This is a genomic window from Chishuiella changwenlii, from assembly GCF_900142565.1.
GTDB classification, from domain to species: domain Bacteria; phylum Bacteroidota; class Bacteroidia; order Flavobacteriales; family Weeksellaceae; genus Empedobacter; species Empedobacter changwenlii.
In genome coordinates this window covers 173014-288356 of record NZ_FRBH01000005.1, presented here as the reverse complement: position 1 = coordinate 288356, position 115343 = coordinate 173014, and the positions used below count along the sequence as shown (strand labels likewise).

Below are 115343 nucleotides of genomic sequence, written 5' to 3'. Positions count from 1 at the left end.
TTAAAGGAATTAAAGCTAAAATGGAAGAGTTGAAAAAGAACTTTCCTCCAGGAGTAGATTATAAAATTAGTTATGACGTTTCTAAATTCTTAGACGCCTCTATAGAACAAGTTATAGATACACTTCGCGATGCCTTTATATTGGTTGCAATTGTTGTATTTATATTTTTAGGAGATTGGCGTTCTACATTAATACCTATTATAGCAGTACCTGTTTCATTAATTGGAGCATTCTTCGTTATGCAGTTTTTTGGTTTAACAATAAACCTTGTAACATTATTCGCTCTAGTGCTCGCCATTGGTATTGTTGTCGATGATGCAATTGTTGTTGTAGAAGCCGTCCATGCGAAGATGGAAGAAAAGAATCAAACTCCATTTAAAGCTGTACAAGAAGTAATGGGAGAAATTTCAGGAGCAATTATAGCAATTACTGCTGTAATGGTTTCGGTATTCTTACCAATTTCATTTATGTCTGGACCAGTTGGTACTTTCTTTAGACAATTCTCTATTACAATGGCAAGTTCTATTGTTATTTCTGCATTAATTGCACTTACACTAACACCTGTTTTGTGTGCAATGTTGCTTAAAAATAATCATGGAAAACCTAAAAAGGTTAATCTATTTACAAGATTTATAGATGGTTTTAATAATCTGTTTGATAAATTGACAGGTAAGTACTCATCATTATTAAAAAAGATTGTAAATAGAAGAGCATTAACATGGGGAGTATTAGCTGTTTTCTGTGTGGGAATTTTTGTTGTAAATAAAAGTTTACCAGGAGGATTTATTCCAACAGAAGATCAAGGAACTATTTACGCTATTATACAAACACCTCCGGGATCTACATTAGAGCAAACAAATAAAGTTTCTAGAGCATTACAAAGTGTTGCTGAGAAAGTAGATGGAGTTGAATCTGTTTCTTCTTTAGCGGGATATGAGATTATGACAGAAGGTAGAGGTTCTAATGCTGGTACTTGTTTAATAAACCTTAAACCTTGGGGAGATAGAGAACATTCTGTAAAAGAAGTAATGGAGGAATTAGAAGAAAAATCGAAAGGTTTAGGGGCGACAATAGAGTTCTTTGAGCCACCTGCAGTACCTGGATTTGGTTCTTCTGGAGGTTTTTCTATGAGATTATTAGACCTTAATAGAGATACAAACTACCAAGAGTTTGACAAAGTGAACAAAGATTTCATGGTAGAATTAAAGAAACGTAAAGAATTAACTGGTGTGTTTACTTTCTTTGCTGCTAATTATCCACAATACGAATTAGTATTCGATAATAATGCTGCAATGCAAAAAGGAGTTTCTATTGGGAAAGCAATGGATAATTTAAACATCTTAATTGGTAGTACATACGAACAAGGTTTCATTCGATTTGGACAATTCTTTAAAGTATATGTGCAATCTGGACCAGAATTTAGACGATTACCTTCAGATATTTTAAGTCTGTATGTTAAAAACGATAGAGATGAAATGGTGCCTTATTCAGCATTTATGACAATGAAGAAAACACAAGGACCAAATGAAATTACACGTTACAATATGTATAATTCTGCTGCTATTAGAGGACTTCCTGCTGCAGGATATACAACTGCAGATGCTATACAAGCAATTAACGAAACAGCTGTAAAAACTTTACCACATGGTTATAAAGTAGCATGGGAAGGTTTATCGTATGATGAAGCAAGTCGCGGTAACGAAGCAATTTATGTATTTCTAGTTGTTGTAATTTTCGTTTATTTAGTTTTAGCAGCGCAATACGAAAGTTTAATCTTACCATTAGCAGTTATAACATCTTTGCCAGTTGGTCTTTTTGGTTCTTTCTTTTTACTAAAAGCAATGGGCTTACAAAATGATATTTATGCGCAAGTTGGTCTAATTATGCTTGTTGGTTTATTGGGTAAAAATGCCGTTTTAATTGTAGAATTTGCCGTGCAAAAGCGTCAAGAAGGTATGTCGATTGCAGACGCGGCTATTGAAGGAGCAAAAGTTCGTTTCCGACCAATTTTAATGACATCATTTGCATTTATAGCGGGTATGATTCCATTAGTTTTTGCTCATGGAGCAGGAGCAATCGGAAACCATACAATTGGAGCATCATCTATGGGAGGAATGATTTTCGGAACTGTATTCGGAGTTGTAATTATCCCTGGATTATATTACATTTTTGCAAAATGGGCAGATGGAAAAACAATTTTAAAAGAAGAAGAAGATTCACCATTAAGTGAAGACATTATCCATTATGAATAAGAATAAAATAAAATTATATATCTACGCAGGTATTGCTTGCGTAGGATTTGGATTAAGCTCTTGTAAAACAATAGATTTACCTCAGAAGGTAGAGAATAGAAATCTTCCAGAAAATTTTGGTAATTCTTCGTCAAATGATACGATTAATAGTGCAAAACAAACGTGGGAACAATTTTTTACGGACGAAAAGTTACAAGCGCTTATTACAACTGCTCTAGAAAATAATCAAGAGTTGAATATTACATTACAAGAAATTAATGTTTCTCGAAATGAAATAAGAGGTAAAAGAGGGGAATATCTACCAACAGCCGGTGTAAAAGCTGGCGTTGGTGTAGATAAAGTTGCACGATATACAAATATTGGAGCAATGGAAGCAACAACAGATATTAAACCAGGTAAAGAAATGCCAGATCCTTTATTCGATTTTGGTGTTGGTGCATTTGCCAATTGGGAAACTGATATTTGGGGAAAGCTTCATAATGCAACAAAAGCTCAAGTAGAGAGATATCTTGCAAGTATTGAGGGAAGAAATTTTATGGTTACAAATATTGTAGGTGAAATTTCAGATTCTTATTATGATCTTTTAGCATTGGATAAAGAATTAGAGATTGTTCAAGAAAATATCAAAATTCAGGAAAATGCATTGCGTGTTGTAAAATTATTAAAACAAGGAGCAAGAAGTAATGAGCTTGCTGTAAAGCGATTTGAAGCACAAGTTTTAAATACGAAAAGCATGCAATATAAGATTCAACAAGAGATTGTTGAAACTGAAAATAGAATTAATTTTTTAGTTGGTAGATTTCCTCAACATGTAGATCGTACAGAGAATAATTTTGATAACCTTGTACCTGCAAACGTATATTCTGGTTTGCCATCAGATTTATTAGCGAATAGACCAGATATAAAAGCTGCTGAATACGAATTAGCTGCAACTAAATTAGATATAAAATCTGCTAAAGCAAGATTTTATCCTTCTTTAGATTTATCAGCAGGAATTGGTTTACAAGCTTTTAATCCGATGTATTTAATTCGACCAAAATCAATTTTATACAATTTAGCAGGAGATTTAGTAGCGCCAGTACTTAATAGAAGTGCAATAAAAACGGCTTACTATAATGCAAACTCTAAGCAAATACAAGCTGTTTATCATTATGAGCAAACAATTTTAAATGCTTATATAGAGGTTGTAAATCAGATGGCTAAAGTGAAAAATTTAGAAGGAAGTTATCAGTTAAAATCTCAAGAGGTTGATGCTTTAACGAAGTCTATCGATATTTCTAATGATCTTTTTAAATATGCGAGAGCAGATTATATGGAAGTTCTTTTAACACAAAGAGATGCTTTAGAAGCTAAATTTGATTTAGTGGAGATGAAAGCAAATCAACTTAAAACTACTGTTGCTGTATATAAAGCATTAGGAGGAGGCTGGGATCAGAAAGATTTAGAGAGACCAGATGTTAAAAAAATAGATTTCAAATAAATTAATTTATTACAAATAAACAAGATAAAGAGTGCTTTGAAAAAGGTGCTCTTTATTTTTTATCCATTTTTTAAAATAATTGCTTAAATTTAGCTTCTATAGAGATTTTGAATGACCCTAGAGAACATAATTTTAGAAGCTAAGAAAGGAAAACGAAATGCACAGAATGCTGTTATAGAACTTCTGTGGGAAAAAGTTTATAATTATGTTTTAAGTAAAGTTAGGAACGAAGAAGAGTCTGAAGATATTACAATAGAAACTTTTACAAAGGTTTTTGCTAAACTAAAGCTCTACAATGAAGATTTTGATTTTACAACATGGGTAATTTCTATTGCTCATAATACAATGGTGGATCATATCAGAAAATCTACAAAACTTAATATTTCTATTGATGATGAATCAAATTTGTTTGAAATATTAGAAGATCAACCCTCACCAGAAGAATCTCTTATCCTAAAACAAGACAACGATAAGCTCACAAAGTCTATTGAGAAATTAAAAGAACCTTATCAGAAGATTATCATTTTACGTTATATAGAAGATAAAACATACAAAGAAATTGCAGAAGAGTTAAGTTTAACTTTACCAAATGTAAAAGTAAGATTATTACGTGCTAAACAATTATTGATTGATGTAATGCAGGGTAATAATTAGTATTTTTTATCGTTAAAATAAAAGAAGATTTAGAATATGAAGAAGATATATAATACCGCAGTTTTACTTATTTTAAGTAGTTTTATAATTTCTTGTGGAACTAGAAAAGTTACATCTTATAAGAAAACAGGATCAAAAAAAGTATATACTTCTTCTAAGAAAAATACTAAAAATACTTCGGATGCTACTTATCGTTCCTCTAACGCAGAAAGTTCTGCTTCTAAAGATGTTAACAAGGTTTTAAAAACAGCAAAATCTTATATCGGGACACCATATAAATATGGAGGAACTACAAAATCTGGATTTGATTGTTCGGGTCTAGTTTATGTAAGCTTTAAAGAGCTAGATTTAGATTTACCACGTGTTTCTAGAGATCAAGCGCAATTTGGCAAAGAAATTGATATCAAACAAGTAAAATTGGGCGATTTAATATTTTTTAATACTTCTGGAAATTCAATTTCTCACGTAGGGATTGTTGAAAATATAGACAGAAGTGGAGTAATTAATTTTATTCATTCATCAACTTCAAAAGGAGTAATGATTTCATCACTTGATGAAAATTATTGGAAAGCCAGATTTGTAAAAGCTGTTAGACTTCTTTAATATTTAATGTGGTAAAAAAAATATCTATACTATTTCTTTTTGGAGTTTTATTTTTTATTTCGGCATCGGTTAGTGCGCAGGTTGACAGTATTAAAGTTGATACAGTTACAGTAAAAAATAAAGACAAATCAAATTTTAGAAAACTTTACGAGAAACTACTTTTTAATAAAAGGAAGAAGAATTTTCCTGTGCAATACCTTAATCCTAGTCAAGATATTTTTGAAGGTAAATACATCAGAAATATTCATTACAAAACCACAGATCCTTTTGGTTATTCTTTAAACGATACCACTAAAAAACCAGAAAAATGGATAGAGCGAACAGGAAACAGATTACATGGTAAAACAAAGAAATTCGTACTAAAACAGAATGTTCTCTTTAAAGAAGGAGAAATATATGATTCCGTTAAAGTAAAAGAGTCGGAGCGTTTAATACGTACCAATAGATCTATTCGTAAAGTGGAAATAGTTGGAGAAGCAGTAGGTAAAGATTCTGTTGATCTTTATGTAAACTCAATAGATTCTTGGAGTATGTTTTTTACAGGAACAGTCTCAAGTTCTAGAGCTGGATTACGAATAAGGGAAAGAAACTTTCTAGGTTATGGTCATGTTTTAGATAACAGATATCGACATAATTATAAAACAGGAAATTCACTTTATCAGTTTAATTATACAGTTCCAGCAATTGGAAAAACTAGAATTAGTGCTAATCTTAATTATTTTATTAATGAAGATAGTAACTATACGAAATCAATTAGTTTTCAACGAACATTTTTCTCTCCATTAACAAAGTATGCGGGTGGGGTAGCTGTTGGTCAAGTATTTTTTAGAGATTCTTTAAATTTTAATCAGCCAATATTAGAAAATAATAGCTTTAAGTACAACTTTCAGGATTATTGGTTCGCGAGAGCATTTAGAATTGATGATAGAATGTCAGAAAATATAACCAATTTAATTGCATCTGCTCGGTATTACCAAAGACGTTATACAGAAACACCTAGTGAAGAAAATGATCCAGCAAACTTCTTTTCTACACAAAGTAATTATATTGTTGGGTTAGGTATTTCATCAAGACGATTTATCAAAACAAAATATATTTTTAATTATGGTATTGATGAAGATATTGCTGTAGGTAAATCTTTCGGTTTTATAGCATCTAAACAAAATATAAGAAACACAGAACGATATTATACTGGTGTAAAAGCTGATCTTGGAGGTTTTGTTCGATCTGGTTTTTATGGTGTAGGAATAGAATTTGGAGGCTTTTTTAATAAAGATAAATTCGAGCAACAAACGCTTTCTGTCGAATTTCAATACATGGCAAAACTGATGAAGTGGGGGGAATGGAGATTTAGAAACTTTGCTAAGCTGAATTATTTGCTTGGTCATAATCGATTAAAATCATCTGCAGATGAACTTTCTTTACATGAGCATGACTATCTAGGAATGGCTGGTTTTACATCTGATAGAGGTTTAACGGGACAACAAAAAATTATTTTTGAATATCAATTACAATCATATACACCTTATCAGTTTTTAGGATTTCGTATTGCTCCGTTTTTTAACATGATGTTTTCTGCAATTGGAGACAATAAAAAATTTATATTTAATCAGAATCCTATTTATTCTCGTTTCACTCTTGGGGTAATGCTAACCAATGATTATTTTGTATTTAATAACATTCGTTTTTCGTTATCTTATTATCCAACAATTCCTGGAAATGGAGATAATTTAATCAAGACAAACTTATTGGATAATAAAGATTATCAGATGATGAATTTTGATTTCTCTAAGCCTTCTTATATTCGTTGGAATCGTTGGGATTAATCAAATTAAAATCTTAAGAATATTCTCTGAATGGAATTTCTAGTTGAGTTCCATCTTTATCTTTTGTATCTAGATTAGAAATAGAAACACCCAATAAACGAACAGGTTTTGTTGCTGTAAAACCTTCCGTTAATAATTCGTAACAAAGATTATCAAACAAAACTTTGTCTTTAATAACAAACGAAGCCGATTTACTTTTTGTAGAAACCGTAAAGTCGTTGTATTTTATTTTGACAGTTATTGTTCTTCCAAAAATGGTTGTATTGGTAGACCAGTTCCAAACATCTTCCATAAGTGGAAATAATGCAACTTGTAATTCTTCTAAAGTTTCGATGTCTTTGCTAAAAGTAGTTTCAGAACCAGAAGATTTTCTAATTCTTGTAGGATTTACCTCTCTGTTATCTAATCCTCTAACAATATTATAATAATACAAACCAGATTTTCCGAATTCTCGTTGTAATTTCTCTAATTCCAGATTTCTCAAGTCTAAACCAGTGTGTATGCCCATCATCTGCATTCGTTCGGCAGTGACTTTTCCAATTCCATGAAACTTTTTTATAGGAAGATTCTCTATAAATTCAGTTGCCATTTTGGGTGTTATTACAAATATTCCATCAGGTTTGTTGTAATCGGAAGCAATTTTTGCTAAGAATTTATTGAAAGAAACACCAGCTGAAGCGGTTAAATTTGTACGCTCTTTTATTTTTTGTTTAATTTCTAGAGCTATTTCTGTTGCAACCTCAATATTTTTATGATTTACTGTCACATCTAAATAAGCTTCGTCTAAAGATAATGGCTCAACCAAATCGGTATATTCTAAGAAAATTTCTCTAATTTGATTAGAGACTTCCTTATAAACTTGGAACCGAGGTTTTACAAAAATTAACTGAGGACATTTTCTTTTTGCAACAACAGATGACATGGCAGAACCAACACCATACTTTCTCGCTTCGTAGCTTGCAGTTGCAATTACACCTCGTTCTTCATTTCCACCTACAGCAATGCATTTCCTTCTTAATTCTGGGAAATCTCGTTGTTCTACAGATGCAAAAAATGCATCCATATCGATGTGAATAATTTTGCGAAGCATACTACAAAAGTACTCGCTTTATTTTAAATGAAAGTCTTGTATAAAAGCTTTTAGATTTTTTTTGTCGGCAACAATTGTTAAATAATCACCTAACTTGATTTCAACATTTCTATCGGGATTATGAATGATTTCTCCATTACGCTCAATAGAAACAATAATACCTCTTGAGTTGTCTTTTACCCAACCTACAGTTTTGTATTCTAAGCGACAAAAATCTTGTGGCACAACAACTTTATCTAAAGTAAAGTTATCGGTGTTTTTAATTTCATTTTCTTCTGGAGGAGTTTCTCCAATAATTTGTAAATATTTTTCGAAACGTTGAAGTTGTTCATCTGTACCAATAATACCAATTTTATCAAAAGGATAAAGAACAGATTCTGAGTTTGGTGTTTGCAAAATTCGATCTCCACGTTTAATATAAGCAATGTTAATCTGAAATTTTGTTCGCCAATCTAAATCACCTAAACGTACACCAATAAAATTAGCATTCTGCGGAACTGTCATATCAGAAATATGCGTATTATCCCATGTATATTGAAATCTTTCTTGTTTTTTTCTTTGTTTTTCTTCTTCTTGAACAATTTCTCTTTCATTCAGATTATAAATAAATTTTGACTGAATATAATTGTAGAATTGATTAAAATATTTTGATAGGAAATACATTGTAATTATTAATCCTACGGCTAAAATAAGAGAAGCAATTGTACTTGAAAAGAATTGATTGTAAATGAAAATAATACCTACAAAAACTAAAATTAAACGAACCGTTATTATAGCAATAATAGGTGCACGGTTAAAGTTAGATTCATCCCAAAATTCTCTAATAAGATCACGTTTTGGACGATTACCAATTATAGCCCAAATAAAAGGAATACATAGAATTACAGTTAAAATTACTCCAATTAAACTTGCTCCAAAATAAGTAAACCATTCTGTAAGTAGAATAACAAAGAAGTTTTTTACGATTAAAGTAATGGCAATAATTATGATACTATTTATTGAAATAGTAGAGATTGTTTGCGTAATTATTTTTTTCCATTTACTCTCATTTTGAATATGCTGCGTATCAGTTGAATAGTTTTCTATTCCTTTTAAAACTTTTTGAGGTAATATTTTATTCAATAAATTATAAACTTTCTCAGAAGAATTAATAAGATAAGGCGTTGTAAATGTTGTGATGGCAGAAACACCAATTGCTACAGGAAACAAAAAGTCGCTTGTTACACCAAGTGTTATTCCTAAACCAGCAACAATAAAGGCAAACTCTCCAATCTGTGCCATACTCATACCAACTTGTATAGATTGTTTTAATGGTTGACCAGAGGTTAATGCACCAATGGTTGTAAAGATTAATTTTCCGACAATTGTAAGCAAAGTAACAATTAAAATAGCCCATTTATGTTCGTACATAGAAACGGGATCTATCATCATTCCGATTGAGATAAAAAATATTGTTGCAAATAGATTTTTAACGGATTGGAAATTATGTTCAATCTTTTCTGCATAAACTGTTTCCGCTAAAATAGACCCCATTACAAAGGCACCTAATTCTATAGAAAATCCAGCGCTATCTGCAATGTATACCATACCTAAACAAAGCCCAACAGATATAATTAATAAGGTTTCATCGTCAATATAATTTTTAATTGCACGTAAAAATGTTGGAATTATAAATATTCCTCCAATAAACCAAACAGCTAAGAAAAAGCCTAATTTAACAAAAGAATTAATTAGCTCTACACCATTAAAATGTTGGCTAACTGCCATTGTAGAAAGCATTACCATTAATAAGATAACAACGATATCTTCTACAATTAAAATACCGAAAACAACTTTAGCAAATTTTTTGCGTTTAAGTCCTAATTCGTCAAATGCTCTAATAATAATAGTAGTTGAAGAACTTGCTAACAAACCACCAAGAAAAATACTATCCATTGTAGACCAATTCATAAATCGACCGACAAAATAACCTACTGTTACGATACAGACAATTTCTACAATTGCGGTTATGGAGGCAGAACCTCCAACATTGAGAAGCTTTTTGAAACTAAATTCTAAACCTAAACTAAATAATAGAAAAATTACACCAATTTTTGCCCATATTTCAACATTGTGCTCTTCTGCAACAGATGGCATAAAATCGAAATGTGGACCAACTAAAAATCCAGCTATAATGTAACCTAAAACTAAAGGTTGATTAATTTTTTTGAAAATAAGTGTAGTAATTGCTCCTACACATAAAATTAGTCCTAAATCTGTAATGAGTTTTGGCAGGTGTTCTTCCATGGAGATAAATAATCTGCTCTAAATTACTAATTTTTCTTGGACGACCTTTTATAACAGATGATGTATTTTAATTTTTTTTCGTGATATAGAACAAAAAAGATGCTTTTATAATGGTTTCAGGAACACATCTAGATTTAACGTCATGTAAAGCTGAAATGATGCTTGGACAAGATTGAAGAAGCATAAAGCTTATTCCTTATAATCTTACATCTAAAATCTTAAAACTAAATCAACTTCGTTATTATACTATATTTTAACCGCAAAGAACACAAAGTTTTCGCAGAGAGCGCTAAGTAAGCCTTACTTCTTATAATCTTACATCTAAAATCTAGTTTCTAACCTCTAACGTTATCTTAGCTAAATAAGAATCTCCTTCAGATTTTACTTTTGTGCAATTTAATTTATGATGATTACAAGCATTTTTCAATGTATCAAAATCTAGGTATAACCAATTAATGGTATCTTCAATTTCACCTTTGTAATGAACTGTAAAATCTAATTCTCCATAATAATTTCCATTACTAGGTATCCATTTTCCACCATCTTCATCTTCATCAAACATGTAAATAATATCTGTTCCATCAATTAATACTTGTCCATTTTCAGCTAACAACTTTTTTATTTTATCTAAGTATACATTAATTAGAATTAAATTCTGAAAAATTCCAGTACCATTCATTAAAAATAGAATAGTATCGAATTTATTTTCTTCATTTAAATCTAAAAAATTATGAACGTTGGCTTTTTCAATTCCTCTTAATTTGCATGCTTCTATAGCTTTTGGAGAAATATCGATTGCTGTTACATCAAATTTATTTTCTTGTAAGTATAAACTATGAGATCCTGCACCTGCACCAACATCTAAAATATTTCCTTTTGCTAATTGTAATGCTTTTTGTTCTAAACTAGGCATTTCATCATATCCTCTAAAAAGATAATCTATTGGCATTATGTCTAATTCAGAGATAGAAGTTTCTGTATATAAATCTTCAGGCGAATTATTCGTTTGATAATCTAGAATAGCTTGTCCAAATAAGTCTTTCATAAATAATTAGTTTGCATTTTGTTTTGCTAGAATAGCTTCTACAATTTGTTTTGCATGCACGCGAGAATTCTCAATAAACCAAATATTGGTTAACATACCACCACATACAACGCCAGCCAAATATAGACCATTTACATTTGTTTCCATTGTAGTTGTATTATAGTTTGGTGTTTTTAATGCATCATTACTTAAAGTAATTCCTAACTTTTGTAAAAAGTCAAAATTAGGATGATATCCAGTTAAAGCCAAAACAGTATCATTTTCAATTTCTAACTCTTCATTTGGTGTTTTAACAGATACTGATTCCTCATTAATAGATGTTATAGTAGAATTAAAGTAGGCTTTTATACTACCCTCTGCAATTCTATTTTCTATATCTGGACGAACCCAATATTTTAAATTTTTAGTAAATCCTTCTCCTCGAATAATCATTGTAACATTAGCGCCCTTTCGGTAACATTCTAATGCAGCATCTACCGAAGAATTATTTGCTCCTACAACTACAACGTTCTGAAAAGAATAGGGGTGTGCTTCTTTGTAATAATGATGAACTTTAGGTAAATCTTCTCCCTTAATATTCATCATATTTGGAATGTCATAAAAACCAGTAGCTAAGACAACATTTTTAGAAGAGTAATTGTTTTTATTTGTCTTTATATCAAATTCTGCTTTATCGTTTTTAGTGATATCAAGAACTTCTTCGTATAAGTGTAAATTAAAATTGAAATATTTATGAATGTTTCTATAGTATTCTAAAGCTTCTTGTCTACCAGGTTTTGGTGAAATACAATTAAAAGGAATCTCTCCAATTTCTAATCGTTCTGCTATAGAAAAGAAAGTCATATATAAAGGATAATTGTATAAACTATTTGTTAAAGCACCTTTTTCTATAATTAAATAAGAAAGATTATTTCTTTTAGCTTCTATGGCACAAGCTAAACCAATTGGTCCAGCTCCAACAATAATTAAATCATAATTTTCTTCCATGAAACAAATTTAGAAAGAATAAATAGTTTAGGAAATTAACTTTTTTGTCAAATTTTTTAAAGAAAAGCAAATCAGTTGTTTGGTAGTATAAAAAAAATTAATACTTTTGTTTAACAAAAATGTCAAACAAAAATGTTTAATCAAATATAATGAAAGATCAAACGGAAGAATTAATAAAAAATACAGCCAAACGAATGTTTTTTACTGAAGGTAAATTTAATGCAACAACACAAGAAATTGCAGATGAAGCCAAGGTAAATAGAACTCTTATAAACTATTACTTTAGATCGAGAAACAATTTATTTGAGAATGTTTTTGAGGAAGCAATGAAACAAGAACATGAAAAGTCTGAAGCTATTTTACATTCTGATATGACTTTTAAAGAAAAGATTGAAAATTATATAGACTATAGTTTAGAAGTAGCATTAGAGTATCCTTACCTAGAAATTTATTTAGTAACACAAATTAATCAAGGTTGTGCTTATAAAGATCATGAGCAAATGGATAAAATAATGAAGGTTCTAACAAAAGAGCTTAATTGTGAAATTGAAAAAGGAAATATATCTCCAATAGAACCTTTTCAGTTTATAATGAACTTAGTTTCATTGGTTACGTTTCCTATTTGTATGCGTCCATTAATACAAGAATCATTTAAGTTAGATGATAAGCAATATGTTGAAATAATTTCTCAGAGAAAACAAATTATTATAAATACACTATTTAACTAGTAAATCGATGAAAAGATTTAAATTACTACTATCAATTTTATTTGCTGGTGTTTTATACCAAAGTAATGCACAAGATATTGTGTCCTTAAAGGATGCAGTAAATTACGCATTACAAAATAAAGCAGACGCAAAAAGAGCAGATTTAGCTGTAAAAAAAGCTGAATTTCAAATTAATGAAGCGAGAGCAGGGGCTTTGCCTCAAATAAGTGTTAACAGTGGTGTAACGTACAACCCAATTCTTCAGAAAATGGCCTTGCCAGGAGAATTTGTAGGTCAGCCAGGACAAACTTTATTTGCTCCATTAGGAACTAAATTTAATTCAAATTTAGGGGTTAATATCAATCAAAATATTTTCGATCAACGTGTTTTTACAGGTTTAAAAGCTGCTAAAACTACTCGCGAGTTTTATCAAGTAAATGCTGAATTAACAGACGAACAAATTATTGAGCGTGTTGCAAATGCATATTATCAAGTTTTTGTGCAAGAAGAAAAACTACAAACGATTAATATCAGTTTAGAAAACACAACTAAAGTGAAAAATGTTATTAAAAGTTTAGTTGATAATGGTTTAGCAAAACAAATAGATTTAGATAGAATTATTGTTCAATTGAATAACATTTCATCTAATCGTCAACAATTAATTAATGCTGTTAATATTAATAAGAACTCATTAAAATTTTACATGGGTTATCCAATAGAACAGGATATTGATTTAGCACAAGAATCTATTCAACCGAATGATCTTTTGTTAGAGGAAACAATTAATGTTGAAAATAGAACAGAATATAAGGTTCTTTCTAAACAAAAAGAATTATTAGGTTTTGCTAGAGATGCAGAAAAAGCAAGTTTATATCCGACAGTAAGTTTAGCTGGTAACTACGGTTTACAAGGGTTAGGAGATAAATTTATTACTTCTAAAGATTTTTATTGGTCAGAATTAGCTAGTATTGGTTTAAATGTAAAAATTCCAATTTTTACTGGTGGTGCTACGAAATCAAAAATTGGTCAAGCAGAAATTGATTTATTAGATATCGAAGAACAAATTAGCGACACAAAACTAGGGTTAGATTTAGAATATCAAAATGCAAAAGCACAAATAGAAAATGCTTTAAAAACAGTTGATATTCAGAAAGAAAATGTCTCGTTAGCAGAGAAAGTTTTGACAAATACACAAAACAATTACCAACAAGGATTAGCTAATTTAACAGAAATTCTAGATTCTGAGAATGCACTTACAGATGCACGAAATAATTATTCTAATGCTTTATTAGAATATAAAATAGCAGAAGTTGCTTTAATAAAAGCAAAAGGAGATTTAAAAACATTAATTCAATAATATAACCGATTTTTATGAAATCAGTAAAAACACTAATTTATATACTAATTGCTTTAGGATTAATCGCTGGAGCAGTTTATATCATCAAAAATAATAAAGCAAAACAAGAAGAAGAAGTTGCTATTGTAAATCAGGCGAATAATGAAGTTGTAGTAAATACAACGAAAGCTAAATATGCAAGTTTAAATTCAGATTATTCTTCTAACGGAACGTTTGCACCATCGCAAGAATTAACTTTTCCATCAGAAATTTCGGGAAGAATTGTTCGTGTTTTGGTAGATGAAGGTGATTATGTTCGTGTAGGACAAACAGTTGCAACAATTAAAAAAGATGCAATCGAAGTAGATATGACGCAGGCTCAGAACAATTTACAGAATGCAGTTATAGATAATCAACGTTACGAAAACGCTTACAAAACTGGAGGTGTAACAAAACAACAATTAGACAATTCGAGATTACAACTTAAAAATGCGAAAGCAGCAGTTAATGCACAAGGGATTCGTGTAAGTGATACAAATGTAAGAGCTACAATTTCTGGTGTTATCAACAAACGTTATATAGAGCCAGGTTCTGTTGTTGCACCAGGAACACAAATGTTTGACATTGTAAACGTTTCAAAATTAAAATTACAAGTAACAGTTACAGAAAGTGAAATTGTAGGTTTAAAAGTTGGACAAACAGTAAAAGTTTTAGCAAGTGTTTTTGCAGACAAAGAATTCGTAGGAAGAATTTCTTTTATAGCACCAAAAGCAGATGCATCTTTAAATTTCCCTGTAGAAATTGAGGTTTCTAATAATCAAGATTTAAAAGCTGGTATGTATGGTACAGCAGTTTTCTCTACAAAAGACGATGTTAATGCTGGTAAAAATATGTTAGTTATACCTGCAGGTGCTTTTGTAAACGGAATTAGCTCAGGACAAGTTTTTGTGGTAAACAATAATGTAGTAAAATTAACAAAAGTTGTAATTGGTAAAACAGTAGGAACTAATGTTGAAATTATTAGTGGAATAAGTGATGGTACAGAAGTCGTAACAAGTGGACAAATTAACTTGAAAGATGGTGCTAAAGTAAAAATTGTTAAATAAGATTAATTCTACATGAAATTAGCAGAAATATCAATTAAACGCCCATCGATGATTATCGTATTATTTACGATTCTTATTTTGGGAGGGCTGTTTAGTTATACGCAAATGGGATATGAATTAATCCCTAAATTCGAAACAAACGTTGTAACAATTTCTACCGTTTATCCAGGAGCTTCTCCAAACGAAGTAGAGAATTCTGTTACAAAGAAAATAGAAGATGCTGTTGCAGCATTAGAAAATGTAAAAAAAGTTGAATCTAAATCGTACGAAAGTTTATCAGTAGTAATGGTGACATTAAATGCTGGTGCAAATGCGGATTTAGCTTTAAATGATGCGCAAAGAAAAATTAATGCAATAGAGAAAGATTTACCAGATGATGTAGATCCTCCATCATTAACTAAATTCTCTTTGAGTGATTTACCAATTATTACAGCTGGTGTAACATCAAATAAATTAACAGAGAAAGAATTATACGATTTATTAGATAAAAAAATCGAACCAGTTTTATCTCGTGTTACGGGAGTTGCGCAAGTAAATTTAATAGGTGGACAAGAACGTGAAATACAAGTTAGTTTAGATCCTCAGAAATTAAAAGGATATGGATTATCTGTACCACAAGTTCAGCAAGCTGTTCTTACATCTAATTTAGATTTCCCAACAGGAAGTGTAAAAACAAGAGAACAATCAACAATTATTCGTTTATCTGGTAAATATAAATCAGTAGAAGAATTAAATAATTTAGTGATTAATTCTAATAATGGTATTCAGGTTCGTTTATCTGATGTTGCTTATGTAGAAGATTCACAGAAAGAAGTAGAAAAAATTGCACGTGTTAATCAAAACTCTGCAATTGTTGTACAGATCGTAAAACAATCAGATGCAAATGCGGTAGCTGTATCAGAATTAATGAAAGCTACAATAGCAAAAGTTGAACAAGATTATAAAACAGAAGGTTTAAAAGTTCAGATTGTTAATGATACATCAGACTTTACTTTAGCGGCTGCTGATCACGTTATTTTCGATTTAGTATTGGCTGTAATTTTAGTAGCAATTGTTATGTTATTGTTCTTACACAGTATTCGTAACGCATTTATTGTAATGGTTTCTATTCCAGCATCGTTAATTGCAACGTTTATCGGAATGTATTTAATGGGGTATACCTTAAACTTAATGTCACTTCTTGGTTTATCTTTAGTTGTTGGTATTTTGGTGGATGATGCAATTGTTGTATTAGAAAATATTTACCGACACATGGAAATGGGAAAATCAAAAATTAGAGCTTCTTATGATGGAGCAAAAGAAATTGGTTTTACCGTTACAGCCATTACATTGGTAATCGTTGTAGTATTCCTTCCTATTGCCATTAGTTCTGGATTAGTAGCCGATATTATTGCACAATTCTGTGTTACAGTTGTAATTGCAACATTGCTATCATTATTATCATCTTTTACAATTGTACCTTGGCTATCTTCTCGTTTTGGGAAATTAGAGCATATTACAGGTAAAAATATTTTTGAGAAATTTATTCTTTGGTTTGAAAAACAATTAACAGCATTTACGCATTTTGTTTCTAACTTATTAGAATGGTGTTTAAAATCTACAGCTCGTAGAATTGGAGTTTTTATTGGAGTTTTTGCGTTGTTAATTGTTACAGTATGGGTATTAATGGCTGGTAAATACATTGGTGGAGAATTTTTCCCGAAAACAGATAAAGGAGAGTTCTTGGTACAAATGGAATTACCAAAAGATGCAACAATAGAGGAATCTAATTTTGTAACTCAAAAAGCAGAAAAATTTCTTCGTGGTAAGAAAGAAGTTGTGGATATGATTACAACTGTAGGTCAAAGTTCTGAAGGATTTGGAGCTTCTCAAGCTACTGCATATAAAGCTGAAATTGATGTAATTTTAGTAGAAAAAGACAAACGTGCAGATAACTCATTTATTTATGCAGCCAAAGTAAAACAAGAATTACAGAAAGAATTAGTTGGTGTAAAAGTAAAAACTGTACCAGTAGGTCTTATTGGAGCTGAACAAGCACCCGTTGCGTTAGTTGTAACAGGTCCTAATTTAGAAAGTGCTATGAAGTTTGCCGAATTAGCAAAAGCTGAGTTAGAGCAAATAAAAGGTTCTTCGGAGGTTAAGTTAACATCAGAAGCTGGTAATCCAGAGATTAATGTTCAAGTAGATCGTGATAAAATGTCTTCTCTTGGATTAGATTTACAAACTGTTGGTTTAACAATGCAAACAGCTTTTTCTGGAAATACAGACGGAAAATTCCGTGCAGGTGATTATGAATATGATATTAATATCCAATACAATAATTTTAGTCGTTCTAATATAGATGATGTACGTAGTTTAATTTTTGTAAACAGTAAAGGTCAACAAATTAGATTAGACCAATTTGCTACAGTTATGCAAAGTTCTGGACCAAGTTTCTTAGAGCGTCGAGATAAAACACCATCTGTGACAGTAGAATCACAAGCTGTAGGACGAACTTCAGGAGATATTGTAACAGAATTTAAAGAGCGCTTAACAAAAATTGATAATAAAAAACCAACAGGAGTATCGTATGTTTGGGGAGGTGATGAAGAAAATCAATCCGAAGGTTTTGGTACATTAGGTTATGCTTTAATGGCTGCGGTTATTTTAGTTTACTTAGTAATGGTAGCATTATATGATTCATTTGCTTATCCTTTTGTTGTATTATTCTCAATTCCATTATCGTTAATTGGTGTATTCTTAGTATTAGCATTAACTAATAACTCATTAAATATTTTCACTATTTTGGGTATGATTATGTTAATTGGTTTAGTGTGTAAGAATGCCATATTATTGGTCGATTTTACGAATCATAGAAAAGAAGCTGGTGAAACAACACACGATGCTTTAGTACAAGCCAATCATGCACGTCTTCGTCCAATTTTAATGACAACAATTGCCATGGTATTTGGTATGATTCCTATTGCATTAGCAAAAGGAGCAGGAGCAGAGATGAACAATGGTTTAGCATGGGTAATTATTGGTGGATTAGTTTCATCATTATTCCTTACCCTAATTATTGTCCCAGTGGTTTACTCACTTTTTGATAGTCTGATTAATCGCTTATCAAAAGGAGAAAAGGTGGATTATGAAGCAGAAATGGTTGCAGATTATGAAGCGAGAGAAATTAAAGAAGAATGGGAATAATTCATTTTTAATGATATAATTTAAAGAATCGTTCAGTTTATCTGAACGATTTTTTTTATTTTAATGTTTTTTGATTGAAATAATTATTAATTTTGTAAAACTAATTCATTGCTAAATAATAAGTGATGAGGTAGTAGTTTATTATAATAACGCCTAAAGATGATTAATTACGTCTATTTATTTACTATTAAGTATTATTGATGTTAATGATTGTCTTAACCAAACCAATAAAATACCAATTTTAAACCTAAATTTCTTGATATGAATAAGTTATATTATTTCTTATATTTCTTGTTCTTTACTATGTTTTCTACAGTAGCAGAGGCAAGAGAAAATTCGATTCTGTTGAATTTTGATTATATAAATCAGTCTACTTCACAGGTTATTTCATTTAATGCTTTCTCTGAAAAGAGATATGATGATGTAGACTTTTTGTTAACTGCAACTTCAGACTCAGGTTTAGAAGTGACGTATTCTTCAGCGGATACATCTATTGCAGAAGTTTATAAAGATCCTAATGACGGTAATAGATGGAAACTGAAAATAAATGCAGTTGGTTCTGTTATTATTACAGCCTCTCAAGCTGGAGATGAAACTTTTGATGAAGCTGTTCCTATAAGTCAAAACCTAGTAATAAATCCAGCAATCTTAATAATTACAGCAGAAACAAAATCAAAATTATATAGTGAAGAAGACCCAGAATTAACCTATAATGCGACAGGTTTTGTTAATGCGGATGAAGCATCTGTAATTCTTACGGGAATGTTAACACGAACTGAAGGAGAAGCGGTGGGGACATATCCTATTTTACAAGGCTCTTTATTAGCTACATCATCTTATACGATTAATTTTGTTGGAGCAAATTTGCAAATTGCTAGAGCTCCTTTACCAGATATTACATTCGAAAATGAAACATTTGTATATGATGGTACTCCAAAATCTATAATTGTAAAAGGAGAGATACCTCCAGAAGTTGTTATAACCTATACAGGGAACGAACAAATAAATGCAGGTACATATACAGTGAGCGCATTTATAGATGGAGGAATTAATTATGCATCAGAAACATTAACTGCAATTTTAGAAATTACAAAATCTCCCCAAACAATTACTTGGACACAAAGCCTAATTACAGGTTGTTCAGGAGAAACCCAGATTGTTTTAGATGCAACAGCAAGTAGTGGTTTACCCATACAGTATTCTTCATCTAATCTAAATGTAGCAACAGTTAATGGAAATATTTTAACGATTAATACGGCGGGATATTCAGATATTAAAGCTTATCAGTTGGGGAATCAAAATTATTTAGAAACTGATACGATTAGAAAGTTAAATGTTAGGTTAATAGGAAAAGTAAAACAGAAATGGAATGATGTTTTGGTTTTTGATAATACAACCAATAAATATGTATCGTGGCAATGGTATAGGGATAATTCGATACTTACGGGTGCTACTAGACAATATTATACAAGTGCTCCAGTTCCACTATCTGGAACTTACCATACTGTGGTAGAGGATACAGACAGAAATTTTATGGAAACTTGTCCTTTTAATGTGTTAGATGGTATTAGTAAAGGAGAAATAAAAGTAACACCAAATCCTTCTCCAAGAAATGGGAGTATTAAGATTGTATTAGATTATACAGAAGAAGAACTAAAAGATGCTCGACTTTTAATTGTAGATCTTACAGGAAATATTTATAGAGAGTTTACAATGGTTTCGCCAGAGATTAATATTCCTGCTCCATCTAATCCGAATATGTACATTATCTATCTGTATTTTCCTACAGGAGATAAAACGACTGTAAAGTTTTTAGTGAATTAATTTTTGTAAAATAATTTTAGATGAAAAAGAATAATAATTTTAGAATTACACTAATTCTTCTACTATTTTTTACAATAGGAAAAGCGCAAGAAATAAGTGTTTATGCAAATGGTGGTTTACAAGGGTTAAACCATAAGCTAAAAGGAGGAACCAATAAAATTGATTTTGGTGGGAAATTAGGAATAGGGTATACGTACTATTTAGACGATCATTTTGCAGTTGTAACTGGGATTGAAGGAAGCATATATCAGAATAAATTAAAATTTGAAGAATTAGATTATCGTTCAGAGCAAGTAGATAATGATGGAGATGCATTTGAGTTTCGTGCGCAAATTAAAAATTATCAAGAAAAGACGAAATTAACAACCATTAATATTCCTGTAATGTTACAGTACAGAACATTTAATGCAACCAACCAACAGTTTTATTTTAATGTAGGAGGAAGAGTTATTATTCCTATGGTTGGAAAAACAGATGCAACTGTCGAAGAATTTCGCATAACAGGATATCATGCAGATACTAATGTAGAATTAGAAGATTTACCCAATCATGGTTTTAATTCCTATTATAATTGGGAAGGTGAAATAAATGATAAATATAATATAGGGCTTGCTCTAAGTTTAGAAACAGGATTTATTTTTGAATTATCTACCAACTTTAGATTGTATACAGGTATCTATGCAGATTATGGATTGACGAATATGATTACATCAAGAGAAAATAAAGATTCTAAATTTTTAATAACATATGACCCAGATGGGAGCGATAATCTACCAAATACAATTATGAGAACTTCTAAACTTGTGGATAAATCAAATTTATTATCAGCAGGTATTCAAATTAGATTAGGTTTTGGTTTGGGAGGTTCAGAGTCTTGTCAATGTAGAAGATAGATTTTAGAAGATAAAAATCTTATTATTTTTCTATTTAATGGTTTCATTGTAAATAAGATGAAAGTTATCGTATTTCTTTTTTAGACGTTGTTTAGCTTTTTTCACAGAATCTATGGAAATACCTAATAATTGAGAGATTTCATGATTTCTTAAATCTAATTTCATTAGAAAAATTATTCTAAGATTAGATTCTGTTAAATCTGAGAAGTTGTTGTGTAAGAAGTCTACAAAACTTTTTTGTTCTTTTGTAAAAGAATTTTTAAAATTAATCCAGTTTTCATCTGTCATTAGATGAGAATCTAATAATTTATTTAATTCTCCTTTTTCTTCTTCTAAATGTGAAACGGTTGACGAATTTTTTGCTTTTGTAATTTCGTTATTTAAAACTTCAATTTGTCTATTCCTTTCCAATAAATAATCTTTGTAAGAATTTAGAGTATTGGTTGTTTTATTTAGTTTATTATCAGATTTTAATTTCTCATTTTTTAATGATAAAACCTTATTTTCATAAGCAGAATGTTGAATTTTTATTCTTCTTTTAGAAGAAATATAAACAAAAATAATAATCAGAATTAAAAGGAAAGCAATTACAATTAATGTGTTTCTTAGTAAAACAGATTTCTCTGACTTTATTTTTTCTGCTTCGTATTGATAATTGAAGTTCTGTTTTTGTATATTCCAATTAATCTCATTAATCACATTTTCGCCATCCGTAATTTTTAATGATTTATCTAATTCATCTAGCTTACGTCTAGCAATTAACTCTTCGTTATCGCTTTTAGTTTTTACAGCAATTTCAAGTAAAAGGGAGTAAATATCATGCTCAAAACTATTAAGATGATTTTTAGTTGAAGCATATATTTGTGCCTCGTTTAAAATATCTTTAGCCAAATTAACTTCATTTAATTTTAAATAGAGTTTACCCAATCTAATTTTAGCAAACATTAGGTTTCTAGGGTCATTTTCTCTTTCAGAAATCGCAATGTTTTCTTTTAAATTTTTAATCGCGAGGTTATAGTCTTTATCATTGATATTAATTAATGCAATGTCGCCCAAAGCCTTTGCATAACGAATTTCATCATCGTTTCTGAGCGCATTGTTTTTTGTTAATTCAAAATAATGATTGGCTTTTTTATAATTTTTTTTATCAATATAAATATGTCCAATTGCATTAAGAATTGTCCCATATTCTTTGTCACTTTTAGATGTATATTTAAGCGCTAAATGAAGGTATTTTTCAGCTTTGTTTAACTCTTTTACATTCATAAAAAAGAAAGCGTTCTTTTTGAAGGTTTCACTTTTCTGAAAAATATATTGAAGTTCTTCTGTATCTAAAAGTTTTGAAGATTCCATGAAATAAGGATAAGCTTTTTCATAATTACTAAACGTGTAATAATAAAAACCAATTTCTGTATTTAACCAACTGTATAAATTCGTTAATTCTTCTTTTTTTGCTTGTTTTAAAGCTTCGAAAAGTAATTGTTGACTTTTAGGGTTTAATTTATCTATTTCTTGTGTATAAATTTTTGCTAATTGTACTTTATATATAATATCTAAATTTTTAGCGATAAAAGGATTGGCATTTTTCTTATACTCATCAAATCTTACTTTTAAAGAAGCAGAATCTTTACTCTCTTTGCTTTGTTTTATAACATAGTCCAATAAAACAATATCTTCTGTTCTAATTGAAGTAGAGAAAGAAGAAAAAATAATAGAGATTGAAAATATAAAAAATAAAACAATAAAGGAATTTCTCATAATATTTTCCAAATATAATTTTAAAAATATAATAATTGGAAAAAAAAGTAATATAATTTTCATTAAATCACAAAACTAAAACAATTGATATTCAGTTGAATAAAAAATGTCCACCCCAATGTCCACCCCAAAAATTAAGTTCCAAACCCTAACTGCTCTATTTTTGTATAAGAAATTACTAACTAATCTAGAATTTACTAACCAAACCTAAGAAAATTTTATAAACCTAGAATTTTTGTATCAACCTCGACCAGTAGTTTGTTAAGAAATCCTCAGAGTTATAAATTCTAGGGGATTTTTTATGCGTTGTATTTTATTCGTAATTTAGTAGAATAATTACAACAATGGAAAAATTTAAAAATATAAAATATTCAGTGTTAGATTTGGCTTATGTAAGAGAAGGAGAAAGCCAAAACGAAACATTTAAAAATACATTGGCAAATGCAAAATTTGTAGAAGATTTAGGTTATTCACGTTATTGGTTATCAGAACACCATAATATGCCAAATGTATTAAGCGCAGCAACTTCAATTTTAATTGGTTATGTTGCTGGTGGAACTTCAAAAATTAAAGTTGGTTCTGGAGGTGTAATGTTACCTAATCATACAACACTTTCTATTGCAGAACAATTTGGTACTTTAGATGCACTATATCCAGATAGAATAGATTTAGGACTTGGGCGAGCTCCAGGAACAGATCAATTAACTGCATCTATCTTACGAAGAGGAGAAAATTTTATGCACTATAATTTTGAAGATGAAATTAATAAACTTCAACAATATTTTAGTTTAGAAAACAATACTAGTAAAGTTAGAGCTATACCTGGAGAAGGAGCTAATGTACCTCTTTATATTTTAGGTTCTAGTACAGATTCTGCTTTCTTAGCTGCTAAATTGGGATTGCCTTATGCATTTGCAGGTCATTTTGCTCCTCAACAATTTTATAATGCTGTAGAAATTTATCGTTCACATTTTAAACCATCAGTTTATTTAGATAAACCTTACACAATTGCTTGTGTAAATGTTATTGCTGCTGATACAGATGAAGAAGCACATTACTTATCGATGTCGATGTTTCAAAGTTTTTTAAATATCATTATCGATAAAAGACAAGCGGTTGTACCACCAGAGAAAACTGAATTAGAAGTAGCTTCACCAGAACAAAAGTATATGTTGAAAGGCATGACTGCTTTATCATTTATTGGTTGTAAAAATACATTAGCACAAAGTTTTAGTGATTTTATAGAAGAATCTAAAGTGAATGAAATAATGGTATCGACTAATATTTTCGATCAAAAAGCGAAAAGAAAATCGTATCAAATTTTAAGTGATTTATTTCGCTAATTAAATGAAAAAGAAAAAGTCATTATCAAAAATTGATTATTATTTGATGTTTATAGATAACTTTAAAGATCAATTTACAATTGTTTTGTCTATAAATCTTGTTTTATTTTTTGCGATAAATCAATTGCATCAATTATTTCCTCAAGTTTTTTTACAAGCTCGTTTTCATGATTATTTTGAGTTATTTTCTTATCAATTTGATTTGAAAGAATTTTTTGAAGTTCTTTCTTATACTTATTTAGGATCTTTTATAATTCACTTAATGACATATAAGCTTAATAAAACAATTATATTTCGTCTAAATGCTTTATTATTAGTAATTGCGTCATCTTACCTTTGGTCGATAATAGCTGTAGAAAATATTTATTATCTTCTACAACATACGCATCTGCTTTTTATTTTAGCAATCATTGGACAGTTTATTTTATATGGAATTGTAGGGAATGAGTTTTTTCAATTTTTCAAAAAAACGATAAAACAACCTAAAATCAATCATTCTTAATTATATTTGCTCAAACTTAATTTTTACAAAAATCGAACTATGCATTCTTTTGATAAATTTCACGAATTAGTATCCAAAACAATAAATGAAAATCCATTTTCTAACTCGCCAGAAGAATTATATGAACCAATGGACTATATCTTAAACATTGGTGGAAAAAGAATTCGTCCAATTCTAACTTTGTTAGGAACAGATTTATTTGGTGGAGAAATCAAAGAATCACTAAAACCATCACTTGCGATAGAATTTTTTCATAATTTTTCTTTAATGCACGATGATATTATGGACAATGCTTCTTTAAGAAGAAGTAAAATGACTGTTCACGAAAAATATGGTGTAAATACAGCAATTCTTTCAGGAGATGCAATGTTGGTAAGAGCTTATCAATTTTTAGAAGATTTAGAACCAGTACTTTTTAAACGTTGTACACAATTATTTTCTCAGACAGCAATTGAGGTTTGTGAAGGACAACAATTTGATGTGAATTATGAGACAAGATTAAATGTTACGTATGAAGAATACATTAACATGATTTCTCTTAAAACAAGTGTTTTACTTGGTGCAGCATTAAAATTGGGTGCAATTATAGCAGGAGCAAAAGAAGAAGAGGCAGATAAACTATATCAATACGGTTTAAATCTAGGAATTGCTTATCAATTAAAAGATGATTATTTAGATGTCTTTGGAAGTTTAGAGCATTTAGGTAAAAAACATGCTGGTGATATTTTTGAAAATAAAAAGACTATTCTTTACATCTCTGCATTAGAAGCAGCAAACGAAGAACAAAAAGAAGAATTATTATATTGGTATAATTCGAACACAGATAATATTGATAAAATTTACGCTGTAGAAAAATTATTTAGAAAGTTAAATGTAAATAAAAAGCTTTCTATGTTAATTAGAGAATTTACTAATAAGGCACACAAATTCTTAGATGAAATAGATGTTCCAGAAGAAAGAAAAGTACATTTAAGAGAATTGAGTGAGGTACTAATTGATCGTCAAGGATAAAAAAAATGCAATTTAGAACGACTTTCCAAATTTCACCATCCGATGAAAAAATTAATCATCAACAAAAAATATTAACCATTGGTTCTTGTTTTTCAGATGAAATAGGAAATCGTTTGCTTTATTCAAAATTTAATGGATTAATAAATCCATTCGGGACAATTTTTAATGCACTATCCATTCAGAATTTAATAAGAAGAAGTATTTCTGAAGAATATTATAAAGAAATAGATGTACATCAAAACGGAGAACAATTTTTCTGTTTCGATGTACATTCATCGTTTAATGCACTTTCTAAAGAAAAAGTTGTTGAACATTTAAATTCCACAATTAAAGAAGTTCATCATTTTATACATTCGTGCGATGTTATAATGATAACCTTAGGAACATCTTGGGTTTATAATTTATCTTCAGAAAATAAAATTGTCGCAAATTGCCATAAAGTAGAAGCAAAGCAATTTGATAAAACATTACTATCTACAGAAGACAATTACAATGCTTTAAGTTTAATTGTCGAAGATTTAATTCAATTAAATCCTACGATAAAAATTATTACAACTGTAAGTCCTGTTCGACATATAAAAGATGGAATAACAGAGAATAATGTAAGTAAAGCAAGATTACTTGATGCTTTGTATCAATTAAATTTAAATTACAAGCAAGTTGATTATTTTCCTTCTTATGAATTAATTTTAGATGATCTTCGTGATTATCGTTTCTTTAAAGAAGATATGATTCATCCGACAGAACAAGCAGTTGATTATATTTGGGAAAAATTTGGAGAAACATTTTTTAATTCATCTACCCAAACAATTATTCAGAAAATAAATAAAATACAATCCGCTCTTCACCATCGTCCTTTTAATGAAACTTCTGAAAGTCATCAAAAATTTCTAAAAAAAATAATTGCAATGATTGAAGAAATAGAAAAAGGAAATACGATTGATTTTGAGCAAGAAAAAGAATTTTTACAATCAAAAATTATATAATGTTAATTGATACACATACACATCTATATTCGGAACAATTTGAAAACGATATAGATGAAGTTGTTTTACGTGCTAAACAAAATGGAATAGAACGATTTTATTTACCAGCAATCGATCATTCTTATACGGATAGAATGTTAGTTTTAGAGGCTAATTATCCAAATGAAATGTTTGCGATGATGGGCTTACATCCATGTTCTGTTCATTCAGATACTTTAGAAATGGAAATGGCGCATGTAAAAGAATGGATAGATAAAAGACCATTTAAAGCAATTGGTGAAATTGGAATTGACTTATACTGGGAAAAAGCTTATTTAAAAGAACAACAAGATGCTTTTAAATTACAAATAGAATGGGCAAAAGAAAAAAATCTTCCAATCGTTATTCATTGTCGTGATGCTTTTAATGAAGTTTTTGATGTCTTAGAAGAGGTGAAAGATGAAAAACTTTTTGGTATTTTTCATTGTTTTTCAGGAACAAAAGAAGATGCTCAACGTGCCATAGATTTTAATTTAAAATTAGGTATTGGTGGAGTTGTAACATTTAAGAATGGAAAAATAGATCAGTTTTTGAATGATTTTGATATAAAAAACATCGTTTTAGAAACAGATTCGCCTTATTTAGCACCAGTTCCATTTAGAGGAAAAAGAAACGAAAGTAGTTATTTAAGCTATGTTTGCGAGAAATTAGTCGATATTTATAGATTAACACCGACAGAAATAGCAGAAATTACAACAAAAAATGCACTAGACATTTTTGAACGTTAGGATAATTCGGAATAGAAAAATTATATTTGCAAAAGAAAACCTTTTTACAAAATGAAATACAAAAGAATATTACTTAAATTGAGTGGTGAAGCATTAATGGGAGATTTACAATATGGAATAGATCCTAATATGCTGAAACAATATGCACAACAAATTAAAGAAGTAGCAGACCTTGATTGTGAAGTCGCAATCGTAATCGGAGGAGGTAATATTTTTAGAGGTGTTCAAGGAGTTGCATCAGGAATGGACCGTGTACAAGGTGATTACATGGGAATGTTAGCAACTGTTATAAATAGTATGGCATTGCAAGGTGCTTTAGAAGAAGTAGGCGTAAATACTCGTTTACAGACAGCTATTCGTATGGAGCAGATTGCAGAACCTTTTATTAAAAGAAGAGCAACACGTCATTTAGAAAAAGGAAGAGTTGTTATCTTTGGAGCAGGAACAGGAAACCCTTACTTTACAACAGATACAGCAGCTGTTTTAAGAGCAATAGAAACACAAGCTGACGTAATTTTAAAAGGAACTCGTGTAGATGGTATTTACACAGCTGATCCAGAAAAAGACCCAACGGCAGAAAAATTTGATACAATTTCATATCAAGAAGTATATGATAAAAACTTAAAAGTAATGGATATGACTGCTTTTACTTTAAGTGAAGAAAATAATTTACCAATTATTGTATTTGATATGAATACAAGTGGTAATCTAAAGAAATTAATATTAGGAGAAAACGTAGGTACTCTAGTAACAAATAATTAAATCCCAGATGGAAGAATTAGATTTAATCTTAGAAACAACTAAAGAGCAAATGCAAGGTAGTGTAGAACACTTAGATATAGCATTTGATAAATTAAGAGCAGGTAAAGCTACTCCTGCAATGTTAAGTTCAGTTCGTGTTGATTATTACGGAAGTTTAACACCGTTAAGTCAAATTGCTAACGTTAATACACCAGATGCAATGACTTTAAGTATTCAACCGTGGGAAAAGAATTTAATCTACGAAATAGAGAAAGCAATTATTAATGCTAATTTAGGTTTTGCACCTTCTAATAATGGAGATACAATTATTATTAGTATTCCTCCTGTTACAGAAGAGCGCAGAAAAGAATTAGTAAAAATGGCGAAAGCCGATATGGAAAATGCAAAAGTTTCTATTCGTAATGCCCGTAAAGATGCTAACACAGCACTTAAAAATGTGAAGGAAGCTTCTGAAGATATGGTAAAAGATTATGAAACTCGTGTTCAAGGATTAACAGATAAATTCTCTAAAAAATTAGAGGAATCTTTGGCTAAAAAAGAGGCTGAAATAATGAAAGTATAATCTTTCAAAAAAAATATTTTTTTAAAGCAGCGTTTCGCTGCTTTTTTTATTTATTTGCATAACAATTTTAATAAATGAAGAATTCTATATTTTTACTTAACTTCTTTATATCAATTACGTTATTTAGCCAAACAAAACTTAAAGTTTTTGATGCGCAAGATGACTTTAGATTAACTGGAGCTAATATTTATAATAATAAACAATTTTTGGGTCAGACAGATGAGATAGGGGAGTTTGATGTAGAAGATTCTATTCATTTTGTTGAGATTATTAAAAATGGTTATTTCTCTGAAAAAGTTCAGCTTCGAGATAAAAGAGTAATCGAAGTTAAAATGAAACCATCTTATATTAATCTAGATGAGGTTATATTTACAACTAACGATTCTGTTGGTCGAAATATCATTAAAAAAGTAATTAAAAATCAATCCAAAAATTCAATAAGAAACGAAGGGAATATCTTCTTAAAATCGTATACAAAATTTTGGAGTACAATAAATAACGATTCAATTCCTTATATTCTAAATCCAAAAAATCATAAAGATTCGGTTAACAATCAATGGAAAAGATTGTTAGATAACAGCCATTTATTTTTAGGAGAAAGAGCAATGGATCATAAAATATCTAAAAGATTAGGTCTTAAAAATATTGTACAATCTTCTCGTATTTCTGGTATTCGTTCGCCATTGTACGAATATTTAGCAATGCAACCAGTTGCGTTTAATTTTGATAAAGAGCAGATTAATTTCTTCTTTAAGGGAATTGTAAATCCCTTAAGCAAAGAAGGTTTAGTACAATACCGTTATGGTTTTAAAGAAGATGTTTACATAGATGGAAGAAAAACAGCAATGGTTACTTTTTTCCCATCTGTAAAGACAGATAAACGTCAAATAAAGGGAACACTTTGGATTGATGATAAAACGAGTGCATTAATAAAATTTGAAGGAGAGAATATAAGCACTAACTATATTGCAGAGTTAGAGGCAGATTGGAAACTGAATAACGGTGCTTGGGTTCCAAATCAACAAAAATATAGAATGGAAGCTGGTAACTTTAAATTTACGGAACAGCTAACAGGATCAGAGTTTATCGATAAAAAAGAAAAAATTTGGATTAATCTTGAAACGAATTTCAAGGATATTAAAAATCCAGCACATTTTAAACGTAACGAGTTTTTAGGTTATGAAGACGAAATTTCTTTCGGAAATATGGACGATAAGAAATGGGACAATGTAATGGAAGATTACAGAGATACATCATTATCAAATAAAGAAAGAAATACATATACAAAGATTGATAGTATTGGTGATAAATATAAATTAAATCAGCAAGCTAGATTAATGCGAATCTTAAATTCTGGAGGAAAATTATCTTTAGGAAAGGTTGATTTAGATTTAACTAAGATTCTAGCATTTAACGATTACGAAGGTTTCAGATTAGGTGGAGCTTTTAATACAAATGAAAATTTTAGCGAAAAATTTTCATTAAATGCGTACACTGCTTATGGATTTAAAGACAAAACATTTAAATATGGTTTTGGAGGAGATTATTTTGTAAACAAACCATATTCTGGTCGTTTATTCGCAAAATACAGTCAAGATGTTTCTGCTTCAGGAAGAATGCCAATTCTATTACAATCCAATTATACAAGCCTTGTAAACAATACATTTAGTAATATTTATAACCGCGAATATTTCTCTTATAAAAAATACTCTTTTGGTTATGAGCAAGATATTTTTAAAAATGTAACCTTTAATTTATCTGCAAATTATGAGAAACAAAAAGCAGAATTTGATTATGCTTTTTTAGGTAGAAATGATTGGTTTAATTTATACAATACACAATTGTCTATTCGTTTTGCACCAAAAGATAAATTTATTAGAACGCCTTACGGAAGAGTAACTGTAAATAGTGGTAAATCTGTTATTTATGCAACAGTAACAAAGTATTGGGATATTTTTAATTCTGATTATGACCCAATTCGTTTCAATGTTTCTTATTTTGATGTTGTGGATTCTAAATTAGGAAAATCAAACATTAATATTAATGCAGGACTTACAGAAGGAAAAATGCCTTTAATGAACTTGTTTGAAGGAAATGGAAATTCTAAGCGAAATGATTTCTTAAACTTTGGATTGGCAGGAATTTCTAATTTCGAAACAATGCTTCCAGGAGAGTTTTATTCGGATCGATTTGTTTCGTTTCAAATCAAACACATTTTTGCAGGAGTAAAAGTCGGAAACAAAATCATTTTACCACAGTTTGTTTACCGTGGAGTGTTGGGAGATATGAAAAATAGAGAAGATCATCAAAATCTAAATTTCAAAACGCTTAATCGATATTATCACGAAACAGGAATTGAGGTAAACAATATCTTATTTAAAACTTTTGGAGTTGGTTTATTCTATCGTTTAGGTGCTTATTCAGAACAAAAATTTCAAGATAACCTCCATTTAAAACTAACGATAAATCTAAACTTCTTATAAAAATGTATAGGGTTTTACTGTTCGTTTTTTTAGGATGTATGACATTATCTTGTTCTAAAAAAGTAAGAAAAGACTTATCGGACGGAGAATATATAATTGAGCAGTATAAAAATGATTCCATTAAAAATGGAAAATCAACAGTATATTTTAAAAACGGTAAAAAGCAAAGAATTATAAAATACCGTGATAATATAATGGTTGGAGAAATGAAATATTATCATGATAACGGTAAAATTGCAAGTAAAACACATTTTAAAGATGGTAAGGTAAAAGATAAGTTTTACAATTTTCATAAAAACGGAAAGCCTTATAATACATATATTTATGGAGAAAATAAATTAATAGGCATCGAAAATTGTTTTGATGGAAATGGAAAATCATTAAATTGTGGAACCTTGAAATTAGGAACAGGATCTATAAATCAATATAATATAGAAGGTAAAATAATTGCAATTGACTATATGCAAGATGGTCGATATATAAAGACAGATTCTATAAAATAACAAAATATAATTAATCAAAAAACCTCTATTGTTTTCATTTACAATAGAGGCTTTTTTATTTTACATGAAAAATATCTTCAAAAATTATGCCTATAATTTTTATAAGATAGAATATTGATTAAATTTGTAAGTATAAATATAAAACAATATGCAATCGTACGGAATTAAAGCCTTATTAGAAAAAGGCAAGGATTTGTTGCTACAAGAAGTAGTTGTAAATGGATGGGTAAGATCATTCAGAAGTAATCGTTTCATCGCTTTAAATGACGGTTCTACAATTAATAATATTCAGGTGGTGGTAGATTTTGAAAATTTTGACGAGTCTATTATAAAACAAATTTCAACAGCTGCTTCATTAAGCATTAAAGGAGAAGTTGTAGAAAGTGAAGGAGCAGGGCAAGAAATAGAAATTATTGCAAAAGAAATTAAAGTTTTAGGTACTGCACCATCAGAAGATTTAAAAGGGACAATCTTACAACCAAAACAACACAGCTTAGAAATTTTACGTGAGCAAGCACATTTACGTTTCAGAACAAATGTATTTGGTTCTATTATGCGTGTTCGTAACTCTTTAATGTTTGCAATACACAAATATTTTAACGAGAGTGGGTTTGTATACATCAATACACCAATCATTACAGGTTCTGATGCTGAAGGAGCAGGGGAAATGTTTCATATTACGAATTTAGATATGGAAAATTTACCTAAAAATGAAGAAGGAAAAGTAGATTATACGCAAGATTTCTTTGGTAAGTCAACTAACTTAACGGTTTCTGGACAATTAGAAGGAGAAACTGCTGCAATGGGATTAGGAAAAGTATACACATTTGGACCTACTTTCCGTGCTGAGAATTCTAATACTTCTCGCCACTTGGCTGAATTCTGGATGATAGAACCAGAAGTTGCTTTTGCTCATTTAGATCAAAATATGGACTTAGCAGAAGATTTTATGAAATCTGTTATTTCTTATGCAATGGAAAATTGTAAAGATGATTTAAAATTCTTAGCAGAACGTTTTGATAAAGAACAAAAACAAAAACCAGAAGCTGAAAGATCTGAATTAGGATTAATAGAAAGATTAGAATATGTTCTAAACAATCAATTTATCCGTTTAACTTATACAGAAGCTATTGAAATATTAAAAGATTCTAAACCAAATAAGAAAGGTAAATTTAAATATCCAATTGAAGGTTGGGGAGCTGATTTACAATCTGAACACGAACGTTATTTAGTTGAGAAACATTTTAAAACACCAGTAATCTTATTTGATTATCCAGCAGAAATTAAAGCATTCTATATGCGTATGAATGATGATGGTAAAACAGTAAGAGCAATGGACGTTTTATTCCCAGGAATTGGGGAAATAATCGGAGGTTCTGAGCGTGAAGAACGTTTAGAAGTTTTAGATGAAAAAATGGAAAAATTCGGAATCGACAAAGAAGAATTATGGTGGTACCGTGATACTAGACGTTTCGGTTCTGTTCCACACTCTGGATTCGGATTAGGTTTAGAAAGATTAGTATTATTTGTAACAGGAATGGGTAACATTAGAGATGTAATTCCATTTCCTAGAACTCCGAATAATGCAGAATTTTAATTGAAAAATATAAATGTAATTGATAGATCAAAAATCTATTAATTACATTTTTTTACGTAACCACAGATAAATTATTACAATGTTAAAGCAGGAATTAAGTTTAAAGTTACAACAGAAATTATCGCCTCAGCAAATTCAATTAATGAAATTGGTGCAACTTCCTACAGTTGCATTTGAACAGCGTGTAAAAGAAGAGTTGGAAGAAAATCCTGCCTTAGATGACCAGGCTTCAGATTATGATGAAGATTATGGAGGTGAGAAAGATGAATGGGATAACCAGACAGACGATTTTGGAGACGAACAAGTAATTGATACAAGTGATATAAACATCGACGATTATTTGAGCGATGATGATGTACCAAATTATAAAACATATACAAATAACTATAGTGATGATGACGACGAAAAATCTGTTCCTTATGCACAAGGAGAGAGTTTTATAGAGTTTTTGACATCACAATTATTTACAAACAGATTAACGCCAGATCAGTTTAAAATAGCCGAGTTTATTCTAGGAAATATAGACGATGATGGCTATATGAGAAGAGATATACGATCTATTGTTGATGATTTAGCATTTTCTCAGAATTTATATACTTCACCAGAAGTGGTGGAAAATTTATTAGTTAATTACATTCAACGAATGGATCCAGTTGGAGTTGGAGCCAGAAATTTACAAGAATGTTTATTAATTCAATTAGAAAGTAAAGTAGAAACAGAGGCAATAGAATTAGCAGAAAAACTAATCACAGAATCTTTTGATGCTTTTACTAAAAAACATTACTCTAAGTTATTAGCAAAATATGATGTTAGTGATGAAGAATTACGTGATGCTATTTCTGAAATAGAAAAATTGAATCCTAAGCCAGGAAAATCATTTTCTAGTAGCAGTAAAATAGTAGAGCAAATTACACCAGATTTTACAATTAATATCAACGATGGGGATTTAGAATTGTTATTAAATGGTAGAAATGTTCCTGAGCTTAAAATATCTAATGCTTTTGCAGAAATGTTAGATACATATAAAAAGACAGAAAATAAATCGAACGAGCAAAAAGATGCCGTAATGTTTGTTAAGCAAAAATTAGACTCTGCAAAATGGTTTATTGATGCTGTACAACAACGTAGAAATACATTGTTATATACGATGGAAGAAATCATGAAGTTTCAGAAAGATTATTTCTTAACGGGTGATGAAACCAAAATTAAACCAATGATCTTAAAAGATATTTCTGACCGAATTGGAATGGATATCTCAACAGTTTCTCGTGTGGCGAATTCAAAATATGTTACAACTCCTTATGGAACTTTTTTAATTAAAGATTTATTCTCAGAATCATTAACAAATGACGAAGGGGAAGAAGTTTCTACTCGTGAGATAAAACGTATTTTACAAGATGTAATAGAAGACGAGGACAAACGTAAACCTTTAACGGATGAAAAATTAACCGAAATTTTAAAAGAAAAAGGTTATCCTATTGCACGTCGTACAATTGCTAAATACCGTGAGCAATTAAACATTCCAGTTGCAAGATTAAGAAAAGAAATATAACTTAAAATTACTTTGGTTAATTTGAGTTAAAATACATAGCCAGTTCTATAATTAGAACTGGCTTTTTCATTTATAAAAATTTTAGTTTATTGATTCATTTTAATTCTAAAATAGAAGGCTAGTTCTAATATATTTTGTTAGAATTATTGAATTACCTAAATTTGTTTAAACTCTATAAAAATGATAGAGAATATTTGAATAATACCTATGATTAAACTAGAAGATATTTTAAATAAAATAACAGATTTAAAAACAATAGAAGAGAAGCTAGCCTATATCGATCTAAATGTAGAAGGAAAAATTGTTTTTTCTACAAGTTTCGGATTTGAAGATCAAGTGATATCTCATGCAATTTTTAGTCAGAAATTACAAAATATTGAAACTTTTACCTTAGATACAGGACGAGTTTTTCCTGAAACTTATACAACTTGGAATAAAACAGAATTAAAATATCAACAAAAGATAAAACCTTATTATCCACCAACAACAGAATTAGAAAATTTTATAGAAGAGAATGGTATTAATCCGTTTTACGACTCAGTAGAATTAAGAAAACAATGTTGTTTTATACGTAAAGTAATTCCATTAAATAGAGCATTAGAAGGAGCTTCTGTTTGGATAACTGGTTTACGTGCAGAACAATCTAATAATAGAAATGATATGCACGAAATAGAGTGGGATGAGAGTAAAAAGTTATTTAAATTCAATCCATTAATAAACTTTACAAAAGAAGATTGTTTTGCCTATTTAAAAGAAAATAGAGTTCCGTATAATCCTTTGCATGATAAAGGTTTTATAAGCATTGGTTGTGCACCTTGTACAAGAGCAATCCAAGAAGGAGAAGATTTTAGAGCCGGAAGATGGTGGTGGGAAGATGAAACCAAGAAAGAGTGTGGTTTACACGCAAAATAATTTTCATCTAAACATGAATAAAAATGATGAACAACACTTGAAAAAGATTATTTTTATAAAAATTATAATTTAATCTAATGAAAAAGAAAACCCTAAGAAAGATGGTTCTATTTCTTCTATTATTTATTACAGTTGTTACGCTATTTAGTGTATATGCAAACTACAAGATAGAAAAATCTACCCAAAGTTTTGTAACGGACAAAATTGAAAAATTACCCAATACAAAAGTAGCAGTAGTATTAGGAACTTCTCCAAATTTAAAAAACGGTTTTCAGAATTATTATTTTACTTACAGAATACAAGCAGCGGCAGAATTATATAAATCTGGAAAAGTTTCTCATTTTATATTGAGTGGAGATCACGGAAAGAAAAATTATAATGAGCCAGAAGCAATGAAGTTAGCTCTTGTAAAAAATGGTATTCCAGCAAACGTAATTTATTTAGATTATGCAGGTTTTAGAACATTAGATTCTATGATACGTGCAAAAGAAATATTTGGACAATCTAAATTTATTGTTGTATCACAGAAATTTCACAATCAGAGAGCTATTTATATTGCCAAACAAAATGGTATAGAAGTATTTGGTTATAATGCGAAAGATGTAAATAAACAAATGGGATTTAAGACGAATGTAAGAGAGTACTTTGCTCGTACAAAAGTTTTTATTGACAATTGGTTTAGTGTTAAACCAAAATTTTTAGGAGAAAAAATAAAGATTAAATAGCTATTACAATAAATATATGAGTGCCAAAAAATCTGTGATTGAAAAATTTGATAATGAAACACTAAAAACTTACATACTAAATAATGGTAGATTCACAAAAGAAGCAAAATTATTAGCTTTTCAGATTTTAAATGAAAGAGAGTATAATTTTTCAGAAAATGAAATTGAATTTTGGAATGAGTTGAAATCTGATAAAATAGTAGAAATTAATAAAAATAAATACGTTCATCCAAACTATATTAAAGCTTCAAATTTAATATATCTATCTGGTGGATTAGGATTATTATCTTACTTTATTTTAGGGATTTTAACAGGAAGATTTGAAGGAGTTTTTGAAGCCATTATTTCTATAGGTGTAATATTTCTCATTGGCTACTTATTAAGAAAAGGAATTTCTAAGATGAAATATATATTGCTTTTTTTATTAATTTTTGGAATATTAATATCTTTTCAATTTTTAAAGTTTTTGATAATTTTTTATCCTATTACAGCTATAATCCATTTTATTCAATTTATTCTACAATCTGCAGCTGTAGTATTATTATTTTTAGTACCAAAAAGACAAAAGCCGAATTAAGTTTTCTAATTCTAATTTAATGATTCTTCAACAAGCTATAATTAATATTATAATAGCCTGTCGAAGAATCTTATATTTTTTATTTCAAGCTACTAAAATAGCTTCTTAAGATAGAATCATTTGCAGCATTTCTTGTGTCAATTTCTAGAATTTTCGGTCTATCACTTTCTGCATAAAAATGACTATAACTATCTTCTAAATCACTTAAGTTTGAAACAACTTGATATTCAAAATCAAACATTTTTGCTAAATGTTCAGCTGTATGATGATGCTGAGTTACAAAATATTCCTCTACAACATCTGTATCAGAAGGACCAGGAATAAACTTAAAAATATTCCCACCACCATTATTAATTAAAATAATTCGGAAGTTTTTAGGCATATTAACATTCCACAATGCATTAGAATCATACAAAAATGAGATATCACCTGTAACAACTAATGTATCTTGTTTAGAAGCAATACAAGCGCCTATTGCAGTAGAAGTAGAGCCATCTATTCCGCTTGTTCCTCTATTACAAAAAACAGGATTTTTTACAGTGTGATCAAATAATAATGCGTAACGGATAACAGTAGAATTACCATATTGTATCTGCCAATTATCTGGATAATTTTTAATGATAGAATTAAAAACCTTTAAATCGGAAAACGGAATCATATTTACATATTCTTTATGTTTTATATGATTAGCTTCGCGAATGGTATTCCATTTTGTATAATAATCGGATTCTTTTGGATTAACAAATGGAAGAAATTGTTCTAAGAAAATTTCTGGTTTTGTTTCTATTTTATCCGTTAATACTTGGAATGTATCTGGCTGCCAATATTCGTCTAAATGCCAATGTTGCGTTGGCTGATGATCTCTTAAAAACTTTTTTATTTTTTTAGACACCACATTTTGTCCAATCGTTAATAGAATTTCTGGCTTTAAACTTTCTAATTCTTCTTCAGAATAGGGGAAAATAACCTGATCTATTTTATTAAAAAATCTTGGATGATGAATATTAGAGGTTACTTCCGTTAAAATAACAACAGAATCATCTTCAGCTAATTTAGAAATAAATTGATTAAACTCTTCATTTGGATAATGTAAACCAACTAAGACCATTTTACGAGTAGATGAGTTCCATCTCTTCATAAAATCAATTACATCAAACTCTTGGTATTCTTTTTCATCAACAGTAAGATTATCAATTTCTATAGCTGGAGTTGTTACAAACTCATACAAAGGCTCAGAAAAAGGCATATTGATATGAATAGGAGCAGACTTATTAATACAATCCATCAACGCATACTTTGTTAGTAACATATTGCGTGTTAAATCGTCTGTTTCTTCACTTTCAGATAACTGAACATTATGTACAGAATGCTTTTCGAATAAATTTTGTTGACGAATAGTTTGTCCATCAAAATTATCTACTAAATTTTCTGGACGATCAGCAGAAAGAACAATAATAGGAATATTCTGAAAAAATGCTTCCGTAATTGCAGGATAATAATTTGCAGTTGCCGAACCAGAAGTACAACATACAACCACTGGTTTTTGTATTTGTTGTGCCATTCCTAACGCAACAAATCCCGCCGAACGCTCATCGATAACACTATATGTTTTAAAACGTTTATCGTTAGCGAATTGCATCGTTAATGCGCCATTTCTAGATCCAGGTGAAAGAACTATATGATCAATTCCGAGTGCCAGTAATAATTCGGCAATTAATTGAACATTTAATTTATTTGATATTTTTCTCAACGTTGTTGTCTTAATTAAAAAAGGTTTTGTGTAGCAAATTTACTAAACAAAACCTTTTAGAGCCGTTTTAATTTATATGATATTTCACGTATTATGTGTGCATTCCACCATCTACGCTTAAAACTTGTCCTGTTACATAGCTAGATAAATCTGAAGCTAAATATAAACATGCATTTGCAATATCTTCTGGTTTTCCTCCACGTTTTAATGGAATACCGCTACGCCATTCTTCTACAACTTTTTGGTCTAAAACTTCTGTCATTTCAGTTTCAATAAACCCTGGAGCAATAGCATTACAACGGATATTACGAGAACCTAATTCTAAAGCAACAGATTTAGAGAAACCAATTAATCCTGCTTTAGATGCAGCATAATTTGCTTGTCCAGCATTTCCTTTAATCCCTACAATAGAAGACATATTAATAATAGAACCAGAACGTTGTTTCATCATTGGTTTAATAACTGCTTTTGTTAAGTTGAAAGCAGAATTTAAATTTGTTTGAATAACATTTTCAAAATCTTCTGCAGACATTCTCATTAAAAGATTATCTTTTGTAATTCCAGCGTTATTAATTACAATATCAATTTGTCCAAATTCTGCTAAAACATCTTCAACTAATTGTTGAGCTGCTTCATAATTTGAAGCATCAGACTGATAGCCTTTAACTTTTCCGAATTGACTTAATTCTTCTTCTAAAGCCTTCGCTTTTTCTACAGAAGAAGCGTATGTAAACGCAACGTTTGCACCATTTTTTACAAAAACTTCAGCAATACTTTTTCCAATACCGCGAGTAGCACCTGTAACGATTGCTGTTTTACCTTGTAATAAATTCATGTTTATAGGTATTTATTTTTGTCAAAAATACAATTTTTTAGCAAAGTGTAAAATGTTAAAAAATATTAATGCTTAAAACTAAGTAATTAATATTATCAGAATTTTATATTAAAATAATAATTTTGACTATAATATATTTATGTAACTGCAAAAAATGTTACATGAAATTATTAATAGAGGAAAAAAACATGAGATTTTAAGAATAAATACTTAAGATAGGATTTAACAAATCTTAGTTTATTAATTTCGTCCAAATTTTATAAAAAACAATATACAATATTAAACACTATGGAAAATAAAAAGTTATCAAATATACTTACGCTAGGCTTTGCACTTTTTGCAATGTTCTTCGGGGCAGGAAATTTATTATTACCGCCTTTAATTGGAGTACTAGTTGGAGAGGATTACTTTATTGCGATGATAGCATTTGGTTTAACAGGAATTTTGTTGCCATTTACAGGTATATTATCAGTAACTTTTTCTGGTGATAGTTTTAATGATTTAGGAGATCGTGTAAATAAATATATAGCGCCTATTTTAGGAACAATTATCATGATTTGTATTGGACCTTTAATTGCTATACCTAGAACGGCAGCTACTACTTTTGAAGTTGGAATTAAACCATTTTTTCCAACTCTTAATCCTCTTTATGGCTCTTTAATATTTTTTGCAATTACATTTATTCTTGCTATTAGACCATCAAAAGTTGTAGATGTTATTGGAAACTATCTAACACCAGTTTTACTAGTCCTTTTAGCGTTATTAATAGTTGTTGGAATTTTACATCCGACAGCAGATTTTATGCCATCAGAAATGTCATTATTAGAATCTTTTTCTAAAGGATTTATAGAGGGGTACCAAACATTAGATGTTTTAGCTTCGGTTATTTTTGCAGGAATTATTATTACAGCAGCAAAAGACAAAGGATATACAGATATTAAAAGTAAGTCTAACGTAGTTATTACTTCTGGTTTATTATCTACTATTTGTTTACTATTTGTTTATGGAGGATTAATTTATTTAGGAGCTACTTCTGGTGTAACGGGTTCTGGAATGTCTCGTTCTGAATTATTAATAAAAATAGCACGTGATACGTTAGGTGATTACGGATTAGTTGCTATCTCATTATGTATGGCTTTTGCTTGTCTTACAACTTCTATCGCATTAACATCTGCTGTAGGAACATTTTTTGGTAAGCTAACAAACGGAAAATTAAGTTATACGGTTTTAGTTACTTTGTGTACATTAATCTCTTTTGGTTTATCTATAAAAGGAGTAGATGATATTATTAATTTCGCTTATCCACCATTAGCATTTGTATATCCAATTACAATTACATTGGTTATTTATATTGTATTTTTTGGAAAACTTGTAAAAAGTAAACTTCCTTATGTTTTAGCATTAATAGCTTCTACTATAATAGGTTTATTAAATCTATTAAAGGTAGTAGATCTTTTAGATGAGAAAACGCTTGAGAGTTTAAACAATAATATTCCATTTTTCGAATATGATTTAGGTTGGATTATACCATCAGCATTAGGATTTATTTTTGGATTAATTTATACTAAATTTCAACCAAAATAATTTACCTTTAAGAACATTATCAGTTATTGTTTTATGAAAGATGTATGTTCTAGGTGTAAAAAAGAGATTTATTGTAACACAGATGATATAGAAAATTGTCAATGTTCTACAATAGAGTTAAAATTATCTACAAAATTGTTTCTAAAAAAAACACATTATAAATGTCTTTGTAATGACTGTTTAGAGAAATTAGATTATTTTGATGTTTTAAATGAACAATATAAATCTCCAAAAACACCATCAGAATTTATAGAACATATCCATTATTACATAGAAAATGGCTTGTGGGTTTTTACAGAATTTTTTCATTATCAGAAAGGGGAGTGTTGTAAAAATAATTGTAGACACTGTGCTTATGGATATCAGCGATAGAATAATCTTTTTATATTTAATATAATTTTATTAGCTTTACTATAAAGACAACAAAACTACAAAAAATGAAAAAAGTATATTTATGTTCAGCCCTAGTGTTATCACTTTTCGCTTGTAATTCGACAAAAACGAATTCAGGAAGTTCTTCTACTAATGCTAAGAAAGCAAATACAGAAAATCCTACTGATTCTATGAAAATAATGATCCCTGACAATAGTTGTTATGCAGCTGTTTTAAGTGATGTTGATGGAGCTTTATTAAAATTAGAAGTTTTTCCAAATGTTGTTACTGGAATTTTAAAATATAATTTTGCAGAAAAAGATAGTAACGAGGGTACATTAGAAGGTAAATTAGTTGGAGACAAAATTTTTGCAGACTATACTTTTAAATCTGAAGGAAAAACATCTGTTAGAGAAGTAGCATTCTTAATCGAAGGTAAAAAAATAACTGAAGGTTATGGAGAAATGATCGAATCTAATGGTAAAATGGTCTTCAAAGATAAAAAACAGATTAATTATAAAGATGGAACAACATTTTCTACTATAGATTGTGTAGAGAATGATGAGAAATTTAGATTGAAAAATTAATTTTCAATCTAAATTATATCTGTTTTTCAGTTAAATATTTCCAAAAACGTTTTGGTAGAACTTGTACGTGTAATCGTGTATTTTTACGTGCAACAATATTAGATGATTTGAAATAAGATTTCCATAATTCTTGGTAAACTTGTTCATTTACATCGATATATTCTGATGGGATTGTAGATGATTTAGGCGTAAAATTTAGTTGAACTTCTTGTATTTCGCCAGATTTTTTATCATAAATAATCCCATATTTTCTTATTAAATCATAAATTAACCAATTCTGATCAGCATATCGTTTTCTAAAGTGATTGGTAATAATTGGTAACACATTATATTTTGGTTCTACCTTCGCAAAAAATAAATCTTTATTTATTTGCTCGAAACGAATAAATGCTTCGTAATGATGTTTTTCTCTATGCACAGAACGATACATCTTCATCACATAAAAAACATACTCATTTCCATAGTTTAATTGTATATCTGCCGAATTATCTAAAATTAAACAACAATAATGAAATAATTGTTGGTAAGCATCAACTTCCTCACATAAAAAAACAGCTTGTAGAGCTTTATAATTCGTTCCATATAATTTGCTTTTTAATGATTGATGAACTCTTTTAGCTTTTTCAATATCTGTTATTACTTCATGTGTTTCCTCAAACATTGATGGTTGAAAATCCCTTTCAGCATAAACTTTTATTGCTTTTGGTTTACGTACATAATAATCAAATATCAAAGTCATAAACCCTTCAAAACTATTATCAAAAACATATATTTCCATTAGTCGAATAGATTTAATTGGTTCGGTTGAATTTTTAAATACTTGCTTTTACTCGTACTTAAAATTCTATTTTTTATCTGTGATGCAAGAAAATCTTTCTGACGAAACTGATCATCTGCACATGTCATAAAATATTTAGCTCTATTGTAGGCAATTCCAAGTCTTTTTAATTGATAAGAATATATTTTACCAAACTTTCTTGCCATAACTATTTTTTTCGCAGACTGAACTCCAATTCCAGGAATTCGCAAAATTAAATGATAATCGGCAGAATTAATATCTATAGGGTATAGATGTAAATTGCGAAGTGCATAACTTAATTTCGGATCGATATCTGTATCTAAATGCGGGTTTTGTGTGTTTAGAATTTCATTAACATTAAACTGATAAAAGCGCATTAACCAATCTGTTTGGTACAATCTGTTTTCTCTTAACAAAGGTGGTTGAGAGCCAATAGAAGGTAATAATTTATCGTTGTGATTGATAGGAATAAACCCTGAATAATAAACACGCTTTAATTGGTAGTCTTTATAATACTGATTGGCAGTATGCATAATTTGCATGTCATTTTCTGGCGTTGCTCCAATCACCATTTGTGTAGATTGACCTGCTGGAACAAAAATAGGCGTAGACTTAATTAATTTACGTTCCGCTTTAAACTCATTCATTTGTTGATGAATAATACTTAAAGGTTTTTTTACATCTTCGTGAGATTTATCTGGTGCAACCAGTTTTAAACCTTGTTCAGTTGGCATTTCAAGATTAATAGACATTCTATCTGCATATAGACCTGCTTCTCTTAGTAATTCTGGACTTGCTCCAGGAATAGTTTTTAGATGAATGTAACCGTTAAAATTTTCTTCTAATCGTAATTTTTTAGCAATTAAAAGCAAACGTTCCATGGTAAAATCACCATTCTTAAAGATTCCAGAACTTAAGAATAAACCTTCTATATAATTTCTTCTGTAAAAATTAATTGTTAAATCAACAACTTCTTGTACTGTAAAAGCAGCACGTTTTACATCGTTACTTTTTCTTGATACACAAAAAGCACAATCGTAGATACAATGATTGGTTAATAGAATTTTGAGCAAGGAAACACAACGTCCGTCTTCTGTAAACGAATGACAGATTCCAGACATATGACCATTTCCTAAACCTTTGTTAGTATTCTTTCTATTACTTCCACTAGAAGAACAAGATACATCGTATTTTGCAGCATCAGCTAAAATACTCAGTTTTTCATTAATACGATCAAAATCCATTTTTTTTGCTTTTAGCAAATAGACTTATTTCATACGCCAAATAGTGTCGTTGTAAAAAGTTTAACAATTAAATTAATCGTACTCTAAATTGATAAGTAGTTCTGTTTTTAATCGACCAATAAAATTACAATCTAACTCGTATAGTAAAATGTCCATTAATTGAGAAAGGAAATCTCTGTGAATGTAATTAAAAATAAAAGCATCGCCTTCGTTTATAAAATAGAAGTCGTAGACACTAAAGTAACCTGAAATAGATTTTATGTTTAAACTTTCAATTTCATCTGCTTCGAAAATGTCACTTATTTTTGCTTGATGTTCTTTTATTTTCTTAATAGAATTTGTTTTTCCATTAGAATATTCAATCTGTAAATCTTCTATTTGATCGATGTAGAACAAGCGTAAAAAGTCTTCTTTAGGATAATTTTGGACATGAAGATTGAAGCGGTTATCTTTTTGATACAGCTGAAAGGATTGATTAAATTGTAAAACATCTTTAACCATTTGCTTAACTTACTTAAGATTGATGATTAAATATATTCATTTTTAGGTAATAAACAAAAAAAAGAGTCAATAAATGACTCTTTAATAGTATTTTAATATCGTATAGTTCGTAAAGTATTAGAAATTGGCTCATCAATTTTTGATGTATATTGAGTCCTTTTTATCCAATTTTTCTGCTCATCATATTCATACATAATTTGAGAAGAATTTGTTATTTTACTATTTGTATCATATGTAATCTCCTCGGTAATATTTTGATTCTTATCAAATTTTCGAACAAATTTATAGATTAACTTGTTGTTTTTATCCATGTATTGTTCTTCAACAGCATTTCCTAAAGCATCATTTTTATATAATAAGGTATGAGAACCATTGTTATATTTTACAATTGTTTTAGTTAAGAAACCACCTGTATATTCATATTTTTTTTCTGTAAAAAGATTTCCCTCTTCAAAAAGATTGGTTTCTTTCTCATAGATTACATTTTGGTTATTGTCTAACTTATATTCTGTTTGTAGAATATTTACATCATTCTCACTTTTTACAATTGTATAACCATCTTCTGTATACTCGTACTGAAAATAAAATTTTAAAGTTTCATCTTCGCTTTTCATTTCACTTGAACTAATCTTATTGGCTTCATTATAAGTAAAACTTTCAGAAGAAACTCTATTTCCGTCTTCGTTAAAATATTCTCTACTTACAGGATTTCCATCTTTATTATAAATAGATTTTGTATGATATTGTAATTCATATCCTGTTATTTGTTGCATTCTTATAGAAGCTTTTTGCATAGATTCTTCTATAGAAGTAGGTTTTCCGTTTACTTTATTTTTTTCTATTTCAGATTTCTGAGCAAATGCTAATCCCGAAAATAAAATGGTTGATAGGACAAAGTATTTTAACATAAAACAGTTTTAGTTTATTTTTCGATAAAATTAATAGAAATTTTTAGTCTATTTTTATTTTAACATAAAAGTTGCACTTATATTTGGAATAAATTAAAAAAATGAGCTCGAAATTTAAACTACTGGGAAGTCATCCTGCATTTATAGATACATCTTTATTATTATTAAGAATTGCTGGAGGAGGATTTATGTTAACACATGGTTTTGGAAAATTACAGAAATTAATTAACGGAACATTTGAGTTTGCAGATCCTATAGGTATAGGTCCAGAAATGTCGTTAGCATTAGTTGTATTAGCAGAAATTGTTTGTGCCTTTTTTATATTAATAGGTTTATTAACGCGTTTGGCAGCTATTCCATTAATTATAACAATGTTAGTTGCAGTCTTTATAATTCATGATAAAGATAGTTTTGGGAACAAGGAATTAGGATTATTATATTTAATTCTTTCTATTGTAATATTCTTGGTTGGTGCAGGTAAATATTCTATTGACAGATTAGTTCTAAAAAAATGATAAAAAAGTTATTGTATGGCATACTATTTTCTACTTCCACACTAATTGCTCAAAATCAACTTATGAATAATACAGATTATAAAGCTTTATCAAAAACAGAAATAAATCTTATTCAAAATAAAAAATCATACGAACCATTTCGTGTTTTATTAACTACATCTGAGAAGGATACAAAAATATTGAGAAAAAAATCAATAGATATTGATCCTAAAGATCCTTTAATAAAACTACTTGCAGATAGAATGTATGCAACAGTACAAGACGAAGCAAGCAAAGGAGTAGGAATTGCAGCACCACAAATTGGTATTAATAGAAATGCTGTTTGGGTACAACGATTTGATAAAGAAGGTGAACCTTTTGAGTTTATCATTAATCCAAAAATTACGTGGTATTCAGATATTGTTCGTTACGGAAGAGAAGGTTGTTTGTCTATTCCAGATGAAATGGGACAAGTTTACAGAAGTCTTATTTTAAGATTGCAATATTATGATTTAGATGGAAATTTTCACGATGAAAATGTGGAAGGGTTTACAGCTGTTATCTTTCAACATGAATACGATCATTTAATCGGAACACTTTTTACTGATCGTATAAAAGAACAAGAAACAATAAATTACATAAAAGCAGAAGTAATGAATGAGGTTTATTACATTAAAAAAGCTTCTGTAGATAATGATTAAAACTAAATTTTATAAATACAACTTCTGAAAAGTAACTTTTCAGAAGTTTTTTATTTTAACTCCTTTTTCAGGATATCAATCACATCATCAATTTCATTGTAATTAAGATGAGCAAATCCAATTCTCATCGCTGTATTAGATTTATTTTGATAAAGAATTGTTTGTGGAATGAATAAGCCATTTTCAGCACAATTTTTCTTTAGTTCCATTAAGTTTATTCTATTTTTAAAGCTAACCCATATCGCTAAACCTCCAGTTGGCTGAATAATTTCTGCTGTATTGGATAGTTCCTTTTTTAATTTATCATAAAAATATTGCTGTCTTTCTTTATACTCTTTTCTTAATTTTTTTAGAATTCGATGAATTTCGCCTTCATTAATCATTTCTCCCAAAACTTGTTCTATGAAAGGATCAAACTGCTGATCTAAAATAGATAGATGTTTTTTGGCTTCTTGTACAAAATTTTCTGGAGCAATTAAAAAACTAATTCTATAACCAGGAGCCAAATAATCACCGAACTTTCCTGTGTAAATAACCATTCCATTTTGTTCTGTACTTGCTAAAGGAAGAATAGGATGATTGGTAAAATGATAATCAAAATCGTAATCATCTTCAATAATAACAAAGCCAAATTCTTGAGAAAGCTGTAATAATTCTATTCTTCTTTCTGAGCTTAATGTTGTGGTTGTTGGGTAATGATGATGAGTAGATAAGTAAATCATCCTAATAGGAAAAGTTTTACAAACTTCCCTTAAATGATTCGTGTCTAAACCAAATTCATCTGTTTTTATTTGTTTGATATTTACACTTTGTGTCTGAAAAATCATATTACTTTTATAGTAACTTAAATCTGTTATTGCAACAAAATCATTTTTCTTTAATACTATTTGAGCAATTAAAAATAAAGTGATTTCAGAGCTTTTTGTAACCAGTATATTATCTTTAGTAATATTTAATCCTCTTGTTAGATTAAGATAATTCGCTAAGTTTTTAAGAAAATAATCATTATTTGTTTGATTTATTTTTCGAACAGATGTTTTTCTTTTTAAAATAGTTGAATACAATTTTGCAGGAATCTTTAGTTCTGCCAATCTATGGTCTATTGTTCCGTCTGTTAAATACAATCTTTCAGTAAAATTTTCATAGGGGTGATCTAAAAGAATAGATTGATCGAATGAAAAACCAGTTCTCTTTGGATAAAAATGAATAGAATAATCACTTAATGAATTTACTTTTTGCTCTTTCTGAATGGATTGATTTAAAATGAAACTTCCTTTATTGGGAACAATCTCAATCCAACCTTGCGCTTCTAGTTCCTGAAAACTTGCAACAATTGTATTTCTATGAAGATTAAATATTAGACTTAATTGTCTGGTTCCTGGTAACTTTGTGCCGCTTGGTAAATACCCCAATTGTATTGCTTTTGCAAACTGATTGGCAAGTTGTAAATAAATTGCAGTTTCTGATTCTCTATTTATTTCAATAAAACTATTAAATGGAATTTCTGCCGGACTATTCATAATATAAAAACTGGTATAGTTTAATAGTTCGGAAAGATACTATTTTCGCATCAGATTTAATGAAAAGATTTTTACAAGGATGAGAAAAGTTACTGTGGTATTACTTTTTGCTGCTCAAAGTATTTTTGCACAAAATGTAAATGATACCATTGCGATAGGAGAAGTTTCTATTTTAGATAATAGACTAAATACACCATTATCAAAAGAGAATAGAAATATATATGTTATAGATAAAACACAATTAGATAAATTACCAGTACGTACATTACAAGAAGCTTTGCAATATGCTACAGGAGTAGATTTACGTCAGCGTGGACCATTTGGTTCGCAAGCAGATATTTCTATGGACGGTGGAAGTTTTGAGCAAACTTTAATTTTATTAAATGGAATAAAAGTAATGGATCAACAAACGGCTCATAATGCACTTAATTTACCAGTTCCACTAGAAGCTATAGATAGAATAGAGGTTGTTCGTGGACCTGCAGCTCGTGTATACGGAAATAATAGTTTAACAGGAGTAATAAATATTGTTACACATAAACCAAAAAAGACTGGAGTTTTTGCGCATACTTATATGGGAACAAATTTTGAAAAAGATAGCGAAGATACTGGTAAAACATTTACAAATAGAGGGATTCAATTCGGCGCTAATTTAGCAGAAGATAAACATCAACATCAATTATATGCAACGCATGATTGGGGAAGTGGATACCGTTATAATACTGCTTTTGAAAATAATAAATTATACTACCAAGGAAACTTTCAGTTTAATAATGAGAACAGCTTAGCGGCTTCTTATGGATATGTGAAAAACGGATTTGGTGCAAATGGTTTTTATGCAGCTCCTGGCGATAAAGATTCAAAGGAAATTGTAGAAACTACTATGGTTAGTTTACAATCAAAACATAAACTATCTAATCGCTTAACACTTGCTCCGAGAGTAAGCTATCGTTATAATTTTGATGATTATCGTTATTTTAAAAATAATTTAAATAGTGCTCGTTCTAAACATTATTCGAATGCAATTGCAGGAGAAATAAATTCTACTTATCAATTAAACAAAGGACAAATAGGAATAGGAGCAGAGTATAGAAATGAGCAAATAAATTCTACAAGTATCAAAAACCATACACGAGAAAATGTAGGTTTTTATGCAGAATACAAAACAGATTTAACGGATAAGTTAAATGTAAATGTAGGAACTTATGTTAATTATAATTCTCAATACGGTTGGAAAGCATTCCCAGGAATTGATGCAAGTTATGCTGTAACGTCTAATTTAAAATTAGTTGCAAATGCAGGAACTAGTCAAAGAATACCATCCTTTAACGATTTATATTTAGACCAACGTCCAGGAAATATAGGAAATGCTGAAGTTATTTCTGAAAAAGCTTTTCAGACAGAATTCGGTTTTAAATACAATAAAAGAAATTGGAATTTTAATGCCTACTATTTCTACCGTTCTATAACAGATTTTATAGACTGGGTTCGATTAACAACAAATGAGCCATGGCAAGCAAATAACTTTGGAGATTTAAAAACACACGGATTTAATACGAAGGTTTCTTATCAAGCTAATTTAGCCGCAAATCAATCGTTAAGATTCTCATTAAGTTATGCGTATTTAGATCCAACATTTTCAAATGTTGATGATGCCTATAATTCTAAATATAAGATAGAGAGTTTAAAACATCAGATAATTAATACAATAGATTATCAAGTAAAAAATACAACAGTTTCTTTTGCTAATCGTTTTAATACTCGACAATCATATAAATCATATTGGATTACAGATATTAGAATTAATCACTCATTTAAAAATAATATTAGTATATATGCCGACGCTCAAAATATTTTTAATACAACATATAATGAAGCTGGAGCAATTCCATTACCAAGTCGCTGGTTAACGGTTGGCGTTAAATTTAACGGAATATAAATTGTTTATTGCATAAAAAATGTGGTCAGAATTTGACCACATTTTTTGTGTTATTATCTTTTTTAGATATCCTCTTCTTTAGGTTTCTTTTTAGTTTTAACTTTTTTAGTAGTTAATCTTTTTTCGTAAAGAAATAATTTTAAATCTGTATCTATTTCAGTTGTATCATCATCTCCAAGTAGGTATCCCCAAGGTTTTAATTCGCGAACATTATCAAAGACAATTTTCATTAAAGCAAGAATAGGAATACATAAAAACATTCCCATAATTCCCCAAGTCATTTCCCCAATTACTAATCCTATTACAACAATTAAAGAGTTGATTTTTACTTTAGAACCAACAATTTTTGGCATTATTATATTTCCATCTATTGCATGAATGATAATAAATGCAATTAAAACAAAAAATAATTTAGAAGCTGACATTGTTGCAAATGTTATGATTAACGAAATAATTAATGAAATAACAATTCCAACATAAGGAATAATATTTAATACGCCAGTTAAAATAGCAAGTACAAAAGAATATTTTAATCCAAGCATAGAGAATGCAATGAAGGATAAAATAGATACAATTAGCATTTGCAGAAATAAACCAATTAAATATTGTTTTACAACTTTCTGAATAGATCCTACTATATCATACACCTGATGATGCGATTTTCTATCGAATGTATAGTAAAGAAATTTAACTAAATGTCGACGATAGATTAAAAGAAATACAACATATAAAAATGTGAAAATTGTAAATATAGCAACAGATGTTACAGTTGAAAGAACTTTTTCAATAACGAGTGTACTCGTTTCTATTGTCGATTTTATGTTATTCGTTAAATAATCTAATTGAGCTCTAGAATTTATTCCAAAATTTTTATGAATCCATTTTTGTATAGAGTAAAATGAATCTACGATTTGTTTTTGAAAAGTGGGCCATTCATTCGAAATGTCAGCTAATTGTAAAACAATTACATACAAAATTCCGAGGATAAAAGTTGCAAATAAAAGTGTTGTAATTATACTCGCTACAACACGAGGAAGAAACAAATATCTTTCGAAAAAATTACAAAGCGGTACTAATAATAATGAGATTAAAAACCCTAATATTAAGGGAGTTAGAATGCTTTTACCAATAACGGCAATGTAAAATAAGCAAATAATTGAGATTAATGTACAAGCTAATTTTAAGAAAAAGGGCCATTTTTTAATGACTTCCATGTTTTTAGTGTTAATTTTAAATAATAATGTAAATTGATTAACGTAAATATACTTTTTATAATTTACATTATTGATAATTTTTTTTTTACAGAATTATTTCGAAAAACCTTTTAAAATTGTTAGTGTTTTTTTATCTAATTGATCTGCGTAAAAATGCTTTAAAACATCTTTAATAATCTTTTCTTTCGGTACAATAAAATTGAATAACGTTAAACTAGATTTTAGTTTCATAGCATCATTTTTTCCGAAAATTAATTGTGGAATTGTTCCTTTATGGCGCATTAATAAGACAGATAAAACTTCTAAGTAATTTGCCCAAAGTTCATCATCTTTTACAAATGCTCTTGCTTCATCTTTAGACGAAATAGAAAACTCTTTAGAAGAATCACTAGAACCAAGTCCATCTACTTGTGGAAACATGAAAACCATCCAATTGGTTTGTTTTTTTCCAGCATGTACTTCCATTAAAATTTCGTCATAAACAAAACTTTGCGCATCATGAAAACGTTTTAAATTAAATTTATCGTTAGGATCTTTTTGTTTTAATAAATCTCCGATTTTCATATTATTTACTTTCTTAGTTTGTGGTATAAATAAAACGGTAAGCTTTATTGCTTACCGAATTTATTAAATTATTTTTCAATTTTTTAAAATTGAATATGTATATTTTTATAATCTTATTTTACATTCTTTCAGGAACTTCAATTCCTAATAATCTTAAAGAAGATTCTATTGTATTTGCAACCCATTGAGATAAATATAAACGGAAATTTTTCACGTTATCATTCTCATTTTTAATAATAGGATTACTTTGATAGAATGAATTAAATAATTTTACTAATTCGTAAACATAATTTGCAACTAGAGCAGGGCTCATTTCTGTTGCAGCTTTTGTAATTGTATCTTCAAAATCATGTAACGTTCTAATAATTTCTTTTTCTGCATCATTTAATTCGATAGCAGAGAAATCAAATTCTTTTGGAGATTCTTTTCTTAATAAAGATTGAATACGAGCAAAAGTATATTGAATAAATGGTCCTGTATTTCCGTTAAAATCTACAGATTCTTTTGGATCAAATAATATACGCTTCTTAGGATCAACTTTTAAAATATAATATTTTAAAGCACCCATTGCTATTGTTTCATACAAAGCAGATTTTTCATCTTCAGATAAACCATCTAATTTACCTAACTCTTCAGAAATTTCTTTTGCTGTTGTGTAAACATCTTCCATTAACTCGTCAGCATCAACAACAGTACCTTCTCTGGATTTCATTTTACCTTCTGGTAAATCAACCATTCCGTAAGATAAATGGTGTAAAGCATCTGCCCAAGAAAAATCTAATTTTTTAAGGATTAAGAATAAAACTTTAAAGTGATAATCCTGTTCATTACCAACAACATATGTTAATTCTTCTAATGTTGGATTATTTTTAAAACGCTCTACTGCAGTTCCTAAATCTTGTGTAATGTAAACAGAAGTTCCGTCAGAACGTAAAACTAATTTTTCGTCTAATCCATCTTCCGTTAAATCTATCCAAACAGAACCATCTTCTTTTTTAAAGAAAACACCTTTGTTTATACCTTCTTCTACGATATCTTTTCCTAAAATATATGTATTAGATTCGTATAAATATTCATCAAAAGCAACTCCAAGACGTTTGTATGTTTTTGCGAAACCATCGTAAACCCAACCGTTCATTTTTTGCCATAAAGCAATTACTTCGGCATCTTGAGCTTCCCATTTACGTAACATTTCTTGAGCTTCTAAGAAAATAGGAGCTTCTTTTTTAGCTTCAGCTTCAGTTTTACCTTCTGCTTCTAAAGCTTTTATTTCTGCACGGTAATGTTTGTCAAATTCTACATAATACTTTCCTACTAAATGATCTCCTTTCATATTCGTAGAATCTGGTGTTTCTCCGTTTCCAAATTTTTCCCAAGCAATCATAGATTTACAAATATGTATACCACGGTCGTTGATAATTTGAGTTTTAATAACATTATTTCCAGCTGCTTCTATAATTTGAGCAACAGAAAATCCTAATAAATTATTACGAACATGACCTAAATGTAAAGGCTTATTTGTATTCGGAGATGAATATTCAACCATAACAGTTCTAGAATTTTCGTCTACTGTTTTGATTCCGTAATTCTTATTTTGAGCATTTTCACTGAAACTTTGTAAGAAGTCAGTAGCTTTTAGACTCATATTTAAGAATCCTTTTACTACATTAAAAGCTGTAATTTTATTGTTTTCAACCAAATTCTCTCCAATCTTAGTACCGATTTCCTCTGGTTTACCTTTTAAAGTTCTGATTAATGGAAAAACAACCAATGTATAATCACCTTCAAATTCTTTCCTTGTAAATTGAATTTCAATAGATTCTGGATTTATTTGATAAACGTTCTGAATTGCTTCTAGTACGTTTTGAGTGATGTGTTGTTTTAAATTCATTTTTAATTCTTTATAATCGAAGTGCAAAAGTACAAAGTTTCAATGAATTTGGTTGCTCATTAACAAATAAAAATACCCCCAATAGCGACTAACTTTTGGGGGTAATCTAATGTTTTAATTTTTTTTACTTAGAATTCTTCCAATATCATAGCTTCTTTAGTACCATTTGAATTTATTAATATTCCTTCAAATCTTATAATTCTTCCATCAGTATTGTCATAAAATCTAAATGTATTTAATTCATTAACAGTACCAACTTGAGTTCCTCCATCAATATTACTCCAAGTATTAGAAGTTAAAGTATTACTTCCAAACTGCGCAGATTGTCCATTTCTTGACCAATTTTCAACAATAAATGACGAAATAGTTCGTGTTCCTTGACCATTATATCTTATTTGCCATTGAGCAGGACCTGCTTCTGTTCCGTTAAATCTAAAGGAGAAAATTCCTGAAAGAGTTGTTATAACTATATTTGGAGAAGCTTCAACTAATCTTTGTTTAACGATAGATGATCCTTGAGATTTACTATCAGCAACAAAATCAACAAACTTTGCCCACTCTGTTCCATTAAAATAATAATATCCTGCGGGAAAGTTTGTATTTCCTGTATGATATACCATTAAACCTGTTGCAGGTCTAGGAATTGTTGTGAAATCAGTATTACTTAATAAATTAATTCTTGTAGGTAAAAATCCTTTATTAGAGCTTGTTAAATCTAGAATAGCCGAATTGTTTGGAGTTTCTGTTCCTATTCCAACTTGTGAGAATAAGTTTGTGCATAGCAAAAATGCTATTAATGTTTTTTTCATATTAATTAGGTATTAGAAAATAAGTTTCTTCTGCTAATTTAATGATTTCAAAACACAATGTTTCAATGAATTCTAACCTTTTATTTTAATTTTATATTTTTAATGGAGTATCTTGAAATCTAGTATTTATAATTATTCTAAAATACTTATTTAGCAAGGTTTCCTCTAAAAATGTGAAATATTTCGTACTTTTGCAGACTTAAAATAAACGTAATGCGTACAAAATCGGTAGGAAAAAAGAAAATTAATGTCATCACATTAGGATGTTCTAAAAACGTATATGATTCTGAAGTATTGATGGGACAACTGAAAGCCAATGGTAAAGAGGTTGTTCATGAACAATCAGGAGATATTGTGGTGATTAATACTTGTGGTTTTATCGATAACGCAAAAGAAGAAAGCGTTGATACTATTTTAGATTATGTTCAACGTAAAGAAGATGGTTTAGTAGAAAAAGTATTTGTTACAGGATGTTTATCTGAACGATACAAACCAGATTTAATTGAGCAAATACCAAATGTTGATCAATATTTTGGTACAAGAGAATTGCCTTTATTATTAAAAGCACTTGGAGCAGATTATAAACACGAATTAGTAGGAGAGCGTTTAACAACAACTCCTCGTCATTATGCTTATTTAAAAATTGCTGAAGGTTGTGACCGTCCTTGTTCATTTTGTGCTATTCCATTAATGAGAGGAGGAAATATTTCTCGTCCAATTGAGGATTTAGTTAAAGAAGCAACAAATTTAGCTAAAAACGGTACAAAAGAATTAATTCTTATTGCACAAGATTTAACGTATTATGGTTTAGATTTATATAAGAAACGTGAATTAGCTTCTTTACTAAAAGAATTAGTAAAAATAGAAGGAATACAATGGATTCGTTTACATTATGCATTTCCATCTGGTTTCCCAGAAGATGTTTTAGATGTAATTAGAGAAGAACCTAAAGTTTGTAACTATATAGATATTCCTTTACAACATATTTCAACAAAGCTTTTAAAATCGATGCGTCGTGGAACGACACACGAAAAAACAGATGCTTTATTAGCTCAGTTTAGAGAGAAAGTTCCAGATATGGCAATTCGTACAACGTTAATTTGTGGTTATCCAGGAGAAACAGAAGAAGATTTCCAAGAAATGAAAGCTTGGGTACAAGAACAAAAATTTGATCGTTTAGGATGTTTCACTTATTCTCACGAAGAAAATACACACGCTTACAATTTAGAAGATGATGTTCCAGAAGAAGTAAAGCAAAAAAGAGTAGAGGAGATTATGGAAATCCAATCTCAGATTTCTTATGACTTAAATCAAGAAAAAATTGGAAAACAATATAGAGTAATGATTGATCGTAAAGATGGAGATAACTTTGTAGGACGTACAGAATATGATTCGCCAGACGTGGACAACGAAGTTTTAATTTCTGCAATTGATACTTATTTACCAATAGGAGATTTTGTAAATGTAGAAATTACAGAAGCTTACGAATTCGATTTAATTGCTAAAGTAATAGATTAATTAAAACTATATAAATAAAAGAAAACCACTCAATTGAGTGGTTTTTTATTGTAATTAACTTTTTGCATTATTTCTACGTTTCTTTTTTAAACGATTCGTAGCTTTTAATTGTTTATGATTTGGATCTTTCAATTTATCAACCAATGTTTGTAAATGATTTTCTTCCTTTTTTGATTTCTTAGCCATTGTTTTGTATTTTAAGTTAATGTTAAATTAATCAAATAATTTTAAACAAGAAAAAACAATAATGTTATTTATGTAATCTTTAACGTTTTACTTTTTTGGTTTCTCTCCCATATAAAAAACAATTTTTCCTCCATTTACAATGTCTTGATGTTTCAAATTGAAAGAAGAATATTTTTTCCCATTAAGTTCAATTTTCTGAATGTAAACATTTTTCTTTGATTGGTTTTTAACTTCAATTTCAAATTGTTTTCCATTCTCTAAATTTAATACCGCATGATCTACTAATGGACTACCAATTGCATATTCATCAGCACCTTGTTGTACAGAATAAAAACCTAATGCACTAAAAATGTACCAAGCACTCATTTGTCCTGTATCATCATTTCCACCTAAACCATCTGGTGTAGGTTTATATTGCATATCTAGAATTGTACGAATTTTTTCTTGCGTTTTCCAAGGTTGTCCAGCCCAGTTGTATAAATAAGCAACATGATGCGCCGGTTCATTTCCATGTACATAACCACCAATAATCCCTTCGCGTGTAATATCTTCTGTGTCGGCAAAATATTCATCTGGTAGATGCATAGAAAATAAATCATCTAACTTTTTCGTAAACGATTTTTTTCCGCCCATTATGTTCATTAATGCAATTGGATCTTGTGGAACAAAAAAGCTGTAATTCCATGTGTTTCCTTCTATGAAACCTTGTCCATGTGTACTCAATGGATCAAATTCTTTCTTAAAACTTCCATCTGCTAATTTTGGACGCATAAAACCAATAGAAGAATCATAATTATTTTTCCAATTCTCAGATCGTTTTATAAATGTTTCATACACATCCATTCTATTTAATTTTTTAGCAGCTTGTGCAATCGACCAATCATCAAAAGCATACTCTAATGTATTAGAAACAGAAGTCCCATTTTTCTCAGCAGGAATGTAACCTTTATCAATATAATCGCCTATTCCTTCATAATCTCTCTTATTAGCAGTAACAATACAAGCGTCTAAAGCTTTATTGGCATCACCATTATAAGTTCCTTTTACAATTGCGTCGGCAATTAAAGTTACAGAATGATAACCGCTCATACACCAGTTCTCGTTTGCATAATGAGACCAAATCGGTAACATTTTAATCGGATTTTGATCATAATGTTTCATCATCGATTTTATCATATCATTATTTCTAGTTGGCTGAATAATGTTAAATAATGGATGTAAAGCACGATAGGTATCCCAAAGTGAGAATGTTGTATAATTTGTGAAATCTTTTGCTTGATGAACTTCTTGATCTAAACCTTTATATTGACCATTTACATCCATATATGTTGTTGGATTGATAAATGCATGATACATTGCTGTATAAAAATTAGTTTTATGATCTTCGGAAGCTTTAATTTGAATTCGGTTTAATTCTTTATTCCAATTCTGTTTTGCTTCTTCTTTTACTTGTTCAAAATTCCAATGTGGAATTTCAGCATTTAAATTCTCTAAAGCATTAGATTGGCTAACTGGTGAAATAGCGAATTTTATCTTCACTTTTTCATCTTGATTAGTAGCAAAATCAAAATACATTTTGATGTTTTTACCTTCAATTAAAGGAAAATTTTGATCTTGATTCCATTTTCTCCAAAAACCTTTATAATCTACTTGACCATCTTCATTTTTTTGTCCATAATTTTTAAATGGTTTAGAAAATGTCATGGCGAAATAAACTGTTCTGTTTCTTGCCCAACCACGTGTTTGTCTGTAACCAGTTACCAATGTATCATTTACAACACGTACATAAGTCCATGTATTTTTATCATCATAATTGTAAATTCCAGCATTTAAATCAAATACAATATGCGATTGATCTGATTTTGGAAAAGTATATTGATGAAAGCCAACACGATTAGATGCGGTCATTTCAGCTATAACATTATAGTCATCTAATTTTACTTTATAATATCCTGCTTCAACTTTTTCTGTAGAATGAGAAAAGCGAGAACGATAACCACTTTCTGGATTTTTAGCTGTTCCTGGATTTAATTGTAATTTACCAACAGTTGGCATAATAAGAAAATCTCCTAAGTCTGAATGTCCAGTTCCATTAAAATGAGTGTGACTAAAACCTGTTATCGTACTATCTTCGTAGCGATAACCAGCACAATAATCGTAAACTCTTGGGTTATACTTATGATTTACAGCATAAGGAATAGAATCTGTTTCGGGGCTTAATTGTACTGCTCCAAATGGAACTGTTGCTCCTGGAAAAGTGTGCCCCATTTTTTCTGTTCCAATAAGTGGATTTACATATTTTACTAAATTTTGTTGTTGAGCATTTATTAATTGCGAGCCTAAAAGAGATAAGGCAAGAATGGTATTTTTTTGCATGGGTTTTATATTATCATTTCTGGAATGTCATTTTCAATAAGTAATTTGCCTGCTGTAGCTTGTTTTATTTCTTCAACACTAACACCAGGAGCTCTTTCTAAAAGTTTAAAACCTCCTTCTGGTAAAACTTCTAAGACAGCAAGTTCTGTTACAATTTTCTTTACACAGTTTATTCCTGTTAAAGGTAAAGTACATTCAGGCAATAATTTTGATTCTCCAGCTCTGTTTACATGCTGCATCGCAACAATAATATTATCAGCAGAAGCAACTAAATCCATAGCGCCTCCCATTCCTTTTACCATTTTACCAGGAATTTTCCAATTGGCAATATCTCCATTTTCAGAAACTTCCATGGCTCCTAAAATCGTTAGGTTTATTTTTCTAGCTCTAATCATTCCGAAACTCATTGCAGAATCAAAAAAGACAGAACCAGGTAATGTTGTAATAGTTTGTTTACCTGCATTAATATAATCAGCATCTTCTTCTCCTTCAAACGGAAAAGGACCCATTCCTAATAATCCATTTTCGGATTGTAATACAACATTTAAATTATCAGGAATATAATTTGCCACTAAAGTTGGTATACCAATTCCTAAATTAACGTAAAAACCATCTTTTACTTCTTTTGCAATACGCTTTGCAATTCCATTTTTATCTAACATAGTTTTTACGGTTTTTGTTGTACAGTTCTTTGTTCAATACGTTTTTCGTATTTCTCACCTTGTATAATACGATTAATGTAGACACCAGGTGTATGAATTTGATTTGGATCTAATTCTCCTACTTCTACTAATTCTTCTACTTCAGCAATTGTAATTTTTCCGCACATAGCTGCAGGATGATTAAAATTAGCTGTCGCCCCACGATAAACTAAATTACCTGCTGTATCTCCTTTCCAAGCTTTTACAATAGCATAATCAGGTTCAAAAGCATATTCTAATAAATATTCTTTTTCAATTCCATGAAAAGTAAATTTTCTTACTTCTTTTCCTTCGGCAACTTCTGTCCCAACACCAGCTGGCGTAAAAATAGCAGGCATTCCATAACCCGCAGCCATTAATCGTGTAGCTAAAGTACCTTGTGGAATTAATTCAACTTCTAATTCACCAGTAAGCATCTGACGCTCAAATTCTGCATTTTCTCCAACATAAGAAGCTATCATTTTTTTTACTTGGCGTCCTTGTAATAATAGTCCTAAACCAAAATCATCAACACCAGCATTATTACTAATACATGTTAAATTATTAATCTTCTTATCAACCAAACCTTGAATTAAGTTTTCTGGAATACCAGACAATCCAAAACCTCCAACAGCTAGCGTCATTCCGCTTTCAATACCGTCCAAAGCTTCTTCAATGCTGTTCACTTTTTTGTTTATCATTTTTTTGCGTTTGTTTATTCTATGCTAAATATAATAATTTTATAAAAAGAATTAAGAATTAAGAATTAAGAATTAAGAATTAAGAATTAAGAATTAAGAATTAAGAATTAAGAATTAAGAATTAAGAATTAAGAATTAAGTTGTGCCTTAAACACATTACCACATTACCACATTACCACATTACCGCATTACCACATTACCGCATTACCACATTACCGCATTACCACATTACCACATTACCGCATTACCACATTACCACATTACCGCATTACCACATTACCACATTACCGCATTACCACATTACCACATCACCACATCAACACATCAACACATCAACACATCACCACATCAACACATCACCACATCACCACATCAACACATCACCACATCAACACATTAACACATTACCACATTACCGCATTACCACATTACCACATTACCACATCATCACATTAGCTAATTAAGCACTTAAAGTAATTTCTGTATCTTTGTAAAAACACAAATTATGGCAGAGTATATCAGAATTCATCCTGAAAATCCACAACCCAAAGCAATTGAGCAAGTTGTAAAGATTCTACAGAATGGTGGTTTAGTTATATATCCATCCGATACTGTATATGGATTAGGTTGTGATATTACCAATCTGAAAGCAATGGAAAAATTAGCTCGTTTAAAAGGAGTTAAGTTAGATAAATCACAGTTTTCTATCGTTTGTAATGATTTAAGCCATTTATCTCAATTTACTTTACCGATAGACAATAGTTCATTTAAGATTTTGAAAAGAGCTTTACCTGGTCCTTTTACATTTATTATGAACGCTTCTCGTAACTTACCAATTGCATATAAAGGAAAAAAAACAGTAGGTATTCGTGTACCAGATCATTTAGTTCCTCGAGAAATTGTAGAAAAACTAGGAAACCCTATTGCTTCGACATCAATTTATGATGAAGACGAAATCGTAGAATATACAACTGATCCCGAATTAATTTTTGAGAAATGGGAAAAATTGGTAGACGCTGTTGTTGATAGCGGATACGGTGACAATGTAGCATCATCTGTAATAGATTTAACAGATGGAGTAGAAGTCTTAAGAGAAGGAAAAGGAGATATTGAAGATTATTTATAATTAACAATAAAAGATTAATAGATATTATTTTAACTAAAAAAATCACTCTTCATGAAGAGTGATTTTTTTTATTCTATTTAATTTACTGGAGTTGGCTCATTAGGCATTGGAGTTAATGGAGTTGGAGGAGTAGTTGATCCGCCACCGCCACCGCCAGTGTTTCTTGTTTTTGTTCCATAGGTAAATGATAAGTTGGGATTACCAAAGTCTGTACAAGTTACAATGGTATAATCTCCACTAATTTCGTAAGTTTTATACCCATTTTCATTGCATTGTAATTTTTTCATTTGATCTTTCGTTGGAATTAAATGATCTACAGAACCATCTCCTGGCATAGGAAAATTTAAATCTTGTCCAAACGAAAATCCGCTTAAAACTAACGTGGTAACGATAAATAATTTTTTCATTCTTAATAATTTAATTGTTTATTTAAAAATAGTAAATGATATTAAATAAAACAATAAGCTAAAAAAGAAACTTATTAATTATCGTATTTTTCTCGTAAATAAAGCATTAATAAAGAATGATTCTCCTTGCCAATCACTAATATTACTGGCATCTTTTCCTATAAAATCTATTCTAGAAATTGTTAATGTTAACCTAGTTTTACCATTTACATTATTAAAACCACCAAAAGATGCGATGAATACATCTGGATAGTTAGAAGAATTACCAATTGTAAACATAGGATGCAAATCTGTTAAATCAAATGGTGTTCCTTGATATTCGTAAACAATTGTCATTTTACTCGGTTTTACATATTCACTTCCACTTATAGAATATTTTGTACTTGTAGACGAAATAATCCACCATGTATCTGTACCTGAACCCGAATCATATTTTGCTGAATTATGATTGGATATATTCGCAGAAAAATGTGGTATTTTAAGCGTTGTTCCATATAAATCTACATTAGGAGAATAGGTGATACCTAAAAAAGATAAATCCCATGTAGCAGATGTGCTTCCTGTATTTTTATTATTTACAATTTCTACATAATTACCTGGCTCTATAACAAAACTAGTTAAAGGAGTACTTGTTGCTCTAATTGTATTGTTTCCAGACGGACGCACTGTAACTTTTTTACTCGTTACATTTTTTAAACGATAAATTCTACCATTAAAGTTATTGATGCCTGTAGAAATAGGAGGCAACGTAATTGTAGCATCGCTTGTACCATCGTATGTAACATAATAATCATCAGCACCTAAAGTAGTGTCTGTTGTTATTTCTTTAAATGCAACTTGTAAAGAACCTTTAATATCTAACGTACTTGTAGGATTTTCTGTTCCAATTCCTACTTGCGCATTTAAACTGTTAAGCATCATAACTGAGCTTAATAACACTAATAATTTTTTCATTTGTTTAATTTTAAATTGTTGCCAAATGTAGCAATTGAAAATTCCTAACAAAATGATTTTGAACGTGTTTTGCTAAAGTTTATTGAGTAAAAACTGTCTACTTTTAGTAAAATTTAATGAATAAAAATTATGGATTAGATATAAAATTTATTGAATTTAAATTAGAAGATGAACTCCTTATTTATTAAGTAGTTTATAAAGTATATAATTAATTTAAAATATTAAATTTGTAAAAAATAATAAAGATGGGTGTAGCAGAATTATTACAAAAAAGAAAAAAGGAACTAGCAGAAAAAAATGCTGCTGAAGGTTTAGCTTTTAGAGAAGCATTCAAACAAAATGAGAATGTTATCGAAACTCCATCTGGTTTATTATACGAAATTATTACAAAAGGAGATGGTGTAATGCCTGTAATGAGTGATACAGTTCTTTGCCATTATCATGGAACTAATATAAATAACGAAGTATTTGATAGTTCTGTACAACGCAAAAAACCAGCAGCTTTTCCTTTAGAAAATGTAATAAAAGGATGGGCAGAAGGTGTTTTATTAATGCCTGTTGGAAGCAAATATCGTTTTGTTATAAATCCTGAATTAGGATATAAGAACAGAGAAATTTCTAAAGAATTGGGACCACAATCCACTATGATTTTCGAAATAGATTTATTAGGGATTTTATAGTTTAATAATTATCCAGTTTTTACTGGAGTTTGCATGTTGAGCTTGTCATGTTGAGTTTGTCGAAACATTTATAGAATCCTTATATTATTCTTCGACAGGCTAAGAATGACATATAGAATTAATCAAAATTGTACTTATTTAAAAAAGTTTAAACAACTTTAATGTTTTAGATAATTATCTTAATCTATTATCTCCATTTATCCATCTCAAATCTAACAGAGAATATATTAGAATATAAACCAATTCCACTGTTACCAAAATTTGTTAAGGCATAATCTATAGAGATTCCTTTGTATTTAAATCCTACACCAATGTTTGGTTGTATTTGAGTTTGTTGCTTACCGTTGAACTGTTCTATTTTCTGAAGATTATTTAATCCACCACGAACAAAAATCATCTCATCATAATTTAATTCAGCACCGACTTGCGGAGAAATAGAGAATCCTTTTCCAGAAATAGCAGCATTTGTTTGTTGAAACTCAACACTAAGATCAACCTCACCTAATAGAGATAATCGGTCGTTAAAATCGAATCGTTTTCCCATACCAAATTGTATTTTAGGCATTGTTAACTCAATATTTTCTGCTGGTAAATCATTTAAAATTGTAGGTTCACCATCATTTTGAGGTTCATCAATAACAATCTCTTTTACTTTCTGTTTGTTAATACTCCATGCATTAAAAGTAGTTGTAATATCACGAGCCATAACACCAAAAAACATTTTGTCTTCTGTGCGATATTGTATACCTAAATCAATTCCAAATCCAAAACCTTGTGCAAATTTCCCAATATGTCGGTAAATAACTTTTGCATTTGCACCAAATTGTATGTATTTATTATTGAAAACATTTCCTGCATAAGACATTGTTAATGCATAATCTGCAGTAGAAAACTTAGAAATTCTATCGTAATTTACATTTCCTTGGTTGTCGATTAACTCTGTTGTATTTAAAATATCATCAACACCAAAACGCATCAAAGAAAAGGCAATTGTAGAATTACTTTCTCTTAATGGAATAGCCACAGCAGCATAATCAAACTTTGCTATCGACTGAAAATATTCTGCATGCATGGCAGATGCTTCCCAATCATAATTTACTTCTGTTAAACCAGCTGGATTCCAATAGGCAGCATTTGCATTACCTATATTGGCAACAACTGCATTTCCCATAGCAAATGAACGTGCGTCTGCACCAATATTCAAAAATTCATTTGAATATTTTCTAGCTGCCTGAGAAAAAACAAATTGACTTGTAATTAACGATAAAATAAAGAATGATTTTTTCAAAATAATTTGATTACGAATATAAAAACTCAAAATTAAAGGTTTTATTGTGTTTAAAAAGGATTAGGATAGTTTTTTGTTTGTATTTTTGTCTAGAAAAATTCATTTATGAAATTAATTACAATACCAAATTTATTAACTCTTCTTAATCTTTCTTGTGGCGTTTTGTCGTCAATTTTCATTATTTCTAGTAATGGAGAAATTACTACAACAACTGTAACTATTGTTATGGTTTTAATGATTATTTCTTTGGTTGCAGATTTCTTAGACGGAATGGTTGCTCGATTAATGAAAATTGGTAGTCCAATAGGAAAAGAATTAGATTCTTTGGCAGATTGTATTTCATTTGGAGTTGTTCCTGGTTTAATGTTATTTTCTATGTTTAATCATTTATCTGTTGATTTTATTTATGAAAATCCTAATCTAAAAATTGCAGCAATTTCATTATTCGCTTTTCTAGTTCCGGCTTTTTCAGCTTTAAGATTAGCAAAATTTAATTTAGACGAAGATCAGGCAACCTATTTTAAAGGTTTAGCAACACCATCTAATACATTGTTTATTTTTTCAGTTTTTTCTATTTACTATAACAATGGTAAAATTATTAATACAGAAATAGATCCTTATTTATTAATTTTAATTTCTATTGTTTTTAGTATTTTATTAATTATAGATTTACCATTATTTGCCTTAAAATTTAAAGGATTGAGTTGGGCAGAAAACTATTATAAATTCATATTTTTGATTATTACAATTGGTTTATTAATTTGTTTACAAATTGTTGCAATACCAATTATTATAGTTTTATACATTATGACCTCAATCATATTCAGAAAAGAAATTACAAAATGAAACTAACTAAAAATATTTGTTTCTTTGATTTAGAAACAACAGGAACTAATGTTTCTAAGGATCGTATTGTAGAAATTGCAATAGTAAAAGCATTTACAGACGGAACAAAAGAAGTAAAATCGTGGAAAGTAAATCCTGGAATTCCAATTCCACCAGAAACAACACTTATCCATGGTATTTCTGATGAAGATGTAAAAGACGCTATAACATTTAAAGAACTTGCACCAAAAATTATAGAAATGATTAAAGATTCTGATTTAGCAGGATTTAATTCTAATCGTTTCGATATTCCTTTATTAGCAGAAGAGTTATTACGTAACGGATTCGATTTTGATTTAACAAAACATCGTCCTATAGATGTACAAGTTATTTTCCATAAAATGCAACCTCGTAATTTAAGTGCAGCTTATAAATATTATTGTGATAAAGATTTAGTAGATGCTCATTCAGCAGAAGCTGATACCTTAGCAACATACGAAGTCTTAATGGCACAAATAGAAAAGTACGATGAGTTAGAAAATGATAATAAATTTTTAAGTGAATTTTCTTCTCAACGTAAAACGGTTGATTTAGCTGGTTTTGTACAAATAGATGAAAAAGGAAACGAAGTTATTTCTTTTGGTAAATACAAAGGACAAATTGTTTCTGATGTATTTGCAAAAGACCCTGGTTATTATAATTGGTTACAAAATGCAGACTTCCCACTTTATACAAAAAAGGTTTTCACTAAAATTAAATTACAAAACGGATTCTAAATTATGAAAATTATTTGTGTAGGAAGAAATTATGTAGAACATGCTAAAGAGTTAAATAATGATGTTCCAGATTCTCCAATGTTTTTTATGAAACCAGATTCTGCCATTCTTAGAAAAAACTTTCCATTTGTAATACCAAGTTTCTCTAAAGAAATCCATTTCGAAACAGAAGTTGTAATTAAAATAGATAGAGTAGGTAAAATGATTCAGCCTCAGTTTGCGCATCGCTATTTTTCTGATATCGCATTAGGAATAGATTTTACGGCTAGAGACGTTCAACAAGAATTAAAAGAGAAACGTTTTCCTTGGGAAATAGCTAAAGCATTTGATGGTTCAGCTTTCGTTTCAGATTTTTTTCCAAAAGAAAAATTCGATTTAGATAATCTTTCTTTTAAATTAGATCGAAATGAAGTAAATGTACAAACAGGTAATACAAAAGAAATGATTTTTAATATCAATACTTTAATTGCTGAATGTTCTAAATATTTTACATTAAAAAAAGGAGATTTAATATATACTGGAACACCAGCTGGTGTTGCAAAAATTAATTCTAAGGATAAATTAGAAGGATACTTAGATAACGAAAAAGTATTTGAAGTTAATGTTTTGTAAAATATTCACATTATAAAATAAAAACAAAACCCGATAGAAAGCTATCGGGTTTTATTTTTGAAATTTTATATGTTTATCAATTAAGATTCATCAATTCTTTTGCCTGATTAAGCGCTGCATCTGTAACTTCTGAACCAGAAATCATCTGAGCAATTTCTGTTAATCTTTCTTTTTCAGATAACTCTTTTACATTTGTTTGTGTAGTTTCACCAACAACTTCTTTGTAAACCTTTACTTGATGATTTCCTTTAGATGCAACTTGTGGTAAATGTGTAATAACAAATAATTGCATATTCTCAGCCATTTTTTGCATTACTTTCCCCGTTTCATTTGCAACTTTTCCAGAAATACCCGTATCAATTTCATCTAAAATTAAAGTAGGTAAATGTTGATGCGTCGCAAGTAGCTTCTTTATAGCTAACATTAAACGTGATCGTTCCCCACCAGAAACAGATTTTTCGAAAATTCTAGGTTCCATTCCTTTATTAGCAGAAAATAAGAATACAACTTCATCTTTACCAGTTAAGGTAAAATCTGAAGTTTCGTTTAATTGTATTGTCAATTGAGAATTTTCCATTCCTAATTGTGCAAGCGTTTCTAAAATATTCTTTTTAATTATTTCAATAGAAGAAGTTCTATTTTTTCTAATCTTAATGGCTTGCTTTTGTAATTTATCAGAAATAGAATTTAATTCTTTATTAAGATGAATAATTAAATCGCTTAAATTATCAAAACCAGAAGTTTGGCTTTCGAGTTCGTCACGTTTCTCAATTAATTCTTCTATTGTAATTACATGATGTTTTCTTAGTAACTGGTGAATTAAATCATGACGTTCAGTAATTTCTTGTAAACGTTCAGGATTAATCTCTGAAGCCTCAATTAAAGAACTCATTTCGTTAGAAATATCTTCTAATTCTATTTTAGAAGAAATTAAACGATCATAAATTAAATTGTACTGTGTATTAAAATCTGAGATTTTATTTAGTTTGTTACTCGCTTCATTTAATTGAGAAATAATTCCCATTTCTGGATGCTCCAAAAATTGGTATGTTTCATTTAATGTAGAAATTATTTCTTCTACATTAGACAAAGATTTTATTTCAGCTTCTAACTCATCTAATTCTCCTGCTTTTAGAGAAGCATTGTTTAGCTCTTCCCATAAATGCAATTTATATTCTAAATCTTGAGATTGATTTTCTAACGAGTTTTGTGCTTCTTTAATTTTTTTCTTCGTAATGCTATACTGTTCAAAATCTGTTTTATATTCTTTTAGAATCTCTTTATTATTCCCATAAATATCTAACATTGATAATTGAAAATCAGCTTCAAAAATTTTTGGTGTATTAAATTGAGAGTGAATATCAATTAATAATTCAGACAATTCATGTAAAATAGAAACCTTTACAGGTGTATCATTTACAAAAGCTCTCGATTTTCCTGAAGGCAATAATTCTCTTCTTAAAATAGATTCGTCTTCGTAGTCTAAATCGTTTTCTTCAAAGAATTGCTTTAAATCTAAATTATGAATATCGAAAACAGCTTCTATAATACATTTTTCGTCAGCATTTTTAAGTGATTTTAAATCGGCTCTTTCACCTAAAACTAACTTTAAAGCTCCGATAATAATAGATTTACCAGCACCAGTTTCTCCAGTAATGGTTGTCATACCAGCATTAAAATCAATTTCTAATTGATCAATAATAGCAAAATTGTTTATACGAAGCGTTCTTAGCATTTACTTTTTCATTTTATTCCACTGCGCATCACTATATCTTGGCGCAAGAGCGTTTAAAATTTCTTTTAATTTTTCTATATTAACTGTAGAAGGTTGTCCTCCTGAAAATATCTGACCAATTTCGTTATTTTTTGCAGTTAAGAAAAGTTCTAAAGGATAAAATTGAGAAAAATTTCCACGTTGGTAAAACTCTAGTTGTAATAATGTGTTTCCAATTGTATTTTTTGCACGTGTTTCGCTATCCGACATTAAGTCTAAACCATTTCTATGATATTGATAGCTTATATTTCTTAAAGTTGAATTATCATTTTTTAAGATGTTATTAATTAATGCCATACGAGATTTTAATCCGTCCATTTCGCTCCAACCAGAAAAACTATTGCTAGCTTGTGCAAAATCAGCAATTCTTTTAGACATTTTAAAATATTCTGTTCCACCTTCTTTTGTAAAAGTGTCTGCATCATATGCTAATATCAAATAAATGTAGTAAGTAATAACATCTGTTAAGTTCTTATTACTAAACTTTCTATCATTAAAAATTAATTCTTCGAACTCTTGGTATTGAAAAGAAAAATTATCGTCAGATAAATTAAGAACTGGAGTGTAGTAAGTAGAATTAAAAACAGGTCTTCTAGATTGTACTAAAATGTTTGCTTTAAATTTATTTCCTTGTCTTTCTAAAACATTAATAACAAAATTAGCTTCTATTCTTTCGTGTGTTTTTAATCGTTCGCTGCTCCATTTTGTAGAATTTATAAACGTTGTTAAAGACTTTTGTAACGTTTGATAAACTTGCGTATTTGAGCCTTGTACCATTGAGTAATCTACTTTTACATCAGCGATTAAATTTTGCGAAAACGCAGTGATTGCGAAGCAAATCGAAAAGAAAATAGTAGCGAATTTCTTCATGTTAGTTCTTTATAGTTTAGTTATAATAGTATTGATAATATCTTTTGCAACATCTGTTTTTGTTTTAGCATCAAATTGTTGCATAGATAAATCTTTATCAATAATTGTTATTTTATTTGTATTCTTCTGGAAACCAGCTTCTTTATCTTGCATAGAATTAAGAACGATAAAATCTAAATTTTTCTTGATTAATTTCTTCTTTGCATATTCTTCTTCATTATTTGTTTCTAAAGCAAAACCAACCAATAATTGATGGGTTTTGATTTCGCCTAATGATTTTAGAATATCAGGATTTTTAATCAATTCAATTGTCATGTTATCATCATTCTCTTTCTTTATCTTTTGTTCAGCTACATCCTTTGGACGATAATCTGCAACTGCTGCAGACATTATCACAACATCTACGTTGTTAAATTCTGCATGCATGGCATTATACATATTATTTGCAGAAATTACATCTACACGTCTTATAGGATATCCAACAACAGATTCGTGGCTTGGACCACTAACTAAGGTAACATCTGCACCTAAGCTAGTTGCAACTTTAGCAATTTCGAATCCCATTTTTCCAGATGAATAATTACCAATAAAACGAACAGGATCTATGTTTTCGTATGTAGGTCCAGCAGAAACTAGAATTTTTTTACCATAGAGTGGAAGAGAAGCTGCTATAGATTTTTCTATAAACTGAATAATATTTTCAGGTTCTGCCATTCTTCCTTCACCAACTAAACCACTTGCTAATTCACCTGCCTCTGCAGGAATACAAATATTACCAAAAGAAGTTAGTTTTTCGATGTTTTCTAAAGTAGATGGATGTTTATACATGTCTAAGTCCATTGCTGGAGCAAAATAAACAGGACATTTAGCAGAAAGATAAGTTGCTAATACAAGATTATCACACGTACCGTCTGCCATGTGAGAAAGTGTATTGGCTGTACATGGAGCAATAATCATATAATCTGCCCAAAGCGCATATTCCACATGATTATTCCAATCGCCTTTTTCTCCAAAAAATTCCCATTCAACAGGATTTTTAGACAAAGTAGAAAGTGTTAGTGGTGTTACAAAATTTTGTGCATCAGGCGTCATAATAACTTTTACTTCTGCACCAGTTTTGATAAGTCCTCTAACAAGAAAAGCGGCTTTGTAGGCCGCTATTCCGGCAGTAACTGCCAAAAGAATTTTTTTGCTATGTAAAACAGACATTATTTATCCTCATTTGGATTTCTGTAATATACGTCATTGTCTAACCATTCCTTAACCGCGATTGAAGTCGGTTTTGGTAATCTTTCGTAAAATTTAGAAACTTCGATTTGTTCTCTATTTTCAAAAACTTCTTCTAAAGAATCTGTATGTGCAGCAAATTCATCCAATTTCTGAATTAATTCAGTTTTCATTTCTTGGTTGATTTGTTCTGCTCTTTTTCCCATAATAACAATCGACTCGTATAAGTTTCCTGTTTTCTCATCGATTTTATTACGATCATAAGTTTGTGTTGTTGGTGCTGCACCTATATCCTTGAAATTCATAATGAAAGAATTAAAATTTTATTATTTTATACTATTATTCGTTGTTTATAAAGAAGCTTGTTCAGCTTCAACTTTTTTTCTTGCTGCTTCTATGTTATTTAAAGCTGTTTTAGTTGCAGTAATATCTTTTTCAATTTTTTCTAACAATTTACCAGCCTCATCTTTAAATTTAGTTTCTGGATAATATCTTGTTAATAAAAGATATTGAGTTTTAGCATCTTGTAAACGTAATTCTTTGTTTTCTAAACGAGAAAAGTTTAAACTTAATTCTGCTTTAGAACGTAAAGAATACATCATAGCTTCTTCTCTAAATTTAGAATCTGGATATTCATCGATCATGTTATCGAATGCAACACCAGCTGCTTTATATTTCATCGTTCTGTAATAAACTTTAGAAATTTCGAAAGCTTTTAATTCTAATTTTTGTCTAAGTTCTGTAATATAATTATTGGCATCATTTACATGAGCAGATTCTGGATATGTATTGATGAAACTTTGTAACTCATCAATTGCTGTATACGTACTTGTTTGATCCAAGTCATATTTCGGCGAATCTTTGTAATATGAGAAAGCAGATTTAAATAGTGATTCTTCTGCACGGCTATCCATTGGATAAGCACCCGCAAAACTTTTAAATTGATGACCAGCTAAACGAAAGTTTTTTTCGTTAAAATTAGCTTGCGCCATATTATGAGCAATATCTGCTGCTTTTTCTGTTCCTACAAAAGATGTCGAAATTTTCTCGTACAATTCATTTGCTAAATCATATTTACCACTTTCATACAACTGTGTTGCTAGGGTAAAAATTTCATCTTTATCCGTACTTTTCATCGCTTTATTGTAAGTCTTATTACAAGACATTACAGAAGCGCCAATTAAAACTATAAGGCTTAGTTTTTTAAACATTCTGCAAATTTAATAAAATTTGAGGACTAAAGTATAAAAAATATTCTCTAATCCTCTTAATAAAATCTCAAAATTTTAATTTATTCTCCTGCTGGCGCAACACTTATTGTTACAATATCACGATCAAATAAATATAATCCACCTTTATCAGAACCAATAAGGTCTAATTTATCTAATATATTTCTTGCTAATTTTTCTTCTTCAATTTGCTCAGAAACATACCATTGTAAGAAATTGTGAGTTGAATAATCACTTTCTTTTAATGTTAATCCTACGATTTCGTTAATAGAATCTGAAACGAAAATTTCGTGATTAAGAATTGCTGTAAATATATCTTTTAATGTAGAAAAATCTTGTTTTGGTTCTTCTATTTGAGGAATGTGAGCTTTTCCACCTCTTTCATTGATAAATTTTACCAACTTTAACATGTGTGTACGCTCTTCGTCAGCATGTCCATATAAGAAATTTGCTGTTCCTTCTAATCCTTTAACTTCTGCCCAAGAAGCCATTGCAAGGTATAATTGAGAAGAGTCACCTTCTAATTTGATTTGCTTATTTAAAGCTTCTAATACATTGTCTTTTATCATAGTTGTTTGTTTTAAATATTTATTAATAATTGATTTATTTTGTTAGTTAACTCTTCTGAAGCTGGTACTAAAGGTAATCTAGTTTGAGCTGAACAAATTCCTTTGTTAGATAAAACTGTTTTAATTCCACATGGATTACCTTCTTCAAAAATAGCTCGAGTAATTTCTACCGCTTTATAGTGTTTTTCATAAGCAGCATTTACATCTCTATTTAATCCTTCTTTTATCATCGAAGAAAATAATTGAGGAAGCCCTTGTGCTATAACAGAAATAACTCCAGATCCTCCAGCTAATACCATAGGTAAAGCATATTCATCATCACCTGATATTATATGAAAATCTTCGCGATTGTTTGTTCTTAAAATATCTGTTGACTGCAAGAAATTTGGTGAAGCTTCTTTTATTGCAACAATATTTTTAAATTCATTTGCTAAACGAATTGTTGTTTCTGGATCTATGTTAGAACCCGTTCTACCAGGTACATTGTACAAAATAATATTGGCATCAGTGCTTTCTGCAATAGCTTTATAATGCTGATAGATACCTTCTTGGTTTGGTTTATTATAATAAGGAGAAACAGTAAGAATTGCACAATATTCGCTTAAATCAGTTTCTTGGTATTCTTTTATAACTTCAGCAGTATTATTGCCTCCAATTCCTAAAACTAATGGAACACGTTTATTATTAGCCTTCTTTATAGTTTCTATTACCTTTTTCTTTTCATCATTTGTTAATGTTGCAGCTTCAGCTGTTGTTCCTAATATAACCAAGTAGTCTACACCACCATCTATATTATAATTAACTAATTTTTCTAAACTTACGTAATCTACGCTACCATCTTCATGAAAAGGTGTAACTAAAGCAACTCCTGTCCCAACTAATTGTTTCATTTTTTGAAATGTATTATTAAATATTAATAATAAGGTTAAAATTCGGAATTATATCTTGAATAATCAAATTATGGACTAAATCTCTAATTTGTCTTAGATTAAATCTAAAGTACGATACAATTTGTTTCAAAATTAATGAATTATTAATTGTCTATGAAATTTAAGTTGCTGTATAAAAAAAATAGTTATTCAAAAATTTGAATAACTATTTTTTATCTTTTAATAAAAACTTCTTAGTTTAATGTGTATTTAAATCCTAAAGAGAATCTTCCTGCTTCAAAATTAGAATCGTTAGATAAATTCCACCAAGGTTTCCAATCGAAATGGAAAGCTAATGGAGCACTAGGAATTTTATATTCTAAACCTACTTGTGGACGAATAGCGAAATACGTTTTGTCATCAAAACGACCTCCGTCAACAAAAGATAATTGTGGACCAACACCTACAAACCAGTTTAATCCGTTTGCACCATTTATTGACTCATTATATGTATAATCAGCTCCTAAAGTTGTTATTCCATCACCAAACATAACTTGTACGTTACCTGCATTTCTTCCATCGAAAGAATGTTTAAATTGAGGTCCGAATAATGTTTCACCATCACCTAAATCAACAACAAGTCCTAATGCATTTTTATAATCTTGTGCATTTGCTTGAGCAACGCCTAATACCATAACGGCAGCTAATAATAATTTTTTCATTTTATTTATTTTAAACTATAAAACCATTTTAACATTTACAAAAAGCGTGCTAGTTTTGTTAAAATTAACAAAAAAAATATTAAATATTTTTTAAGTAGTTAAAATTCAATAATATAAAATCTTGAAAAATATTTTTATTTTTTCAGTTCCTTTATTCGAGCTTTGTTTCGTCCATCTAATAAAGATACACATGCCCAAATAGCTGCTGGTAGCCAGCCAATAAGTGTTATTTGCAAAATAAAACAAACGATAGCATGTAAAATTTTTCCTCTTAATAAAAAAGATAATGGAGGAAGAAGTATAGCAATAAGAATCATATGTATAAAATTATATTTTCATTAATAACCAAAACCAAGCACTATTAACATCTCCTTGTTCTAATAATTTGGCTACAACTTGATGTCTAACTTCAATCGGTTTAAATTTTTCTAAATCTAAACGCTCTTCTAGTTGATGTTTAAATTTTTCAACCATTTCATCTGTAGGTAAAGTTTCTACATTTCCTAATTGACCTAAATTATTTCCTGTTAAGAATTTTGAGTTTTTTACTTCGGTTGGTAAATTGTCAATTCCTAATCCGATAGTTCTTGTAGGCTTAGCTACTTCGAAAATAGATTCAGGTATTAGTCGAGAATAAAAGTCATCTCCTAATCTGGCAACTAAGTCTAAATCGTAAGGAGATACATTTTCGTTTTCATCTAATAATTCTTCTCTTACATGTATACGTACTATTTCAGCAATAATAAGGTTTGCTGCTCCTGGTTCATTTGTTATAGAAATTACATCTCTCACTTTACATTCTAACTGAAAAGGACTTTCCGCAACACGAGGAGGTTTTACAATTTCGGACGGAATAGCTGTTAATCCAGCTTTCTCAAATTCATTCACTCCTTTTGGATATTCAACGCTTGCTAATGATTGTTGTTGTACGATATTATAATCTACAATATTTATAACACATTCAGAATGCTCTAAAATATTATCTAACGTGTGCTTTGTTGATCCGTCTCTCATTTTGCGTAAAGGAGAAAATACACAGATAGGTGGATTTTGTCCCATTAAATTAAAAAATGAAAACGGACTTAGATTTACATTGCCATCTTTATCTATTGTACTTGCAAAACAAATAGGGCGAGGCGAGACAGCATGTTTTATTAAATTATTGAAAGTTTTTGTATTAGGTTCAAATGACTTTGTAAGCATCTTGAATGATATTTTTTGTTGACCTAAAGATGTGCAGAATTTATCTAAATTCCTAATTAAAGATTAACTAGTGGTATTTAAGTGGTATATTTGAAAAGCGAGAGGGTAAACAAATCCAACTATTTATGGTTACTGAAACAAAGTTTGAGTAATCTTTGCGTGAAAATTAATTGAGAAAATATTAGAGTGTTTAATATTTTTTTAAGTGTCTAATGATGAATTGAATAAAAAAAATGCCCCGAAGATAGTCGAGGCTCTAAATGTTTTCACAACGGATGAAAATATCTTTATTTTCTATAAAATACTTAATATTAATAATATACAAATTAACTTACTATTTATCAATTACATATACGCTTAATTTAAGTGTGTGGTAAAAGGTAATTGTATGCAATAAAGTGGTGTAATAAGTTTAAATATGTATTTTTGTTTGCGTAGAATTTAAATTACGCAAACAATGATTAGTGCTCAAATTATAGTTGATCCTAGAATTGCCACAAAGAAAGGTTATAGATTAAGAATTAGGATATACGAAATCGGCAGTAGATCTTACAGACATATTTCACTTAAAAAGTATCAGCAATCTAAAGAATTAATTAATGATATTGAAGTTAGAAGAGTTCAATTTGAAATTGATGGGAAGATAGAATACTGTAACAAAAATAAATTAGATTTAGATGCTGCGTTTGAAGTTTTTAAAAACGGCATACCTATTAGTGATGAAGATTTAGAAATTAAAGTTTTAGAAGCTAAATTATTAGAATTAAAGAGGAAAAGAGAAACTATAGGATTTGTAGCTTTTTATAATTTATTTATTGATAATAAGACGCAAAAACACGAAAATGTAAATTTATTTAAATCTGCTTTAAACCATTTCAAGATGTTTTTAACGGCTAAGAAAATAAATGATATAGATATTAATCAAATTGATTACAGTCTTGTTAATGATCTTGATTTATATTTTAAACAACATGAGAGTGAAAGAAAAATTAAACAACTTTCTAATAGAACTATTAATAGTTATTTTTTAAGATATGCAATTGTTTTTAATGAAGCTCATAAGTATGAAAAATACAACGTCAAAGCTGAGAACCCTTTTAAATTAATTAAACGGAAAGCAGTAGAAGAATCAAATGTTAAGAAGAATTATTCTCTAAATTCACTCAAAAAATATTTTAATACTGATTTTGATGATTTGGGTTCTAATTTGTTTTTTTCATATGATCTGGTAAAGAAAATACATATGTTCCAATTATTGATAGGAGGTGTAGACTTTGAAGATCTATCTCATTTAAAATGGTCAGATATAAAGGATGGAAGAATAATATTTAAGCGACACAAAAATAAAAGATTAAATAACGGAGGAAAAACAATTAGTAATAAGTTATTCGATACTGCATTACATATAATTGATGAATTAGGAACTAAAGAAAGTCAATTTATTTTTTCATTCATTCCAAGTGTTAAAGAAGATTATAAGGGATATCGTTTAGCTATTGAAAGATTTAATAATTCGTGCAGAAAAATAGATAAACAATTTTATTTTTCAGATAGTAAACTGAGGTCTAAAACAATGCGATATACATTTAGAACTATCGCTGGAAATCTTATGATAAATCAAATGATTATTGAAAATTTAATGGGACATTCTAACAATAGTGTATCAATGGGGTACCAGGGAGCTACACCTTATGAAATTCAAGATATGGAGCATTTAAAGATAATTGAAACAGTGTTTGAATAATATATTATCATCCAAATACTGTCAAAAAACAGCAATAGTTTTACCGTTTTTTTTGAACATAATAGTTTCATTTTGATTATGTTTGTTTTTAAATAAAAAACCTAACACATGAACATGAAACTTAATGAAATTGAAAAACTAATTGATTGCTATTCATTTAATTACAGAAATTCCTCAATGAAAGATATTGAAATAGGGGAGTTAATTAAATTAGATATAAACAATTTAATAGATGAATATAATGAACCAGAAAATTGGGAATTTAATAACAACTCAGGTATCTGTTTATTTTTAAATGCAGAAAAAACTATAATACATATTATTCAAGCTGTACAATTAGGTCCTGGTATTTCAGCACATTTTACTTTATCTGGTTTAAAATCAAATTGGAAGAAAAATGAACCCAAATTTATATTACCTATTAAAGTTCCTGATGAATCTAATTTCGAAAGACACTCATTAAAAGATTTTTTGATAAATCATAAAAAGTTTTATAAAATATAGCCATGTATACTCATTAATGAGTATATTTAAATCAAATAAAATTTTTAATGAAAATTGATGTTTTAGATCTAGATTGGAAAAAAAGGCAGTTAATGCTTGAGATTGAAAATGAGAAAAGTCTTTATTTACAAAGTTTAATAGCTAGAGTTCTTTTTGATATTATACAAAATAAGAAGATACCTTATTTTGAACGTTTAACAGAAATTTATCTTCATGTTAATGATTTAAAAGAGCCTAATAATCCTAATTATTTTAGATTAGATTATCCAGAGAACCTAGATATTTTAAAAGAATATTACAAAGAAGTAATTAAAATCATTGATGAAATTATAGAAAAACAATAAAGCTCTTTAAAAGAGCTTTTATTTTTTATTTATCTGTGTATTTAGATTTTTCTTTTTTGTCTTACTAGATTATTTACGACTCCAAGAATCAACACAGTATCTTCTTCATTTAATTGAATAGCATCTAGTTTAAAATTTATTTACTCTCTATTTGCTCTTTCTTCTTTGTTACTTTGACATGAAAACACATAATTTATTGAATTATAAATACAATAAAATTAGAAAATTATTACAATTTATTTAGGTAATTATATATTATTCTAAAATATTTTTTAGTGTTTAGAATTTTTTTAATAACAAGGTAAAAAAAGCTTCAAAAGAAGATTTTTGTATTGTTATTTACGAAAGACAAATAATAAAACAAATTTATTAATGTTGTTTTTGGGTTAAAAAGAAACCCTTAAATTAAGGGTTTGTCTATTAATAAGGTAAATAAAAATCAAAAAAACAAAGTATAAATAAACTAGAAAGAGATATAAATATAAGATCTTTCATTTGAAAACCATACCAATTAAAAGTTGATTTCATAAATCTAAACCTTCCAATTGTATTATCTAGAATAAGCCATAAAAGACCTACACTAACAATAAACGTTGCAATAACAGAAATTGTATTTAATAGGATGTTCATTTTACTTATTTTTATATTGTAAAATTATAAAATTATTTTGGTAAATCTTGATTCTTATCGAATTGTTTTAAAAAATCTTTTAATTCCTCAGGATCTTTAATTTTTAAACTATTCTTATATTTATTCCAAATATCTTTTTTCATAGCATCATTCGTTACTGCTTGATTTTCTGAAATTATTCTTTGACTTCTATCATCAAGAAACTGAGAAATCGAAGTTATTAGTCCAGGAATTCCATTAGTTTTAATTGAAAAATCACCATATTCTAGACCTCCACCCATTGTCGCAATAATTAAGGAAGCAATCAGGATACCTTTTTTAGTTTTTGATTTTAAATCTACATTTCCAGGACTATTTATATTAACAGATACTTCAAAATCATCAGATGAAACGTCACTAATATTGTAATGATTACAAAATTCATCAACTAAATCTAACAGCTCAAATCCTAGACCAAATAAATCTTTAGCCTTTACAACCTCTGCCTCAACTCTTATAACATTATGAGCTTCATCATTAATAACAAATAAGTCATTCAAAGACCGTTCAATTACTTCTGCATAACTACTTATATCGCAGATAGCCTGGTGGTTAGTGAACATTTTGTATAAATATGGGTCAAGTCTATCACGTCTTATTTCTTTGATCCATTTTACACGTTTTAATAAAGGATAATCATAATCAAAAACTCTTTTTTCTTCAGGTTTTAATTCTGCAATTAACCCTTCCGTTATCTCACCAAAACTAATTATTTCTGAATTTGTAGAAGGGATAATAACTATATCACCTTTTTTTAACTCTTTGTAAAACTTATAAACTTGTCCAGCTATTAAACCTAACTTACGTGGAGTAATATCGTCATCTAAGTCAAATTTATCATAATAATTTGATAGCTTTTGTTTTAGTTTTTCTAGAGATTCTTTTTTATTATTTTCATTACAAATATCATTTATCTCAGATAATTTTATCTCTGAATGATCTAATCCAACAATTTTATAATCTATAAATAAGTCATATAAACTTCCAGATTGTGTTCTGATTAACCAGTATTTCTTGTATTCAGAAATAGTAAATAAATTATTTGATAATTGTTCTATAACATCTTTTATTTCAAGCTCGTTCATTTTAGAATTAATTTTTGCAAGATTAATATTTAAAAGAATTTAAACCTTACGGTTTTCCGTAAACCCATAAAATAACTAATAGATCATCGCAATTAAAATTTATTATTATAGATTTAAAAAATTACTAAATTTATTATCTTATAATATAAATCTAGTAAGTGAAACTATTTGAATATGTAAAAAGGAGAAATGGAGTTCCTATTGGAAATGCAAAGTCACTGCAGTATAATTTGCAAAGATCAATCGGTGCAAAAAACTTTTCTACATTTTGGAATTTTTGGAATCCTATTTTTGGATACTATCTTGGGGTAAATGTGTTTAAGCCTTTAAAAAGAATATTTCCGACAACAATTTCTTTAATTTTAACATTTATTTTTTGTGGAATGATTCACGATTTTGTTACCATATTATTTAGAGATGATTTATCATTATTCTTTTCTGTTTGGTTCTTATTTATGGGAATAACTGTTGTAGTAACAAAGTATATAAATTATGACTTGTCAGAAAAGAAATGGATCTATCGAGCAATTACAAATGTATTAATAATAGGGTTTTGCTTACTAATTACAATTCTATTGAATGGTTTTGTGAAATTTTAATGATTTGTATTAAAGTAAAAACTTGATAACCTTGCGGTTTTTCATAACCTCATAAATAACTAGAAAAGTGTTGACTAGTTTTGTAAAATTAATTATTTGAAACAGAAATAAGAGGTATATTTATATTGCTTTTAAAGTGTTTCAATTTTAAATGGATATTAATCATAGCTAATATAAACTCTAACTAAAAAAAATAAAAATTTATGAAGAAAATTTTATTTATCAATGTAATGTTTTTGTCTGTTTACACTTTTTCACAAGTAGGGATAAATACGCCTATGCCGCAAGGTATTTTACATGTAGATGCTAAAAACAATAATTCCACTACAGGATCGCCAACATTAGAGCAGCAGTCTGACGATTTCGTAGTAAGTGCAAATGGTAATATTGGTATTGGTACAACAAATCCAGATACTTCTGCTATTTTAGAATTAAATGTAAATCAATTAGCTGATGGAAATAAAAAAGGATTTTTAGCACCAAAATTATCTTTAAAATCAAGAGTTGATATTTCTACTATTCCAAATCCAGCTGTAGGACTATTAATTTATAATTTAGGGATTGAACCTACATTTACTTATAAAGGCTATGTGTTTTGGAATGAAACAGAGTGGAGAGCGATTGATGGATCATCTTTAGCTGAAGGAACAATTGGATCGATTACTTGTAATTCAGTTACATTAATACCTAGTAATTATACTACTGGAGTACCATACAATGGAACCATGAATGTACCATATACTGGAGGAAATGGAGGTACATACCAAGCTCAAACATTAGGGCCCATTAATGGTTTAACTGCGAGCTTATCTGCAGGTAATTTTGAAAATGGAGCTGGCGCTTTAAGTTATAATATATCAGGTGTACCAACAGTATCAACACCTAATACTACAACTTTTAATATTTCTTTAGGTGGACAAACTTGTAGCGCAGTAATAGGGGGTGGAGATGTTATTTCACCTGGTGATTTAGTTTATTATAGAACGATTATACCAGCCTCTGTAGGTGGAGGAGGAAATAATGCTACAACTAGCTCTAACTGGATGAATTTCTATGCAAGTGATTTACCAGTCATAGGAGGTAAGCTAAGGCTTGACGGATATTTTAGTGCTCCTGTTACTGGTTCTGGTACAATTTCATTCAATCCTAGACTTGTTAATGTTTCAGATAGCCCAGTCAGATTTTTCTTTAGTGCAATGACAACAGTTGATAATTTCAATACTGCTAATATTGTTTTATCAGCAAATGGTGGATGGGTGAATCTCGACAATGGGATTTATAATGGTTATGGAGAAAATAACACTACATCAAATCCTAGTGCAGCAGTAACTTCTGTTGGTCAAGCTAATACGGAGGTAGTTACAGTGGATTTATCATTAGATGATAAATGGTATAGAATTTATTATTATCCCATAATTGATAATAATAACACTACTTCAATTGCAGATGATCAAAGAAAAATATTCTTATCAATTCAAAGATTATATTAAACTATAACTAACATTTTAATTAAACAAAAGCTCCTTTTGGAGCTTTTGTTTAATTTACAAATTAAGATTAAACCTTTATTATAGACGAGAATCTATCTTCAAAATTTACAAATATTAATTCACAAAATCTTCCAAAATAATCACCTTCTAAATCACTTAAATTACTTTTAAAGCCATCAAATGTTATTACCTCTACTTCAAGTTTAGTATTATTTTCTATAGATTGTAATTTAATCACTCCTTTATCTCCACATTGACTATTGTGAATTAAATATTTATATTTTTTATTTATATATATATATCCCAATTTTCAAACTCTCCATTAATGATCATCTTTATGATTTTATCTTTTAAACCATTTGCTCTCGATACTATAAAATGCAATTTCATATTTTAGATTTTATAGCAAAATTAAAACATATAAAAAATTAAACCTTAAGAGTTTCCATAACTATAGAATATTATAAGTTTATGATATAAAAAAAGCTCCTACTGGAGCTTTATTTATTTCTTGATTTTATTCTTGTTTACAACATACAAAGTTTTAATACTATACTTTATCGTAAGCTTTTTTATCATAAGAATTCTTGATTTTATCATTTATAAGAAGGTTGGAATCAATATTATTAAAAAGTGTATATTTCTCAATTAATGGTTTAAATTTTTCCCTTCCATTTTTATGTAAACAATTATAAAATAATAATATTTGTTCTGAACTAGATAATTGAGCTCTAGCTATTGAAATATATCTATTTTTGTCGATGTCATCTGTATTATCAATTAATTTGATGATGTGGTAATATGTCCTAAAATAATGGCTTAAATGATTTTTGTGGCTAAGGTAAAAATCTTCATAAGTGCTAATTACAATATCTAACTCATTTTTATTTTCTCTACGTTTTCTATACATTAAATTATATTCTAATATTCTATCCAATTCTATTGCTAGGTAATGAAAAGATTCTCTACCTTTATTTATAAAATCATCCATAGAATTTTGTATCTCCATAGAATTTACAATTGAATGAAATAAACTCAACATTTGAAAAAAAGTATTTTCAAATTTTTGAATTTTTAAAGTATCATTTTGAAGAGTCATTTCTAACCTTTGATTCTTTAATTCTAACCTGTTTTGTTTTAATTCATATTGATTGTATAATATTTCAAGTTGTTGTTGTAATAACTGTTGTTTTTGACCTAAAAATGCAACGTAAACAAATAACAAACCTGCTAACGACCATATTGCAGCAACTGAACCTGAAAGAAAATCTCCCAATTCATTTAAATTAAATTTATTATTAGGTTTATTTAAACTTTGTATTCTGAAATAATAAACTGTTGAAAATAATAAAATAATAAGACCAAATACTACTAAGAACCATGCAGTGCCAATGTAAAACTTAATATCTTTCTTAAGTTTTTTTACTTGAGATTTAATTTTTCTCTTTTTAGTTTTTAAACTTAAATCCCATTTTTCTAATATTAAATCAGAATTATCTTTATTACCTTCGGTCATTATAAAAAAGGATACGTTATTTAATTAAGTAGAGTGTAGTTATTTTGCAATACTAATATTTATAAGAATTTAAACCTTACGGTTTTCCGTAAAACGATTTTAAATTTTTATTTTTAAAACATTTAGATCTCTTTATATGTAGTTTATTTTCCTTTAAAGCACAACAAAAGCTCCGAAGAGCTTTATTTATTGTTTATGAGATTAATTTAGGTAAATAATCTAATGCTGATGGATCTCTTTCTTTAAAATATTTTTGAGCATTTTTAGGAATCCATACATCATAAACGAATTTTCTAAAAATAGGTATAGCTTCAATAGGATACATTCTTGCACTTACATCATCTCTATCATCAGGGAATGAATGATCGTATAATTTATATAAATCTTTAAATTCGGAATCTATACTTTTTAAATATGTAGAAAACATTCTTCCAACAGAAATATCTGGATACATTCCTTTTCCTGTTTCTCCTTTGTCTGGTATTCTATATCCGTGTTTTTCTAATTCAGCATAAAGAGTTACAAATAATTCACTTATAACTGAGAAATAATTTCTGTCTATTTTATGAAAATTATCTTGATATCTTACATAGAAGTTAGGTACTTCTTCTCTGTTTATTTTACCGTAGAAACCTTTTTTACGAATAGAAGGAACAACTTCTTCGAATAACCAATTTTCAAAATCCTCTGCTGCTGGAAGTTGAGATTTAATTATTAAACGATAGACATTAGGTTCGTTTATTAAGGTAAAGATTTGATTTCCACTAGAAGTAGGGATATCGTGTTTCACGACACCCTTAGGTTTACAATGTCTACCGATAGCATCAGATGCATTTTTATACCCTAATGTTTTAGCTACGTCTGTAGCGGAGAACCATATTTCACCTTCTATTTCTACTGTTCGTATTTCATTGAACATTTGTTCTTGATCTGATTTATGGAATTTATGTATAGATAATTGCATAATATATACTTTCTGCAAGTATAACCCCTTAGGTGTACATAAAAAAAAGGAAACCCGTAATTGCATTGGATTTCCTTTAATAATTAATTCTCTAATTCATTATAGAATTTAACTATGTCTTTAATTGATTCAGTGAAATTATATATATCATCTATTTTAGATAATTCACTTTTTATTTCTGCTTTATTCTCATTAAAAATTCCTATTTGCAATCTTCTTTCAGTGAAATATAAGCGACAAATAGGTTTTCTATTATTGTCATCAAATAAAATTGCAAAATACGACTGCGCGTCTCTATAATGGATTTTTTCGGAGGGAGCAACAGCTGTTGAAATTGCTTTTACTATAGCAAAACCATCTAATTCATCTTGAGTAGTAATAATTTTAGTATCATTAAGCTCTTCAACTTCATGTTCTTCTTGTTTTATAGTTTCTTTGCTTAATGCTGTCTGTAGTCTATTTGTAACAATTTCACTAAAATGTTGATTAAATGAATTTTTCACTAAAATAGTAAACTGTTCTAATACTTTCTGAGTAATTATAGAAGGGTAAATTTGTTTAGCAAAATGTCTTACAAAATCTGGACTTGGATTATTTAACTCTTCATTTATTAAAACTTTAAGCTCATTAGTGTATTTTAAATCACTAGCTGTATTAACTATTTTTTCAAAATCAAATTGTGATTTATGAAACTTACGTAGTTCTTCTATCTGATTATCCTTTATATGAGTTATGTCAAAACTAAAAAAAGGTTTTTCATCCATTTTATTTTGTTCAACTAAATCTGTAAAAAATTTATACTCTATACCATTTGTAAGTATTGCAAATTTAGCTTTTGTAGTGTGAAAATATCTAAACAATTGTGATGCATTGTTTATTGATAATTGAGCTGCGTGATGTTTACATTCAATAAGAATTATTGGTTCACTATCTTGCATTATAGCATAATCAATTTTCTCACCTTGTTTTATACCTAAGTCAGCAGTAAATTCAGGTACAACTTCAAAAGGATTAAAAACATCATAACCCAGTTCTTTTATAAATGGCATTATAAAAGCATTTTTTGTAGCCTCTTCAGTATTAACTTGAGGCTTTAATGCTTCAACTCTTTCTCCTATTTTTTTAATTAATTCTTTAAATTCCATAATATTAATTTTGTAACAAGATTAATATTTATAAGAATTTAAACCTTACGGTTTTCCATAATAATAGAATGTTTTAGTTTATGATATAAAAAAAGCTCCTACTGGAGCTTTTTATTTATATAATTAATTTTTATAAATATCTACTTGTAATCAGGGTATGAAACATTAAACTCATCGTTAACCTTCCATATTACACCATCTTTTGTTTCAAATCTAATTATTGATTATCCATTGCATAACATATTCTTTTTCCCCTGTCGAATCATCTATTGAATTATCAATAATTGAAAATCCTTGACTTTTATAAAACTGAACAGTTGGTTCGTTTTTACAATAAACTTTTAGTTCTAAATTATTACGAATACTTTTTACAAATTTCATCAATTCTTTTCCTACACCCATTCTTTGGTTTTCAGGAGATATAAATATTGATGCTAAATACTGATTTATTAAAGCGACAAATCCTATTATCTCCCCAGACTTTATAATAACATAATTTTCAGATGAGGGTAAATATATAGTTTCCATTGCTTCTATATTTTCTTGCCAGTATGCTAAAGGAATAAAGTCATGCGAAATTACAGAAGCTTTATACCAAATATCAACCATTATTTTAATGTCCTTATGTGTTGATTCTCTAATTGTAAAATCCGTTCTAATATTTATCATAATTAAGTTATTCTTTGATCAGAGATCTATTTTTAAAACATTTAAATCTCTTTTTATGTTGTTTATTTACCTTTTCCATTGTAAACATCTTCTCCAAGATTATTATTTACGTTTTTAATCTCCTTAACGGTTCCATCCATAAAGGTGACTTTCATATAAGTAATTACTAAGTAAGAAATAACATCATTTACATCATAAAAAAGATTATTAAATTCAACGCTTGAAAATTCATCGTGTTTTAAAGGTCCAATAACTCTTGGTCTAACAACAGTTTTTCCAAAATAATCAGACTGAGCGTCACCAACTTGATTATAGGAACGTACGGTTAATTCTATATATTTAATTGTCTTCTTGTATCCATTATAGAATTGTAAATCAAGACCAAAAGCATCAGAATAATCTTCATATACATATTCTTTCGATGTAATAATTAATCCTTTCTTTTGATAGTTTTCATACTTCCTAATCTCTTTATCAGATTCTTTTATAATTAAGCTTGTGATAATGTATTTAGCAATATTTGTTCTTAATTCAGCACCTTTATCTTTACTTCTTCTTAAATACTCTCTTTCAAGTATATTTTCTGAATCGTTTGAAAAATCTTCTTCTTTAATGTAAATAGGATTTTCATAATCATCTTTTAAAAAACCTTTAAAAATTCTATTAGGAATATATTCTACAAGCAAAACAGGTGTAGGTTCTTCTACGTATGTTGCATTTTTAGAATATAAATCTTTTGCATCATTTAATGAACGGTAGTACTTTCCGTATGTATTTATACCACTTATAAAATAAGTAGAGTCGTTCAATTCTCTTTCTTGAGCAAAAGAAAAATTAAATATTAGTAAGAATGTAAATAGTATAAGTTTTTTCATATAGCTAAATTAACATTTGTATATGTTTTATAATTACGGTTTTCCGTATTTACAATTGTTTTCGTTTAATTTTTCCTTTTACTATAAACGGTTATTTAACTACTTTTCCGTTTTCTACAACTATTGAATCAAAAAGACTTAATTTGTATTTGCCATCTTTAGCTAGTTTGTCTCCTATGAAAGCTGAATCACCAATTTCATATCCAGTATTTAGTTTTGTTTTAATAATTAATTTATCTCCACTCAATGTAAGAAAATTTACAATGTTTTTAGTTTTCTGTATATTTTCTGAAGTAGGATTTAAATCGAATACCTCATTTCCTTGTTTTAAAACTTTTTCAAGTAATTCGTTGGTCTTTTTTAACTCGTTAGATAAAGCATTTTTGACTGCAGAATAAATTATAAAATAAGATATTATTAATGATATAATTGCAGATATTATAAAGATTCCTTCCATGTAGTGTTATTTTTTGTACAATTATAAAGTGTTTCAATCAAATAAACTTACGGTTTTCCGTATTTACAAAGCTAGTTTCTTACTATGAGTTGAAGCTACAACTTGAAATAAAGCTGTTACCATTGATATAGGAACCTCTTCGTAATCTGGGTAATCAAATTTATCTTCATCTAAAGGTTTAGGTATAAGAACAAGGTTTTTATTTTCTTTATCTCTTCTTACTTTTTTAATAGTTCTTAAGTCGTTTGATGTTACAACAGCATAAATTTCTCCTTGAGGAAAATAGTTTTGCCATTCTGGAACCTCTCTTAATCCTAAAATATCATCATTTCCTAGTTCTTTAGACATAGATTTTCCAGAATTCTTAATTGCAAACTGTGCATTATGAAATTCTGGTAAGTAAAAATAATAAGAAGGTGTTATAGTTTGGTCATTAAAAATTTTAGTGAAACCAGAATAAAAATCTACATCATAAAAAGGAATCTTTTTAATAGGCAACTTCTCTATTTCTTCAACTTCTAATTCTTCAACGTCAGTTTGGTCATTCAACATATTACCTTGTCCAGTTTCTATCCATTTTTTATTAATTATTGGATACTTATCAACTAATTTATTAAAAAAACCTTCAGTTTGATATTTTTCAACTCCATTTAAAATAGCTGATAAGTTAGGTTGAGGAATTTCTATTATTTTAGCTAACGCAGTATTTGTTTTTATTTTATAAGTAAATTTAATATATTCTACTATATTAATTATTCTTTCTGTTATATTTATACTATTATTTATAGTATTATCTTTTTCTTTCATATATTTGTATGAATTAAAAATTTATAGTTATGGTTGAAAAAAGTATTAGTGAAGAGGTGCGAATTACACTTAAACATGAAATTAATAACATAAAATACACTTCACTATTAAATAAAAATTCTCAATTATATAGAGAAAAATCAGAACTTAAAATTGAGAATGAATTTTTGCTTTTCTTATTCTTTTCATCATTGTTTGTAAATTTTCTATTCCTTCTTTATTTCCTAAAAACATTGGTTTTAAGCTAACTATTAAGCCTAGCGCTTCGTCTAATTGGTAGTTGTTTTTAAAATCAATACCGTTTTGACTGTATTCCATCAAACCTTTTAAAACTCCGTTTTTTAAAATATCATTACGATTGTGACTCAAGCTTATTAAATCATATCCGTATTTAATAACCTCATAATCCTCTTGCTTAGCCATAAAATAATTAAATAAACTTTCAGCAAGTAGTATTCTATTTAAATCGATTGAATTAGCAATACTCGACATATTGCTTAAAGTTTCATCTTTTTCTTTTTTAAAATTAAATAACGCGAAAATTTGCCAACCTACTAAAACAGAGGTTAACAACGCTAATATTCCTACTAAAATAGCCATCCAGTCTGTTTTCATAGGTTCAGATCTAACCCAACTGATGCTTAATGCAATTAATGATACTATAATACTTACTACGCTAATCCATCCAGAATTATTTTTTAAAATTTTATTCATCTTAAATAATTATTAATCAGTTTGTTGTAAAAATTACAATATTTTATACTAAAAAATATAGTATAAAATATTGTGTATACTATAAATTATAGTATATTTGTAAAACAAAATACAACTGGGTACAAAGTTACTCAGTTGACAATAAACAAAAGTAACGAAAATACCTTAAAAAATACGTAAAAAACACGCCATATGGAAAAAGGAAGAAAGCTAAGTAAGATTTATGAATCATTTGAAAATGGTATAGATCAAATTAAGACTAAAGATTCTGTTTCTTTTAGAAAAGAAGTTATGAAGCAGCTTTCTATTTCATCTAATACTGCTTTTTACAAAAGAATAAAAGGACATAGAGGTCATTCATTAGCAGAAGTGGCAGCTATCAATAAGTTATTTGAAAAGTTTGGAGTTACTGAAAATATATGGTCAGAACCAACTCCAGAACCAATACCTATAACAGAATAAAGAAACATACCCGAAACATACTATAAAATGGAAGTAGAATTATCCCCTAAAGAGATACAGGTTGCAAGATTATTAGCTAAAGGATTATCTCACCAAGAAGTAGCGGACAAAATACATCGCTCGAAGAGAACTGTCGAATCTCACGTAAGAAGTATTTACGACAAAACAAGCATAAAAAGAAGGTTAGGAGCATTAACGCTCTGGTTTATCCAATCACCTTACAACATAGCGGTTTAATCTTAACCAACCTAAAAACGAAAACAAGGATATCAGTCTAGGGACTTTAAATATATGAAGCGTTCTTTTTCAATTAAATCAATAAATAAACAAGGTCAATAATTCTTTGATTCTTCTTCTGGCGTAGTGCTATTTTGTTCTTCTTGCGGGTTAATTCCTTCTATTGGCGCAAATAATAAGCTATACTATTCTTTTGGCGGATAAAATAAAGAAAATGAAATAATGAAGAACCTTTAAAATAATGATTATCGAAAATGAAAACTTCAATCAAATTAACTACCGATTACCTATTGAAGCGTTCTTTGACATTACTGGGATAAATAATAAGAATCATTGTTAACTATATCATGTTAGATGAGTCAGCACTTTGTAGAAGTAGTATTTACTAAACCAAACAAAGAAGTGCGAGGGGATAATCTTTGAAGCATCCGTATTTATATTATTTATCAAAGCGCCATAAGGGGCGCTGTATAGTACCTGTTATACATCTTACTCTTATTTGAAAGTTAAGCAAGTTCGAAACTTGGTAAGATGACAAAATCAAATCAAATAGCTTATGAAAAAATTAATTAGAAAAATCAGAAGATTCTTATTTCTGAGTAATTCGAGATTACTCAGTCAAATAAAAGTATTTCAATTTTTGGATGAAAAAGATGGGCTTACTAAATCAGAAAAGAATGGAATGATTTGGTACTTTAAGAAAATGCTACTTAAGGATATAAGTAGATTTGGTCAAATAGACGAAGTAATTGAAATTTTAAAGGAATCAGAAAAAGAAAGAAAGGAAAAAGAAAAAACCTCCGAAGAGGTTGAAAATTAAAAGTTTGCTCTACTTAATTTATCATCTGTAGTCTCAGTAGAATCTTCTTTATTATCTCCTTTTTTTGAAATAAACTTAATATTGACTTTAATCTGATTATTGGTATTAGCATTATAAAGCAGAACCCATTTATTCAAATTTTCATCTTCACTAAGGTTGTTATTGTCATTTAAAAACGCGCTAATTACGAAGTTAGTTTTATTGTAAGTAACAGTATCATTTAATTGATAATTCATAACGTATATATTTTATTGTTGTTTTTACAAATATATACAAATTCCTGATTGGCAAGCTTCAACGTTCGAGCCGTTGACAGGAACAAATTATTAGGGCATAAAAATATAAGTAATAATCCAAAGAGATTATTAATTTTTAAATAAAATATTTATAACTAAACGTTTATAAAAAATAAAATTTAATCATAAGCCTAAAAATTCAATTCCACTTTTCCTTAAAGGTTTTATAGTAATTTTTCCAGATTTAACCTGGTAACTTGATGTACAATATTTTAGGGTTTTAAACTTTTCTAAAGTTTCTAAAACTTCAGAATCTTTCTTACTGAACCAAACAGATAGATCAGATATTGTAGTACAATAAGGGCTTTTAATTTCATTCGCATCATGAATGAACTTAAGCAAAGCTTTTTCGAAATCCATAATTTATTTTTTAAAAAACAATTACCATAAATATACATTAAATTTTAATTGAAACCCAATGATACAGCCAAAAAATATCTAATCTATAAAATAATCGAAATGAGTTTAGTACAACAATATCTTGAAGATAAACCTTATTTAATAAGAAGTGATTTTCCAAAAGTTTTTGGAATTGACTACAGAACCTTTGAAAATTATTATGTAATGGCTCCAAAAAATGATGATCGTAGAATCTCAAAGATGAAAATTGAGATAATAAAAATTCCAAAAAATAAAATGGTAAAAAAATTATTTAAAACTAATCAAGTGATTGAATTTTTAGCCTTACACGGTGTCTATCCAAGAAAAGAATTTAAAACAAAAAAAGCTTCTGTGTCGGCAGAAGCTTAAATATTAATACAAAAAAACATGAAAAATAAACTTTCACGCTTCGTAGTAAAAGTACTAAAAATTTTTCAACGAAAAAAAGTAGTTGAAAAACTAAAGGAAGATTACAATACTTCAATTATTCAAAGCATCAAAGATGAAATATTAATTCAATTGTGGAATAATGGTTTTCCTAACGAAGCAGTTGATTTATTTGAGAATGGTGAAGTAATGACAAAAGAAAAATTTGATCATGATATACAAGTCTTTTCTTTTTTACTTCTAGTAGTCTCATTCGCCTTTACTCTAATTAAAATTGTTTTCTAAATGAAAAGATTAAAACGTTTTATTGATAATTACTTTGACATGATGGTTAAAGTAATCTTTCTTCTAGCAGCACTTTCTTGCGCAATTATGCTTATCGCTTTTTCAATCGAATACTTAAAAACTGTTTAGATGAAAAGAAAAATTTACATTCCAAAAATTGGAGATCCTGTATTTGACTTTATGCAGATTAAACCAGAAGCGATTAGAGTAATTGATGGAGAATTAAGAGTGGTTTTTACTCTTGTATGTACAGATCCGAAATTCAAAGGGCATAATTTTGTTTTAGGAATTAACTTCAATTACAACGATCGTGCGATAGATGAGCGTTTTCCAAATTATTATTATACTGAATTAGATTCAGTTCATAGTATTGAACTTTACAATTCCGACATGGAATATGAATACAATGAGTTTACAACTAGCAAAATACTTCAAATTGCTAAAGCTGTAATCCCTAGAAAATACAGAGAAATATTAACTGTAAAAAACTATGCGTAGCACTAAAAAGAATCTTAATAAGCAAAAAGAAGAAATAATTAAAAAGAAATCTGGAAGTACTTCTTTGTCTTATGAAGATAAAAAGGAAAATAAATCTGCTGCAGAATTGGCTTTAATTAAAGCTAAGAAATTAAACCGTCCTGTCCAAAGGATCTCTACAAAAGAAGCGGTTAGAAATTCACTAAAGCGTGAATTTAAACTAAAACACATCTAAAAAAATACCCGAAACAATGAAAAACATAATTTTAAAATCATTGGAGTTAATAAACTTCAAAGGCATTTGTCATGCAAAATTTGACGATTTAAATGAAAAAGAGAACTCTTTTTTTGGTAAAAATGAAGCAGGAAAAACAACATTATTTAATGCTTTTTTATGGCTTCTTTTCGGTAAGGATTTAAATAATCGTAAGGATTATGAAATCAAAACCTTAGATTCGGAAAATAAACCAACAAAAGGACTTAATGCAGAAGTACACGCTGTTTTACTAGTAAACAATGAAGAAGTAACTATTTCTCGTATTTACAAAGAAAAATGGAAACCTATTAAAGGAAGTGAAGATAAAGTGTTTGATGGTCATGTAACTGAATTAATCTTTAACTCTGTACCAGTCGCTTTAAAGGAATTTAATTTAAAGATCTCTGAAATAGTTAAAGAGGATCTTTTCAAATTAATTACTAATCCTCTTGCATTTGAAGCTTTAGAATGGAAAGAAAAAAGAGCTGTTTTAGTTTCGATTGTTGGAGAATTAACGGACAAGGAATTATTTGATTCAGATAAAGATTTTAAAACACTTGAATCAAAGCTATCAAACAAAACTTTAGCTGAGTACGATACTCAATTAAAAGCTTCCATTAAGAAATCTAAAGAAGAGAAAGAAGATACTCCAGCTCGTATCGATGAGTTAAAACGTTCTAAAATTGAAGAAGTTGATTTTGATTTAATTGAAAGTCAAATTTCAAATAAAAAGACTTTGATTGCCGATATTGATTCACAGATAGAAAACTCTGGTAAATCGGTTCAAAAAGTAATTGATGCTAACACTAAGGTACAACAAGAAATACAAGCATTAAATTCTCAAAAATCTGAGATAGAAATTAATTTAAGATCTAAAGCAAAACAAGAATGCTTCGTTGATACTTCGAATATTGATGCTTTGAAATCTAAGTTGAAACTTAAGGAAAGCGAACGTGATGATTATGCTAACAATAGAAGTAAATTAAATTCTGCAATTGTTGATTATCAAAAACAAATTGAAATTCTTCAAAATAAAAAGAATGTTTTAGTTGCGTCTTATAACACTGAAAACGCAAAGCAGTTAATTTTTAATGATGGAGATTTTATTTGTCCATGTTGTTCAAGGTCTTTTGATGAGTCTAATATCGAAGAAAAAAAGCAAGAATTAACCTCTAAGTTTAATTCTGACAAAACAATTTCTTTGCAATCAATTATTAATGAGGGTAATCAAGTTAAAGAACAATTAGAAGTCAGTAATAATACTTTAATTTCTTATCAAAATAAACTTGAAGAGCAAAAAGAGTTTATTGATAAATTGACAAATGAAGTTATTTCTATTGAAGACCAAATCCAAGCTGAAACAAATAATCTGCAATCTCCTAAAAACGAACAAGAAGTTTATCAAACATTAATTACTAATGATGCACAAATTTCAAAACTTAACATTGAAATTTCAACTCTTCAATCGAAAATAAAAGAAGTAAAACAAGCAGATGTTTCAGAATTAAAACAGCACAAACAAGCACTTCAATCTGAAATTGATTCACTAACTGAAAAGAAAGCTAGCAAATCAGTTAATGAGAACCTGGATAAACGTATCGAAGAATTATCGTCAAGAGAAAAAGAACTTTCTCAAGTAATTTCTAATCTTGAAAAAGAGCAGTTTATCATTGAAAGGTTTAAAAAAGTAAAATCTGAATCAATTGAAAAATCTGTAAACAATTTATTTCAAACTGTAAAATTCAAATTATTTGATGAGCAAATCAATGGTGGTTTAAATCCAACATGTATTGCATTAATTGATGGAGTGCCTTTTCAAGCTGCTAATACAGCAAGCCAAATCAATGCTGGATTAGATATTATCAATACTCTTTGTAAAGCAAATGAAGTAACAGCACCAATTTTCATTGATAACCGCGAATCTGTAACAGAATTAATTCCTACAGATAGTCAGATTATCAATTTGGTTGTTTGGAAAGATTCAGAATTGAATTTAGGATGTCCGAAAGTTGATGGAGAATTAATTAACCTTGATTAAATAAATGGAAAAGATTTTAATATTAGATATTGAAACAACAGGGTTTTTACAATCTGGAGGAAAGATTGTAGAGGTTGGAATTGTAGAGTTAGATTTATCAAACGGTGAAAAGAAAATCATATATGATGAAGTTTGTCACGAAAAAGGTATAACACTTCAAGAAGTTGAGAATTCATGGATAACTAAAAACTCAACTCTTACAGTAGAATTAATAAGACATTCTAAAGCTCTACATGTAATTGCTCCAGATATTCAAAAAATACTTAATGATTATCCTGCAGGTGCAACAGCATTTAATAATTCTTTCGATTTTGGCTTTCTTGAGCATAGAGGTTTTCAATTTCCAAAAAAACTTCCATGCCCAATGAAGTTATCTACAAACATTTGTAAGATCCCATCTTCTAGAGGTTATAAATGGCCAAAGGTTGAAGAAGCTCATAAATTCTTTTTTGGTGATGTTGGCTATATAGAACAACACCGTGGAGCTGATGATGCATTCTACGAAGCAGATATAGTTTATGAATTATATAAAATGAATGTGTTTAAAATTAATTAACCCAAAAACAAAATAAAATGTCAGAAAATACACAACAAGTAGCGAAAATAACAAACGCAATAGCGACAGATGTTTTAAATAGCGTGAATAAAAGAATGGAATTAGGAAGCTTGCAACTTCCAACCGATTATAGCGCAGCGAATGCACTTCAAGAAGCTTATTTAATGCTTAGTGAAGATAAGAATAAACCATTAGATAAATGTTCGGTAGGTTCAGTCACAAAAGCCTTATTTAATATGGCTACAAAAGGCTTAAATCCTGCTAAAAACCAATGTTACTTCGTTCCGTATGGAAATGAATTAAAATTATCAGTTTCTTATATTGGAAATATTGCTTTAGCAAAAAGACTTGGAGGTGTTAAAAATATCAAAGGTCAAGTGATTTATAAAAATGATGACTTTAAATTTCAAATTAATCCTAAAAGTGGGCGTAAAGAAATTATTAGTCATTCACAATCATTAGAATCTTTAGAAGGAGGTGAGATAGTTGGAGCTTATGCAATTGCAGAATTCAATGATGGAACTTTTGATGTTGAAATCATGACTATGCCACAGATCAAAAAAGCATGGGAACAAGGAGCAATGAAAGGAAATTCTCCAGCGCACAAAAATTTCCCAGATCAAATGGCTATTAAATCAGTAATTAACAGGTTAACAAAAATTATCAATGGTAGTTCTGATGATTCATATCTTAATGATGATAATGAATCAAACAAAGTTAAAGCTGATGTAAAATCTGAAATAAAACAAAATGCTAATTCACAACCTCTAGATTTTGAAGAAGCACAAGTTGTAGAAGAGAATAATATTGTTGATGTTTCATCTGGATCTGAAGAAACACAAGCAGAAATTTTTCCAGATGAGGCTCCTTTTAAAGATTAATGCAACTCAAAATACTAGGTACGGGGAGTAGTGGCAATTGCTATATCCTAGAAAATGAAAATGAAGCCCTAATAATTGAATTAGGACTTCATTTTTCCAAGATAAAACAATCTTTAGATTTTGATTTAAGTAAAGTTGTAGGTACTTTGATTACACATGAACATGGAGATCATGCGGGTGAAAAAGGAAAAGGAATTAAAGATGCTTTAAGTAATGGAATTAAAGTTTATTCAAGCGCAGGAACGTTCAGAGCTTTTGATATTAAACATCATAATGCTAACATCATCCAAGCAAAAAAATCTTTTCAAATAGGAAACTTTAAAATACTTCCTTTCAATGTTCATCATGATGTTAATGAGCCTTTAGGTTTTTTAATTGAGCATGAAGAAACAGGACGTATTTTATTTGTTACAGATACAACATACATCGACTATACTTTTCCGAATCTCAACAATATCATCATTGAAGCAAATTATTGCGAAGATATTATCAAAGAAAAACTAGGTAGCTCTTGGCAAAGTGAGTTTTTGAAGAATCGAATCTTAAAATCGCATATGTCCTTAAATACTTGTAAACAAACATTATTAGCTAATGATCTTTCGCAAGTACAGAAAATAGTACTTATTCACTTATCAGATAGCAATTCTGATGAGCGAAAATTCAAAAAAGTAATCGAAGAAGCAACTGGGAAAATCGTCCATGTAGCAAACAATAATCAAACTTTAGATTTTAATAAAAATCCTTTTTAGATTATGAAAAACCACACTTTAAATTTTATGCTTTGGATGTTACATATTCAAAGTATTCGCTACACAAACTCAGAAGCTATGAGTAGAGTAATTGAAAATTTGAATAGTTATGATTTATCAAACAGAAAATGCTCTACAACGGCATAGAGCAATTGATAAATTCAATAAACTACTCGAAAAGAAAGCTACAATAGAAATTATTGAAAAGAAGCCTAAAAGGACCTACAAGTAAAATCGTTATTTGCATTTAATCTTAGGTTTCTTTTCTCTTGAAACTGGATATACTCTTGAAGAAACAAAACAAGAGATATTTAAGAAAATAGTCAATCCTTCATTATTCTACGAGGGAGAAGTTGGCGAAATAGTACCAATACAAAGATGGAGAAGTTCTGCTTCTTTAGATATTTCTGAAATGATAACCGCAATAGAAAAATTTAGAGATTATTCTAGTAGTCAAGCTGGTATTTATTTACCTAGTCCAGACGAAAAGGAATTTCTAAATAGTATTGAAATAGAATTAAAAAACAATCAAATAGTTTAAAAACAATGTTAGATTTAAAAAACGCTTATATAGAATATTTAGCTCTTCAAAAAGTAGGGCATAAGGTTAGAGAGGAAGCAAATATATTTGCTGAACAAACTACTGAGTTTGACGAATCAAAAGAAGAACAATTAGTTCCATTTTTGTTAAACCCATTCAAAAAGACTCTTGAATTAAAACAATTCTCTCATCATACCGAAAGATTAGAATTCAATAAAATGTATAATTTCTGCAAACAATTGTTTGATGAAGAAATCGACTTTATTGATTTTTCTCAAGAGGTCTTAAAGCATTTATTTGAAATTAGTTTACATCCACAAATTAAAAGTGGTGAAGTATTTACTGTGCAATTAAATAATGTTGTGCTTGATGGTATTCCTTGCAATGGGATTGGTATTTACAAACTAGAAAACAAATCAAAATTCTTGCGATTTGATGAAAGTAAATCCATTGACTACAATGTTCTAAAAGGTTACAAACTTGATAAACTAGATAAAGGTGTTTTAATCTTAGACACTTTTCGCGATGATGGTTTTAGAGTTTATTCGATAGATGATAAAAATGTTGAATCAGAATTTTGGACTAAAAACTTCTTAGAAATTACTTCTGTTACAACTCCTGCTTTCCAAACAAAGAAATTTATTGAAGCAGTAAAAGACTTTGCAGAAGATATTGTTCTTGATAAAACTGATAGAAAACAGCAAGCTGAATTCATTGAAAATACCATTGTTGATTTAAGTGATAATGAATTTATGAATTTAGAAATCATTGATGAAACTCTTGGAGATTATAAAAACGATTTTCAAAACTACCTGCAAGAACATAAAGTAGACCCTAATTTCGAAATAAGCAATCACACTTTAATTTCTGAATCAAAAAAAATAAAGTCAGAATTAAAACTTGATACAGGTGCAAAAATCAATTTAGACTTACAAGTTCCAGGTTGTTCTACTGAAAATCTTGAAAGAGGTTATGACGAAGAAAAGAAGATGTTTTTCTATAAGGTATATTTTAATTCTGAGCAGTAATATATGAAACCATTACTCTTAAAATCAATTCACACGATTATCACTTCGGTATTAATCGTGTTTTTCTTAACACAAACAATCAAAATTACATTAGAATGGTAGAAGATTTAGAAAAGTTGAAAACCCAAATACAAGCAAAAGGTTTTAAAGTTGAACATTACGAAAGCCCTATGCAATTTAATATTATTGTACAGTCAAAGAATGGGCAACATTGTTTTGCTCGAATATTTACTGGAGTAAACACTAGAGAACGCTTTATAATAAAAAATGAAGCTTTTGAGAAATTAAAAGAGCTAATTAGTCAAAATTAACTTTATGGCTAGTAAAAATACATTTTACTTTAGTCACGATGGTGGCGCCAGGAATGATGATAAAATGATTGCTGTGCGAATGAAACATAAAGCAGAAGGATATGCGGTTTACTTTATGATTTTGGAGAAAATGCTTGAAAGTTCCGATTATACAATATTCAAAGATTACAATGTTCTTGCATTTGATTTTAGAGTTGGTTCAGATTTAGTGAAATCAATAGTTGAAGATTTTGGATTATTTGAATTTACTGATGATAATAAATCTTTTTATTCAAAAAGTTTTCAATCCAGAATGGAGCCACTTGAAAATTTACGTAAACAACGAAGAGAAGCTGGGTTAAAATCTGCTGAAAAAAGAGCAAATTCAACAAAAAATCAACAAAATTCAACGGTCGTTGAACGGTCGTTGCCTAAAAATCCAACAAAGGAAAGTAAAGTAAATAATAATACTAACGTATTATTAGAAAAAAACAAACAAAAAAAGGAAATCGAAAATTCAAATTTTGAAGAAACTCCAAATTCAACTTCCTTTAAAAACTTCCAAGAAGAAAAAGAAAAAAGTTCCGCAAAAAAAGAAAAAGAACTTGATGGGGTTAAAAATTTCCTTGTTGAAAACGGAGCTGATTATACTGACGTGTCTGAGTGGTTCAAGAAACGAATCGAAGAAAAAAAAGCTACAACAAGATATTTTGCTGAAAAGTTCACAATAGAATGCAAGAAGAGTAATATCACGGTTAAAGATGCAGTCTATGCATGTGCTTTCAATGGTTGGATAAACTTCAATCCTCAATGGGTTTTAAATCAACAAAAATCAAATTCTAAAACTTTAAAAAATGGAATCAAGGAATCAGAATCAGATGATATCATTGTCGGGAGAGTCAATGTTACAAAAACAGAAAGCTACCTTGAAAGTCGTAGAAAACAAAGAGAAATGGAGTCCTCTGGAAATTTTGAAACGAACTTATGATTTTCCAATAATCAAAGATTGTGAGAAAAACGATGTTTTAAATCAAATTGAAAGTTTTGTTTGTGCAGATGCAACATTGAGAGGAGTAAAAGACGAGAATATGCCACAGGGTGAACTTCTGGATGATATTTCTGAAATGATTCGATTAAGATTCTGGAAGCTTTCACTTGAGGAAATTGAGCTTGCTTTAAAATTGAATAGATACGGAATGTTTGAAGAAAAATCAGAGCATTATCAATTCATAAATGCTGAACTAATTTCTGAAATTCTTAGCAAATACTGCAAATGGAAGTTTAAAAAAGCAAATGAGCATAATCTATCAAGAACTCCAGAAAGGCAAATTGAAGTTAAGCCAGACCTTGAAAAAATCGAAAAAGAATTTCTTGAAACGATTTTAAGCGAAATTAAGGCTAATAAAAAGTATAGATATATTGATTGTCATCTTTTACTTAAAGATGTTCCAAATCGATTTAAACCAACTAAAAAACAATATGATTTATTATTTGAACAAGAATCAAATTTTCTAAAACTTCAAAATAATAAAAAATTAGAAGATAAATCTGATCGATTAAAACTTAAAAAAATCATTCAAAATCAAAATTCATCATTTGAAGTATTAGTTAAACAAAGAGTTTATAATGTAATAGTTTGTAATTGGTTATATAATACTAAAATTAAACAATAGAAATGCATTTTACAGCAACTTTTAAAGAAAAAGCCATTCAAGAAATGTGCTTACGTGCTGGATATCCAAATGTATCAGCATACGCTTCCAAAATTGGAGCAAAAGAATTCGCAAGAAAACGCGAGAAATTCTATGAAGAATTTTATACAGAAGAAAATGAAAAGTATAAAATTTCTAACAGTTCTGAAACTGTGATAAAATATAAAGATCTTCCAGAAAAATTAGAACTTATTTTTCAATACTTAACCGAAAATCCTGAATCAAGAATTTATAAGGTTGAAGATTTATTTTCTTTTTCAAGATCATATTTAAATATAATTTCAAAACTCGGTTACATTAAAAATAATGGAACAAAATACAATCCTCTTTTTACAGTAAATAGGAATAATAAATCTACTTCTGAGATAATTGCTGAGGTAAGAAATTATGCTAAGATCAATCAAAGAAGAAATAGATTAAATGAAGCAAAAAGAATTGATAATGGTGAGTAGTATGCGAATAATATTAGAACTAGCACTAATACTTAGTGTTCATTTTAGCTTTATTTTATTTCTCTTCTATGTAGCATTTAAAAAAAATGTAAATGAAGATTGAAGATAAGATAAAAGTAGGTTCTGACTTTTCTGGAGTTGGAGCATTCGACCAAGCATTATTGAGATTAGGTATTGATTACGAAACTGTATTTGCTTGCGATATGGATAAATATGCGAGAAAAACATTTATTCATAATTATGGAGAGCCAAAATATTATCCTGAAAATGTATATGATCGAGAAATACCAAAAGACAGTTTAGATATATATATGACTTCTCCACCTTGTCAAGCATTTAGCTTAGCCGGTAAAAGAAAAGGTGAAGATGATAAAAGAGGTATTTTGTTTTATAATTCTCATGAGTTCATTAAAAAGAATAATCCTCGCTATTTTATTTTCGAAAATGTCAAAGGATTGTTGAGCGATGACAACGGAAAAACTTTTGCAAGGTGGATTGATTTACTATCTGGTAAATCAGTAAACGGTAATCCGGTTATTTTTCCTAATGAAAATTCAGCACCATACCATGTCTATCATAAGGTTTTAAATGCTAAGAGTTTTGAAGTTCCACAAAATAGAGAACGTGTTTTTATTATTGGTATTCGAGATGATGTAGATAATATATTTTCATTTCCTAAAGAATTTACATTAGTAAAAAGACTCAAAGATGTTTTAGAAGAAAATGTTGATGAAAAGTATTATTTGAGTGAAAAACTAATAAACTTATTTATTAAGCATACTGAAAAACATAGAGCTAAAGGAAATGGTTTTAAATTCAAAACAAAAGATTTAAATAATATAGGTCAGGCAGTTACCACTAGAGCAGGTACTAGACCTGATGATAATTATATTAAAGTAAATTCTGCAACATCCAAAGGTTATGAACTAGCACAAGTAGGAGAAGATTCTATAAACTTTGAGCATCCAAATTCAGAGACTAGACGTGGACGTGTAGGTGTTGGTCAAACTTTGACAACAAGCTGCAATCAAGGAGTTGCAAAAAGTAAAGATATAATCCGAAAACTTACACCTCGTGAATGTTTTCGTTTAATGGACTTTCCAGACACTTTTGATTTTTCTGTAGTTAGCGATTCACAAGCTTACAAACAAGCAGGGAATTCAATTGTCGTGAATGTTTTATGTGAAATAATTAAAAAACTATCATTAACTAACTAAATCAAGGAAAATGAAAAAAGTAAAAATTGAGATTGAAGTATATTTTATTTCAGTTCAAATATTCGAAAGAAGAAAAAAATTAGGTCTTACGCAGCTTGAACTAGCTAATAAGTTAAATATTTCTAGAGCTTCAATATCAAACATAGAGAAAGGTAGACATGATATTAGTTTAGAAATGCTTGAAAAATTATGCAATCTATTCAAATGCTCATCAACTGATTTATTAGGATTTTAAAATCAAGTAAAATGAAAAAAGAAAAGCCACAAATCAATGTGGCAAAAATAAAATTATTTTTTTTTGGGAGTTACTTTATCAGTTTCCTTAACAGTTGTTTTAGGATTTTTTTCTGCGTACTCCTTTTTAACATATTGACCGCTTTCAGCATCTCTATATCTTACAACTTTTTTAGCCATAAAAAATAAATTAAAAGTTAATTATAAAAATATTAATTCATTTCCATTAAATATTACGGAAAACCATAAAGCAATAAATATAGAAGCCGCCAAATTCATTAATCAAAAACAAAACAAATATGGAAGATTTTAAAAACAATGTAGAGAACGGAGCAATTAAATTAACTCCAACTGAATGGCTAAAAGAATTAGCTGCTATTTTAGAAAAAGAAGGTTTTAAAGGAGATAATGAGTATCAAATTTTAAATGAGATAGATGTTTTTGAAGCATTAAAAGATGGTTATGAAGAATGTAGCACTCCTCAAGAATATGTGGAAGAAAATTATTATGAATAAAATAAGCGGGATAAAACCCGCTTTTGAAGGTAAAAAACAAAAAATATGGAGTACACAGAAGAAATGGACATGCCTACACCTTGCGCACATTGTGGTGAAATATTCGATTTAAATGATGGTTATGGATCTGATAAATGGTATAAAAACATTGTAATATGTGAAAAATGTCACGAATTAGAGCAAGAAGAAATTGAAGAAGATGAAAACCGTGAGGAGCTTAATATAGAAGTTTCTAACGCTTTGTTCTCTCTTGATGAAAAAGAAAATATTAAAGACATTCTTTCTAAAGAAAATCAAGAATTGATATTAAAAATTGCTGAAAACATAAAAAAAGTAAAATAATGGAGTACATGGAAAACAAAATGAATGATTTGATTACAGGTGCAAATCTTCAACAGAATTTAAAAACAGGTATAGAATTAATCGCTGAAGAAAGACAAAAGCAAATTTCAAAGCATGGTTTTACGGGAGAGCATCATGCAAATCATCCTGAATGGTACGATCAAGGACAGTTATTATTAGCAGCTAAAACCCTTATTAAAGTTGATTTGAAAGACAATGTTTATTATCCACTTAATTGGGATCATACATGGTTTTATAATTTATGTCGAAGAGATTATAAAGAGAGATTAATTATAGCCGGAGCATTAATAGCTGCTGAAATTGACAGACTTCAAAATGAACAATCATGAGAGAAATACTAATTCTTCTTCTTCAATTTCCTAAACTGTTCTGGTATTACAAAATTTGGATCACTCCAAATACCAATTTTCTTTAATTTAGCTTTATTTTCTAAATCTATTAACTTCATATCTTTTGAGTATTTTCGATATACAATTGCTAATCCTTTTTTAACAAGCTCTGCTGAAAGATATTTATTATTGTAATATACTTTTCCAATACTTCTACCATATCTATCTACGCTTGTAATTTCGATTTCAACTGTTTTGTTCCAAACAGCATCATTTGTAAATTTTGTTGCCTTAGCGGAGAAATTTTGTCCTTTTTCTGGACAATCAATTTCAGCTAATCTAATGCGTATTTTTTCTTTTTTATTATTTAAAACTTCAATAGTATCTCCATCAATTACACGGGTTACTTTATATTGAGAAAAACAAAAAGACGAAAGAAGTATTAATAGTAGGGAATAAAATTTTATCATTCCGCGAAGGTAAAAAATAATTAAAATAAAAATCCACTCGAATATGAGTGGATTTTTTTAATATTTATTTTACAATAAAATTAATTTTCTTGGTGTTAGAAGGAGCTACAGTCTCCCAACTTCTTTTGTAATCAAATTGAATTGTACATTCTCCTTTATCACCAGCCATAACTGTATAAACATTCTTAAGAGGTGAACCTACAGTACCGTCATTTTGATTTTCTACAGTAGATTTATTAATGATTTTAATATTACAATTTTCAGGTTCAGTTGTAAACCAATCATAACCTGTAGAAGGGTTAGCTGATACTTCAAATTTTAATTGCTGACCAACATTCAATTTAATAGTTTGTTCATTTTCAATTGTGTCTAAATTAACGATTTTATCCTCCTTAGAGTTTGTAGCACATGCAGTTAATAATATGGCCTGACCAATTATTAGTAATACTTTTTTTGTCATAACTTGTTTGATTTGATTAGTTTAACTAAAATACTATTTATTATTCAATAATATATTCAAAATATGAGCCAATTGTAAAGTATTTAATCCAACTGTAAACAAATAAAACTAAATGGATGTTAAAATATTGAAATACAATAAAATAAATCTTTAATAAACTTGTGTTATTCAACAATTTTTTAATCTTTGAAAAGAAGTTATCTAAAGGGGTTATGTAACTAATTGTCTTTTTTATTTTGAACATTTTTACCTCTTAAGAAATTAAGAGGTTTTATATGTTTTTAATCGGAATAGATCCAGATGTTGACAAAAGTGGTTTTGCATTAATTCATGAGAAGAATTACGAATTACTTAACCTAACGTTCTTTGAACTTTTTGAAAGATTTAATAAGCTTAAAAATGATTACCCAACAGAAGAAATAAGAGTATTTATTGAATGTGGATTTTTAAACAAATCTAATTGGCATAAAATAAATAAAGGATCTGCTTCTGTAAATGCAAATATTGGTAATCGTACTGGGAGAAATCATGAAGTTGCTTATAAGCTTATTGAAATGTGTGAGTTTTTAAATCTAACTTATTTCAAGGTTAAACCAACTACTAGAAAAAGAGATAGTAAAGAATTTAATCTCATTACAGGAATAAGAAAAAGAACAAACCAAGAACAGCGAGATGCATTCATGTTGATTTATGGTAGATAGTTTAAAATTGGTTTGGTAGCTCAGATGGTAGAAGCGTTGGACTGAAAATCCAAAGGTCAGAGGTTCGAATCCTCTTCATTCCACAATTCTTTCATTGAAAGAGTTTTCGGGTATTAGATCAGTGAAGTTTAGTAGCTGATCTTTCTTTTAAAGAATTTAATTTATTAATAATAAGGCGCAACAATGAGGCAGTTATTAGCAAAGCGCTAATTAATTGCCTTTTTTTTATTCATGAAAACAGTAGAAGTAAATAGATTTAACTCTGAGAATGTTCAACATTTTCTAATACCAGACCTTCCTAAGAGGATCTCGATATTGGATAATGAAGAATATCTTTTTTTACCTACTGATTGGGCGAACGACGATGAGCTTGTTTTCTTGAAATTTAGAGCAGAACAAAAAGGTTATAGAATTGATTATGCTGATTATGCACCAAGATCATCAATTAAAATTATTTTCAATGAAATTGAATCTGCAATTGAACAAATAACAGAATTAAAGATTGAGGATTATTCAATTCAAAATAGATCAACTAAACTTTATTATACTAGAGTGATATATGCAATCATATGTCATAATTCAAAAATTGAATTAACATCTGTATCAGAAAGAATAAACTGTAGTAAAAGCGCTATAGGTAAAATGCATAAAAATCATAAAGACTTATTTCGATTTTTAACTGATTACAGAAGGACCTATAATGACATAATGCAAATTTTAACCAACAATCAAGTAATTGAAAGATTATGAAAAAACAAAGCAAATCAAGTATCGTAAAAGAATGGAAATCATCTGATGTTAAAATCAAGAAGAATTCCAAAGGTTTGCTTTGGGTTTTTCTTGGAAAAGAAAAAGTTAAACTTCCTAAAGATTTAAAACTAAAGTCAATTACCCTTAGTCAAGCTGAGGGATTTCTTGGTTTGGATAAAGCTTTAAATAATTTGGCTGATGATGTTGAGAAGAATAAAGGAGGAGGAGTTTCATTATACAAATCAGGTTACGATGAACAAGCAAGAAAACTTTGTTTGTTAGGTGCTACCGATATTGAGCTTGCTGATTTCTTCGGTGTTGTTGAATCAACTATTAATAAATGGAAGTTAGATTTTCCTAGCTTCTCGGAGTCCATAAAAAAAGGTAAAGAATATGCTGACGCTAATGTTGCAAATAAGCTTTACAATCGTGCATTAGGATATGAACATAAGGAAGATAAAATTTTCAATGATCAAGGAATTCCTTTAATAGTTCCAACTGTTAAACATTACCCACCAGATACTACAGCAGCAATCTTTTGGCTAAAGAATAGACAGCCATCAAAATGGAGAGATAAGCAAGAAGTAGAGACAACTTTAAAAGTAGAACAACCTTTATTTGGTGATGATTAAACCTGTAGTAGAATTCAATGGTTTTAGATACACGACATCAATTAAGAAGTTAAGAAAACTTAAAAAACGTATTCGTGTAATTCCTGGAGGAAGTTCTGCAGGCAAAACCTTTGGTATTCTACCAATACTAATTGATACAGCAATAAAATCACCAATGTTAGAGATTTCTGTTGTATCAGAATCAGTACCACATTTAAGAAAAGGAGCTTTAAAAGATTTTTTAAAAATCATGAAAGCTACTGGTCGTTACATTGACAAGAATTATAACAGAACGCTACTAACTTACACTTTTGCTAATGGAAGCTATATTGAATTCTTTTCTGTAGATAATGAAGAACGTGTAAGAGGTCCTCGTCGTAACATTCTATATATGAATGAAGCGAATAACATTCGTTTTGATACTTATCATCAATTAGCTATTCGTACATCGCATGAGATTTGGATAGATTTTAATCCATCAAATGAATTTTGGGCTCATGAAGAATTAAGTGAAAAAGATAACGACGATGTTGAATGGTTAACGCTTACATATAAGGATAATGAAGCTTTACCTGAATCAATTGTTAATGAATTAGAAAAAGCAAGAACAAAAGCTTTTTACAGCCCATTGTTACCAGTTAATGAACTATTCAAAGAAGATAATATTAAAAGTGCTTATTGGTCGAATTGGTGGAAGGTTTACGGACTTGGATTATTAGGTGCTCTAGAAGGTGTGATATTTAGCAATTGGTCTAAAGTTAAGAATGTTCCAAGTGGAGCTAAATTACTTGGACTAGGAATAGATTTTGGTTATTCGAATGATCCTACTGCAATTCCTGCAATTTATCAATTTAATGGAGAATTTTATGTTGATGAAGTGGAATATAAAACTGGAATGAATAATAATCAAATCGCTAAGAGATTAACTAAAGATGGTTTTACAAGAAGTGATAAGATGGTTGCTGATTGTGCAGAACCTAAATCGATAGATGAAATTAATTCCTTTGGTTTTTACATTAAACCATCAAAAAAAGGTAAAGATTCTATTATGTTCGGGATTGAAGTTTTACAACAACATCATTTTAAAGTTTCTGAACGATCAACAAATATTATTGAAGAATTAAGAAAATATTGTTGGGACGTAGACAAAAATGGAAAGAAATTAAATAAGCCTATTGATGATTATAATCACGCAATGGACGCTTTAAGATATATTGGAATTGAAGTATTACCGCATAAAGTTGTAAGCAGAAATTCAAAGAAAACAGATGATATATTATCAAGATTAAACTTTTAAAAATATAAATTGAAAGAATTATACGATTTACTAGGAATACCCGAAACTGAAGGAATAAATAAACTTATTGAAGCTCTTAAACAAGGAAAGGATAAGACAAAAATTATTGAAGATGCAATTAAGCAACTTGATCCAAATAAACATGATATCATGAATCCTGTTTTAAGAGATAAGCGCAATAAAAAAGAATCACAAAAAACAAAAGATAAAGAACTTGTTTCAATTGCTCTTGCTCTTCAGAAATGGATTGTCAAGAAAGAAAAGGCAATGATATTTGGTAATACACCGTTACTTAAAGCCAATATAGATCAAAAAAATCAAACCCAAAAGGCTATTTTAAAAGCTATTGAAAGAATCTTACATGACAACAAAGAATCTTCATTTAATCGCAAAATTGCCGAATCTGTAGGTTCGTATACTGAAGGAGGTGAGATTTGGTATTTAAGAAAAAAAGAAGAGAATCATCCATCTTATGGTTTCGATACAAATATCGATGTTAAAGTGATGCAGTTGACTCCAAAAAATGGTGAAAATCTTTATACATACAAAGATGAGTTTGGTGATTTAAAAGCTTTTTCTCGTAATTATTCTAAAAAAGAAAATGGAAAAGATGTTGATTATTTTGAAGTTTACACATCTGATAAAACTTATATTTTCAAAAAAGATGCTTCTGATTGGGTAATTATTGAAGGTTATCCTTTAGATCAAGAATTAAATAAAATACCTATTGCATTTGCTGAGCAAGAACAAACTTCATGGTATGATGTTCAAAAGCTTATTGAACGATATGAGCAATTAATATCAGACCATGGAGAAGTAAACGACCGAAATGCTTATCCTGTTTTGTTGGTTAAAGGAGCTTTAGTTGGTGCTCTTGAAAAAGGACCAGGAGGAGGGCTTGAATTAGATGAGAAAGGAGACGCTAGTTATCTATCATGGGATAACGCACCAGAATCTATTAAACTAGAAATTGAAAATATTGTTAAGAATATTCAATTAATCTCTCAAACTCCTAATATCTCATTCGAAGAAGTTAAATCTCTTGGCGCTTTATCTGGAACAGCTTTAAAAATGTTATTCCTTGATGCTCATCTTAAGGTAATGGAAAAGAGAGAAATCTACGATGAGTATTTGCAACGCCGTATCAATATCATAAAAAGAATTTTAGCAACACTTAATGCAGTTTGGAAAAAGGAAATTGATAATATGATTATTGAACCAGAGATTGTTCCATTTATGGTTGAAAATGAAAAGGAACAAGTTGAGATTGCTCTTCTTAAAAATGGAAATAAACCTTTAGAATCTCACGAGAAATCTGTTAAAGATTGGCAAGGGCAGGACACAGAAGATTACGAACAAATTAAAAAAGAAGAAAAAGATGCTGCAAGTGTAGATTACTTTTCTTCTGAAGAAGTTGAATAAACAAAAGATAAATGGAACAAAATAGAATTATTGGAATTACTCTTTTAATATCAATTACACCTACAATAATTTGGTTATTTTATTACATTAAAAGTTTTTTAAAAAGAAGTAGATGACAATCGAACAATTTATAATTGAAAATGAATTACAAGCAAGAGTAAGTTCAGCAAAACAATTAAGACGAGTTGAGATATTATTCGAAAAATATTTATCTGAAATAATAAGATTATACGGCTTTAATACTAATCTTGATGATTTGACACCTCAATTAAAAAAAGATTTCGAAAACCTAACAAAAAAGCTATCTATTGATCTTGAGAAACGAATAAATGTCGCTACTAAAGAACAATGGTTACTTGCTCAATCAACTGCAACGAAATTTGTAAATACTTTTTTTGAAGTTGATAACCTTAAAGAAGCTACTCAGCAGATTTTTAGAAACACTCATTTAGATAAGTACTTTGAAGCACAAAAGAGTAGATTAACCAAATTTAAGCTGTCAGATAGAGTTTGGAAGTATTCAAAGCAATTTGAAACGAATGTAGTTGATGCTTTTGAGATAGCTCTTAAGAATGGTGATTCTGCTCAAAAATTAAGTAGAGATTTAAAACAATATCTTAAAAATCCAGATGCTTTATTTAGAAGAGTACGTGATGAGAAAGGACAATTGCATCTTTCCAAAAATGCTGCTGCTTATAATCCTGGTCAAGGAGTTTATCGTTCAGCACATAAAAATGCTTTAAGATTAGCAAGCTCAGAAATTAACGCCTTTTACAAAGAAGCAGAAAATACAAGATGGTCCAGCATGGATTTTGTTGTTGGAATTGAAATAAAACGATCTAATAACTTCTTTGATTGTAAGATTTGCGAGCCATTAAAAGGTAAATATCCAAAAACCTTTAAATTTAGCGGTTGGCATACTAAATGCCGTTGCTATCAAATCCCAATCCTAAAACCAATCGAAATGTTTACAGATGAACTGAAAGGAGCTGTAAAAGAAGATTATTCTCATTTAGGTAACTTCCAAAAAACTGAAATAACAAAAATGCCTGCTAATTTCCAAAATCACTTAAAAGAAAAAGCAGACATTTATAAGGGGTATAAAGTTGTTCCTTATTGGGTTAAGGAGTTTTAAGCAATTCTAAAATTATAGGATAATCATAATAACCATTAATTAAAAAAGTTAATTTAGAAAAATCCTTTTCTATATTAATTCTAAAAACATGTATAGCAGCATCTTGATTAGGTTCTATATATTCATTAGTATTTATATCATATTGACCAATAGAAAATCCGTTTAATTTACTGTCAATAGGTGTAATGTTCAATTTTGAATAATTTTTATAATATCTAAAATGTAAATCTATTATATCACCATCATTAATATTATCAATAAAAGTAAAAGTTTTTATATCTTTTACTGCATTTGGTTTATTTAACTTGAATGATTTTAGTCCTATCGAATCAAATTCGGTAAATGGTGTACTGCTAATTGATTTTAAGAATTTAATTTCTTCATAATCTAATATAATTGATAAATCAATAAATTCATTTAAAAATTCTGGCAGTTCGTTTGGGACATTTTCACAATCTATGAAATACCATTTATTTACATCTTTATTAGATTTTTCAATTCTATAAGTAATATTTAATTCATTCATTAATGAATGAATATTATCGTTATTTATTTTGCTTAAATCAGCTACTAAATTTTTCATAGTTTGATTCTTATATAATTATTTAAAGTTAGTTAAATTTAATCAGACAAATGTAAATATATATTTACAATTTATAAGTTGATTTACTTATGATTATCAAGAAATATATTCATTTCTAATAATATTGATTTGCATTCCAACCTAACCAAAAGAAGTCTGTATCTAAAGAGATCTTACCTTCTTTCAGCGAGAAAATTAATCTAGTTGTAGTTTCATCATGAACCTTAATAACATTATATCTCTCTTTAATTCCTATGCCAATAATTGAACTATCTAAAGACTTCAAAATAGCATTTATTACTTCATTTTGATCAGTTATTTCCATAAAGTAAAATTATACTACAATATACAATATTCCTTACGGATTTCCATAACCAGTTTAAATAAATCGATGCCTAAGTTTGTCCTAACTTCTCTTTAAATAAACATTTCAACCCAACACCTTGCAATAATTTTGTTTTAATCGAAATGAAATTTAAATCTCATTATAATGAAACAAAAATTATTAGAGTTACTTAATGCTAAATTCTTAGGTAAAGGCACTCGAAAAGATACTTTGGAACGTTTAGCATCTGCTTATACGGTACAAGTAACCACAGAAGAAGAAGCTTCGGCACTTGTTGAGAAGATCACTCAAGAACAAGTTACAAACTTCGAAAAAGAATATCGTTCGGATGTAGATTCTGAAATTTCCAAAGCTACCAAAACAGCACTTGAAAAAGCTGCTAAAGGTAAAGAAGAGGATGAGCCAGAACTAAATACAGAAGGAGGAGAAGGGAATCCTAATCCAACTGATATAGCTACTATTATTGCTAATGCTGTAGCAAAAGCAACAAATCCATTAATGGAAGAAATTACAGCTATCAAATCTGGTAAAACATCAGAAACAAGGCTTTCGCAAATCAACGACATTTTAAAGGATGCAAAGGACGAAACTTTGAAAAACACTATATCAAAGAATTTCGGACGTATGTCTTTTGAAAGTGATGACTCTTTTGCTGAATACTTGACAGAAATTCAAGCAGATGTTACGACATCAAATCAAACAATTACTAATCAAGGTTTATCTAATCATCGACCAGGAGCAGGAGGTGCTGGAAACGGCGGAAAGCTTTCTGATGCTGAATACGATGCTATGGTTTAATAAATCTTAAAAACAATTTAAAATGGGGAAAGGACCATATGTTGACTTAACAAGTTCAAAAGAATATCCATCAAACGGCAAAGATCAAGTTGTTTGGAGAAATAAGCTAGGTTATTATGATGGCGGCAGAACGTTAGACGTTTCTGCATTGACTGATGTCGCTGTATACGCTGGACATATTATCGTAAGAGATAAAACTACAGAAGTTTGTCGTCCGTTGGAAACTACTGATAAAGCTTTTAACGACATTAAAGTAAATGACGAGATTATCGGTTTAACAGTCTCAACTGTTCCGAAAGAAAAAGCATTTGTAAGTATGGTTACAATTGGAATCGCTGCTGAAAATGCACTTCCTTTTACAATGACTACTGAACTTAAAGAGAAGGTTCAAAAATCATTACCAGGATTACAATTTCATAAATAACAATTAAAAATATTATAATGACACAAACACAATCATTATTTTTAAATTATACAGAAGCTCATTATGCTAACTATATTTTAGCTCAGCATAGAAAAATCAATGGTGTTTCAGAAGGGGCAATCAAACCGTATTTATTTCAATCAAAATTGAATACTGTATATTCTGCTGATGGAAATTGGTCATCTATTACAGGTTTGTTTAAAAATGTCTTAGCTGATTACGTTGATATTGATTCACCAGCACCATTAAAAGCTCGTGGTACTCGTGGTGTAGCACAAGGAGAAATTCCAGACATTTCTAATAAATACGTAAAATCTGCAAAACAATTACGTCAAATTAGAACTATGATAGCATCTTTTTCTACAAATACAGCATTAGGAGCTGATTATGAAAAACAGATTATTCAAGAATTATTTCGTGACGATGCTAATTCATTACAAAATGTTTATGAGCTTCATGAATATTCTTTTTTATCTGGTTTTTCAAATGGAGTTTTGGAGGTTGAGCAAAATATTTCAGCTGGAACTACATTAAGAGCAAATTTTAGATATATCAAAAGCCACGACTTTAAATCAGCAAACTTTACAACAATTACGGTTGATGATATTAATCAAATATCTGATAAAGCTAAGGCTGATGGAAATACTTTAGTTGAAGTTTATATCGATAATGCTGCTATGGCTAAGATTAAAAAGGATCCATCGTTCAAAGAACAATTTGCTTTTAGTAAAGATATAGTTGCGGACGCTGATAAACTACCAAATCTAACATCTAATAAAATTAAAGATTTTTTCAAAGATGAATGGGGAGTAAAAGTTATTACAGATGGAGTTGATAGAACATTTATTGCTCAAAAAGACGGTGTTGACACAACAGTTAAGCCATGGGCAGAAGGTGTTATGGTATTCACTTCTTCGGTTCAAGTAGGTTCTTTAGTTTGGTCTCATACAGAAGAATATTTTGCACCTACTGAAGCTGTAAAATATCAATTAGCTGGACATGTATTAATGAGTAAGTTCGGTACAACTGATCCTAAATCAGAAGGTACAAAAGCAGAAGCCAGAGCATTACCAGTTATTGGAGCTGTCGAAGGTATTTACAGATTAGAAACAGTTGAAGCGATAGAACTTCCAGAAGGTTAAAATTATATATCATGGTAAAAGTATCAATCACTAAAACATTAGTAGAAAAAAATCCTCAGTTAGCGGAATTGCTAGCTGAGAAGAATATTGCTGTAGGTTCTAAAATTGAACAATCTGAATTAGATGAATTGTATAAAATTTTAGAAACAACTGAACTGATTGAATTGACTCAAGAACATTTTGACGCTCAACCTGGTTTAGCAGCCAAAGGTCTTGAAGTAGGTCAAATAGTTAGACTAAACAAAAAGGTAGAAGAGCAAGATGTCAACAATGATACTCTTTCAAAACCTTCTTATGTTGTTATTTCTCGCTTTGTTGACAAACATAATAAATCTAAGATTTTTGAAGTTGGAGAAGTTGTTCCTGTTGAATTCGAAGAAGAGCGTTTAACTGATTTATTAGAACGTAAACTTATCAAACTAGCGTAATGACAAATAAAGAATATATACAAAGTGTTTTATCAAGATTAGGAGCTAACGAAAGTGATGTCGAAATTCTTTTTGCTGAAAATGAAGATTTAAAAGCGGATGATGAATTTAATCTACTTAATTGTCAAAATGCTTTGTATAATTCTTTTAGTTCATGGATTCCTATGTATTCAAGTATTTCTGAAGGAGATATGTCGGTTACTTGGAATTGGAATGCAGTTAAAGTCTTCATGAATCAAATTTCTAAGAAGCTAAACAAAGAAAATCCTTTTGACGATATAGATAAACCAAAAGCTAAAGCATTTAGACCATGGGGGGATTAGGCCATATTCATTATTTATTTGTTCGTGATGTTATCGTTTCTAAAGACCAAGAGACTGGAGAAACTATAGAAGTTGATAACGGTTTAAAATTCATTGGAAAATGCAGAGAACAAGTCAACGGAAGTGGTCGCTTAATAGCTGGAGTTGATGGAAGTATGATAACATTTAATTCTGTTATCCATTTAAATAAAAACACTGGTCCTATTGAAGTAGGTAAAGAAGTTATTATTTCAAATGATTTAGAAGGGAATGCTGTACGAATCAAAGGAATTGTATTAAGATTTTCACAAGGATTATTGCATAATAGATTATGGGTTTAAAAGCAAATTTCAGCAATAGCGACTTAAGCAATTATCATAAAAAGATTGAGCAAGATATTTATAATAAGGCTATTCAAACTTATCAATACTTAGGTGAATCAATCGTTGCTTACGCAAAGGGAGATGTTGGTTTTATGGATCAAACAGGAAACTTAAGATCATCTATTGGGTATGTTTTGTTTGTAAATGGACAAGTTTATAAAGAATCATACGAAGGTAAGCAAGAAGGAATAAGAGCTGGAAAAGATTTAGCTAAAGACTTAGCTTCATCATTAAGAAGAGCTCCAATTGTTTTAGTAATTACTGCAGGAATGAATTACGCTTACCAAGTAGAAACTAGAGGTAAAAACGTTATTTCTGGTTCTGAAAATTACGCCAAACAACAAGCAGATTCTATCGTTAAACAGCTTTTAAATATCAAATAAT

General features: G+C 29.0%; 128 protein-coding genes (1 of these 128 running past the window's edge). 77 read left to right on the top strand and 51 right to left on the bottom strand.

The window, feature by feature from the left end; translation table 11 throughout:
• The 5 genes from BUA86_RS07770 to BUA86_RS07750 all read left to right on the top strand — a co-directional run.
• On the top strand, positions 1-2252 hold the 3' portion of the coding sequence (locus tag BUA86_RS07770) for an efflux RND transporter permease subunit (RefSeq protein WP_072931420.1). Its footprint begins 910 nt before the window's first position; 2252 of the gene's 3162 nt are visible here — the last part of the coding sequence; the start codon falls outside the window, past its left edge; its stop codon occupies positions 2250-2252.
• On the top strand, positions 2245-3732 hold the full coding sequence (locus BUA86_RS07765) for a TolC family protein (RefSeq protein ID WP_072931418.1): 1488 nt from the start codon (positions 2245-2247) through the stop codon (positions 3730-3732). Before BUA86_RS07770 ends, BUA86_RS07765 begins: the two co-directional genes overlap by 8 nt.
• A gap of 111 nt (positions 3733-3843) precedes the next feature.
• The gene (locus BUA86_RS07760; RefSeq protein ID WP_072931416.1) at positions 3844-4386 is read left to right on the top strand and encodes an RNA polymerase sigma factor; all 543 of its coding nucleotides are present in this window, start codon (positions 3844-3846) and stop codon (positions 4384-4386) included.
• 36 nt (positions 4387-4422) lie between these two features.
• The gene (locus BUA86_RS07755) at positions 4423-4989 is read left to right on the top strand and encodes a C40 family peptidase (protein WP_072931414.1); all 567 of its coding nucleotides are present in this window, start codon (positions 4423-4425) and stop codon (positions 4987-4989) included.
• Positions 4990-4997: 8 nt separating this feature from the next.
• On the top strand, positions 4998-6815 hold the full coding sequence (locus BUA86_RS07750) for a BamA/TamA family outer membrane protein (RefSeq protein WP_072931412.1): 1818 nt from the start codon (positions 4998-5000) through the stop codon (positions 6813-6815).
• A gap of 13 nt (positions 6816-6828) precedes the next feature.
• On the opposite strand, the gene dinB is transcribed toward BUA86_RS07750, so the two are convergent.
• The 4 genes from dinB to BUA86_RS07730 form a co-directional block, all read right to left on the bottom strand.
• Positions 6829-7905 carry a DNA polymerase IV gene (gene dinB, locus BUA86_RS07745; RefSeq protein WP_072931410.1) on the bottom strand — a complete coding sequence of 359 codons (1077 nt, stop codon included), beginning with the start codon at positions 7903-7905 and terminating at the stop codon, positions 6829-6831.
• Between the two features lie 18 nt (positions 7906-7923).
• The gene (locus BUA86_RS07740; RefSeq protein WP_072931408.1) at positions 7924-10191 is read right to left on the bottom strand and encodes a cation:proton antiporter; all 2268 of its coding nucleotides are present in this window, start codon (positions 10189-10191) and stop codon (positions 7924-7926) included.
• Positions 10192-10519: 328 nt separating this feature from the next.
• Positions 10520-11236 (bottom strand): class I SAM-dependent methyltransferase, encoded by a 717-nt coding sequence (locus BUA86_RS07735; RefSeq protein WP_072931405.1) that lies wholly within the window; start codon positions 11234-11236, stop codon positions 10520-10522.
• Positions 11237-11242: 6 nt separating this feature from the next.
• Positions 11243-12223 (bottom strand): YpdA family putative bacillithiol disulfide reductase, encoded by a 981-nt coding sequence (locus tag BUA86_RS07730; protein WP_072931403.1) that lies wholly within the window; start codon positions 12221-12223, stop codon positions 11243-11245.
• A gap of 149 nt (positions 12224-12372) precedes the next feature.
• Here BUA86_RS07730 and BUA86_RS07725 point away from each other — a divergent pair, with 149 nt between their 5' ends.
• The 6 genes from BUA86_RS07725 (at position 12373) to BUA86_RS07700 (ending at position 21275) form a co-directional block, all read left to right on the top strand.
• A complete protein-coding gene (locus BUA86_RS07725; protein ID WP_072931401.1) occupies positions 12373-12951 on the top strand; it encodes a TetR/AcrR family transcriptional regulator in 579 nt (192 codons plus the stop codon).
• A gap of 7 nt (positions 12952-12958) precedes the next feature.
• Positions 12959-14287 (top strand): TolC family protein, encoded by a 1329-nt coding sequence (locus BUA86_RS07720; protein WP_072931399.1) that lies wholly within the window; start codon positions 12959-12961, stop codon positions 14285-14287.
• A 14-nt stretch (positions 14288-14301) separates the two neighbouring features.
• The gene (locus BUA86_RS07715) at positions 14302-15372 is read left to right on the top strand and encodes an efflux RND transporter periplasmic adaptor subunit (RefSeq protein ID WP_072931398.1); all 1071 of its coding nucleotides are present in this window, start codon (positions 14302-14304) and stop codon (positions 15370-15372) included.
• Positions 15373-15384: 12 nt separating this feature from the next.
• Complete coding sequence (locus BUA86_RS07710) at positions 15385-18558, top strand: efflux RND transporter permease subunit (RefSeq protein ID WP_072931396.1); 3174 nt, start codon at positions 15385-15387, stop codon at positions 18556-18558.
• A 261-nt stretch (positions 18559-18819) separates the two neighbouring features.
• The gene (locus tag BUA86_RS07705; RefSeq protein ID WP_143147267.1) at positions 18820-20382 is read left to right on the top strand and encodes an MBG domain-containing protein; all 1563 of its coding nucleotides are present in this window, start codon (positions 18820-18822) and stop codon (positions 20380-20382) included.
• A gap of 20 nt (positions 20383-20402) precedes the next feature.
• On the top strand, positions 20403-21275 hold the full coding sequence (locus BUA86_RS07700) for an outer membrane beta-barrel protein (RefSeq protein ID WP_072931392.1): 873 nt from the start codon (positions 20403-20405) through the stop codon (positions 21273-21275).
• A gap of 30 nt (positions 21276-21305) precedes the next feature.
• Here BUA86_RS07700 and BUA86_RS07695 read toward each other — a convergent pair whose 3' ends face one another.
• Positions 21306-23033 carry a tetratricopeptide repeat protein gene (locus BUA86_RS07695; RefSeq protein ID WP_143147266.1) on the bottom strand — a complete coding sequence of 576 codons (1728 nt, stop codon included), beginning with the start codon at positions 23031-23033 and terminating at the stop codon, positions 21306-21308.
• 344 nt (positions 23034-23377) lie between these two features.
• Between BUA86_RS07695 and BUA86_RS07690 the strand changes: the two genes are divergently transcribed.
• From BUA86_RS07690 to BUA86_RS07625, 14 genes are all read left to right on the top strand, one after another.
• A complete protein-coding gene (locus BUA86_RS07690; RefSeq protein ID WP_072931387.1) occupies positions 23378-24376 on the top strand; it encodes an LLM class flavin-dependent oxidoreductase in 999 nt (332 codons plus the stop codon).
• Between the two features lie 4 nt (positions 24377-24380).
• The gene (locus BUA86_RS07685) at positions 24381-24878 is read left to right on the top strand and encodes a hypothetical protein (protein WP_072931385.1); all 498 of its coding nucleotides are present in this window, start codon (positions 24381-24383) and stop codon (positions 24876-24878) included.
• Positions 24879-24917: 39 nt separating this feature from the next.
• Positions 24918-25889 carry a polyprenyl synthetase family protein gene (locus BUA86_RS07680; protein WP_072931383.1) on the top strand — a complete coding sequence of 324 codons (972 nt, stop codon included), beginning with the start codon at positions 24918-24920 and terminating at the stop codon, positions 25887-25889.
• A gap of 5 nt (positions 25890-25894) precedes the next feature.
• Positions 25895-26875 carry a GSCFA domain-containing protein gene (locus BUA86_RS07675; protein WP_072931381.1) on the top strand — a complete coding sequence of 327 codons (981 nt, stop codon included), beginning with the start codon at positions 25895-25897 and terminating at the stop codon, positions 26873-26875.
• A complete protein-coding gene (locus BUA86_RS07670; RefSeq protein ID WP_072931379.1) occupies positions 26875-27642 on the top strand; it encodes a TatD family hydrolase in 768 nt (255 codons plus the stop codon). Before BUA86_RS07675 ends, BUA86_RS07670 begins: the two co-directional genes overlap by 1 nt.
• Positions 27643-27693: 51 nt before the next feature.
• A complete protein-coding gene (gene pyrH / locus BUA86_RS07665) occupies positions 27694-28404 on the top strand; it encodes a UMP kinase (RefSeq protein WP_072931377.1) in 711 nt (236 codons plus the stop codon).
• A 7-nt stretch (positions 28405-28411) separates the two neighbouring features.
• Complete coding sequence (gene frr, locus BUA86_RS07660; protein WP_072931375.1) at positions 28412-28966, top strand: ribosome recycling factor; 555 nt, start codon at positions 28412-28414, stop codon at positions 28964-28966.
• Positions 28967-29040: 74 nt separating this feature from the next.
• Positions 29041-31449 carry a DUF5686 family protein gene (locus tag BUA86_RS07655; protein WP_072931373.1) on the top strand — a complete coding sequence of 803 codons (2409 nt, stop codon included), beginning with the start codon at positions 29041-29043 and terminating at the stop codon, positions 31447-31449.
• Between the two features lie 38 nt (positions 31450-31487).
• On the top strand, positions 31488-31952 hold the full coding sequence (locus tag BUA86_RS07650; RefSeq protein ID WP_072931370.1) for a toxin-antitoxin system YwqK family antitoxin: 465 nt from the start codon (positions 31488-31490) through the stop codon (positions 31950-31952).
• Between the two features lie 148 nt (positions 31953-32100).
• A complete protein-coding gene (asnS, locus tag BUA86_RS07645; RefSeq protein WP_072931368.1) occupies positions 32101-33549 on the top strand; it encodes an asparagine--tRNA ligase in 1449 nt (482 codons plus the stop codon).
• A gap of 79 nt (positions 33550-33628) precedes the next feature.
• Positions 33629-35101, top strand: coding sequence for an RNA polymerase factor sigma-54 (gene rpoN, locus BUA86_RS07640; RefSeq protein WP_072931366.1), 1473 nt, complete (start codon positions 33629-33631; stop codon positions 35099-35101).
• Positions 35102-35308: 207 nt separating this feature from the next.
• On the top strand, positions 35309-36013 hold the full coding sequence (locus BUA86_RS07635; RefSeq protein WP_072931363.1) for a phosphoadenylyl-sulfate reductase: 705 nt from the start codon (positions 35309-35311) through the stop codon (positions 36011-36013).
• 77 nt (positions 36014-36090) lie between these two features.
• Positions 36091-36738: a SanA/YdcF family protein gene (locus BUA86_RS07630; protein WP_072931361.1), complete on the top strand. Its 648-nt coding sequence runs from the start codon at positions 36091-36093 to the stop codon at positions 36736-36738.
• 16 nt (positions 36739-36754) lie between these two features.
• Positions 36755-37315: a hypothetical protein gene (locus tag BUA86_RS07625; protein WP_072931359.1), complete on the top strand. Its 561-nt coding sequence runs from the start codon at positions 36755-36757 to the stop codon at positions 37313-37315.
• A 79-nt stretch (positions 37316-37394) separates the two neighbouring features.
• Here BUA86_RS07625 and menD read toward each other — a convergent pair whose 3' ends face one another.
• Both menD and fabG read right to left on the bottom strand, forming a co-directional pair.
• On the bottom strand, positions 37395-39065 hold the full coding sequence (gene menD, locus BUA86_RS07620) for a 2-succinyl-5-enolpyruvyl-6-hydroxy-3-cyclohexene-1-carboxylic-acid synthase (protein WP_072931356.1): 1671 nt from the start codon (positions 39063-39065) through the stop codon (positions 37395-37397).
• 91 nt (positions 39066-39156) lie between these two features.
• Positions 39157-39900, bottom strand: a complete 744-nt coding sequence (fabG, locus tag BUA86_RS07615) for a 3-oxoacyl-[acyl-carrier-protein] reductase (RefSeq protein ID WP_072931354.1) — start codon at positions 39898-39900, stop codon at positions 39157-39159.
• A gap of 288 nt (positions 39901-40188) precedes the next feature.
• Between fabG and brnQ the strand changes: the two genes are divergently transcribed.
• The 3 genes from brnQ (at position 40189) to BUA86_RS07600 (ending at position 42443) form a co-directional block, all read left to right on the top strand.
• Positions 40189-41484 carry a branched-chain amino acid transport system II carrier protein gene (gene brnQ / locus BUA86_RS07610; protein ID WP_072931352.1) on the top strand — a complete coding sequence of 432 codons (1296 nt, stop codon included), beginning with the start codon at positions 40189-40191 and terminating at the stop codon, positions 41482-41484.
• A 33-nt stretch (positions 41485-41517) separates the two neighbouring features.
• Complete coding sequence (locus BUA86_RS07605) at positions 41518-41856, top strand: cysteine-rich CWC family protein (protein ID WP_072931350.1); 339 nt, start codon at positions 41518-41520, stop codon at positions 41854-41856.
• 65 nt (positions 41857-41921) lie between these two features.
• Entirely contained in the window at positions 41922-42443 is a 522-nt protein-coding gene (locus BUA86_RS07600; RefSeq protein WP_072931348.1) for a hypothetical protein, read from the top strand.
• Between the two features lie 13 nt (positions 42444-42456).
• Here the strand turns inward: BUA86_RS07600 and BUA86_RS07595 are convergent, their stop codons facing one another.
• The 4 genes from BUA86_RS07595 to BUA86_RS07580 form a co-directional block, all read right to left on the bottom strand.
• The gene (locus BUA86_RS07595) at positions 42457-43221 is read right to left on the bottom strand and encodes a TIGR03915 family putative DNA repair protein (protein WP_072931346.1); all 765 of its coding nucleotides are present in this window, start codon (positions 43219-43221) and stop codon (positions 42457-42459) included.
• Positions 43221-44486: a putative DNA modification/repair radical SAM protein gene (locus BUA86_RS07590; RefSeq protein WP_072931345.1), complete on the bottom strand. Its 1266-nt coding sequence runs from the start codon at positions 44484-44486 to the stop codon at positions 43221-43223. The genes BUA86_RS07595 and BUA86_RS07590 overlap by 1 nt, the downstream gene beginning before the upstream one ends.
• Positions 44487-44558: 72 nt before the next feature.
• Positions 44559-44987 (bottom strand): hypothetical protein, encoded by a 429-nt coding sequence (locus BUA86_RS07585; protein WP_072931343.1) that lies wholly within the window; start codon positions 44985-44987, stop codon positions 44559-44561.
• 92 nt (positions 44988-45079) lie between these two features.
• The gene (locus BUA86_RS07580; RefSeq protein WP_072931342.1) at positions 45080-45895 is read right to left on the bottom strand and encodes a hypothetical protein; all 816 of its coding nucleotides are present in this window, start codon (positions 45893-45895) and stop codon (positions 45080-45082) included.
• A gap of 101 nt (positions 45896-45996) precedes the next feature.
• On the opposite strand from BUA86_RS07580, the gene BUA86_RS07575 reads away from it, so the two are divergent.
• Both BUA86_RS07575 and def read left to right on the top strand, forming a co-directional pair.
• Positions 45997-46410, top strand: coding sequence for a DoxX family protein (locus BUA86_RS07575; RefSeq protein WP_072931341.1), 414 nt, complete (start codon positions 45997-45999; stop codon positions 46408-46410).
• Entirely contained in the window at positions 46407-47090 is a 684-nt protein-coding gene (gene def, locus BUA86_RS07570; RefSeq protein ID WP_143147264.1) for a peptide deformylase, read from the top strand. The genes BUA86_RS07575 and def overlap by 4 nt, the downstream gene beginning before the upstream one ends.
• A gap of 50 nt (positions 47091-47140) precedes the next feature.
• On the opposite strand, the gene BUA86_RS07565 is transcribed toward def, so the two are convergent.
• Positions 47141-48610, bottom strand: coding sequence for an aminotransferase-like domain-containing protein (locus tag BUA86_RS07565; RefSeq protein WP_072931338.1), 1470 nt, complete (start codon positions 48608-48610; stop codon positions 47141-47143).
• Between the two features lie 79 nt (positions 48611-48689).
• On the opposite strand from BUA86_RS07565, the gene BUA86_RS07560 reads away from it, so the two are divergent.
• Positions 48690-50549, top strand: a complete 1860-nt coding sequence (locus tag BUA86_RS07560) for a TonB-dependent receptor plug domain-containing protein (protein WP_072931336.1) — start codon at positions 48690-48692, stop codon at positions 50547-50549.
• A gap of 62 nt (positions 50550-50611) precedes the next feature.
• Here BUA86_RS07560 and BUA86_RS07555 read toward each other — a convergent pair whose 3' ends face one another.
• The 4 genes from BUA86_RS07555 to BUA86_RS07540 all read right to left on the bottom strand — a co-directional run bounded on the left by BUA86_RS07555 (position 50612) and on the right by BUA86_RS07540 (position 55027).
• Positions 50612-51763: an AI-2E family transporter gene (locus tag BUA86_RS07555; protein WP_072931335.1), complete on the bottom strand. Its 1152-nt coding sequence runs from the start codon at positions 51761-51763 to the stop codon at positions 50612-50614.
• Positions 51764-51856: 93 nt separating this feature from the next.
• Positions 51857-52327, bottom strand: a complete 471-nt coding sequence (locus tag BUA86_RS07550; protein WP_072931334.1) for a DUF1810 domain-containing protein — start codon at positions 52325-52327, stop codon at positions 51857-51859.
• A gap of 118 nt (positions 52328-52445) precedes the next feature.
• Complete coding sequence (gene argS / locus BUA86_RS07545; RefSeq protein ID WP_072931333.1) at positions 52446-54218, bottom strand: arginine--tRNA ligase; 1773 nt, start codon at positions 54216-54218, stop codon at positions 52446-52448.
• 128 nt (positions 54219-54346) lie between these two features.
• On the bottom strand, positions 54347-55027 hold the full coding sequence (locus tag BUA86_RS07540) for a hypothetical protein (protein WP_072931331.1): 681 nt from the start codon (positions 55025-55027) through the stop codon (positions 54347-54349).
• Between the two features lie 213 nt (positions 55028-55240).
• Between BUA86_RS07540 and rimO the strand changes: the two genes are divergently transcribed.
• The gene (rimO, locus tag BUA86_RS07535; RefSeq protein WP_072931330.1) at positions 55241-56545 is read left to right on the top strand and encodes a 30S ribosomal protein S12 methylthiotransferase RimO; all 1305 of its coding nucleotides are present in this window, start codon (positions 55241-55243) and stop codon (positions 56543-56545) included.
• Positions 56546-56599: 54 nt separating this feature from the next.
• Here the strand turns inward: rimO and BUA86_RS16345 are convergent, their stop codons facing one another.
• The 4 genes from BUA86_RS16345 to BUA86_RS07520 all read right to left on the bottom strand — a co-directional run bounded on the left by BUA86_RS16345 (position 56600) and on the right by BUA86_RS07520 (position 60488).
• Positions 56600-56731 (bottom strand): hypothetical protein, encoded by a 132-nt coding sequence (locus BUA86_RS16345; protein ID WP_262891209.1) that lies wholly within the window; start codon positions 56729-56731, stop codon positions 56600-56602.
• 87 nt (positions 56732-56818) lie between these two features.
• Complete coding sequence (locus BUA86_RS07530) at positions 56819-59107, bottom strand: GH92 family glycosyl hydrolase (RefSeq protein WP_072931329.1); 2289 nt, start codon at positions 59105-59107, stop codon at positions 56819-56821.
• A gap of 5 nt (positions 59108-59112) precedes the next feature.
• Positions 59113-59769 (bottom strand): 3-oxoacid CoA-transferase subunit B, encoded by a 657-nt coding sequence (locus BUA86_RS07525; protein WP_072931327.1) that lies wholly within the window; start codon positions 59767-59769, stop codon positions 59113-59115.
• 5 nt (positions 59770-59774) lie between these two features.
• Positions 59775-60488 carry a CoA transferase subunit A gene (locus BUA86_RS07520; RefSeq protein ID WP_072931326.1) on the bottom strand — a complete coding sequence of 238 codons (714 nt, stop codon included), beginning with the start codon at positions 60486-60488 and terminating at the stop codon, positions 59775-59777.
• Positions 60489-60993: 505 nt separating this feature from the next.
• Between BUA86_RS07520 and BUA86_RS07515 the strand changes: the two genes are divergently transcribed.
• On the top strand, positions 60994-61614 hold the full coding sequence (locus tag BUA86_RS07515; RefSeq protein WP_072931325.1) for an L-threonylcarbamoyladenylate synthase: 621 nt from the start codon (positions 60994-60996) through the stop codon (positions 61612-61614).
• 77 nt (positions 61615-61691) lie between these two features.
• Here the strand turns inward: BUA86_RS07515 and BUA86_RS07510 are convergent, their stop codons facing one another.
• Together BUA86_RS07510 and BUA86_RS07505 are read right to left on the bottom strand one after the other, a co-directional pair.
• Positions 61692-62021 (bottom strand): hypothetical protein, encoded by a 330-nt coding sequence (locus BUA86_RS07510; RefSeq protein ID WP_072931323.1) that lies wholly within the window; start codon positions 62019-62021, stop codon positions 61692-61694.
• A 78-nt stretch (positions 62022-62099) separates the two neighbouring features.
• Positions 62100-62975, bottom strand: a complete 876-nt coding sequence (locus BUA86_RS07505) for a hypothetical protein (RefSeq protein WP_143147263.1) — start codon at positions 62973-62975, stop codon at positions 62100-62102.
• A gap of 245 nt (positions 62976-63220) precedes the next feature.
• Here BUA86_RS07505 and BUA86_RS07500 point away from each other — a divergent pair, with 245 nt between their 5' ends.
• The gene (locus tag BUA86_RS07500; RefSeq protein WP_072931319.1) at positions 63221-63655 is read left to right on the top strand and encodes an FKBP-type peptidyl-prolyl cis-trans isomerase; all 435 of its coding nucleotides are present in this window, start codon (positions 63221-63223) and stop codon (positions 63653-63655) included.
• A 187-nt stretch (positions 63656-63842) separates the two neighbouring features.
• Here BUA86_RS07500 and BUA86_RS07495 read toward each other — a convergent pair whose 3' ends face one another.
• A complete protein-coding gene (locus tag BUA86_RS07495; protein WP_072931492.1) occupies positions 63843-64943 on the bottom strand; it encodes a putative type IX sorting system protein PorV2 in 1101 nt (366 codons plus the stop codon).
• A 105-nt stretch (positions 64944-65048) separates the two neighbouring features.
• Between BUA86_RS07495 and BUA86_RS07490 the strand changes: the two genes are divergently transcribed.
• Genes BUA86_RS07490 through BUA86_RS07480 form a run of 3 tightly spaced genes read left to right on the top strand, consistent with a single transcriptional unit; the run spans position 65049 to position 67156 of the window.
• Positions 65049-65789, top strand: coding sequence for a CDP-alcohol phosphatidyltransferase family protein (locus tag BUA86_RS07490; RefSeq protein WP_072931318.1), 741 nt, complete (start codon positions 65049-65051; stop codon positions 65787-65789).
• Entirely contained in the window at positions 65786-66544 is a 759-nt protein-coding gene (locus tag BUA86_RS07485) for a 3'-5' exonuclease (RefSeq protein WP_072931316.1), read from the top strand. The genes BUA86_RS07490 and BUA86_RS07485 overlap by 4 nt, the downstream gene beginning before the upstream one ends.
• Positions 66545-66547: 3 nt before the next feature.
• Positions 66548-67156 (top strand): fumarylacetoacetate hydrolase family protein, encoded by a 609-nt coding sequence (locus tag BUA86_RS07480; protein WP_072931314.1) that lies wholly within the window; start codon positions 66548-66550, stop codon positions 67154-67156.
• Between the two features lie 76 nt (positions 67157-67232).
• Here BUA86_RS07480 and recN read toward each other — a convergent pair whose 3' ends face one another.
• The 10 genes from recN to BUA86_RS07430 all read right to left on the bottom strand — a co-directional run bounded on the left by recN (position 67233) and on the right by BUA86_RS07430 (position 75619).
• Positions 67233-68891: a DNA repair protein RecN gene (recN, locus tag BUA86_RS07475; protein WP_072931312.1), complete on the bottom strand. Its 1659-nt coding sequence runs from the start codon at positions 68889-68891 to the stop codon at positions 67233-67235.
• A complete protein-coding gene (porD, locus tag BUA86_RS07470) occupies positions 68892-69800 on the bottom strand; it encodes a type IX secretion system protein PorD (protein ID WP_072931310.1) in 909 nt (302 codons plus the stop codon).
• A gap of 9 nt (positions 69801-69809) precedes the next feature.
• On the bottom strand, positions 69810-71009 hold the full coding sequence (gene coaBC, locus BUA86_RS07465; protein ID WP_072931308.1) for a bifunctional phosphopantothenoylcysteine decarboxylase/phosphopantothenate--cysteine ligase CoaBC: 1200 nt from the start codon (positions 71007-71009) through the stop codon (positions 69810-69812).
• On the bottom strand, positions 71009-71332 hold the full coding sequence (locus BUA86_RS07460; RefSeq protein WP_019973784.1) for a DNA-directed RNA polymerase subunit omega: 324 nt from the start codon (positions 71330-71332) through the stop codon (positions 71009-71011). The genes coaBC and BUA86_RS07460 overlap by 1 nt, the downstream gene beginning before the upstream one ends.
• A 45-nt stretch (positions 71333-71377) precedes the next feature.
• Complete coding sequence (locus BUA86_RS07455; RefSeq protein ID WP_072931306.1) at positions 71378-72238, bottom strand: outer membrane protein assembly factor BamD; 861 nt, start codon at positions 72236-72238, stop codon at positions 71378-71380.
• Between the two features lie 80 nt (positions 72239-72318).
• The gene (locus tag BUA86_RS07450) at positions 72319-72825 is read right to left on the bottom strand and encodes a ferritin (RefSeq protein ID WP_072931304.1); all 507 of its coding nucleotides are present in this window, start codon (positions 72823-72825) and stop codon (positions 72319-72321) included.
• Positions 72826-72836: 11 nt separating this feature from the next.
• On the bottom strand, positions 72837-73715 hold the full coding sequence (gene dapA, locus BUA86_RS07445) for a 4-hydroxy-tetrahydrodipicolinate synthase (RefSeq protein ID WP_072931303.1): 879 nt from the start codon (positions 73713-73715) through the stop codon (positions 72837-72839).
• Positions 73716-73948: 233 nt separating this feature from the next.
• Positions 73949-74416 carry a hypothetical protein gene (locus BUA86_RS07440; RefSeq protein WP_072931301.1) on the bottom strand — a complete coding sequence of 156 codons (468 nt, stop codon included), beginning with the start codon at positions 74414-74416 and terminating at the stop codon, positions 73949-73951.
• A gap of 134 nt (positions 74417-74550) precedes the next feature.
• Entirely contained in the window at positions 74551-74733 is a 183-nt protein-coding gene (locus BUA86_RS07435) for a YqaE/Pmp3 family membrane protein (RefSeq protein ID WP_072931299.1), read from the bottom strand.
• Between the two features lie 10 nt (positions 74734-74743).
• Positions 74744-75619 (bottom strand): flavin reductase family protein, encoded by an 876-nt coding sequence (locus BUA86_RS07430; RefSeq protein ID WP_072931297.1) that lies wholly within the window; start codon positions 75617-75619, stop codon positions 74744-74746.
• Between the two features lie 457 nt (positions 75620-76076).
• Between BUA86_RS07430 and BUA86_RS07425 the strand changes: the two genes are divergently transcribed.
• The 3 genes from BUA86_RS07425 to BUA86_RS07415 all read left to right on the top strand — a co-directional run bounded on the left by BUA86_RS07425 (position 76077) and on the right by BUA86_RS07415 (position 78211).
• Positions 76077-77363 (top strand): phage integrase SAM-like domain-containing protein, encoded by a 1287-nt coding sequence (locus tag BUA86_RS07425; protein ID WP_072931296.1) that lies wholly within the window; start codon positions 76077-76079, stop codon positions 77361-77363.
• A 108-nt stretch (positions 77364-77471) separates the two neighbouring features.
• Complete coding sequence (locus BUA86_RS07420; RefSeq protein WP_072931295.1) at positions 77472-77867, top strand: hypothetical protein; 396 nt, start codon at positions 77472-77474, stop codon at positions 77865-77867.
• Positions 77868-77914: 47 nt separating this feature from the next.
• Complete coding sequence (locus BUA86_RS07415) at positions 77915-78211, top strand: hypothetical protein (protein WP_072931293.1); 297 nt, start codon at positions 77915-77917, stop codon at positions 78209-78211.
• A 420-nt stretch (positions 78212-78631) separates the two neighbouring features.
• Here the strand turns inward: BUA86_RS07415 and BUA86_RS07410 are convergent, their stop codons facing one another.
• Both BUA86_RS07410 and BUA86_RS07405 read right to left on the bottom strand, forming a co-directional pair.
• Positions 78632-78841 carry a hypothetical protein gene (locus BUA86_RS07410; protein ID WP_072931291.1) on the bottom strand — a complete coding sequence of 70 codons (210 nt, stop codon included), beginning with the start codon at positions 78839-78841 and terminating at the stop codon, positions 78632-78634.
• Between the two features lie 32 nt (positions 78842-78873).
• Complete coding sequence (locus BUA86_RS07405; protein WP_072931289.1) at positions 78874-79965, bottom strand: hypothetical protein; 1092 nt, start codon at positions 79963-79965, stop codon at positions 78874-78876.
• 158 nt (positions 79966-80123) lie between these two features.
• On the opposite strand from BUA86_RS07405, the gene BUA86_RS07400 reads away from it, so the two are divergent.
• Both BUA86_RS07400 and BUA86_RS07395 read left to right on the top strand, forming a co-directional pair.
• Positions 80124-80564 carry an acyltransferase gene (locus BUA86_RS07400; RefSeq protein ID WP_072931286.1) on the top strand — a complete coding sequence of 147 codons (441 nt, stop codon included), beginning with the start codon at positions 80124-80126 and terminating at the stop codon, positions 80562-80564.
• Positions 80565-80767: 203 nt separating this feature from the next.
• Positions 80768-82054: a hypothetical protein gene (locus BUA86_RS07395; RefSeq protein WP_143147262.1), complete on the top strand. Its 1287-nt coding sequence runs from the start codon at positions 80768-80770 to the stop codon at positions 82052-82054.
• A 67-nt stretch (positions 82055-82121) separates the two neighbouring features.
• Here BUA86_RS07395 and BUA86_RS07390 read toward each other — a convergent pair whose 3' ends face one another.
• The 9 genes from BUA86_RS07390 to BUA86_RS07350 all read right to left on the bottom strand — a co-directional run bounded on the left by BUA86_RS07390 (position 82122) and on the right by BUA86_RS07350 (position 89201).
• Positions 82122-82361: a hypothetical protein gene (locus tag BUA86_RS07390; RefSeq protein ID WP_072931282.1), complete on the bottom strand. Its 240-nt coding sequence runs from the start codon at positions 82359-82361 to the stop codon at positions 82122-82124.
• Between the two features lie 243 nt (positions 82362-82604).
• Positions 82605-83570, bottom strand: a complete 966-nt coding sequence (locus tag BUA86_RS07385) for a putative phage abortive infection protein (RefSeq protein ID WP_072931280.1) — start codon at positions 83568-83570, stop codon at positions 82605-82607.
• Positions 83571-83763: 193 nt separating this feature from the next.
• Positions 83764-84534, bottom strand: coding sequence for a BRO-N domain-containing protein (locus tag BUA86_RS07380; protein WP_072931278.1), 771 nt, complete (start codon positions 84532-84534; stop codon positions 83764-83766).
• 83 nt (positions 84535-84617) lie between these two features.
• On the bottom strand, positions 84618-85679 hold the full coding sequence (locus BUA86_RS07375; RefSeq protein WP_072931275.1) for a type I restriction endonuclease: 1062 nt from the start codon (positions 85677-85679) through the stop codon (positions 84618-84620).
• A 213-nt stretch (positions 85680-85892) separates the two neighbouring features.
• The gene (locus BUA86_RS07370) at positions 85893-86348 is read right to left on the bottom strand and encodes an N-acetyltransferase (RefSeq protein ID WP_072931273.1); all 456 of its coding nucleotides are present in this window, start codon (positions 86346-86348) and stop codon (positions 85893-85895) included.
• A 62-nt stretch (positions 86349-86410) separates the two neighbouring features.
• Positions 86411-87223, bottom strand: a complete 813-nt coding sequence (locus BUA86_RS07365; protein ID WP_072931270.1) for a hypothetical protein — start codon at positions 87221-87223, stop codon at positions 86411-86413.
• A 91-nt stretch (positions 87224-87314) separates the two neighbouring features.
• Complete coding sequence (locus BUA86_RS07360) at positions 87315-87680, bottom strand: hypothetical protein (RefSeq protein ID WP_072931268.1); 366 nt, start codon at positions 87678-87680, stop codon at positions 87315-87317.
• A 63-nt stretch (positions 87681-87743) separates the two neighbouring features.
• Entirely contained in the window at positions 87744-88487 is a 744-nt protein-coding gene (locus BUA86_RS07355; protein WP_072931265.1) for a S24 family peptidase, read from the bottom strand.
• A 147-nt stretch (positions 88488-88634) separates the two neighbouring features.
• On the bottom strand, positions 88635-89201 hold the full coding sequence (locus BUA86_RS07350) for a hypothetical protein (RefSeq protein ID WP_072931263.1): 567 nt from the start codon (positions 89199-89201) through the stop codon (positions 88635-88637).
• Positions 89202-89393: 192 nt separating this feature from the next.
• Between BUA86_RS07350 and BUA86_RS07345 the strand changes: the two genes are divergently transcribed.
• The 3 genes from BUA86_RS07345 (at position 89394) to BUA86_RS07335 (ending at position 90720) form a co-directional block, all read left to right on the top strand.
• The gene (locus tag BUA86_RS07345; RefSeq protein WP_072931261.1) at positions 89394-89663 is read left to right on the top strand and encodes a hypothetical protein; all 270 of its coding nucleotides are present in this window, start codon (positions 89394-89396) and stop codon (positions 89661-89663) included.
• A 27-nt stretch (positions 89664-89690) separates the two neighbouring features.
• The gene (locus BUA86_RS07340) at positions 89691-89900 is read left to right on the top strand and encodes a response regulator transcription factor (protein WP_072931259.1); all 210 of its coding nucleotides are present in this window, start codon (positions 89691-89693) and stop codon (positions 89898-89900) included.
• A gap of 556 nt (positions 89901-90456) precedes the next feature.
• Positions 90457-90720 carry a hypothetical protein gene (locus tag BUA86_RS07335; protein ID WP_072931257.1) on the top strand — a complete coding sequence of 88 codons (264 nt, stop codon included), beginning with the start codon at positions 90457-90459 and terminating at the stop codon, positions 90718-90720.
• Here BUA86_RS07335 and BUA86_RS07330 read toward each other — a convergent pair.
• Both BUA86_RS07330 and BUA86_RS07325 read right to left on the bottom strand, forming a co-directional pair.
• On the bottom strand, positions 90717-90956 hold the full coding sequence (locus tag BUA86_RS07330) for a hypothetical protein (protein WP_072931256.1): 240 nt from the start codon (positions 90954-90956) through the stop codon (positions 90717-90719). The two genes, BUA86_RS07335 and BUA86_RS07330, sit on opposite strands and share 4 nt — an antisense overlap.
• A gap of 183 nt (positions 90957-91139) precedes the next feature.
• Positions 91140-91376 carry a hypothetical protein gene (locus tag BUA86_RS07325; protein WP_072931254.1) on the bottom strand — a complete coding sequence of 79 codons (237 nt, stop codon included), beginning with the start codon at positions 91374-91376 and terminating at the stop codon, positions 91140-91142.
• Positions 91377-91475: 99 nt separating this feature from the next.
• On the opposite strand from BUA86_RS07325, the gene BUA86_RS07320 reads away from it, so the two are divergent.
• The 16 genes from BUA86_RS07320 (at position 91476) to BUA86_RS07245 (ending at position 102501) form a co-directional block, all read left to right on the top strand.
• A complete protein-coding gene (locus BUA86_RS07320; RefSeq protein WP_143147261.1) occupies positions 91476-91766 on the top strand; it encodes a hypothetical protein in 291 nt (96 codons plus the stop codon).
• 18 nt (positions 91767-91784) lie between these two features.
• Positions 91785-92069 carry a hypothetical protein gene (locus BUA86_RS07315; RefSeq protein ID WP_072931249.1) on the top strand — a complete coding sequence of 95 codons (285 nt, stop codon included), beginning with the start codon at positions 91785-91787 and terminating at the stop codon, positions 92067-92069.
• Positions 92070-92198: 129 nt separating this feature from the next.
• Positions 92199-92567, top strand: coding sequence for a hypothetical protein (locus BUA86_RS07310; RefSeq protein ID WP_072931247.1), 369 nt, complete (start codon positions 92199-92201; stop codon positions 92565-92567).
• Complete coding sequence (locus BUA86_RS07305) at positions 92560-92781, top strand: hypothetical protein (RefSeq protein ID WP_072931245.1); 222 nt, start codon at positions 92560-92562, stop codon at positions 92779-92781. The genes BUA86_RS07310 and BUA86_RS07305 overlap by 8 nt, the downstream gene beginning before the upstream one ends.
• A 16-nt stretch (positions 92782-92797) precedes the next feature.
• Positions 92798-94840, top strand: a complete 2043-nt coding sequence (locus BUA86_RS07300; RefSeq protein WP_072931243.1) for an AAA family ATPase — start codon at positions 92798-92800, stop codon at positions 94838-94840.
• 4 nt (positions 94841-94844) lie between these two features.
• The gene (locus BUA86_RS07295; protein WP_072931241.1) at positions 94845-95396 is read left to right on the top strand and encodes a 3'-5' exonuclease; all 552 of its coding nucleotides are present in this window, start codon (positions 94845-94847) and stop codon (positions 95394-95396) included.
• A gap of 17 nt (positions 95397-95413) precedes the next feature.
• Positions 95414-96277, top strand: a complete 864-nt coding sequence (locus BUA86_RS07290) for a RecT family recombinase (RefSeq protein ID WP_072931239.1) — start codon at positions 95414-95416, stop codon at positions 96275-96277.
• Positions 96277-97026, top strand: coding sequence for an MBL fold metallo-hydrolase (locus BUA86_RS07285; protein ID WP_072931237.1), 750 nt, complete (start codon positions 96277-96279; stop codon positions 97024-97026). Before BUA86_RS07290 ends, BUA86_RS07285 begins: the two co-directional genes overlap by 1 nt.
• 241 nt (positions 97027-97267) lie before the next feature.
• Positions 97268-97567, top strand: a complete 300-nt coding sequence (locus BUA86_RS07280) for a hypothetical protein (protein WP_083580321.1) — start codon at positions 97268-97270, stop codon at positions 97565-97567.
• A 5-nt stretch (positions 97568-97572) separates the two neighbouring features.
• Positions 97573-98595 carry a nucleoid-associated protein gene (locus BUA86_RS07275; protein ID WP_072931235.1) on the top strand — a complete coding sequence of 341 codons (1023 nt, stop codon included), beginning with the start codon at positions 97573-97575 and terminating at the stop codon, positions 98593-98595.
• A 95-nt stretch (positions 98596-98690) separates the two neighbouring features.
• Positions 98691-98906: a hypothetical protein gene (locus BUA86_RS07270; protein ID WP_072931233.1), complete on the top strand. Its 216-nt coding sequence runs from the start codon at positions 98691-98693 to the stop codon at positions 98904-98906.
• A 4-nt stretch (positions 98907-98910) separates the two neighbouring features.
• Positions 98911-99873, top strand: coding sequence for a Lin1244/Lin1753 domain-containing protein (locus tag BUA86_RS07265; protein WP_072931231.1), 963 nt, complete (start codon positions 98911-98913; stop codon positions 99871-99873).
• Positions 99812-100558 carry a hypothetical protein gene (locus BUA86_RS07260; RefSeq protein WP_072931229.1) on the top strand — a complete coding sequence of 249 codons (747 nt, stop codon included), beginning with the start codon at positions 99812-99814 and terminating at the stop codon, positions 100556-100558. Before BUA86_RS07265 ends, BUA86_RS07260 begins: the two co-directional genes overlap by 62 nt.
• A 2-nt stretch (positions 100559-100560) precedes the next feature.
• Complete coding sequence (locus tag BUA86_RS07255) at positions 100561-101049, top strand: hypothetical protein (protein ID WP_072931228.1); 489 nt, start codon at positions 100561-100563, stop codon at positions 101047-101049.
• A gap of 92 nt (positions 101050-101141) precedes the next feature.
• Positions 101142-102266 carry a DNA (cytosine-5-)-methyltransferase gene (gene dcm / locus BUA86_RS07250; protein ID WP_072931227.1) on the top strand — a complete coding sequence of 375 codons (1125 nt, stop codon included), beginning with the start codon at positions 101142-101144 and terminating at the stop codon, positions 102264-102266.
• A gap of 10 nt (positions 102267-102276) precedes the next feature.
• On the top strand, positions 102277-102501 hold the full coding sequence (locus BUA86_RS07245) for a helix-turn-helix domain-containing protein (protein WP_072931226.1): 225 nt from the start codon (positions 102277-102279) through the stop codon (positions 102499-102501).
• A 53-nt stretch (positions 102502-102554) separates the two neighbouring features.
• Here the strand turns inward: BUA86_RS07245 and BUA86_RS16340 are convergent, their stop codons facing one another.
• Complete coding sequence (locus tag BUA86_RS16340; protein ID WP_072931225.1) at positions 102555-102680, bottom strand: multidrug transporter; 126 nt, start codon at positions 102678-102680, stop codon at positions 102555-102557.
• A 119-nt stretch (positions 102681-102799) separates the two neighbouring features.
• Between BUA86_RS16340 and BUA86_RS07235 the strand changes: the two genes are divergently transcribed.
• The 3 genes from BUA86_RS07235 to BUA86_RS07225 are packed head-to-tail and all read left to right on the top strand — an operon-like array spanning position 102800 to position 103707.
• A complete protein-coding gene (locus tag BUA86_RS07235) occupies positions 102800-103015 on the top strand; it encodes a hypothetical protein (RefSeq protein ID WP_072931224.1) in 216 nt (71 codons plus the stop codon).
• A 45-nt stretch (positions 103016-103060) separates the two neighbouring features.
• The gene (locus BUA86_RS07230) at positions 103061-103357 is read left to right on the top strand and encodes a hypothetical protein (RefSeq protein WP_072931223.1); all 297 of its coding nucleotides are present in this window, start codon (positions 103061-103063) and stop codon (positions 103355-103357) included.
• A gap of 8 nt (positions 103358-103365) precedes the next feature.
• A complete protein-coding gene (locus tag BUA86_RS07225; protein ID WP_143147260.1) occupies positions 103366-103707 on the top strand; it encodes a hypothetical protein in 342 nt (113 codons plus the stop codon).
• An 8-nt stretch (positions 103708-103715) separates the two neighbouring features.
• Here BUA86_RS07225 and BUA86_RS07220 read toward each other — a convergent pair whose 3' ends face one another.
• Complete coding sequence (locus tag BUA86_RS07220; RefSeq protein WP_072931222.1) at positions 103716-104177, bottom strand: thermonuclease family protein; 462 nt, start codon at positions 104175-104177, stop codon at positions 103716-103718.
• A gap of 64 nt (positions 104178-104241) precedes the next feature.
• The gene (locus BUA86_RS07215) at positions 104242-104637 is read right to left on the bottom strand and encodes a protease inhibitor I42 family protein (protein ID WP_072931221.1); all 396 of its coding nucleotides are present in this window, start codon (positions 104635-104637) and stop codon (positions 104242-104244) included.
• A gap of 275 nt (positions 104638-104912) precedes the next feature.
• Between BUA86_RS07215 and BUA86_RS07210 the strand changes: the two genes are divergently transcribed.
• The 6 genes from BUA86_RS07210 (at position 104913) to BUA86_RS07180 (ending at position 110553) form a co-directional block, all read left to right on the top strand.
• On the top strand, positions 104913-105338 hold the full coding sequence (locus tag BUA86_RS07210; protein WP_072931220.1) for a hypothetical protein: 426 nt from the start codon (positions 104913-104915) through the stop codon (positions 105336-105338).
• A gap of 315 nt (positions 105339-105653) precedes the next feature.
• On the top strand, positions 105654-106088 hold the full coding sequence (locus BUA86_RS07200) for a hypothetical protein (RefSeq protein WP_143147259.1): 435 nt from the start codon (positions 105654-105656) through the stop codon (positions 106086-106088).
• Positions 106085-106720: a hypothetical protein gene (locus BUA86_RS07195; RefSeq protein WP_229731853.1), complete on the top strand. Its 636-nt coding sequence runs from the start codon at positions 106085-106087 to the stop codon at positions 106718-106720. The genes BUA86_RS07200 and BUA86_RS07195 overlap by 4 nt, the downstream gene beginning before the upstream one ends.
• Positions 106713-107996: a terminase large subunit gene (locus tag BUA86_RS07190; protein WP_072931217.1), complete on the top strand. Its 1284-nt coding sequence runs from the start codon at positions 106713-106715 to the stop codon at positions 107994-107996. The genes BUA86_RS07195 and BUA86_RS07190 overlap by 8 nt, the downstream gene beginning before the upstream one ends.
• Before the next feature lie 9 nt (positions 107997-108005).
• The gene (locus BUA86_RS07185) at positions 108006-109418 is read left to right on the top strand and encodes a phage portal protein (RefSeq protein ID WP_072931216.1); all 1413 of its coding nucleotides are present in this window, start codon (positions 108006-108008) and stop codon (positions 109416-109418) included.
• A gap of 112 nt (positions 109419-109530) precedes the next feature.
• Positions 109531-110553, top strand: coding sequence for a hypothetical protein (locus BUA86_RS07180; RefSeq protein ID WP_072931214.1), 1023 nt, complete (start codon positions 109531-109533; stop codon positions 110551-110553).
• Here BUA86_RS07180 and BUA86_RS07175 read toward each other — a convergent pair.
• Positions 110540-111136, bottom strand: a complete 597-nt coding sequence (locus BUA86_RS07175) for a hypothetical protein (protein ID WP_072931212.1) — start codon at positions 111134-111136, stop codon at positions 110540-110542. The genes BUA86_RS07180 and BUA86_RS07175 overlap by 14 nt on opposite strands.
• A gap of 115 nt (positions 111137-111251) precedes the next feature.
• Positions 111252-111461, bottom strand: a complete 210-nt coding sequence (locus BUA86_RS07170) for a hypothetical protein (RefSeq protein ID WP_072931210.1) — start codon at positions 111459-111461, stop codon at positions 111252-111254.
• Between the two features lie 165 nt (positions 111462-111626).
• On the opposite strand from BUA86_RS07170, the gene BUA86_RS07165 reads away from it, so the two are divergent.
• From BUA86_RS07165 to BUA86_RS07135, 7 genes are read left to right on the top strand one after another with little or no spacing between them, the layout of a single operon-like run.
• Positions 111627-112280 carry a hypothetical protein gene (locus BUA86_RS07165; protein ID WP_072931208.1) on the top strand — a complete coding sequence of 218 codons (654 nt, stop codon included), beginning with the start codon at positions 111627-111629 and terminating at the stop codon, positions 112278-112280.
• Positions 112281-112302: 22 nt separating this feature from the next.
• Positions 112303-112704 carry a hypothetical protein gene (locus BUA86_RS07160; protein ID WP_072931206.1) on the top strand — a complete coding sequence of 134 codons (402 nt, stop codon included), beginning with the start codon at positions 112303-112305 and terminating at the stop codon, positions 112702-112704.
• A 17-nt stretch (positions 112705-112721) separates the two neighbouring features.
• Positions 112722-113846, top strand: coding sequence for a major capsid protein (locus tag BUA86_RS07155; RefSeq protein WP_072931205.1), 1125 nt, complete (start codon positions 112722-112724; stop codon positions 113844-113846).
• Between the two features lie 11 nt (positions 113847-113857).
• Positions 113858-114274, top strand: a complete 417-nt coding sequence (locus BUA86_RS07150) for a hypothetical protein (protein ID WP_072931203.1) — start codon at positions 113858-113860, stop codon at positions 114272-114274.
• Positions 114274-114597 (top strand): DUF6706 family protein, encoded by a 324-nt coding sequence (locus BUA86_RS07145; RefSeq protein WP_072931201.1) that lies wholly within the window; start codon positions 114274-114276, stop codon positions 114595-114597. The genes BUA86_RS07150 and BUA86_RS07145 overlap by 1 nt, the downstream gene beginning before the upstream one ends.
• On the top strand, positions 114585-114917 hold the full coding sequence (locus tag BUA86_RS07140) for a hypothetical protein (protein WP_072931199.1): 333 nt from the start codon (positions 114585-114587) through the stop codon (positions 114915-114917). Before BUA86_RS07145 ends, BUA86_RS07140 begins: the two co-directional genes overlap by 13 nt.
• Positions 114908-115342, top strand: coding sequence for a hypothetical protein (locus BUA86_RS07135; RefSeq protein WP_072931197.1), 435 nt, complete (start codon positions 114908-114910; stop codon positions 115340-115342). Before BUA86_RS07140 ends, BUA86_RS07135 begins: the two co-directional genes overlap by 10 nt.
• The last annotated feature ends 1 nt before the right edge of the window (position 115343 follow it).

What these genes read in the sequence shown, in the direction of transcription:
- BUA86_RS07165 (WP_072931208.1), top strand. Translation starts at nt 111,627, where the DNA reads ATGAAACAAAAATTATTAGAGTTACTTAATGCTAAATTCTTAGGTAAA.
- BUA86_RS07270 (WP_072931233.1), top strand. Translation starts at nt 98,691, where the DNA reads ATGGTAGAAGATTTAGAAAAGTTGAAAACCCAAATACAAGCAAAAGGT.
- BUA86_RS07285 (WP_072931237.1), top strand. Translation starts at nt 96,277, where the DNA reads ATGCAACTCAAAATACTAGGTACGGGGAGTAGTGGCAATTGCTATATC.
- frr (WP_072931375.1), top strand. Translation starts at nt 28,412, where the DNA reads ATGGAAGAATTAGATTTAATCTTAGAAACAACTAAAGAGCAAATGCAA.
- recN (WP_072931312.1), bottom strand. Translation starts at nt 68,891, where the DNA reads ATGCTAAGAACGCTTCGTATAAACAATTTTGCTATTATTGATCAATTA.
- BUA86_RS07255 (WP_072931228.1), top strand. Translation starts at nt 100,561, where the DNA reads ATGCATTTTACAGCAACTTTTAAAGAAAAAGCCATTCAAGAAATGTGC.
- BUA86_RS07450 (WP_072931304.1), bottom strand. Translation starts at nt 72,825, where the DNA reads ATGATAAAAGACAATGTATTAGAAGCTTTAAATAAGCAAATCAAATTA.
- BUA86_RS07320 (WP_143147261.1), top strand. Translation starts at nt 91,476, where the DNA reads ATGAGTTTAGTACAACAATATCTTGAAGATAAACCTTATTTAATAAGA.
- BUA86_RS07315 (WP_072931249.1), top strand. Translation starts at nt 91,785, where the DNA reads ATGAAAAATAAACTTTCACGCTTCGTAGTAAAAGTACTAAAAATTTTT.
- BUA86_RS07210 (WP_072931220.1), top strand. Translation starts at nt 104,913, where the DNA reads ATGTTTTTAATCGGAATAGATCCAGATGTTGACAAAAGTGGTTTTGCA.
- BUA86_RS07150 (WP_072931203.1), top strand. Translation starts at nt 113,858, where the DNA reads ATGGTAAAAGTATCAATCACTAAAACATTAGTAGAAAAAAATCCTCAG.
- BUA86_RS07765 (WP_072931418.1), top strand. Translation starts at nt 2,245, where the DNA reads ATGAATAAGAATAAAATAAAATTATATATCTACGCAGGTATTGCTTGC.
- BUA86_RS07225 (WP_143147260.1), top strand. Translation starts at nt 103,366, where the DNA reads ATGGAAAACAAAATGAATGATTTGATTACAGGTGCAAATCTTCAACAG.
- dinB (WP_072931410.1), bottom strand. Translation starts at nt 7,905, where the DNA reads ATGCTTCGCAAAATTATTCACATCGATATGGATGCATTTTTTGCATCT.
- BUA86_RS07590 (WP_072931345.1), bottom strand. Translation starts at nt 44,486, where the DNA reads ATGGATTTTGATCGTATTAATGAAAAACTGAGTATTTTAGCTGATGCT.
- BUA86_RS07290 (WP_072931239.1), top strand. Translation starts at nt 95,414, where the DNA reads ATGTCAGAAAATACACAACAAGTAGCGAAAATAACAAACGCAATAGCG.
- BUA86_RS07510 (WP_072931323.1), bottom strand. Translation starts at nt 62,021, where the DNA reads ATGAAAAAATTATTTATCGTTACCACGTTAGTTTTAAGCGGATTTTCG.
- BUA86_RS07190 (WP_072931217.1), top strand. Translation starts at nt 106,713, where the DNA reads ATGATTAAACCTGTAGTAGAATTCAATGGTTTTAGATACACGACATCA.
- BUA86_RS07565 (WP_072931338.1), bottom strand. Translation starts at nt 48,610, where the DNA reads ATGAATAGTCCGGCAGAAATTCCATTTAATAGTTTTATTGAAATAAAT.
- BUA86_RS07690 (WP_072931387.1), top strand. Translation starts at nt 23,378, where the DNA reads ATGGAAAAATTTAAAAATATAAAATATTCAGTGTTAGATTTGGCTTAT.
- BUA86_RS07760 (WP_072931416.1), top strand. Translation starts at nt 3,844, where the DNA reads ATGACCCTAGAGAACATAATTTTAGAAGCTAAGAAAGGAAAACGAAAT.
- dapA (WP_072931303.1), bottom strand. Translation starts at nt 73,715, where the DNA reads ATGAAACAATTAGTTGGGACAGGAGTTGCTTTAGTTACACCTTTTCAT.
- porD (WP_072931310.1), bottom strand. Translation starts at nt 69,800, where the DNA reads ATGAAGAAATTCGCTACTATTTTCTTTTCGATTTGCTTCGCAATCACT.
- BUA86_RS07560 (WP_072931336.1), top strand. Translation starts at nt 48,690, where the DNA reads ATGAGAAAAGTTACTGTGGTATTACTTTTTGCTGCTCAAAGTATTTTT.
- BUA86_RS07705 (WP_143147267.1), top strand. Translation starts at nt 18,820, where the DNA reads ATGAATAAGTTATATTATTTCTTATATTTCTTGTTCTTTACTATGTTT.
- BUA86_RS07740 (WP_072931408.1), bottom strand. Translation starts at nt 10,191, where the DNA reads ATGGAAGAACACCTGCCAAAACTCATTACAGATTTAGGACTAATTTTA.
- BUA86_RS07430 (WP_072931297.1), bottom strand. Translation starts at nt 75,619, where the DNA reads ATGCTTACAAAGTCATTTGAACCTAATACAAAAACTTTCAATAATTTA.
- BUA86_RS07585 (WP_072931343.1), bottom strand. Translation starts at nt 44,987, where the DNA reads ATGGTTAAAGATGTTTTACAATTTAATCAATCCTTTCAGCTGTATCAA.
- BUA86_RS16345 (WP_262891209.1), bottom strand. Translation starts at nt 56,731, where the DNA reads ATGGCTAAGAAATCAAAAAAGGAAGAAAATCATTTACAAACATTGGTT.
- BUA86_RS07485 (WP_072931316.1), top strand. Translation starts at nt 65,786, where the DNA reads ATGAAACTAACTAAAAATATTTGTTTCTTTGATTTAGAAACAACAGGA.
- fabG (WP_072931354.1), bottom strand. Translation starts at nt 39,900, where the DNA reads ATGAATTTATTACAAGGTAAAACAGCAATCGTTACAGGTGCTACTCGC.
- BUA86_RS07735 (WP_072931405.1), bottom strand. Translation starts at nt 11,236, where the DNA reads ATGAAAGACTTATTTGGACAAGCTATTCTAGATTATCAAACGAATAAT.
- BUA86_RS07730 (WP_072931403.1), bottom strand. Translation starts at nt 12,223, where the DNA reads ATGGAAGAAAATTATGATTTAATTATTGTTGGAGCTGGACCAATTGGT.
- BUA86_RS07395 (WP_143147262.1), top strand. Translation starts at nt 80,768, where the DNA reads ATGAAGAAAATTTTATTTATCAATGTAATGTTTTTGTCTGTTTACACT.
- BUA86_RS07650 (WP_072931370.1), top strand. Translation starts at nt 31,488, where the DNA reads ATGACATTATCTTGTTCTAAAAAAGTAAGAAAAGACTTATCGGACGGA.
- BUA86_RS07355 (WP_072931265.1), bottom strand. Translation starts at nt 88,487, where the DNA reads ATGAAAGAAAAAGATAATACTATAAATAATAGTATAAATATAACAGAA.
- BUA86_RS07140 (WP_072931199.1), top strand. Translation starts at nt 114,585, where the DNA reads ATGGGGGGATTAGGCCATATTCATTATTTATTTGTTCGTGATGTTATC.
- BUA86_RS07410 (WP_072931291.1), bottom strand. Translation starts at nt 78,841, where the DNA reads ATGAACATCCTATTAAATACAATTTCTGTTATTGCAACGTTTATTGTT.
- BUA86_RS07155 (WP_072931205.1), top strand. Translation starts at nt 112,722, where the DNA reads ATGACACAAACACAATCATTATTTTTAAATTATACAGAAGCTCATTAT.
- BUA86_RS07455 (WP_072931306.1), bottom strand. Translation starts at nt 72,238, where the DNA reads ATGTTTAAAAAACTAAGCCTTATAGTTTTAATTGGCGCTTCTGTAATG.
- BUA86_RS07340 (WP_072931259.1), top strand. Translation starts at nt 89,691, where the DNA reads ATGGAAGTAGAATTATCCCCTAAAGAGATACAGGTTGCAAGATTATTA.
- pyrH (WP_072931377.1), top strand. Translation starts at nt 27,694, where the DNA reads ATGAAATACAAAAGAATATTACTTAAATTGAGTGGTGAAGCATTAATG.
- BUA86_RS07685 (WP_072931385.1), top strand. Translation starts at nt 24,381, where the DNA reads ATGAAAAAGAAAAAGTCATTATCAAAAATTGATTATTATTTGATGTTT.
- BUA86_RS07160 (WP_072931206.1), top strand. Translation starts at nt 112,303, where the DNA reads ATGGGGAAAGGACCATATGTTGACTTAACAAGTTCAAAAGAATATCCA.
- BUA86_RS07335 (WP_072931257.1), top strand. Translation starts at nt 90,457, where the DNA reads ATGAAAAAATTAATTAGAAAAATCAGAAGATTCTTATTTCTGAGTAAT.
- BUA86_RS07675 (WP_072931381.1), top strand. Translation starts at nt 25,895, where the DNA reads ATGCAATTTAGAACGACTTTCCAAATTTCACCATCCGATGAAAAAATT.
- BUA86_RS07700 (WP_072931392.1), top strand. Translation starts at nt 20,403, where the DNA reads ATGAAAAAGAATAATAATTTTAGAATTACACTAATTCTTCTACTATTT.
- BUA86_RS07490 (WP_072931318.1), top strand. Translation starts at nt 65,049, where the DNA reads ATGAAATTAATTACAATACCAAATTTATTAACTCTTCTTAATCTTTCT.
- BUA86_RS07715 (WP_072931398.1), top strand. Translation starts at nt 14,302, where the DNA reads ATGAAATCAGTAAAAACACTAATTTATATACTAATTGCTTTAGGATTA.
- BUA86_RS07710 (WP_072931396.1), top strand. Translation starts at nt 15,385, where the DNA reads ATGAAATTAGCAGAAATATCAATTAAACGCCCATCGATGATTATCGTA.
- BUA86_RS07420 (WP_072931295.1), top strand. Translation starts at nt 77,472, where the DNA reads ATGAACATGAAACTTAATGAAATTGAAAAACTAATTGATTGCTATTCA.
- BUA86_RS07580 (WP_072931342.1), bottom strand. Translation starts at nt 45,895, where the DNA reads ATGTTAAAATACTTTGTCCTATCAACCATTTTATTTTCGGGATTAGCA.
- BUA86_RS07440 (WP_072931301.1), bottom strand. Translation starts at nt 74,416, where the DNA reads ATGAAAAAATTATTATTAGCTGCCGTTATGGTATTAGGCGTTGCTCAA.
- BUA86_RS07720 (WP_072931399.1), top strand. Translation starts at nt 12,959, where the DNA reads ATGAAAAGATTTAAATTACTACTATCAATTTTATTTGCTGGTGTTTTA.
- BUA86_RS07345 (WP_072931261.1), top strand. Translation starts at nt 89,394, where the DNA reads ATGGAAAAAGGAAGAAAGCTAAGTAAGATTTATGAATCATTTGAAAAT.
- BUA86_RS07670 (WP_072931379.1), top strand. Translation starts at nt 26,875, where the DNA reads ATGTTAATTGATACACATACACATCTATATTCGGAACAATTTGAAAAC.
- BUA86_RS07500 (WP_072931319.1), top strand. Translation starts at nt 63,221, where the DNA reads ATGGGTGTAGCAGAATTATTACAAAAAAGAAAAAAGGAACTAGCAGAA.
- dcm (WP_072931227.1), top strand. Translation starts at nt 101,142, where the DNA reads ATGAAGATTGAAGATAAGATAAAAGTAGGTTCTGACTTTTCTGGAGTT.
- BUA86_RS07725 (WP_072931401.1), top strand. Translation starts at nt 12,373, where the DNA reads ATGAAAGATCAAACGGAAGAATTAATAAAAAATACAGCCAAACGAATG.
- BUA86_RS07530 (WP_072931329.1), bottom strand. Translation starts at nt 59,107, where the DNA reads ATGCAAAAAAATACCATTCTTGCCTTATCTCTTTTAGGCTCGCAATTA.
- BUA86_RS07515 (WP_072931325.1), top strand. Translation starts at nt 60,994, where the DNA reads ATGGCAGAGTATATCAGAATTCATCCTGAAAATCCACAACCCAAAGCA.
- BUA86_RS07145 (WP_072931201.1), top strand. Translation starts at nt 114,274, where the DNA reads ATGACAAATAAAGAATATATACAAAGTGTTTTATCAAGATTAGGAGCT.
- BUA86_RS07275 (WP_072931235.1), top strand. Translation starts at nt 97,573, where the DNA reads ATGTTAGATTTAAAAAACGCTTATATAGAATATTTAGCTCTTCAAAAA.
- BUA86_RS07405 (WP_072931289.1), bottom strand. Translation starts at nt 79,965, where the DNA reads ATGAACGAGCTTGAAATAAAAGATGTTATAGAACAATTATCAAATAAT.
- BUA86_RS07295 (WP_072931241.1), top strand. Translation starts at nt 94,845, where the DNA reads ATGGAAAAGATTTTAATATTAGATATTGAAACAACAGGGTTTTTACAA.
- BUA86_RS07415 (WP_072931293.1), top strand. Translation starts at nt 77,915, where the DNA reads ATGAAAATTGATGTTTTAGATCTAGATTGGAAAAAAAGGCAGTTAATG.
- brnQ (WP_072931352.1), top strand. Translation starts at nt 40,189, where the DNA reads ATGGAAAATAAAAAGTTATCAAATATACTTACGCTAGGCTTTGCACTT.
- BUA86_RS07480 (WP_072931314.1), top strand. Translation starts at nt 66,548, where the DNA reads ATGAAAATTATTTGTGTAGGAAGAAATTATGTAGAACATGCTAAAGAG.
- BUA86_RS07695 (WP_143147266.1), bottom strand. Translation starts at nt 23,033, where the DNA reads ATGAGAAATTCCTTTATTGTTTTATTTTTTATATTTTCAATCTCTATT.
- BUA86_RS07625 (WP_072931359.1), top strand. Translation starts at nt 36,755, where the DNA reads ATGAGTGCCAAAAAATCTGTGATTGAAAAATTTGATAATGAAACACTA.
- BUA86_RS07235 (WP_072931224.1), top strand. Translation starts at nt 102,800, where the DNA reads ATGGAAGATTTTAAAAACAATGTAGAGAACGGAGCAATTAAATTAACT.
- BUA86_RS07365 (WP_072931270.1), bottom strand. Translation starts at nt 87,223, where the DNA reads ATGAAAAAACTTATACTATTTACATTCTTACTAATATTTAATTTTTCT.
- asnS (WP_072931368.1), top strand. Translation starts at nt 32,101, where the DNA reads ATGCAATCGTACGGAATTAAAGCCTTATTAGAAAAAGGCAAGGATTTG.
- BUA86_RS07180 (WP_072931214.1), top strand. Translation starts at nt 109,531, where the DNA reads ATGACAATCGAACAATTTATAATTGAAAATGAATTACAAGCAAGAGTA.
- BUA86_RS07635 (WP_072931363.1), top strand. Translation starts at nt 35,309, where the DNA reads ATGATTAAACTAGAAGATATTTTAAATAAAATAACAGATTTAAAAACA.
- BUA86_RS07375 (WP_072931275.1), bottom strand. Translation starts at nt 85,679, where the DNA reads ATGGAATTTAAAGAATTAATTAAAAAAATAGGAGAAAGAGTTGAAGCA.
- BUA86_RS07380 (WP_072931278.1), bottom strand. Translation starts at nt 84,534, where the DNA reads ATGCAATTATCTATACATAAATTCCATAAATCAGATCAAGAACAAATG.
- BUA86_RS07550 (WP_072931334.1), bottom strand. Translation starts at nt 52,327, where the DNA reads ATGAAAATCGGAGATTTATTAAAACAAAAAGATCCTAACGATAAATTT.
- def (WP_143147264.1), top strand. Translation starts at nt 46,407, where the DNA reads ATGATAAAAAAGTTATTGTATGGCATACTATTTTCTACTTCCACACTA.
- BUA86_RS07245 (WP_072931226.1), top strand. Translation starts at nt 102,277, where the DNA reads ATGAAAAAAGTAAAAATTGAGATTGAAGTATATTTTATTTCAGTTCAA.
- BUA86_RS07310 (WP_072931247.1), top strand. Translation starts at nt 92,199, where the DNA reads ATGAAAAGAAAAATTTACATTCCAAAAATTGGAGATCCTGTATTTGAC.
- BUA86_RS07575 (WP_072931341.1), top strand. Translation starts at nt 45,997, where the DNA reads ATGAGCTCGAAATTTAAACTACTGGGAAGTCATCCTGCATTTATAGAT.
- BUA86_RS07605 (WP_072931350.1), top strand. Translation starts at nt 41,518, where the DNA reads ATGAAAGATGTATGTTCTAGGTGTAAAAAAGAGATTTATTGTAACACA.
- BUA86_RS07520 (WP_072931326.1), bottom strand. Translation starts at nt 60,488, where the DNA reads ATGATAAACAAAAAAGTGAACAGCATTGAAGAAGCTTTGGACGGTATT.
- BUA86_RS07195 (WP_229731853.1), top strand. Translation starts at nt 106,085, where the DNA reads ATGAAAAAACAAAGCAAATCAAGTATCGTAAAAGAATGGAAATCATCT.
- BUA86_RS07600 (WP_072931348.1), top strand. Translation starts at nt 41,922, where the DNA reads ATGAAAAAAGTATATTTATGTTCAGCCCTAGTGTTATCACTTTTCGCT.
- rimO (WP_072931330.1), top strand. Translation starts at nt 55,241, where the DNA reads ATGCGTACAAAATCGGTAGGAAAAAAGAAAATTAATGTCATCACATTA.
- BUA86_RS07325 (WP_072931254.1), bottom strand. Translation starts at nt 91,376, where the DNA reads ATGGATTTCGAAAAAGCTTTGCTTAAGTTCATTCATGATGCGAATGAA.
- BUA86_RS07505 (WP_143147263.1), bottom strand. Translation starts at nt 62,975, where the DNA reads ATGAAAAAATTATTAGTGTTATTAAGCTCAGTTATGATGCTTAACAGT.
- BUA86_RS07305 (WP_072931245.1), top strand. Translation starts at nt 92,560, where the DNA reads ATGCGTAGCACTAAAAAGAATCTTAATAAGCAAAAAGAAGAAATAATT.
- argS (WP_072931333.1), bottom strand. Translation starts at nt 54,218, where the DNA reads ATGAATTTAAAACAACACATCACTCAAAACGTACTAGAAGCAATTCAG.
- BUA86_RS07330 (WP_072931256.1), bottom strand. Translation starts at nt 90,956, where the DNA reads ATGAATTATCAATTAAATGATACTGTTACTTACAATAAAACTAACTTC.
- BUA86_RS07215 (WP_072931221.1), bottom strand. Translation starts at nt 104,637, where the DNA reads ATGACAAAAAAAGTATTACTAATAATTGGTCAGGCCATATTATTAACT.
- BUA86_RS07655 (WP_072931373.1), top strand. Translation starts at nt 29,041, where the DNA reads ATGAAGAATTCTATATTTTTACTTAACTTCTTTATATCAATTACGTTA.
- BUA86_RS07300 (WP_072931243.1), top strand. Translation starts at nt 92,798, where the DNA reads ATGAAAAACATAATTTTAAAATCATTGGAGTTAATAAACTTCAAAGGC.
- BUA86_RS16340 (WP_072931225.1), bottom strand. Translation starts at nt 102,680, where the DNA reads ATGGCTAAAAAAGTTGTAAGATATAGAGATGCTGAAAGCGGTCAATAT.
- BUA86_RS07425 (WP_072931296.1), top strand. Translation starts at nt 76,077, where the DNA reads ATGATTAGTGCTCAAATTATAGTTGATCCTAGAATTGCCACAAAGAAA.
- BUA86_RS07360 (WP_072931268.1), bottom strand. Translation starts at nt 87,680, where the DNA reads ATGGAAGGAATCTTTATAATATCTGCAATTATATCATTAATAATATCT.
- BUA86_RS07175 (WP_072931212.1), bottom strand. Translation starts at nt 111,136, where the DNA reads ATGAAAAATTTAGTAGCTGATTTAAGCAAAATAAATAACGATAATATT.
- BUA86_RS07350 (WP_072931263.1), bottom strand. Translation starts at nt 89,201, where the DNA reads ATGAATAAAATTTTAAAAAATAATTCTGGATGGATTAGCGTAGTAAGT.
- BUA86_RS07595 (WP_072931346.1), bottom strand. Translation starts at nt 43,221, where the DNA reads ATGGAAATATATGTTTTTGATAATAGTTTTGAAGGGTTTATGACTTTG.
- BUA86_RS07135 (WP_072931197.1), top strand. Translation starts at nt 114,908, where the DNA reads ATGGGTTTAAAAGCAAATTTCAGCAATAGCGACTTAAGCAATTATCAT.
- BUA86_RS07460 (WP_019973784.1), bottom strand. Translation starts at nt 71,332, where the DNA reads ATGAATTTCAAGGATATAGGTGCAGCACCAACAACACAAACTTATGAT.
- BUA86_RS07435 (WP_072931299.1), bottom strand. Translation starts at nt 74,733, where the DNA reads ATGATTCTTATTGCTATACTTCTTCCTCCATTATCTTTTTTATTAAGA.
- BUA86_RS07525 (WP_072931327.1), bottom strand. Translation starts at nt 59,769, where the DNA reads ATGTTAGATAAAAATGGAATTGCAAAGCGTATTGCAAAAGAAGTAAAA.
- BUA86_RS07755 (WP_072931414.1), top strand. Translation starts at nt 4,423, where the DNA reads ATGAAGAAGATATATAATACCGCAGTTTTACTTATTTTAAGTAGTTTT.
- BUA86_RS07170 (WP_072931210.1), bottom strand. Translation starts at nt 111,461, where the DNA reads ATGGAAATAACTGATCAAAATGAAGTAATAAATGCTATTTTGAAGTCT.
- BUA86_RS07265 (WP_072931231.1), top strand. Translation starts at nt 98,911, where the DNA reads ATGGCTAGTAAAAATACATTTTACTTTAGTCACGATGGTGGCGCCAGG.
- BUA86_RS07680 (WP_072931383.1), top strand. Translation starts at nt 24,918, where the DNA reads ATGCATTCTTTTGATAAATTTCACGAATTAGTATCCAAAACAATAAAT.
- BUA86_RS07230 (WP_072931223.1), top strand. Translation starts at nt 103,061, where the DNA reads ATGGAGTACACAGAAGAAATGGACATGCCTACACCTTGCGCACATTGT.
- BUA86_RS07220 (WP_072931222.1), bottom strand. Translation starts at nt 104,177, where the DNA reads ATGATAAAATTTTATTCCCTACTATTAATACTTCTTTCGTCTTTTTGT.
- BUA86_RS07555 (WP_072931335.1), bottom strand. Translation starts at nt 51,763, where the DNA reads ATGGAAGTCATTAAAAAATGGCCCTTTTTCTTAAAATTAGCTTGTACA.
- BUA86_RS07370 (WP_072931273.1), bottom strand. Translation starts at nt 86,348, where the DNA reads ATGATAAATATTAGAACGGATTTTACAATTAGAGAATCAACACATAAG.
- BUA86_RS07630 (WP_072931361.1), top strand. Translation starts at nt 36,091, where the DNA reads ATGAAAAAGAAAACCCTAAGAAAGATGGTTCTATTTCTTCTATTATTT.
- coaBC (WP_072931308.1), bottom strand. Translation starts at nt 71,009, where the DNA reads ATGTCTGTTTTACATAGCAAAAAAATTCTTTTGGCAGTTACTGCCGGA.
- BUA86_RS07540 (WP_072931331.1), bottom strand. Translation starts at nt 55,027, where the DNA reads ATGAAAAAAACATTAATAGCATTTTTGCTATGCACAAACTTATTCTCA.
- BUA86_RS07385 (WP_072931280.1), bottom strand. Translation starts at nt 83,570, where the DNA reads ATGACCGAAGGTAATAAAGATAATTCTGATTTAATATTAGAAAAATGG.
- rpoN (WP_072931366.1), top strand. Translation starts at nt 33,629, where the DNA reads ATGTTAAAGCAGGAATTAAGTTTAAAGTTACAACAGAAATTATCGCCT.